General features: G+C 70.0%; 103 protein-coding genes, 1 tRNA gene and 1 riboswitch (2 of these 105 running past the window's edge). Of the genes, 35 read left to right on the top strand and 69 right to left on the bottom strand.

Annotated features, from left to right (window positions below; all coding sequences use genetic code 11):
* The 3 genes in view from QNA08_RS11325 to QNA08_RS11315 are tightly spaced (at most 38 nt apart) and all read left to right on the top strand, a layout consistent with a single transcriptional unit that may run on beyond the window.
* Positions 1-980, top strand: partial view of an ABC transporter ATP-binding protein gene (locus tag QNA08_RS11325; protein ID WP_283740818.1) — the 3' portion only. It extends 40 nt beyond the left edge of the window; 980 of the gene's 1,020 nt are visible here — the last part of the coding sequence; the start codon falls outside the window, past its left edge; it ends in the stop codon at positions 978-980.
* Positions 977-1,978: an ABC transporter ATP-binding protein gene (locus tag QNA08_RS11320; protein ID WP_283740817.1), complete on the top strand. Its 1,002-nt coding sequence runs from the start codon at positions 977-979 to the stop codon at positions 1,976-1,978. Before QNA08_RS11325 ends, QNA08_RS11320 begins: the two co-directional genes overlap by 4 nt.
* A 38-nt stretch (positions 1,979-2,016) precedes the next feature.
* Positions 2,017-2,496, top strand: coding sequence for a RidA family protein (locus QNA08_RS11315; RefSeq protein WP_283740945.1), 480 nt, complete (start codon positions 2,017-2,019; stop codon positions 2,494-2,496).
* Positions 2,497-2,521: 25 nt separating this feature from the next.
* On the opposite strand, the gene QNA08_RS11310 is transcribed toward QNA08_RS11315, so the two are convergent.
* The gene (locus tag QNA08_RS11310) at positions 2,522-3,340 is read right to left on the bottom strand and encodes an IclR family transcriptional regulator (protein WP_283740816.1); all 819 of its coding nucleotides are present in this window, start codon (positions 3,338-3,340) and stop codon (positions 2,522-2,524) included.
* A gap of 128 nt (positions 3,341-3,468) precedes the next feature.
* Between QNA08_RS11310 and QNA08_RS11305 the strand changes: the two genes are divergently transcribed.
* Positions 3,469-4,668: an aminotransferase class V-fold PLP-dependent enzyme gene (locus tag QNA08_RS11305; protein WP_283740815.1), complete on the top strand. Its 1,200-nt coding sequence runs from the start codon at positions 3,469-3,471 to the stop codon at positions 4,666-4,668.
* Positions 4,669-4,832: 164 nt separating this feature from the next.
* On the opposite strand, the gene QNA08_RS11300 is transcribed toward QNA08_RS11305, so the two are convergent.
* Positions 4,833-5,093, bottom strand: coding sequence for a hypothetical protein (locus QNA08_RS11300; RefSeq protein ID WP_283740814.1), 261 nt, complete (start codon positions 5,091-5,093; stop codon positions 4,833-4,835).
* Between the two features lie 230 nt (positions 5,094-5,323).
* Positions 5,324-7,195, bottom strand: coding sequence for a potassium/proton antiporter (locus QNA08_RS11295; RefSeq protein ID WP_283740813.1), 1,872 nt, complete (start codon positions 7,193-7,195; stop codon positions 5,324-5,326).
* Positions 7,196-8,023: 828 nt separating this feature from the next.
* Here QNA08_RS11295 and QNA08_RS11290 point away from each other — a divergent pair.
* Positions 8,024-10,108, top strand: coding sequence for a penicillin-binding protein 1A (locus QNA08_RS11290; protein ID WP_283740944.1), 2,085 nt, complete (start codon positions 8,024-8,026; stop codon positions 10,106-10,108).
* A gap of 12 nt (positions 10,109-10,120) precedes the next feature.
* Here QNA08_RS11290 and QNA08_RS11285 read toward each other — a convergent pair whose 3' ends face one another.
* The 3 genes from QNA08_RS11285 to QNA08_RS11275 form a co-directional block, all read right to left on the bottom strand.
* Positions 10,121-11,314 (bottom strand): multidrug effflux MFS transporter, encoded by a 1,194-nt coding sequence (locus QNA08_RS11285; protein ID WP_283740812.1) that lies wholly within the window; start codon positions 11,312-11,314, stop codon positions 10,121-10,123.
* Between the two features lie 141 nt (positions 11,315-11,455).
* The gene (locus QNA08_RS11280) at positions 11,456-12,199 is read right to left on the bottom strand and encodes a M48 family metallopeptidase (RefSeq protein WP_283740811.1); all 744 of its coding nucleotides are present in this window, start codon (positions 12,197-12,199) and stop codon (positions 11,456-11,458) included.
* A 61-nt stretch (positions 12,200-12,260) separates the two neighbouring features.
* On the bottom strand, positions 12,261-13,538 hold the full coding sequence (locus tag QNA08_RS11275) for a polyhydroxyalkanoate depolymerase (RefSeq protein WP_283740810.1): 1,278 nt from the start codon (positions 13,536-13,538) through the stop codon (positions 12,261-12,263).
* Between the two features lie 448 nt (positions 13,539-13,986).
* Here QNA08_RS11275 and QNA08_RS11270 point away from each other — a divergent pair, with 448 nt between their 5' ends.
* On the top strand, positions 13,987-15,339 hold the full coding sequence (locus tag QNA08_RS11270; protein WP_283740809.1) for an ActS/PrrB/RegB family redox-sensitive histidine kinase: 1,353 nt from the start codon (positions 13,987-13,989) through the stop codon (positions 15,337-15,339).
* Between the two features lie 72 nt (positions 15,340-15,411).
* Positions 15,412-15,966 carry an ActR/PrrA/RegA family redox response regulator transcription factor gene (locus QNA08_RS11265; RefSeq protein WP_283740808.1) on the top strand — a complete coding sequence of 185 codons (555 nt, stop codon included), beginning with the start codon at positions 15,412-15,414 and terminating at the stop codon, positions 15,964-15,966.
* A gap of 31 nt (positions 15,967-15,997) precedes the next feature.
* On the opposite strand, the gene QNA08_RS11260 is transcribed toward QNA08_RS11265, so the two are convergent.
* From QNA08_RS11260 to QNA08_RS11250, 3 genes are all read right to left on the bottom strand, one after another.
* The gene (locus QNA08_RS11260) at positions 15,998-16,483 is read right to left on the bottom strand and encodes an MmcB family DNA repair protein (protein WP_283740807.1); all 486 of its coding nucleotides are present in this window, start codon (positions 16,481-16,483) and stop codon (positions 15,998-16,000) included.
* Positions 16,480-17,103 (bottom strand): LysE family translocator, encoded by a 624-nt coding sequence (locus QNA08_RS11255; protein WP_283740943.1) that lies wholly within the window; start codon positions 17,101-17,103, stop codon positions 16,480-16,482. Before QNA08_RS11255 ends, QNA08_RS11260 begins: the two co-directional genes overlap by 4 nt.
* A 71-nt stretch (positions 17,104-17,174) precedes the next feature.
* On the bottom strand, positions 17,175-18,812 hold the full coding sequence (locus tag QNA08_RS11250; protein ID WP_283740806.1) for a GMC family oxidoreductase: 1,638 nt from the start codon (positions 18,810-18,812) through the stop codon (positions 17,175-17,177).
* A 163-nt stretch (positions 18,813-18,975) separates the two neighbouring features.
* Between QNA08_RS11250 and QNA08_RS11245 the strand changes: the two genes are divergently transcribed.
* The 3 genes from QNA08_RS11245 to QNA08_RS11235 all read left to right on the top strand — a co-directional run bounded on the left by QNA08_RS11245 (position 18,976) and on the right by QNA08_RS11235 (position 23,551).
* Positions 18,976-21,507 carry an ABC transporter transmembrane domain-containing protein gene (locus tag QNA08_RS11245; protein ID WP_283740805.1) on the top strand — a complete coding sequence of 844 codons (2,532 nt, stop codon included), beginning with the start codon at positions 18,976-18,978 and terminating at the stop codon, positions 21,505-21,507.
* 94 nt (positions 21,508-21,601) lie between these two features.
* Positions 21,602-22,462, top strand: coding sequence for an MBL fold metallo-hydrolase (locus tag QNA08_RS11240; RefSeq protein WP_283740804.1), 861 nt, complete (start codon positions 21,602-21,604; stop codon positions 22,460-22,462).
* A gap of 69 nt (positions 22,463-22,531) precedes the next feature.
* Complete coding sequence (locus QNA08_RS11235) at positions 22,532-23,551, top strand: NAD-dependent epimerase (protein ID WP_283740803.1); 1,020 nt, start codon at positions 22,532-22,534, stop codon at positions 23,549-23,551.
* Between the two features lie 21 nt (positions 23,552-23,572).
* On the opposite strand, the gene QNA08_RS11230 is transcribed toward QNA08_RS11235, so the two are convergent.
* Positions 23,573-25,579: an SDR family NAD(P)-dependent oxidoreductase gene (locus QNA08_RS11230; protein WP_283740802.1), complete on the bottom strand. Its 2,007-nt coding sequence runs from the start codon at positions 25,577-25,579 to the stop codon at positions 23,573-23,575.
* A gap of 300 nt (positions 25,580-25,879) precedes the next feature.
* On the opposite strand from QNA08_RS11230, the gene rfbC reads away from it, so the two are divergent.
* The 4 genes from rfbC to rfbA are packed head-to-tail and all read left to right on the top strand — an operon-like array spanning position 25,880 to position 29,343.
* On the top strand, positions 25,880-26,434 hold the full coding sequence (rfbC, locus tag QNA08_RS11225; protein WP_283740801.1) for a dTDP-4-dehydrorhamnose 3,5-epimerase: 555 nt from the start codon (positions 25,880-25,882) through the stop codon (positions 26,432-26,434).
* A 12-nt stretch (positions 26,435-26,446) separates the two neighbouring features.
* Complete coding sequence (rfbB, locus tag QNA08_RS11220) at positions 26,447-27,499, top strand: dTDP-glucose 4,6-dehydratase (protein ID WP_283740800.1); 1,053 nt, start codon at positions 26,447-26,449, stop codon at positions 27,497-27,499.
* Positions 27,496-28,422 (top strand): dTDP-4-dehydrorhamnose reductase, encoded by a 927-nt coding sequence (gene rfbD / locus QNA08_RS11215; protein WP_283740799.1) that lies wholly within the window; start codon positions 27,496-27,498, stop codon positions 28,420-28,422. Before rfbB ends, rfbD begins: the two co-directional genes overlap by 4 nt.
* A 42-nt stretch (positions 28,423-28,464) precedes the next feature.
* Positions 28,465-29,343: a glucose-1-phosphate thymidylyltransferase RfbA gene (gene rfbA, locus QNA08_RS11210; protein WP_283740798.1), complete on the top strand. Its 879-nt coding sequence runs from the start codon at positions 28,465-28,467 to the stop codon at positions 29,341-29,343.
* Here rfbA and QNA08_RS11205 read toward each other — a convergent pair.
* The 4 genes from QNA08_RS11205 to QNA08_RS11190 form a co-directional block, all read right to left on the bottom strand.
* Positions 29,325-29,921 carry a TetR/AcrR family transcriptional regulator gene (locus QNA08_RS11205; RefSeq protein WP_283740797.1) on the bottom strand — a complete coding sequence of 199 codons (597 nt, stop codon included), beginning with the start codon at positions 29,919-29,921 and terminating at the stop codon, positions 29,325-29,327. The genes rfbA and QNA08_RS11205 overlap by 19 nt on opposite strands.
* Before the next feature lie 131 nt (positions 29,922-30,052).
* Entirely contained in the window at positions 30,053-30,850 is a 798-nt protein-coding gene (locus QNA08_RS11200) for an ABC transporter ATP-binding protein (protein ID WP_283740796.1), read from the bottom strand.
* The gene (locus tag QNA08_RS11195) at positions 30,847-31,872 is read right to left on the bottom strand and encodes a FecCD family ABC transporter permease (RefSeq protein WP_283740795.1); all 1,026 of its coding nucleotides are present in this window, start codon (positions 31,870-31,872) and stop codon (positions 30,847-30,849) included. Before QNA08_RS11195 ends, QNA08_RS11200 begins: the two co-directional genes overlap by 4 nt.
* 7 nt (positions 31,873-31,879) lie before the next feature.
* A complete protein-coding gene (locus QNA08_RS11190; RefSeq protein WP_283740794.1) occupies positions 31,880-33,865 on the bottom strand; it encodes a TonB-dependent receptor plug domain-containing protein in 1,986 nt (661 codons plus the stop codon).
* A 32-nt stretch (positions 33,866-33,897) separates the two neighbouring features.
* Positions 33,898-34,132, bottom strand: a riboswitch (cobalamin riboswitch).
* Between the two features lie 89 nt (positions 34,133-34,221).
* On the opposite strand from QNA08_RS11190, the gene QNA08_RS11185 reads away from it, so the two are divergent.
* Positions 34,222-35,082, top strand: a complete 861-nt coding sequence (locus QNA08_RS11185) for an ABC transporter substrate-binding protein (RefSeq protein WP_283740793.1) — start codon at positions 34,222-34,224, stop codon at positions 35,080-35,082.
* Positions 35,083-35,103: 21 nt separating this feature from the next.
* Here QNA08_RS11185 and QNA08_RS11180 read toward each other — a convergent pair whose 3' ends face one another.
* From QNA08_RS11180 to QNA08_RS11160, 5 genes are all read right to left on the bottom strand, one after another.
* Positions 35,104-36,570 (bottom strand): cobyric acid synthase, encoded by a 1,467-nt coding sequence (locus tag QNA08_RS11180; RefSeq protein ID WP_283740792.1) that lies wholly within the window; start codon positions 36,568-36,570, stop codon positions 35,104-35,106.
* Entirely contained in the window at positions 36,570-37,184 is a 615-nt protein-coding gene (gene cobO / locus QNA08_RS11175; RefSeq protein ID WP_283740791.1) for a cob(I)yrinic acid a,c-diamide adenosyltransferase, read from the bottom strand. The genes QNA08_RS11180 and cobO overlap by 1 nt, the downstream gene beginning before the upstream one ends.
* Positions 37,185-37,191: 7 nt before the next feature.
* Positions 37,192-37,707 (bottom strand): bifunctional adenosylcobinamide kinase/adenosylcobinamide-phosphate guanylyltransferase, encoded by a 516-nt coding sequence (gene cobU / locus QNA08_RS11170; RefSeq protein WP_283740790.1) that lies wholly within the window; start codon positions 37,705-37,707, stop codon positions 37,192-37,194.
* A 136-nt stretch (positions 37,708-37,843) separates the two neighbouring features.
* Entirely contained in the window at positions 37,844-40,990 is a 3,147-nt protein-coding gene (locus QNA08_RS11165) for an efflux RND transporter permease subunit (protein WP_283740789.1), read from the bottom strand.
* A gap of 67 nt (positions 40,991-41,057) precedes the next feature.
* On the bottom strand, positions 41,058-42,182 hold the full coding sequence (locus QNA08_RS11160) for an efflux RND transporter periplasmic adaptor subunit (RefSeq protein ID WP_283740788.1): 1,125 nt from the start codon (positions 42,180-42,182) through the stop codon (positions 41,058-41,060).
* 263 nt (positions 42,183-42,445) lie between these two features.
* Between QNA08_RS11160 and QNA08_RS11155 the strand changes: the two genes are divergently transcribed.
* Positions 42,446-43,600 (top strand): aminotransferase, encoded by a 1,155-nt coding sequence (locus tag QNA08_RS11155; protein ID WP_283740787.1) that lies wholly within the window; start codon positions 42,446-42,448, stop codon positions 43,598-43,600.
* Positions 43,601-43,614: 14 nt separating this feature from the next.
* Here the strand turns inward: QNA08_RS11155 and QNA08_RS11150 are convergent, their stop codons facing one another.
* On the bottom strand, positions 43,615-44,328 hold the full coding sequence (locus tag QNA08_RS11150) for a glutathione S-transferase family protein (RefSeq protein ID WP_283740786.1): 714 nt from the start codon (positions 44,326-44,328) through the stop codon (positions 43,615-43,617).
* A 207-nt stretch (positions 44,329-44,535) separates the two neighbouring features.
* On the opposite strand from QNA08_RS11150, the gene QNA08_RS11145 reads away from it, so the two are divergent.
* On the top strand, positions 44,536-45,636 hold the full coding sequence (locus QNA08_RS11145) for a polyamine ABC transporter substrate-binding protein (RefSeq protein ID WP_283740785.1): 1,101 nt from the start codon (positions 44,536-44,538) through the stop codon (positions 45,634-45,636).
* Between the two features lie 111 nt (positions 45,637-45,747).
* Here QNA08_RS11145 and QNA08_RS11140 read toward each other — a convergent pair whose 3' ends face one another.
* Positions 45,748-47,373, bottom strand: a complete 1,626-nt coding sequence (locus QNA08_RS11140) for a fumarate hydratase (RefSeq protein WP_283740784.1) — start codon at positions 47,371-47,373, stop codon at positions 45,748-45,750.
* A 173-nt stretch (positions 47,374-47,546) separates the two neighbouring features.
* Here QNA08_RS11140 and QNA08_RS11135 point away from each other — a divergent pair, with 173 nt between their 5' ends.
* Positions 47,547-48,569 (top strand): glucokinase, encoded by a 1,023-nt coding sequence (locus tag QNA08_RS11135; protein ID WP_283740783.1) that lies wholly within the window; start codon positions 47,547-47,549, stop codon positions 48,567-48,569.
* A gap of 21 nt (positions 48,570-48,590) precedes the next feature.
* Here the strand turns inward: QNA08_RS11135 and ptsN are convergent, their stop codons facing one another.
* The 8 genes from ptsN to QNA08_RS11095 form a co-directional block, all read right to left on the bottom strand.
* Positions 48,591-49,058, bottom strand: coding sequence for a PTS IIA-like nitrogen regulatory protein PtsN (ptsN, locus tag QNA08_RS11130; RefSeq protein WP_283740782.1), 468 nt, complete (start codon positions 49,056-49,058; stop codon positions 48,591-48,593).
* Between the two features lie 76 nt (positions 49,059-49,134).
* Positions 49,135-49,737, bottom strand: coding sequence for a ribosome hibernation-promoting factor, HPF/YfiA family (hpf, locus tag QNA08_RS11125; RefSeq protein ID WP_283740781.1), 603 nt, complete (start codon positions 49,735-49,737; stop codon positions 49,135-49,137).
* A 115-nt stretch (positions 49,738-49,852) separates the two neighbouring features.
* Positions 49,853-51,427: an RNA polymerase factor sigma-54 gene (gene rpoN / locus QNA08_RS11120; protein ID WP_283740780.1), complete on the bottom strand. Its 1,575-nt coding sequence runs from the start codon at positions 51,425-51,427 to the stop codon at positions 49,853-49,855.
* Positions 51,428-51,565: 138 nt separating this feature from the next.
* Entirely contained in the window at positions 51,566-52,438 is an 873-nt protein-coding gene (gene lptB / locus QNA08_RS11115) for an LPS export ABC transporter ATP-binding protein (RefSeq protein WP_283740779.1), read from the bottom strand.
* Positions 52,439-52,546: 108 nt separating this feature from the next.
* Complete coding sequence (locus tag QNA08_RS11110) at positions 52,547-53,158, bottom strand: LptA/OstA family protein (RefSeq protein ID WP_283740778.1); 612 nt, start codon at positions 53,156-53,158, stop codon at positions 52,547-52,549.
* Positions 53,159-53,274: 116 nt separating this feature from the next.
* Entirely contained in the window at positions 53,275-53,991 is a 717-nt protein-coding gene (lptC, locus tag QNA08_RS11105; protein WP_283740777.1) for an LPS export ABC transporter periplasmic protein LptC, read from the bottom strand.
* A 103-nt stretch (positions 53,992-54,094) separates the two neighbouring features.
* Positions 54,095-54,709, bottom strand: a complete 615-nt coding sequence (locus tag QNA08_RS11100; RefSeq protein ID WP_283740776.1) for a ribonuclease D — start codon at positions 54,707-54,709, stop codon at positions 54,095-54,097.
* A 405-nt stretch (positions 54,710-55,114) separates the two neighbouring features.
* Positions 55,115-55,199 (bottom strand) — tRNA-Leu (locus tag QNA08_RS11095).
* Between the two features lie 147 nt (positions 55,200-55,346).
* Between QNA08_RS11095 and QNA08_RS11090 the strand changes: the two genes are divergently transcribed.
* Entirely contained in the window at positions 55,347-56,351 is a 1,005-nt protein-coding gene (locus QNA08_RS11090) for a complex I NDUFA9 subunit family protein (protein WP_283740775.1), read from the top strand.
* A gap of 35 nt (positions 56,352-56,386) precedes the next feature.
* On the opposite strand, the gene QNA08_RS11085 is transcribed toward QNA08_RS11090, so the two are convergent.
* The 3 genes from QNA08_RS11085 to QNA08_RS11075 all read right to left on the bottom strand — a co-directional run bounded on the left by QNA08_RS11085 (position 56,387) and on the right by QNA08_RS11075 (position 59,213).
* Entirely contained in the window at positions 56,387-57,100 is a 714-nt protein-coding gene (locus tag QNA08_RS11085; protein ID WP_283740774.1) for a sulfate transporter family protein, read from the bottom strand.
* A 161-nt stretch (positions 57,101-57,261) separates the two neighbouring features.
* On the bottom strand, positions 57,262-58,068 hold the full coding sequence (locus QNA08_RS11080) for a C40 family peptidase (protein ID WP_340322009.1): 807 nt from the start codon (positions 58,066-58,068) through the stop codon (positions 57,262-57,264).
* 152 nt (positions 58,069-58,220) lie between these two features.
* Positions 58,221-59,213 (bottom strand): 2-hydroxyacid dehydrogenase, encoded by a 993-nt coding sequence (locus tag QNA08_RS11075; protein WP_283740773.1) that lies wholly within the window; start codon positions 59,211-59,213, stop codon positions 58,221-58,223.
* Between the two features lie 235 nt (positions 59,214-59,448).
* Between QNA08_RS11075 and QNA08_RS11070 the strand changes: the two genes are divergently transcribed.
* A complete protein-coding gene (locus QNA08_RS11070; protein ID WP_283740772.1) occupies positions 59,449-59,955 on the top strand; it encodes an SH3 domain-containing protein in 507 nt (168 codons plus the stop codon).
* Positions 59,956-59,961: 6 nt separating this feature from the next.
* On the opposite strand, the gene otsA is transcribed toward QNA08_RS11070, so the two are convergent.
* The 4 genes from otsA to irrA are packed head-to-tail and all read right to left on the bottom strand — an operon-like array spanning position 59,962 to position 64,467.
* Positions 59,962-61,380, bottom strand: coding sequence for an alpha,alpha-trehalose-phosphate synthase (UDP-forming) (otsA, locus tag QNA08_RS11065; protein ID WP_422679902.1), 1,419 nt, complete (start codon positions 61,378-61,380; stop codon positions 59,962-59,964).
* Positions 61,377-63,170 (bottom strand): glycoside hydrolase family 15 protein, encoded by a 1,794-nt coding sequence (locus QNA08_RS11060; RefSeq protein ID WP_283740770.1) that lies wholly within the window; start codon positions 63,168-63,170, stop codon positions 61,377-61,379. The genes otsA and QNA08_RS11060 overlap by 4 nt, the downstream gene beginning before the upstream one ends.
* Positions 63,167-63,979, bottom strand: coding sequence for a trehalose-phosphatase (gene otsB / locus QNA08_RS11055; RefSeq protein ID WP_283740769.1), 813 nt, complete (start codon positions 63,977-63,979; stop codon positions 63,167-63,169). Before otsB ends, QNA08_RS11060 begins: the two co-directional genes overlap by 4 nt.
* A 47-nt stretch (positions 63,980-64,026) precedes the next feature.
* On the bottom strand, positions 64,027-64,467 hold the full coding sequence (gene irrA / locus QNA08_RS11050) for an iron response transcriptional regulator IrrA (protein ID WP_283740768.1): 441 nt from the start codon (positions 64,465-64,467) through the stop codon (positions 64,027-64,029).
* 316 nt (positions 64,468-64,783) lie between these two features.
* Between irrA and fabA the strand changes: the two genes are divergently transcribed.
* The 5 genes from fabA to QNA08_RS11025 all read left to right on the top strand — a co-directional run bounded on the left by fabA (position 64,784) and on the right by QNA08_RS11025 (position 69,820).
* Complete coding sequence (gene fabA, locus QNA08_RS11045; protein WP_283740767.1) at positions 64,784-65,302, top strand: 3-hydroxyacyl-[acyl-carrier-protein] dehydratase FabA; 519 nt, start codon at positions 64,784-64,786, stop codon at positions 65,300-65,302.
* Between the two features lie 141 nt (positions 65,303-65,443).
* Complete coding sequence (gene fabB / locus QNA08_RS11040; protein ID WP_283740766.1) at positions 65,444-66,661, top strand: beta-ketoacyl-ACP synthase I; 1,218 nt, start codon at positions 65,444-65,446, stop codon at positions 66,659-66,661.
* A gap of 45 nt (positions 66,662-66,706) precedes the next feature.
* Entirely contained in the window at positions 66,707-67,534 is an 828-nt protein-coding gene (gene fabI, locus QNA08_RS11035) for an enoyl-ACP reductase FabI (protein WP_283740765.1), read from the top strand.
* Positions 67,535-67,640: 106 nt separating this feature from the next.
* Positions 67,641-68,357, top strand: a complete 717-nt coding sequence (locus QNA08_RS11030) for a thioredoxin domain-containing protein (protein ID WP_283740764.1) — start codon at positions 67,641-67,643, stop codon at positions 68,355-68,357.
* 260 nt (positions 68,358-68,617) lie between these two features.
* Positions 68,618-69,820 carry an MFS transporter gene (locus QNA08_RS11025; protein WP_283740763.1) on the top strand — a complete coding sequence of 401 codons (1,203 nt, stop codon included), beginning with the start codon at positions 68,618-68,620 and terminating at the stop codon, positions 69,818-69,820.
* Between the two features lie 36 nt (positions 69,821-69,856).
* Here the strand turns inward: QNA08_RS11025 and QNA08_RS11020 are convergent, their stop codons facing one another.
* The 9 genes from QNA08_RS11020 to rimP form a co-directional block, all read right to left on the bottom strand.
* A complete protein-coding gene (locus QNA08_RS11020; protein ID WP_283740762.1) occupies positions 69,857-70,606 on the bottom strand; it encodes a glucose 1-dehydrogenase in 750 nt (249 codons plus the stop codon).
* A 183-nt stretch (positions 70,607-70,789) separates the two neighbouring features.
* The gene (gene pnp, locus QNA08_RS11015) at positions 70,790-72,940 is read right to left on the bottom strand and encodes a polyribonucleotide nucleotidyltransferase (protein WP_283740761.1); all 2,151 of its coding nucleotides are present in this window, start codon (positions 72,938-72,940) and stop codon (positions 70,790-70,792) included.
* A gap of 341 nt (positions 72,941-73,281) precedes the next feature.
* Positions 73,282-73,551, bottom strand: coding sequence for a 30S ribosomal protein S15 (gene rpsO, locus QNA08_RS11010; RefSeq protein WP_283740760.1), 270 nt, complete (start codon positions 73,549-73,551; stop codon positions 73,282-73,284).
* Positions 73,552-73,755: 204 nt separating this feature from the next.
* Positions 73,756-74,742, bottom strand: coding sequence for a tRNA pseudouridine(55) synthase TruB (gene truB / locus QNA08_RS11005; RefSeq protein WP_283740759.1), 987 nt, complete (start codon positions 74,740-74,742; stop codon positions 73,756-73,758).
* Positions 74,743-74,762: 20 nt separating this feature from the next.
* Positions 74,763-75,185, bottom strand: coding sequence for a 30S ribosome-binding factor RbfA (gene rbfA, locus QNA08_RS11000; RefSeq protein ID WP_283740758.1), 423 nt, complete (start codon positions 75,183-75,185; stop codon positions 74,763-74,765).
* Between the two features lie 142 nt (positions 75,186-75,327).
* The gene (gene infB, locus QNA08_RS10995; protein ID WP_283740757.1) at positions 75,328-78,039 is read right to left on the bottom strand and encodes a translation initiation factor IF-2; all 2,712 of its coding nucleotides are present in this window, start codon (positions 78,037-78,039) and stop codon (positions 75,328-75,330) included.
* Positions 78,032-78,772, bottom strand: coding sequence for an RNA-binding protein (locus tag QNA08_RS10990; RefSeq protein WP_422679906.1), 741 nt, complete (start codon positions 78,770-78,772; stop codon positions 78,032-78,034). The genes infB and QNA08_RS10990 overlap by 8 nt, the downstream gene beginning before the upstream one ends.
* A 73-nt stretch (positions 78,773-78,845) precedes the next feature.
* On the bottom strand, positions 78,846-80,453 hold the full coding sequence (gene nusA / locus QNA08_RS10985; protein ID WP_283740755.1) for a transcription termination factor NusA: 1,608 nt from the start codon (positions 80,451-80,453) through the stop codon (positions 78,846-78,848).
* A 5-nt stretch (positions 80,454-80,458) separates the two neighbouring features.
* On the bottom strand, positions 80,459-81,115 hold the full coding sequence (gene rimP, locus QNA08_RS10980) for a ribosome maturation factor RimP (protein ID WP_283740754.1): 657 nt from the start codon (positions 81,113-81,115) through the stop codon (positions 80,459-80,461).
* Between the two features lie 304 nt (positions 81,116-81,419).
* Here rimP and QNA08_RS10975 point away from each other — a divergent pair, with 304 nt between their 5' ends.
* Positions 81,420-82,529 (top strand): DUF2336 domain-containing protein, encoded by a 1,110-nt coding sequence (locus tag QNA08_RS10975; protein ID WP_283740753.1) that lies wholly within the window; start codon positions 81,420-81,422, stop codon positions 82,527-82,529.
* A 76-nt stretch (positions 82,530-82,605) separates the two neighbouring features.
* Positions 82,606-83,709: a DUF2336 domain-containing protein gene (locus QNA08_RS10970; protein ID WP_283740752.1), complete on the top strand. Its 1,104-nt coding sequence runs from the start codon at positions 82,606-82,608 to the stop codon at positions 83,707-83,709.
* Here QNA08_RS10970 and trmB read toward each other — a convergent pair.
* The 17 genes from trmB to murJ all read right to left on the bottom strand — a co-directional run bounded on the left by trmB (position 83,690) and on the right by murJ (position 99,741).
* Positions 83,690-84,379: a tRNA (guanine(46)-N(7))-methyltransferase TrmB gene (gene trmB, locus QNA08_RS10965; RefSeq protein ID WP_283740751.1), complete on the bottom strand. Its 690-nt coding sequence runs from the start codon at positions 84,377-84,379 to the stop codon at positions 83,690-83,692. The genes QNA08_RS10970 and trmB overlap by 20 nt on opposite strands.
* 22 nt (positions 84,380-84,401) lie before the next feature.
* Positions 84,402-85,574: a methionine adenosyltransferase gene (gene metK, locus QNA08_RS10960; protein WP_283740750.1), complete on the bottom strand. Its 1,173-nt coding sequence runs from the start codon at positions 85,572-85,574 to the stop codon at positions 84,402-84,404.
* Between the two features lie 149 nt (positions 85,575-85,723).
* A complete protein-coding gene (locus tag QNA08_RS10955; RefSeq protein ID WP_283740749.1) occupies positions 85,724-86,146 on the bottom strand; it encodes a helix-turn-helix domain-containing protein in 423 nt (140 codons plus the stop codon).
* Between the two features lie 80 nt (positions 86,147-86,226).
* Positions 86,227-87,819, bottom strand: a complete 1,593-nt coding sequence (gene lnt, locus QNA08_RS10950; RefSeq protein WP_283740748.1) for an apolipoprotein N-acyltransferase — start codon at positions 87,817-87,819, stop codon at positions 86,227-86,229.
* The gene (locus tag QNA08_RS10945; protein WP_283740747.1) at positions 87,816-88,958 is read right to left on the bottom strand and encodes a hemolysin family protein; all 1,143 of its coding nucleotides are present in this window, start codon (positions 88,956-88,958) and stop codon (positions 87,816-87,818) included. Before QNA08_RS10945 ends, lnt begins: the two co-directional genes overlap by 4 nt.
* 6 nt (positions 88,959-88,964) lie before the next feature.
* Positions 88,965-89,477: an rRNA maturation RNase YbeY gene (gene ybeY / locus QNA08_RS10940; RefSeq protein WP_283740746.1), complete on the bottom strand. Its 513-nt coding sequence runs from the start codon at positions 89,475-89,477 to the stop codon at positions 88,965-88,967.
* A complete protein-coding gene (locus QNA08_RS10935; protein ID WP_283740942.1) occupies positions 89,474-90,544 on the bottom strand; it encodes a PhoH family protein in 1,071 nt (356 codons plus the stop codon). The genes ybeY and QNA08_RS10935 overlap by 4 nt, the downstream gene beginning before the upstream one ends.
* Before the next feature lie 178 nt (positions 90,545-90,722).
* Entirely contained in the window at positions 90,723-92,108 is a 1,386-nt protein-coding gene (gene miaB / locus QNA08_RS10930; protein WP_283740745.1) for a tRNA (N6-isopentenyl adenosine(37)-C2)-methylthiotransferase MiaB, read from the bottom strand.
* A gap of 138 nt (positions 92,109-92,246) precedes the next feature.
* Positions 92,247-93,035 (bottom strand): lyso-ornithine lipid O-acyltransferase, encoded by a 789-nt coding sequence (olsA, locus tag QNA08_RS10925; RefSeq protein ID WP_283740744.1) that lies wholly within the window; start codon positions 93,033-93,035, stop codon positions 92,247-92,249.
* A 5-nt stretch (positions 93,036-93,040) separates the two neighbouring features.
* Positions 93,041-93,484 (bottom strand): Fur family transcriptional regulator, encoded by a 444-nt coding sequence (locus QNA08_RS10920; protein ID WP_283740743.1) that lies wholly within the window; start codon positions 93,482-93,484, stop codon positions 93,041-93,043.
* Positions 93,485-93,587: 103 nt separating this feature from the next.
* Complete coding sequence (locus tag QNA08_RS10915; RefSeq protein ID WP_283740742.1) at positions 93,588-94,073, bottom strand: GNAT family N-acetyltransferase; 486 nt, start codon at positions 94,071-94,073, stop codon at positions 93,588-93,590.
* Positions 94,070-94,753, bottom strand: a complete 684-nt coding sequence (gene tsaB, locus QNA08_RS10910) for a tRNA (adenosine(37)-N6)-threonylcarbamoyltransferase complex dimerization subunit type 1 TsaB (protein ID WP_283740741.1) — start codon at positions 94,751-94,753, stop codon at positions 94,070-94,072. The genes QNA08_RS10915 and tsaB overlap by 4 nt, the downstream gene beginning before the upstream one ends.
* A gap of 207 nt (positions 94,754-94,960) precedes the next feature.
* On the bottom strand, positions 94,961-95,569 hold the full coding sequence (locus tag QNA08_RS10905) for a malonic semialdehyde reductase (protein ID WP_283740740.1): 609 nt from the start codon (positions 95,567-95,569) through the stop codon (positions 94,961-94,963).
* A gap of 127 nt (positions 95,570-95,696) precedes the next feature.
* Positions 95,697-96,257: a NifU family protein gene (locus QNA08_RS10900; RefSeq protein ID WP_283740739.1), complete on the bottom strand. Its 561-nt coding sequence runs from the start codon at positions 96,255-96,257 to the stop codon at positions 95,697-95,699.
* A gap of 186 nt (positions 96,258-96,443) precedes the next feature.
* Positions 96,444-96,941 carry a universal stress protein gene (locus QNA08_RS10895; protein ID WP_283740738.1) on the bottom strand — a complete coding sequence of 166 codons (498 nt, stop codon included), beginning with the start codon at positions 96,939-96,941 and terminating at the stop codon, positions 96,444-96,446.
* 93 nt (positions 96,942-97,034) lie between these two features.
* Positions 97,035-98,075 carry a tryptophan--tRNA ligase gene (trpS, locus tag QNA08_RS10890; protein WP_283740737.1) on the bottom strand — a complete coding sequence of 347 codons (1,041 nt, stop codon included), beginning with the start codon at positions 98,073-98,075 and terminating at the stop codon, positions 97,035-97,037.
* Positions 98,076-98,184: 109 nt separating this feature from the next.
* On the bottom strand, positions 98,185-99,741 hold the full coding sequence (gene murJ, locus QNA08_RS10885; protein WP_283740736.1) for a murein biosynthesis integral membrane protein MurJ: 1,557 nt from the start codon (positions 99,739-99,741) through the stop codon (positions 98,185-98,187).
* A gap of 273 nt (positions 99,742-100,014) precedes the next feature.
* On the opposite strand from murJ, the gene QNA08_RS10880 reads away from it, so the two are divergent.
* Positions 100,015-101,247, top strand: coding sequence for an MFS transporter (locus QNA08_RS10880; RefSeq protein WP_283740735.1), 1,233 nt, complete (start codon positions 100,015-100,017; stop codon positions 101,245-101,247).
* Between the two features lie 33 nt (positions 101,248-101,280).
* On the opposite strand, the gene hslU is transcribed toward QNA08_RS10880, so the two are convergent.
* The 3 genes from hslU to hslV are packed head-to-tail and all read right to left on the bottom strand — an operon-like array spanning position 101,281 to position 103,667.
* On the bottom strand, positions 101,281-102,588 hold the full coding sequence (gene hslU, locus QNA08_RS10875) for an ATP-dependent protease ATPase subunit HslU (protein ID WP_283740734.1): 1,308 nt from the start codon (positions 102,586-102,588) through the stop codon (positions 101,281-101,283).
* Entirely contained in the window at positions 102,585-103,097 is a 513-nt protein-coding gene (locus QNA08_RS10870) for a GNAT family N-acetyltransferase (RefSeq protein ID WP_283740733.1), read from the bottom strand. Before QNA08_RS10870 ends, hslU begins: the two co-directional genes overlap by 4 nt.
* A 3-nt stretch (positions 103,098-103,100) precedes the next feature.
* Entirely contained in the window at positions 103,101-103,667 is a 567-nt protein-coding gene (hslV, locus tag QNA08_RS10865) for an ATP-dependent protease subunit HslV (protein ID WP_283740732.1), read from the bottom strand.
* A gap of 190 nt (positions 103,668-103,857) precedes the next feature.
* Between hslV and hisB the strand changes: the two genes are divergently transcribed.
* The 7 genes from hisB to coaA all read left to right on the top strand — a co-directional run bounded on the left by hisB (position 103,858) and on the right by coaA (position 108,654).
* The gene (hisB, locus tag QNA08_RS10860; RefSeq protein WP_283740731.1) at positions 103,858-104,445 is read left to right on the top strand and encodes an imidazoleglycerol-phosphate dehydratase HisB; all 588 of its coding nucleotides are present in this window, start codon (positions 103,858-103,860) and stop codon (positions 104,443-104,445) included.
* Positions 104,446-104,628: 183 nt separating this feature from the next.
* The gene (locus tag QNA08_RS10855) at positions 104,629-105,120 is read left to right on the top strand and encodes a DUF2628 domain-containing protein (protein WP_283740730.1); all 492 of its coding nucleotides are present in this window, start codon (positions 104,629-104,631) and stop codon (positions 105,118-105,120) included.
* Positions 105,117-105,767 carry an imidazole glycerol phosphate synthase subunit HisH gene (hisH, locus tag QNA08_RS10850; protein ID WP_283740729.1) on the top strand — a complete coding sequence of 217 codons (651 nt, stop codon included), beginning with the start codon at positions 105,117-105,119 and terminating at the stop codon, positions 105,765-105,767. Before QNA08_RS10855 ends, hisH begins: the two co-directional genes overlap by 4 nt.
* Positions 105,755-106,510: a 1-(5-phosphoribosyl)-5-[(5-phosphoribosylamino)methylideneamino]imidazole-4-carboxamide isomerase gene (gene hisA / locus QNA08_RS10845; RefSeq protein ID WP_283740728.1), complete on the top strand. Its 756-nt coding sequence runs from the start codon at positions 105,755-105,757 to the stop codon at positions 106,508-106,510. The genes hisH and hisA overlap by 13 nt, the downstream gene beginning before the upstream one ends.
* Positions 106,510-107,298, top strand: a complete 789-nt coding sequence (gene hisF, locus QNA08_RS10840) for an imidazole glycerol phosphate synthase subunit HisF (RefSeq protein ID WP_283740727.1) — start codon at positions 106,510-106,512, stop codon at positions 107,296-107,298. Before hisA ends, hisF begins: the two co-directional genes overlap by 1 nt.
* Positions 107,299-107,326: 28 nt before the next feature.
* A complete protein-coding gene (locus QNA08_RS10835; RefSeq protein ID WP_283740726.1) occupies positions 107,327-107,647 on the top strand; it encodes a phosphoribosyl-ATP diphosphatase in 321 nt (106 codons plus the stop codon).
* A 32-nt stretch (positions 107,648-107,679) separates the two neighbouring features.
* On the top strand, positions 107,680-108,654 hold the full coding sequence (gene coaA / locus QNA08_RS10830; protein WP_283740725.1) for a type I pantothenate kinase: 975 nt from the start codon (positions 107,680-107,682) through the stop codon (positions 108,652-108,654).
* A gap of 28 nt (positions 108,655-108,682) precedes the next feature.
* Here coaA and QNA08_RS10825 read toward each other — a convergent pair whose 3' ends face one another.
* The 4 genes from QNA08_RS10825 to mltA all read right to left on the bottom strand — a co-directional run.
* Positions 108,683-109,684, bottom strand: coding sequence for an adenosine kinase (locus tag QNA08_RS10825; RefSeq protein ID WP_283740724.1), 1,002 nt, complete (start codon positions 109,682-109,684; stop codon positions 108,683-108,685).
* Between the two features lie 65 nt (positions 109,685-109,749).
* A complete protein-coding gene (locus QNA08_RS10820; RefSeq protein WP_283740723.1) occupies positions 109,750-110,124 on the bottom strand; it encodes a helix-turn-helix domain-containing protein in 375 nt (124 codons plus the stop codon).
* Positions 110,121-110,561 (bottom strand): Smr/MutS family protein, encoded by a 441-nt coding sequence (locus QNA08_RS10815; protein WP_340321995.1) that lies wholly within the window; start codon positions 110,559-110,561, stop codon positions 110,121-110,123. Before QNA08_RS10815 ends, QNA08_RS10820 begins: the two co-directional genes overlap by 4 nt.
* 131 nt (positions 110,562-110,692) lie before the next feature.
* On the bottom strand, positions 110,693-111,399 hold the 3' portion of the coding sequence (mltA, locus tag QNA08_RS10810) for a murein transglycosylase A (protein ID WP_283740721.1). It continues 457 nt past the right edge of the window; the window shows 707 of its 1,164 coding nt (coding positions 458-1,164); its start codon lies off the right edge, out of view; it ends in the stop codon at positions 110,693-110,695.

The raw sequence follows: 111,399 nt of genomic DNA, 5'->3' as shown, positions 1-111,399 counted from the left end.
ACCTGAGGACCCATTTCGAACTGGGCCGCCGGGTGGCGAAATCCGTCGACGGCGTGAGCTTTTCCGTGCGCCGGGGCGAGACGGTCGCCGTCGTCGGCGAGTCGGGGTCGGGCAAGTCGGTGACGAGCCTGTCGATCATGCGGCTCCTCGCTCCTCCGGGGCGCATCATCGGCGGGCGCATCCTCTACCGCCGGCGGGACGGCAGCATGGTCGACATCGCTGAGCTCCCCGAGAAGGCGATGCGCGCCGTGCGCGGCCGGGAGATCGCCATGATCTTCCAGGAGCCGATGACGAGCCTCAACCCGCTCTTCACCGTCGGCGACCAGATCAGCGAGATGATCCTCCTGCACGAGCCGGTCGGGCGCGCGGCCGCCCGCGCGCGGGCGAAGCGCATGCTCGAACTCGTCGAGATCCCGGCGGCGGAGCGGCGCCTCGATGACTATCCGCACCAGATGTCCGGGGGCATGCGCCAGCGCGTCATGATCGCCCTCGCCCTCGCCTGCACCCCCTCGCTCCTCATCGCCGACGAGCCGACGACCGCCCTCGACGTGACGATCCAGGCGCAGATCCTCGATCTGCTGCGGCGTCTGCAGGCGCAGATCGGCATGTCGATCCTCTTCGTCACGCACAATCTCGGCGTCGTCGCCGAGATCGCGCACGAGGTCGTCGTCATGTATGCCGGCCGCGTCGTCGAGCAGGCCCCGGTCACCCGGCTCTTCGAGCGCCAGAAGCACCCCTACACCAGGGGCCTCCTCGCCTGCATTCCCGACGCGAGCCGCGACCGCGGCGCGGCGGGCGAGCGCCTGCGCCTCAACCCGATCCCGGGCAACGTGCCCAACGTGACGGCGCTGCCTGCGGGCTGCAGCTTCGCGGCGCGCTGCCCCTATGTCGTCGACGTCTGCACGAAGGATCCCGGCCCGCCCCTCGTCGCAGCCGAGGTCGCCCATCTCTCCCGTTGCTGGAGGCACGAGGCGCTATGACTGTCGTGACCCATCCCGAGAGCGACGTGCGCGCGCGGCAGGGCGGCACGCTGCTCTCCGTCGAGCACCTGTGCAAGCAGTTCCCGGCCAAGTCCGGCCTCGTGAAGGCCGTCGACGACGTGAGCTTCACGATCAGGCGCGGCACGATCGTCGGGCTCGTGGGCGAGTCGGGCTCGGGCAAGACGACGGTCGGGCGCTGCCTGTTGCGGCTCATCGAGCCGTCCGGCGGCCGCGCCGTGTTCGACGGCGTCGACCTGTTCGCTCTCTCCGAGCGACAGATGCGCACCTGTCGCCGGCGCCTGCAGATTGTGTTCCAGGACCCCTATTCGAGCCTCAATCCGCGCCTCAGAGTCGAGGACATCATCAGCGAGGCCCTCGACACCCACGGTCTCGCCCGCGGCGCCGCGCGCCGCGAGCGCATCGCCGAGCTGCTGACGCGCGTGGGCCTCAACCCGGAGCATGCGCGCCGCTACCCGCACGAGTTCTCCGGCGGCCAGCGCCAGCGCATCGGCATCGCCCGGGCGCTCGCCGTCGAGCCGGAATTCATCGTCGCCGACGAGCCCGTGTCGGCGCTCGACGTTTCGGTGCAGGCGCAGATCCTCAACCTGATCCAGGACCTGCAGCAGGCCCATGGCCTGACGATGCTGTTCATCGCCCATGACCTCTCGGTCGTCGAATGTCTCTGCGACGAGGTGGTGGTGATGTATCTCGGCCGCGTCATGGAACGCGGCCCGAGCCGCCGCGTCTACGCCAACCCGCGCCACCCCTACACGCGTGCGCTCCTCTCCACCTCGCCGGTGCCCGACCCCAGGGCGCGCCGGGAGCGCGTCGTACTCCGGGGCGATATCCCGAGTCCTCTCGACCCGCCGTCCGGCTGTGTCTTCCGCACCCGCTGCCCGCACGCCATCGGCGCCTGCGCCCAAGTCGTGCCACCGGCCGAGGCGGTCGGCCCCGATCATGTCGTCGCCTGCATCCGCCAGGCCGAACTCGCCGCATGACCTTTCAGGAGTTTCGTGTGACCCACGCCGTCGACCAGATGGACCGCGCTGCCGCCGACACGCCCTACGCGCGGCTCGCGGCGCTCGGCCTCGCGCTGCCGAAGGCGCCGCCGCCGATCGCCAACTTCGTCACCCACGTGCGCGAGGGCGATCTGCTCTTCCTCTCCGGCCAGGGCCCGCGCGAGGCGGACGGCCATCTCCATGCCGGCAAGGTCGGCGCCGACGTGAGCGTCGAGGAGGCCTATGCCCATGCACGGCTCGCCGGTCTCAATCTCATCGCCGTCATGCATGCGGCGCTCGGCGACCTCGGTCGTGTCAGGCGCGTCGTGAAGCTCCTCGGCATGGTCAACGGCACGCCCGACTTTGCGGATCATCCACAGGTGATCAACGGCTGCTCCGATCTCTTCGTCGCCGTCTTCGGAGAGGCGGGGCGGCACGCGCGCTCCGCCGTCGGCTTCGGCTCGCTGCCGGGCAACATCACCGTCGAGATCGAGGCGATCGTGGCAGTGAGGGATTGATGCGCCCCTGCCGAGGGAGCGGCTCCTAATGCCCGCGCCAGCCGAGTGTCGTCTCGATGCGCTCCGCCGCCGCCTTGACGGCATCGGTGTAGCGCGCGCTGTCCTGCGCGACCTTGTGCTCGGGCAGGACGATGGAGATCGTGGCGACGCAGGCCCCGCTCGCGTCGACGATGGGCGAGGCGACGCAGGCCACCGCATAGTCGGATTCGCCTGCCTGGATCGACAGACGCTCGCCGAGCGCCACGCCCGCTGCGCGCGCGAGCGTCGCAGGATCGGTCTCGGCGCGGCCGGTGGGCGAGGCCTTGGCACAGCGCGTGAACAAGGCCAGGCGCTCCGCCTCCGGCAGGTGACCGACGAGGAGGCGCCCCGACGCCGTCCAGTTCAGCGGCACGCGCGTGCCGATGCGCGACGTGACGCGGAAATGGCCGGGGCCGTCAGCCATGGCGAGCACGACCATATGGTCGCCGTCGCGGCCGCAGACCTGCACGGTCTCCTCCGACAGGCGGCAGAGCTCGTGCATCTCGCGGGTCGCGACGTCGAGGAAGTCGAGCGAGCGGGCATAGGCGAGGCCGTAGTGATAGAGCCGCGGCCCCAGCCAGACGCAGCCGTCGCCGCGCCGGCTGAGCAGGCCCTTCTCGACGAGATCGTCGATGATGACGTAGGCCGTCGACAGGGGCGCGCCGATCGCCTTGGCGATGGCATAGGCGCCGGCGGGTGTGCCTGTCTCGAGCAGATGGTCGAGTACCTGCAGGGCCCGGTCGATGCCGCTCACGCGCGAACGGCGGGCGCCCTGCGTCTCCTGGCTATCGGCGGTGGCGCGGCTGTGCGGTGTTCTCACATCCACGGGCGGGCTCCTTCCCCGTTCCGGCAGCGATCTGGCCGGGCAATCATACACCACCACTACACAATAATGTCAGGCATTCCAACGGACCGGAACATCACGGGCGGCAGCCTGTCCGAGAGGAGAGCAGCATGAGCGATCAGGACATCCGTGTGACATTGGGCCTGCGCCCCGTCATCAACGTGTCGGGGACGATGACCTCGCTCGGCGCTTCCATAGCGGTCCCGGAGGCGATCGCGGCGATGACCGCCATCCTGCCGCAGTTCGTCGAGATCGACGACCTGCAGCGAAAGGTGAGCCCCGTCATCGCCCGGCTGACGGGCGGGGAGGCGGGCTTCGTCACCGCCTCCTGCTCGGCCGGCATCACGCTGGCCGTCGCCGCAGCCATGACCGGGCCGGATCTCGCCGCCATCGAACGCCTGCCCGATACCACCGGCCTCAGGAACGAAGTCGTCATCCAGATGGGCCATGTGGTGAGCTACGGCGCGCCGATCGACCAGGCGATCCGCCTCGCCGGTGCGAAGGTCGTGCCCGTCGGCCAGGCGACCTCGGCCCGGCGCTACCATCTCGAGGGCGCCATCACCGAGCGCACGGCGGCGGCCGTCTACGTCGTCTCGCATCACACGGTGCAGTACGGCCTCGTGCCGCTCGACGAGTTCGTCGCCGTCTGTCACGGCAAGGGTGTGCCGGTCATCGTCGACGCCGCCTCCGAATATGATCTCCGGGGCTTTCTGGCGCAGGGCGCCGACCTTGCGCTCTATTCGGCCCACAAATTCCTCGGCGGGCCGACGGCGGGCATCGTGGCCGGGCGGAAGGACCTGGTGCGCGCCTCGTTCCTGCAGAACCTCGGCATCGGTCGCGGCATGAAGGTCGGCAAGGAGAGCATGTTCGGCACCATGGCCGCGCTCGAGGCCTGGGAGCGGCGCGACCACGCCGCCGTGCGCGCCCGCGAGACGGCGCATCTGGAGCTCTGGGAACGGACGCTCGCCGGGCGGCCCGGCGTCAGCGCCGCGATCGAGCCCGACCCGACCCACAACCCGCTCGAGCGCCTGCGCGTCAACCTGCGGCCGGAGGAGGCACACATCACGGCCTGGGACCTCGCCGACGCCCTCGCCGCCGGCGAGGTCCCGATCATCGTGCGCGACCACGAGATCGAGCACGGCTACTTCTATCTCGACCCGTGCAACCTGCACCCGGGCGAGGAGACGATCGTGGCAAGGCGCCTCGGCGAGGAACTCGACAAGGCCCAGCGCTCCAACGAGATCATCGCCACGCCGCTCGAACGCCGCCGCAACCGCCGCGCCGAGGCGCTGATGCGCTGGCCGGACTGAGGTGCACGCCCCCGGGGGGCCGCGGGTCGGCGCGCGGCGGGGCGAAGGTCTGCGACGCTCCGGACTGCCCCGGTAGCGCCTGTCCACCGGCGGGAGGCGCGCCTTGCGACCCGCCGGGCGGGGCGAGCCGGGCCTCCATGCGGTGAGGCCGGCGCCGAGTACCATCACCGGCGCGTCACTGCGGCTCCCGGCCGATGGCTCGCCCCGGCCGGCGAGCCCGCAAGCGTGCGAAGCGCCGCCCCGCTCATGGCCTCCTCACGCCCCGTCATCGGGCGGCCGGTGATGTCGGTGACCTCGACCATTGCCCTGCCGCCCCTGGCCGAGGCGGCCAAACCGGCGAAGGCGACGAGGCTCGCGAGCAGACACAGAACGAATTCGAAGGGCGCCACCCGATAGGGGGCGCGCGGCAGGGCGACGAACGACATGACATGACCTCCTTGCCCGACCGGGGTTCAAGGCCCCGCGCCAAGGCCTGTCTTGCAGGGCTCCCGGACATTGTCCGCGCGCCCTCCTCGTCGCTAACGGCCATGGCGGAAAATATCAAGAAAAATCAATAATTTATACTTATTTCAATGTAAGGGGGCCGATCGCGATGTCGCCGTCGGCGCCTGGGCGGGACACCGGACGGCTCTTCGGCGAGGGGGCACCGTGCGCCTCAGCCCAACCGGCGCCGGCTGACAGCCCACCACGTGCGGCGAAGGACCTCTCCCGACCGCCGCACGGCTTCGCGCGACATCCGCATGACCAGATCACCGAGACGCTCGGCCAGGGCGAGGCTGCGGTCCAGGCCGGGGGTCGCCGTTGCCGAAGCCCCTTCGGGCGGCTCCTCCGGGATGAGCGCCACCGTCGTCACGACACCGTCGTCGGCGCCCCGCGCCACCAGGGTCACGGGTCCGAGTGCGATCCGGTCGCCCTCGCGCACGCCTTCCTCGAAGGTATCGGCGAAGAGCGCGCCGAGCGACATGTCGCCCATGTCCTCCGCCACGGGGATGCCGTAGGCGCCAGCGAGGTCGCCGAGCTTGACCTCGGGGCCGAATATGAAGACGCCGGAGAGGGCCCTGTCGTGATGCCCTTCGAAGGCGGCGAAGAGACGGTCAAGGCGCTTCACTCGCTCGGGCGGCGCGAGAAAATAGCCGTAGTCGCCAATGCGCAGGACGCCCGCCTGCTCCGGCGTCAGCACCTCCCCGCCGCGCACGATGAGCACCGCCCGCGCCCAGGAGGGCAGCGTGCCGCGGTCCATGACCGGGCTGTCGGCGAGGATGGGGTAGCCGACCATTTCGAGATCGAGCTGGCCGGGCAGGTCGATCTCGACGCGGCTCACCTCCGGCGCCGGGTCGGCGAGCGCCACGCCCGAGCGCCGGGCGGCGACCGTCACGCTCCAACCCTGTACGAGCAGGGAGACCAGGACGACGAAGAAGGCGACGTTGAAATAGACCTCGGCGTTCGGCACGCCCGAGAGCGTCGGGATGGCGGCCAGGAAGATGGAGACCGCCCCGCGCAGCCCCACCCAGGAGACGAAGGCCTTCTCCATGCGCGAGAAGCGGAAGGGCGTGAGGCAGAGCCACACGGCGACGGGCCGGCCGACGAGGATGAGGAAGAGCGCGATGACGAGCGCCGGCAGCGCGTAGCCGACGAGCTTCGCCGGCGTGACGAGCAGACCGAGGACAAGGAACATGACGATCTGGCACAGCCAGGTCGCCGCGTCATGGAAGCTCAGGATGGAAGCGAAGGCGCGTACCGGCCGGTTGCCAAGGACGAGTCCCGCCAGATAGACAGCGAGGAAGCCCGACCCGTCGGCGATCGCCGCGAGCGCGTAGATGAATACGGCGGATGCGACGACGAGCAGCGGGTGGAGGCCGGCGGGAAAGGCGATGCGGTTCAGCACCCACGACATGCCGAGCCCGGCCGAGAGGCCGAGCGCGGCCCCGACGAGCCCCTGGCGGACGAGGAGATTGGCCACCTCCCAGGTGGGGGCCCCTTCCCCGGCGAGCACGAGCTCGACCAGCAGCACGACGAGGAACACGGCGACGGGATCGTTCGTCGCCGATTCGATCTCGAGCGTGGCGTTGACGCGGCGCCGCAGCTGCAGGCCGCCGGCGCGCATGAGGAAGAAGACGGCCGCGGCGTCGGTCGAGGCGACGACCGAGCCGACGAGCAGACCCTCCAGCCAGCCGAGGCCGAGCACCAGCTTGGCGACGAAGCCGGTGAGCCCCGCCGTCAGCACCACGCCGGCGGTGGCGAGAAGCGTCGCGGGCGCCACGGCGCCGCGCACGCCGGCAAGGCGCGTCCTGAGGCCGCCGTCGAACAGGATGATGGCCAGCGCCAGCGAGCCGATGAGATAGGTGGTGCGATAGTCGCTGAAGGCGATGCCGCCCGGGCCGTTCTCGCCCGCCGCCATGCCAAGGACGAGGAAGACGAGGAGGAGCGGCGCGCCGAAGCGCGAGGCGATGAGGCTCGAGGCGATGCCGAGGACGACGAGGCCCGCCCCGAACAGGAGCAGTGAATTGACGAGAGAGATGCTATCCATCCGCCCCTGAACCCACCTTTCGCCCGACGTCTATCGCCGCCCCGGCGGAACGAAAGGCCAACCCGTGGGGTTGGCCTGCGAGCCTTGCGTCCACCCGAGCCCCGACCGCTTCCGCGGGACAGCCCGGGCCGCGCGCCGCCCGGACGCCCGCCGGCGAGGATCGCGGCACGAACCTCTCCCGGAAACCGGGGAATTCCCGTGGAAACCGAATCGCGAGGATGAGATCGCAACCGAGCTTGCCCAAATTCGGGCGAAAGCTGAAAGATTCGGGCGCTCAGGGCGATTTTCGCCGCGGACGCGTGCGCCGCACAACAATCCTGCGGCGGAAAGGCGGTCACGCAGCCGTAACCGCCCCTTAATCCGCCATATTTACCCTCGCAAGAGCGTGTCGGACGGATGGGCGGTGCTGGAACGCACGGACGCGCAGGCCCGCGCGATGGAACGGAGATCGGACACTGCCGGGCGCCCTCCGGCGGAACTGACGCGAGACTTCGAGCAGGACGCATGGCTGAGGGTTACGGCACGGGACGGCGGCGCGAGCCGGGCTTCGGCGAAGCAGCCTGGGACCACGCGCCCGAGACGCTCGATTTCGGTCTCTCGCACGCGGACCGTGCCTCGGCCGGCCCGGCGCGCCCCGGAACGCGCAGCCGCGAGACGGCGGCCGCCGCCAGATCCGGTCGGCGGCGCGAGCCGACCTTCGAGCCGACGATCGCGCCGGTCGACGACCCGCTTGCCGCGAGCCACCGCCCGGCCGCCCGGCGTGACGCCACGGAGCGGGCGGCACAGCACCCGGCGCCCACGGCGCGCCACAGCCACGAGGAGGCGGCCATGAGCCCTCGCAGGAGCGCCAGGAACGGCGGCAGCGGTGGGCGCCGCAGCGGCGGGGCGGGGCGGCGCGGCGGCGGCCGGCGCCAGCGCTCCTTCCTCGGCCATCTCGTCTACATCGCCTGCGTCATCGGCCTGTGGGGCATCATCGGCATCGCCGGCGTCGTCGCCTATCACTTCGCACAGCTGCCGCCCATCGACCAGCTCGCGGTGCCCAAGCGCCCCCCGAACGTCGCTATTCTGTCCGCCGACGGCTCGCTCCTCGCCAACCGCGGCGACACGGGCGGCCAGGCGGTGTCGCTCAAGGATCTGCCGCCCTACCTGCCGAAGGCCTTCATCGCCATCGAGGACCGGCGCTTCTACAGCCACTTCGGCATTGATCCCATGGGCATCGCCCGCGCGGTCGTGCGCAACGTGACATCGCGCGGGGTTGCGCAGGGCGGCTCGACGCTGACGCAACAGCTCGCCAAGAACCTCTTCCTGACGCAGGAGCGCACCGCCTCGCGCAAGATCCAGGAGGCGATCCTGGCGCTCTGGCTAGAGCAGAAATTCAGCAAGGCCCAGATCCTCGAGCTCTATCTCAACCGCGTCTATTTCGGCGCTGGCTCCTACGGCGTGGAGGCGGCGGCGCTGCGCTACTTCGGGAAGCCTGCGAAGGACGTGACGCTGTCCGAAGCCGCGGTGCTCGCCGGCCTCGTGCAGGCGCCGTCGCGGCTTGCCCCCAACCGCAACCCCGACGCAGCGCAGGCGCGCGGCCAGCTCGTGCTCACCGCGATGGCAGAGGAGGGCTTCATCAGCGCGGCCGAGGCGAAGACGGCGCTCAGCAATCCTGCCACCGCCGTGCGGCCGCGCGGCGCCGGATCGGTCAACTACGCCGCCGATTACGTCATGGATGTGCTGGATGACTTCATCGGCACGGTGGAAAAGGACATCGTCGTCGAGACGACGGTGGACAACCGCCTGCAGGCCGCGGCCGAGCGCGCCATCGTCGAGGAGCTCGACCGCAACGGCGCCAAGTTCGGCGTGCGGCAGGGCGCCCTCGTCTCGCTGGCGCCGGACGGCGCCATCAAGGCCCTCGTCGGTGGACGCAACTACGGCGAGAGCCAGTTCAACCGCGCCACCGCCGCCAAGCGCCAGCCCGGCTCCTCCTTCAAGCCCTTCGTCTTCCTCGCCGCCCTGGAGAACGGCCTGACGCCGGACAGCGTGCGGGAGGACGCCCCGATCAACTACAAGGGCTGGCAGCCGGAGAACTATTCGCGCCGCTACAGCGGACCGATGACGCTGACCACTGCGCTCGCCCACTCGATCAACACGGTGACGGCCCGGCTCATCCTGGAGATGGGGCCGCAGGCGGCGGTGCGCACGGCCCAACGCCTCGGTGTCACCTCGTCGTTGCAGGCGACGCCGGCGCTTGCCCTCGGCACGTCGGAGGTGCGGCCCATCGAGCTCGTCGCCGCCTATGCTGCCTTCGCCAACGGCGGCACCGGCGTCATCCCCTATGTCATCAGGCAGGTGAAGACGACCGACGGAGAGGTCGTCTACAAGCGCACGCCGACCGACCTCGGCCGCGTGATCGACCCTCCCTATGTCGGCATGATCAACGGCATGCTGCACGAGGTCATGGCCTCGGGCACGGGGCGCAAGGGCAACATCCCCGGCTGGGAGCTCGCCGGCAAGAGCGGCACCACGCAGGAATACCGCGATGCGTGGTTCGTCGGCTTCTCGAGCAGGCTCGTCACCGGCGTCTGGCTCGGTAACGACGACAACACGCCGATGAAGCGCGTCACGGGCTCGAACCTGCCGCTCGAAGCGTGGACGCAGTTCATGAAGGTCGCCCTGCAGGGCCAGACACCGGCGCCGCTCCCCGGCGAGCCGTGGCGCCGCCAGGCCGCGCCGGTGGACGATGGAGAAGGGGCGGCGCCCCTGACCCAGCCGCTGCCGCCGGCTGCGCAGGGCTCCGCACCCGCGCAGGCGATCACCCAGCCGGCGGACGGCGGCCTGCGGCCTCCAGGCGCGGTCGCCGGTCAACGAGCCGTGCCGCCGCCACGGCGCGAGCGCGGCCTTCTGGAACAGCTCTTCGGGGGATAGTCGCGCCTCGTCTCACGTGGCCGCGCCGATCCGGCTGCCGAAGCGGTTGATCAGGAAGGCGACGACGCCCAAGGCGGCGATGGTTGCCGGCAGCGGCACCGCCGAGCCGCGCAGCATGTGGCCGACGAAGAGGCCGACGAGGGCCGCCAGCGTCATCTGGCAGATACCGAGCAGGGACGAGGCTGCGCCGGCACGCTCCGGAAAGGGCATCATCGCGGCCGCGGCCGCCTGGGGCATCGTGAGGCCGACCCCCATCGTGTAGAGCGCCATCGGCAGGGTGATCTCGAAGGAAGAGCCGGTGCCGACGAGCACGAGGCCCAGCATGACGAGCCCGCCGGCGCACAGGCAGGCGACACCGAGCCCGATGGTGCCGTCGAGGCCCAGCCGGCCGACGAGGCGCTGCGCCACGACCGTTCCGGCGATGTAGCCGAGGACGACAGAGGCGAAGGACAGGCCGAAGGCGATCTCGCCGAGGCCATAGACCCCCTGCAGCACGAAGGACGAACCGGAGATGAAGGCGAAGAGCCCTGTATAGGTGAGTGCCGACAGGGCGACGTACAGGCGATAGCCGCGATGCTGCAGCAGCACGGCGAAACCGCGCGCCACCCCGAGCAGCGACAGGGGGTCCTGCGAACGGGCACGCAGCGTTTCGGGCAGGGTGAGGACGACCGTCGCCCCGAGGCCCAGGCTGAAGAGGAGGCTCGCGAGGAAGACCGAGCGCCAGCCGAACCACGTCTGCAGGAAGCCGCCGAGGACCGGCGCCAGGGCCGGCACGAGGCCCATGATGGTGCCCATGCGCGACAGCTCGCGCCCCGCGCGCGGCCCCTCGTAGAGATCCCGCACGACGGCGCGGGCGAGCACGATGGGTCCGGAGCCGCCGAGCGCCTGGAAAAAGCGCGCGAGGATCAGCGCCTCCACATTGGGCGCGAAGGCGCAGGCGGCCGTCGCCGCGATGAAGAGGGCGAGGCCGCCGAGGAGGACGGGCTTGCGGCCGAACTTGTCGGAGAGGGGACCGTAGACGAGCTGGCCGGCGGCGAAGCCGAAGAGGAAGGCCGAGAGCGTCGCCTGCACGGCGGCGGTCGTCGTGCCGAAATCCCGCGCGATGGCCGGGAGCGAGGGCAGATACATATCCGTCGACAGGGGCCCGAGCGCGGTGAGCAGGGCGAGCACCGCCGTCATGGCGAGCGTGTCGGGACGAAGGCGCATGAAGCTCCGGGCTCTCGGGCTCGAGGGACGGGACACGGCGGCGCGACGCCGGCCGCGAGATGGTTGCGGGTGTAACCGGCAGGCGGCGGCCTGTCGAGCCGACACCGGCCGTCGCGCCGGCCCGCGCAGGTCGGGCGGCCGTCAGCCGTAGCGGTGCAGTTCGGCGCCGTGGCGCTTGAGCCAGCGCTCCGCCTCCTGCGTGCGGGGGCAGAGCCCGTGCACGACGCGCCAGAAGCGATGCGAATGGTTCATCTCCGCAAGATGAGCAACCTCGTGAGCGGCGAGATAGTCGAGGACGAAGGGTGGTGCGAGGATCAGCCGCCAGGAGAAATTGAGGCGCCCGCTCGCCGTGCACGAGCCCCAGCGGCTCGTGGTGTCGCGCACCGTGATCGCCCTGCCGCGCCGGCCGAGGGCCGCGGTGTGGCGCGCCACCGCCTCGGCGAGGTCGCGCTCGGCCTCGCGGCGCAGGAAGTCGCGCACCCGGCGCGGCACATGCGGCGCCTCGCCCGAAACCGCGATGACCGCGCGGCCCTCGCCATCCGTACCCGCGGCGACGGGCCCGCGCTCGCCGACCCGGTGCAGGATGCGGTGGGGAACGCCGCGCAGGGGCACCGTATCGCCCGGCCGGAGAAGGATGCGCTCGGGCAGACGCTGGAGGCGCGCCGCGATCCAGGCCCCATGCGCCTCGACGAACCGGGTTGCAGCCTTGAGGTCGCCCCCCACCGGCAGCGTCAGGACAATCTCGCCGGTCGCGTTTGACACGCGCAAGGTGAAGCGCCGTGCGGCCGCGCGTCGCCGCACGGCGACCCGGAACAGCTCTCCGCCGTGCACGACGCTGATGTGGTCGGGATCGGGCGCCGCGCGCCGGAAGAGACTGACCCGCATGGCCGGCATGATGCGGTGGCGGCGAAAGCCTGTCATCCGGTGCCGCGGCAGCGACCGGTGCTCACTCCGCCGCCAGCCGGCGACCCTTGCGGCCGCCCGCCTCGGCCTCGATGGTGGCGATGAAGTCGGCGATGCGCGGCGCGATCTCGGCGCGGAAGCGCGAGCCGTTGAAGACGCCGTAGTGCCCGACGCCCTTCTGCAGGTGGTGCACCTTGAGATCGTCGGGCAGGTTCACGCACAGGTCGTGCGCCGCCTTCGTCTGGCCGACACCCGAGATGTCGTCCTTCTCGCCCTCGACGGTCATCAGGGCCGTGCGGCGGATGGCGGCGAGATCGACGGGCTTGTCGCGGTGCATCATGCGCCCCTTGGGCAGGGCATGCCGCACGAAGACGGTGTCAACCGTCTGCAGGTAGAACTCGGCGGTCAGGTCCATCACCGCGAGATATTCGTCGTAGAATTCACGGTGCTTCTCGGCGGAATCGCCGTCGCCCTCGACGAGATGGTTGAACATCTCCCAATGCGCCGTGAGGTGCCGGTCGAGATTCATGGCCATGAAGCCCGAGAGCTGCAGGAATCCGGGATAGACGTCGCGCATGAAGCCCGGATAGCTCATCGGCACGGTGACGATGCAGTTGCGCCGGAACCAGTCCGTCCCCCGCTCCTTGGCGAGCTGGTTGACGGCCGTCGGCGACCGGCGCGTATCGATCGGCCCGCCCATCAGGATCATGGAGCGCGGCGCCCGCGAATCGCCCTCCGCCTCCACGCGCGCCACCGCGGCGATCACCGGCACTGCCGGCTGACACACGGCCATCACGTGCACGTCGGGGCCGAGGACATGCAGCATCGAGATGACATAGTCGATGTAGTCGTCGAGGTCGAAGCGCCCTTCCGCGAGCGGCACCGTGCGGGCGTCCGCCCAGTCGGTGATGTAGACCTCGTGGGTCGGCAGGAAGGCTTCCACCGTGCCGCGCAGCAGCGTGGCGTAGTGGCCGGACATCGGCGCCACGATGAGCAGCTTCGGCTGGCGTACGGGCTTGGCGTGCCCGAGCGCACGTTCGAAATGCAGGAGGCTGCAGAACGGCCGCTCCCACACCACGCGCTCGCGCACAGCCACGCGCTCGCCGCCGACGAGCGTCGTCGAGAGGCCGAATTCCGGCTTGCTGTAGCGGCGAGTCGAGCGCTCGAACAGCTCGCAGGCGGCCGAGATGGTGCGGCCGTAGGTGGTGTAGGTGAGCGGGTTGGCCGGGTTGTTGAACAGGAGCCGCGTCGCATCCGAGAGCATGCGGGCCGGGCCGACGGCGGCGTGCGCCGCTTCGTACCAGTAGTAGGCGAGGTTCATTCCCACCCCCTTATTCGGGCGGGGCCCTCCGTCCAAGCGAATCGACCCCGTTGGGTGCAACGCACAAACCGGCGTGCAATGTAACGTTTCAATGAAACGATTCAAACCTACGAAAGGCTAATGAATCCTGAGCGTTGCCCAACTTCCGGTGCGTAAGTCGGGCGGAATGATGCTCCGCAGCAAAGCTCCGTGACGCGTCACATTCCGCTGCAAGTCGATGAAAAACAGCGTTAATTTGCCGCAAGAGCGCCCTGTTGCGCCGACGGCTCGGAGAAGGGTGCCGGAAGGCGGTGGAAAACCTGTCGATAACCGGGCCGTGAAACGCCGGGAGCATGCTCCGGACGTGTCGAAGGAGGCTTGTGGGGCGACTGCCGAGGGTTTAGCGGCAAGAATCACCGCCGATCACGCCGGGCGATGGTGCCGGGCGAAAGCGCTGGAGGGAGGCGACATGGCCGATACGGCTGTGACCGATCCGGGCCGCGACGCCCAGCATCTGCGGCTCGACACCCTGGTCAGGCTGCGCTGGCTCGCCGTGATCGGCCAGAGTACGGCGGTCGCCGGGGTGCATTTCGGCCTCGGCTTCCCGCTGCCCTTCGGGCTCTGCTTCCTCGCCATCGCCATTTCCGCTTGGCTGAACATCGCCCTGCGCATCCGCTACCCCGTGAGCTACCGCCTCGGCGACACGGCGGCGTCGATCCTGCTCGGCTACGACATCCTACAGCTCGCGGCGCTCCTCTATCTCACCGGCGGGCTCGAAAACCCCTTCGCGCTGCTCTTCCTCGCGCCGGTCCTGATCTCGGCGACGGCCCTGCCCCCCGGGCGCACGCTCGTCCTCGGCATCCTGGCGGTGATCAGCGCCACGGCGCTCGTCTTCTATCATCGCCCGCTGCCGTGGATCCCCGGAGAAACCCTGCAGCTCCCCTTCCTCTACGTGGCAGGCATCTGGTGCGCGATCCTGCTCGGCCTCGCCTTCACCGGCGTCTATGCCTGGCGCGTGGCGGAGGAGGCGCGCGACCTCGCAGCGGCGCTCACGGCGACCGAGCTCGTGCTGGCGCGCGAGCAGCACCTGTCGCAGCTCGATGGGCTCGCGGCCGCGGCCGCGCACGAGCTCGGCACGCCGCTGGCCACCATCACGCTCGTCGCCAAGGAGCTGAGCCGCCTCGCACCCAAGGAAGGCCCCTTCACCGAGGACATCGCCCTCTTGCGCGACCAGGTGGATCGCTGCCGCGAGATCCTGGGCAAGCTCACCTCGCTCAGCACGGAGGAGGCAGGGCCGCTCGAGCACATGACGCTCAGCCACCTCATCGAGGAAGTGGCCGGCCCCCAGCGCCCCTTCGGCGTGCCCATCACGGTGGTCCGGCAAGGGGAGGCACCGGAGCCCGTCTGCCGGCGCAATCCAGGCATCCTCTACGGCCTCGGCAATCTCGTGGACAATGCGCTCGACTTCGCCCGCGCCGGCGTCGGCATCGAGGCGCGGTGGACGAGCGACAGCGTCAGCGTCACAGTGCACGACGACGGCCCCGGCTTCGCGCCGGAGGTGCTGCTGCGCCTCGGCGAGCCCTATGTCACCACGCGCGGGGCGCACCGGCGCGGCACCGAGGACGCCGGCAGCGGCCTCGGCCTCGGGCTGTTCATCGCCAAGACGCTGCTCGAGCGCTCGGGGGCGAGCATCACCTTCACGAACGCCGCCGCGCCCGAGCACGGTGCGGTGGTGACCGTGGCCTGGCCGCGGGCGGCCTTCGAGCGCGATCTCCCGCCGGCGGCACGGGCGACGCGCCTCCTGCATGTGACAGACGCGTGAAAATGCCTATCTATTCAGGCAGAATTCCAGCCGTTGCATAGACAAACTCATTACCGAGCCGACGAGGACATGATGACGGACACTCAGCTGGGCGAGGCTGTCGCGGACCGCAGCCTCCTGATCGTGGACGACGACCGCCCCTTCCTCACGCGCCTCGCGCGCGCGATGGAAGCGCGCGGCTACGTCGTGCGCACCGCCGAGACCGTGGCCGACGGCCTCGCCGCCATCGACGAGCAGCCGCCAGCCTTCGCCGTCATCGACATGCGCCTGACCGACGGCAACGGCCTCGATGTCATCACCAGGCTCAAGGACCGGCGTCCCGATGCGCGCGGCGTCATCCTGACGGGCTACGGCAATATCGCAACGGCCGTGACTGCCGTGAAGCTCGGCGCCTACGACTATCTCGCCAAGCCCGCCGACGCTGACGAGATCCACGCCACGCTCATGGCCCAGCCCGGCAGCCGGGCGCTGCCGCCGGAAAACCCGATGTCGGCCGACCGCGTGCGCTGGGAGCACATCCAGCGCGTCTACGAGCTGTGCGGGCGCAACGTCTCGGAGACGGCGCGGCGGCTCAACATGCACCGCCGCACCCTGCAGCGCATCCTCGCCAAACGCGCCCCGCGCTGAGGCACCGGGGTGGCGGTCGCCGCAGCGGCTGCTAGAGACCGAGCCCGGCAGCGGCCTCCGGATCGGAGAGGGCGTGGAGCCTTGCCGCCGCAGCCTGCGCGAAGCGCAGGGTGACGGCCTTGCGCCGTGCACCGGCGAGCGGATGCACCGGCGCCTCCCGAAGGATGGCGGCGCCATAGGCGTCGGCCACGATGATCCCGACGTCCTCGGGCAGGATCTCGGTGGGGAAATCATGCCCGACGGCGAAGTGCAGCCGATCGCAGAAATCGCGGTAGGTGTGCCATTTTCCGTCGGTGCGGAAATCGACGACGCTCGACTTGATCTCCACGATCGTCAGCGTGCCGTCGGGCGCGAGGGCGACTACGTCGGCGCGTCGGCCCGAGGCGAGCGTCAATTCGGTGACGCTCGCATGGCCAAGGCCGGCGAAGAGCCGGCGCACGCCCCGCTGCAGGCTCGCCGCGGCGGGTGACTGGCGGCCGTCGTCGAGCGGCGAGGGACGGGCGACGAGAAGGCTCATTGCGCGCGCTTCCAGGCGACGGCGGCGATCGCCGCGCCGACCAGCAGGCCACCGGCCGTGCGGTTCACCACCTTGAGGGCGGCGGGGTGGCGCACCGCGCGGCGCGCGCTCGCCGCAACAAACGCGTAGATGAACGCATTGAGCGCCGCGAGCGCGACGAAGGTTGCCTCGAAGACGGCCATCTGCGGCAGGACCGGCCGCGACACGTCGAGGAACTGCGGCAGGAAGGCGACGAAGAAGACGATGCTCTTCGGATTGAGCGAGGTGACGAGCCAGGCATGCGCCAGCATCCCCAGCGGCCACCGCCCCTCCGGCGCCGCTTCGGCCAGACCGGTCGGGTCGGCACGCCACAGCTTCACGCCGAGATAGACGAGATAGGCCGCGCCCGCCCATTTGAGCGCCGTGAACAGGGTCGCCGATGTCGCGAGGAGCGCGCCGAGGCCGAGCATCGACAGGGTCATGGCCGTGGCATCGCCGAGGGCCACACCGGCGACGAGCGGCATGGCCGCCCTCCGCCCCTGGCCGAGCGCATAGGACACCACGAGCAGGATGGTCGGACCGGGAATGACGAGAAGCACCGCCGAAGTCGCGACAAAGGCCGCCCATGTCTCGGGTGCCATGATCTCGGGCGTCAGGACGGTTGCGATCATCGTCTCCTCTCCGGTGCCCGCGGGCCGATCGTCGCGAGAGGTTAGCGCACCGCGCCGCCGCGCGCATCGGCGAGAATCATCTCCGCCCCCTTCTCGGCGATCATCATTGTCGGCGAGTTGGTATTGCCGGAGGTGATGAGGGGCATGGCCGAAGCGTCGACGACGCGCAGCGCCTCGATGCCACGCACCCTGAGGCGGGCGTCGAGCACGGCGCCCGGATCACCGTCCGTCCCCATCTTCGCCGTGCCGACCGGGTGGAAGATGGTCGTGCCGATGTCGCCCGCGGCGATCACCAGATCGTCGTCGGAGACGACATGCGCGCCGGGCTTGAACTCCTCCGGCCGGAAGCGCGCCAGGGGCGGGGCGGCAACGAGGCGGCGCGTCAGGCGGATGGCGTCAACCGCCACGCGCCGGTCGGCGTCCGTCGAGAGATAGTTCGGGCGGATCGCGGGCGGGATCGCCGGATCGGGCCCGCCGGCGTGGACGGAGCCGCGACTCGTGGGGCGCAGATTGCACACGCTCGCCGTGAAGGCGGGGAAGGGGTGCAGGGCGCCGCCGAATTTCTCGAGCGACAGAGGCTGCACGTGGTACTCGAGATTCGGCGTGGCGTAGTCCGCCGACGAGCGGGTGAAGATGCCGAGCTGGGACGGGGCCGCGGTCAGGGGCCCGGTGCGGCGCAGCGCATATTCGAGTCCCATCAGGGCCCGCTTCCAGAGTTTCCGGTAGTCGGTGTTGAGCGTGCGCACGCCGGTGACCTTGTAGATCGGCCGAAGCTGCAGATGGTCCTGCAGATTCTCGCCGACACCCGGCAGGTCGTGCAGCACCGGGATGCCGAGGCCCGCGAGCCGCGCGCCCTGACCGAGCCCGGAGAGCTCGAGGAGTTGCGGCGAACCGATCGCACCGGCGGCGAGGATCACCTCTCCCTCGGCCCGCGCGAACAGGCGTTCGCCGCCCCGCGCGAAGACCACGCCCGTGGCCCGCCGGCCTTCGAAGAGCACGCGCTCGACGCGCACGCCCGTCTCCAGCGCGAGGTTGGGGCGGCGCAGCACCGGCTTCAGGAAGCCGCGCGCCGCGCTCCAGCGACGGCCGTTCTTCTGGTTCACCTGGAAATAGGAGCATCCCTCGTTGTCGCCGGTGTTGAAATCCTCGACCTTGGGGATGCCGATGCTCTCGGCGGCATCACGCACGGCGTCGAGCAGGTCCCAACGCACGCGGGGGTATTCCACGCGCCATTCCCCGCCCGTGCCGTGCAGGACATTGGGTGGGCTCGCATGATCCTCCATGCGCAGGAAGTAGGGCAGCACGTCGTCCCAGCCCCACCCGGCGAGGCCGAGCTGGCGCCAGCCGTCGTAGTCGGCCGCCTGGCCGCGCATGTAGATCATGCCGTTGATGGCCGATGACCCGCCGATCACCTTGCCGCGCGGATAGGCGAGGGCGCGACCGTTCAAGCCCGGCTCCGTCTCGGTGCGGAACATCCAGTCGGCGCGCGGATTGCCGATGGCGAAGAGATAGCCGACAGGGATGTGGAACCAGATCCAGTCGTCGCTGCCGCCGGCCTCCAGCACGAGTACGCGCTTGCCCGGGTCCGCGGAGAGGCGATTGGCGAGCACGCAGCCAGCCGATCCGGCGCCCACGATCACATAGTCGAACCGGCCCATCTCGCGCGGCGCATCGTTCATCGGCTTCCTCCCCGGGCGGCCTTCCCGGAATCGGGCCGCCGTTCTCAGGCGAAGTGCGCCCCAACACGCCGGCGGTGGCAAGCGGCGGCTATGCGCGGTCCCGACTGGCAAGGCCGCACGGCCTCCGCTACGGTCGGCGCCGACGCCCCCAGATCCAGGCCCCATGGAACGCGACCCCATCCGCTACGTCTGGCAGAAGACCCGCATCATGCATCTCGTCGCGGGCCTGCTCGTGCTCGCGCTGGTGCCCGCGTCCTGGTCCTCTCTCGCGCTGCTGCGCACGTTGGTCGACGATGCCGCGCTCGGGCGCGCCTTCGCGGATGGACAGGCGGCCGCCGCCCTCCTCGCCGTCGAAGTGACGCCGCCGCGCGCGTTCGGCCGGCCCTGGATGCTCTTCGAGGGGTTCGTCCTGCCGCGCGAGACCTTTGCCATCGCGGCGGCGGCGGGCCTGTTCGGCCTCGTCGCGCTGCGCACCGCCCTCATCACCTCCCTGCGGTCTGTCGGCGACCGACTGGCCACGGACCTCGGCCACGACCTGCGCACGGGACTTTTCCAGCGCATCGTCTCGGCGCGTCCTTCGGCACAGGACGAGGCGACGGCTGCAGCCGCACAGATCGGCAATCTCGCCACCGTTTCGCCCTTCCTGGGCCGAGCCCTCCTCACGCCCCTCGCGGCCGGCGCGGACATGGCGACGGTCCTCCTCTTCGGCTTCGTCCTGCATCGCTGGCTCGGCCTCACGCTTCTCGTCGCCGTGATCCTCCAGATGCTGCTCCCGGCCGCTCGCGAGGACGCCGAGCGCAGGGTCGCGGAAGACGGCGGGCGCATGGATCGCAGGACCGCCCGCGCCGCCCGGGAAGCCGTGCGACGCCTGCCGGCGATCCGCGCCCACGGCACGGCCCAGGTCGAGCGCACGGCCTTTGCCGCCCAGCTGCGCAAGGAGGGCCGGGCGGAGCGGGATGCGCTGACCTGGCGTCTCGCCCTGCGCGCGGCTGCGCGGCTGCTGCGCGAAGGGGCGCCGGCTGCGGTCGTCGCCATCGGTGCCTGGCTCGTCGCCGCCGGCGATCTGAGCCCGGGCGGCCTCGTCGCCGCCAGCATCGCCGTGATCGCCGTGGCCCGTCCCGCGACGGCGCTGGCGCGATGGCGCCGCGATGCCGCGGCCGCCCGGGCCGTGTTCGACGAGATCGGGCGCTGCGTGGGCGCGCTTCAAGCCCGCGCAGCCCGCCGGCCGCTGACGGGCGCCCTGCCCGCGACGCTCGGCACCGTCGAGACGGTGCAACTCGGCGCCCTCGATCCACGGGCCACGGAACGCGTCGCCGGCGTGGACGTGAAGCTCGCTCTCGCCCAGCACGTCGCACTCGTCGGCGAGGGAGCGCGGGCGTTCGGCGCCGCCCTCGGCGGAGCCGTCGAGCCGACTGCCGGCCAGATTCTGGTGGATGGAACCGACCTCGCAAGCGTCCCGGCCCACCTGCGCGCGCGGCGCATCGCCTACACGGGATGCGATCCAGTGCTGCTCGACGCGCGCCTGCGCGACAACCTTCTCTACGGCGTGGCCCCGGTCGATGCGCGCGAGGCGGCGGCGCTCGACGAGCGGCTGATCGCGGCCGTAACGGTCGCAGGGCTCGACGCGGAGGTCTATGCCCTCGGTCTCGAGCACACCGTCGATCCGCGGCGTGAACCGCGACTCGCCGAGGCCATCGTCGAGGCGCGGCGCGCCGTGCGCCGGACGCTCTCGGCCGAAGGCCTCGACGGCCTCGTCGATCCGTTCGCGCCCGAGCGATACAACCGCCACGCGACCGTGGCGGAGAACCTGCTCTTCGGAGTCGCCGTCGGTGATACCTTCGGCGAAGCCCATCTCGCCGCCCATCCCTTCCTGCGGGCGGTGCTCGAGGCGGAGGAGCTGACCAAACCGCTCGTGGACATGGGCCTTGCCATCGCCACCAGCATGGTGGAGATCTTCGCCGGCATTTCCGAGGGCCATCCGCTCTTCGCGCAGTTCTCCTTCTTCGCCCCCGGCGAGCGCAGCCTCTACGAGGAGCTCGTGGCGCGGCGCACCGAGCGGCGGCGGGGGCACGAGGCGGGACGCGACCGCGATCGTCTCATCGCGCTCGCCCTGCGCTACGTCGAGACGCGGCACCGGCTCGGCCTGCTCGACGAGCGGCTCGAGGCGCGCGTCGTCGCTGCGCGCGCCACCTTCGCCAAGCTGCTTCCCGCAGGCCTGCAGCCTGCCGTCGAATTCTACGATCCCGACCGCCTGTGCACGGCCGCGTCGTTGAGCGACAATCTGCTCTTCGGGCGCATCGCCTATGACGTTGCCGGCGCAGGGGAGCGCGTGCACACGATGATCCGCAAGGTGCTCGCCGCCCAGGAACTCGACGCCGATGTCTTCCGCATCGGTCTCGAGGCGCATGTCGCCCCCCGCGACGGCGAGCTCCTGAGCCTGTCGCCGGCCGTGATCGACCTGGCGCGCTGCCTCGTGCGGCAGCCGGACATCCTCATCGTCGACCGCGTGTTCGAGGGTCTCTCCACGGCCCAGGCCGATGCCCTCGTGGCCCGCCTGCGGGCGGCGCTGAAGGGCCGCACGCTCCTCGCCGTCCTCCCCGAGGGCCTGGACCGGGACGGGTTCGACCGGACGCTGGCGTTCGCACGGGGTGGATTGGTGGGGCAGATTTCCACCCGATCCACGGCAGACGCATGATGGCCGGGGTGCGGACGGAGCCCGATCGGGTCACCAACATGTGCGCCAGCGCACCTCCTTTGCGGCTTTTTTGCGGTAGCGATAAATGATGTGCATGACGTCGCCCACCGCCGAGGACACGCTCCAGGTCCGCTTCTGGGGTGTCCGCGGATCGCATCCGGCTTCCGGACCGGACATGCGAGTTTTCGGCGGCCACACAGCTTGTGTCGAGGTGCGCTGCGGCGAACGGCTCTTCATCGTCGATGCGGGGACGGGGATCACCGCCCTGGGCCTTTCGCTGGGCGATCAGGCACCGGCCGAGATCAACATCCTGCTCAGCCATCTCCACCATGACCACGTGACGGGCCTGCCGTTCTTCAAGCCCGCGCTCAAATCGACGCGCACCGTGCGGCTCCATTGCGGCAATCTCGGTGGCGAGAGCGCCAAGGCCGCGCTCGATCGACTGTTCTCGCCGCCGCTCTTTCCGGTGAGGCTCGACCAGCTTCCCGCCCGCTTCGAACATGTGGGCTTCCATGCCGGCGAGACATTGCATTTCGCCGACGGCTTCACAGTGCCCACCTGCCCGCTGCAGCATCCCTCCGGCGCGACGGCCTTCCGCTTCGAGCACCGGGGACGCGTTGTCTGCTACGTCAGCGACGTCGAGCATGACGAGGCGTGGCCGCCGGAGAACCTGCGGCGTTTCGTGCAGGGCGCCGATCTCGTCATCTACGACGCCATGTTCTCCGAGGACGAGTTCTGCCGCTGCCGCGGCTGGGGCCATTCGACCTGGCAGGCCGGGGTGGCCCTCTGCCGGAGCGCCGGTGCCAAGGCACTCGCAGCCTTTCATCTGCATCCGCACGCCGACGATGCCTGCCTCGAGGCGCTCGATCGAACCCTGCGTGAGGCGCTGCCCGGATCCTTCGTGGCGCGGGAAGGCCAGACCGTCGCGCTCGCGCCCGTCCTCGCGCCGGCCTGAACACCCCGCTTGCCGCCGCGGCCGCGACAGCTATTGTCCCGGCCGACTCGGCGACACCGGGAGCTCATCGTGTCGACATCCGCTCCGATCCTCGTCACCGGCGTGGCCGGATTCATCGGGTTCCACGTCGCCCAGCGGCTGCTCGCACGCGCAGAGCGTGTCATCGGCGCCGACTGCCTGACGCCCTACTACGACGTCGGCCTCAAGGAGGCGCGCCTGCGCGAACTGTCGGGCGCGGCCGATTTCACCTTCGTCCATGTCAATCTGGCCGACGCCGAGGCGACGAGCCGGCTGTTCGCCGAGCACCGGCCGACGCGCGTGGTGCATCTCGCCGCCCAACCCGGGGTGCGGCGCGCCCTCATCGAACCCCGCCCCTATGTCGACAGCAACGTCGTCGCCTTCCTCAACATGCTGGAGGGCTGCCGGCACGGCGGCGCGGAGCATCTCGTCTATGCCTCGTCGAGCTCGGTCTATGGCGCCAACCGCAAGCTCCCCTTCTCGGAGCACGACGGCGTCGACCATCCCGTGAGCCTCTACGCGGCGACCAAGAAGGCGAACGAGCTGATGGCGCATTCCTATGCCCATCTCTTCGGCCTGCCGGCGACGGGCCTGCGCTTCTTCACCGTCTACGGCCCCTGGGGCCGTCCCGACATGGCCGTCTACGCCTTCACCGACGCCATCGCGAAAGGCCGGCCGATCGAGGTGGCGAACGCCGGCGCCGTGTGGCGCGACTTCACCTACATCGACGACATCGCCGAGGGCGTGGTACGCGTTCTCGACCGCGTGCCGCAACCCGACCCCGCCTGGGACGCCGTGCAGGCCGATCCGGCCACCAGCGCCGCACCCCACAGGGTCTACAACATCGGCAACAATCGCCCGGAAAAGCTCGACCGCCTCGTCTCGCTGATCGAGCGCGCGCTCAACCGCCGTGCGCAGCGCATCGACGTTGCCCTGCCGCCCGGCGACGTGCTCGAAACCAGGGCCGACATCACCGACTTGCAACGGGACGTGGGCTTCGCCCCATCGACGTCACTCGAAGAAGGTGTCGGCCGTTTCGTCGCCTGGTACCGGACCTACCACGGCCTGTGACGGGGCGGCGGGGGCTCCGCCTCAGGCTCCGGCCGCGCGGGCGATTGCCACGACGGGCACGGGAGCCGCTGCCGCGGGCGCATTCCCTGCGGCGGTCTTGCGTCGGGCGAAATCGGGGATCGCCTCCTCCATCACCGCCTCGGCGAGCGTCCGGTCCTCGCGCGCGACCGCTTTCGCCAGGGCAGCGAGCCAAACATCGAGCCGCGGCTTGTCGGCGAAGATCGGCTTGGCCGCCATGATGCCGTCGATGCCCGTCTCGGCCATCGGCTCCTCCCGCGCGAAGAGGATCTCGTGCAGGCGTTCGCCGGGCCGCATGCCCGTGACGGCGATCTCGATGTCGACACCGGGCTCGAAGCCGGCGAGACGAATCATGCGCTCGGCGAGATCGTAGATGCGCACCGGCTGGCCCATCTTGAGCACGTAGACCGCCGTCCGGTCCAGCGCGCCAGGGCCGTCGAGGCTCGCCCGACGCGCCTCGCCATCGGCGTGCGAGGCGGCCGTCAGCACGAGATCGCAGGCTTCGCGGATGGTCATGAAATAGCGCACCATGTCCGGGTGCGTGACGGTGATCGGGCCGCCGCGGGCGATCTGCGCCTTGAACTTCGGCACGACCGAACCGACCGAGCCGAGCACGTTGCCGAAGCGCACCGCGATGAGGCGCGTGCCGCCGATCTCGCCCGCCGCGATCTCCGCGTCGCGCGCCTGGGCGTACATCTCGGCGAAGCGCTTGGTGGCGCCGAGCATCGACACCGGTTCGATCGCCTTGTCGGTGGAGATCATGACGAGCGCCCGCGCACCCGCCGCCACCGCCGCATCGGCGACGTTGACCGAACCGAACACGTTCGTCTTGATGCCCTCGGTCCAGTCCTGCTCGAGATAGGGCACGTGCTTGAGCGCGGCGGCGTGGAACACGACGTCGGGCTTGAATTCCTCGAGCACCCGCTCGATGCGGGCGCGGTCGCGGATGTCGGCGATGACCCCTGTGATGCGGGTGTTCCCGCCCTGGGCCCCGGCCTCCTCCGTGACGTGGTGGAGGGCGGGCTCCGAATTCTCCACGACGAGGAGATCGGAGGCGCCAAAGGCGATCACGCGCGAGCAGATCTCGCTGCCGATGGACCCGCCGCCGCCCGTCACGACCACGCGCTTGCCCTCGATGAAGCGGGCGAGGCGCGGCCGATCGATCTCGACCGTCGGCCGCAGCAGGAGATCCTCGATTTCGACGGGAGCGAGGGCGGAGCCCCGCATGCCCTCCTCGAGGCTCTGCAGGCGCGACAGCGGCAGCCCGAGGCGCCGCGCCCGGGCGAGCGTGCGCTCGGGCTCCGCCTCCGGCGACAGGGCGCTGGGCAGAAGCACGAGGCGGCGAATGGCGATGCTGCGCTCGGCGAAGTCGTTCACGACCTGCTCGAGGTCGTCGATGGTGCCGAGCACGGGCACGCCGCGGATGGACTGCCCGAGATCGGTGGCGCGCGGCGCCAGAATGCCCCTGACCCGCAGCTTCCTGATCGCCCCCGTCTCGACGGCGCGCAGCACGATCTCGGCATCAGAGGCACGCCCGATCAGCAGCGTCGGCGTCGTGTTCTCCCGTTCCACCACCTGCCGCGAGCGCAGATAGCGCAGGTAGCGGTAGGCGAGGCGCGCGCCCCCCAGCAGGAACATCTGCAGCACCCAGTAGAGGGCGATGGTGATCTTGCCGAAGAAGAAGGAGCCGTAGAAAGAGGAGGAACCAAGCACGTAGTCGACGACGAGCAGCGTCAGCGCCAGCACCGTTGCCGCGCGCACGATGTTCGACAGGTCCGGCAGGGACGCGAAGCGCCAGCGCGAGCGATAGAGGCCGCAGAACCGGTAGACGATGCCGGCATAGGCGACGAAGAGCGGCAGGACCGCCGTCAGGACGTCGAAGCGGATCGCCAGGCCAGGCTGGTCGAAGCGCACGAGGAACGCCAGCAGGACGGCCGCCGCCGTCGCCACGAGATCGTGGACGACGACGAGCGTCTTCTTGAAACCTTGAGGCGTCGTCAAGCGCAGCATGGGCGAAGGGGGTATCCGACCGGCCCGCCAAATTCAACGGTCCATGATCCTGTCGACGTCGACTGCGGATCTGGAGCCAGACCGGCGAGGGGGCGAGCAATCCCGGCCGATGGGCGAAAGAAAGGCGAGCCTGCGCCCATCCAATATCCGCCGGACGGCATGTCCAGCCCCGGAGCTCGCCTGAGGACGCAGCACCGAGGGCGTGCACAGGGTGCCCGACGCCTCGGCAAACCGCCGATTTGCCATCCGCGCGGCAGACATGTAGGTGAGCGGACCATCCATCAGGCCCCTCGCGCAAGCATGGACATCGTCTCTCTCGACATTCCCGACGTCCGCCTCGTCCGGCCGCGGCGCCACGGCGACACCCGCGGCTGGTTCATGGAGACCTGGCGGCGCGACCGCTTCGCCGCGCAGGGCATCACGGACGATTTCGTGCAGGACAACCGCTCGTTCTCGGCCAGGCGCGGCACGGTGCGCGGCCTGCACTTCCAGCGGCCGCCGCATGCCCAGGCCAAGCTCGTCGGCGCCCTGACCGGCTCCCTCCTCGACGTGGTGGTCGACCTGCGCCGCTCCTCGCCCCATTACGGCCGCCATCTCACGGTCGAACTGAGCGCCGACGAGGGCACGATGCTCTACGTGCCCGTGGGCTTCGCCCACGGCTTCTGCACGCTGAGTGACGCGACGACGGTCTTCTACAAGGTGTCGGACACCTATGCGCCCGAATGCGACGGCGGCATTTCCTGGAACGATCCGGCGCTCGGCATCGCCTGGCCGGTCGGCGTGGCGGAGGCGGTCGTGTCCGACAAGGACCGGGCGCTGCCACTCCTCGCCGAGCTTCCCCCCATCTTCGTGTGAGGAGCCGACGTCGTGCGCATCCTGGTGACGGGCGGAGCGGGTTTCATCGGATCGGCCCTGGTGCTGCATCTCGTGCAGGATCTCGGGCACGAGGTCGTCACCGTCGACGCCCTGACCTATGCGGCCAATCCGCGCTCGCTCGCGCCGCTCGCCGGCAACCCGCACCATCGCCTCGTGGAGGCCGACATCTGCGACGCGGCGCGCATGCGTGCCCTCGTTTCCGAGACGAAGCCGCAGGCGATCGTGCATCTTGCGGCCGAGAGCCATGTGGACCGCTCGATCTCGGGCTCGGGCGCCTTCGTGCGCACCAATGTGCTCGGCACGCACGTCCTGCTCGAGGCCGCGCGCACCCTGTTCGACCGTCTCGACGCGTCCGAGCGGGAGCGCTTCCGCTTCCTGCACGTCTCGACGGACGAGGTGTACGGCTCGCTCGGCGACAGCGGCCTCTTCACCGAGGCGACGCCCTACGACCCGCGCTCGCCCTATTCGGCCTCGAAGGCGGCGTCCGACCACCTCGTCTCCGCCTGGGGCCACACCTACGGCCTGCCGGTGCTCGTCTCCAACTGCTCGAACAACTACGGGCCGCGGCAGTTTCCCGAGAAGCTCGTGCCGCTGATGATCCTCAACGCGCTCGAGGGCAAGCCGCTGCCGCTCTACGGCGACGGCCTCAACGTGCGCGACTGGCTGCACGTCGAGGATCACGCGCGCGCCCTCGTCGCCATCCTCGAAGGCGGTCGCCCCGGCGAGAGCTACAACGTCGGCGCGCGGGCCGAGCGAACGAACCGCGTCGTGGTCGAGGCGATCTGCGCGGCGATGGATGAGCTGCGCCCGGATGGGGCGCCTCACGCCCGCCTCGTCACCGCCGTTCCCGACAGGCCGGGCCATGACCGGCGCTACGCCATCGACCCCGCCAAGATCGAGCGCGAGCTCGGCTGGCGGCCGCGGATGGACTTCGAGCGCGGTCTGAGGACGACCGTGCGCTGGTATCTCGACAACGAGGACTGGTGGCAGCCCCTGCGTCAGCGCGTTTACGGCGGGGAACGCCTGGGGCTCGTCGCGCGATGAGCACGGACACGCAGCGGCCCTATCTCATCGTTGGACGGGCCGGCCAGCTCGCGACCGATCTCGCCGCCGCGGCGGCGGCGCGCAATCTGCCCGCCGTCGCCCTCGGCCGACCTGACCTTGATCTGACCGATGCTTCCTCCGCCGCGCGGGTCATCGCCGCCCTCCACCCGCGCGCCGTTGTCAACGCTGCCGCCTACACGAATGTGGACAGGGCGGAATCGGAGCCCGAGCTTGCCTTCGCTCTGAACCGCGACGGCCCCGCGCGGCTTGCCATGGCCTGCGCCGCGGCCGGCATTCCGCTCGTCCACGTGTCGACCGACATGGTCTTCGACGGCACGAAGGACAGCGCCTATGTGGAGACGGACCGGACGAACCCCCTCGGCGTTTACGCGCGCTCGAAGCTTGCGGGCGAGGAGGCGGTGGCGACCGCGCTTTCCGACCATGTCGTCGTGCGCGTGTCCTGGGTCTTCGGCCCCTCGGGGGACAATTTCGTCAAGAAGCTCCTCACCTGGGCCCGGGAGCGCGGCGAGCTCTCCATCGTCAGCGACCAACGCGGCCGGCCGACCTACTCCCCCGGCCTGGCAGCGGCGCTTCTGACGCTCGCCGAGCGCATGGCGGCGGGAGGGCCTGCAGCGCCACGGGGGCTTCTGCATCTTGCCGGCGCGAGCCTCATGACGCGCTACGAGCAGGCGCTCGCCGTCATGGAGGGCGCGACCGCCCGCGGCGGCCCACGGGCCGCGGTCAAGCCCGTCCTGACTCGTGACTTTCCGACGCCGGCCAGGCGCCCGCTCAACGCGGAGCTCGACCCCGGACTCGCCGCGCGCGCACACGGCATCAGGCTCGACCGCTTCGAGGCCGATCTCGCGCTGACGCTCGACCGGCTTCTCGGCCCCATCCCCACCCCGGGCCGCCCCGCTTCCTGAGCGGACGCGGCGCAGGCCCGGCGCGATCACAGGAGAAACGGCATGAAGGGCATCGTGCTCGCAGGCGGCTCCGGCACCCGGCTGCACCCGGTGACGGCGGTGGTCTCGAAGCAGATCATGCCCGTCTACGACAAGCCGATGATCTACTATCCCCTGTCGACGCTGATGCTCGCCGGGATCCGCGAGATGCTCGTCATCTCCACCCCCCGCGACCTGCCGCTGTTCCAGGCGCTCCTCGGCGACGGCTCGCAGCTCGGCCTTTCCCTCGCCTATGCCGCGCAGGCCGAGCCGAACGGCATCGCCGAGGCCTTCCGCATCGGCCGCCACTTCATCGGCGACGACAGCGTCGCCCTCGTGCTCGGCGACAACATCTTCCACGGCCACGGCCTCGTCGAGCGCGTCCAGGCGGCGGCGCGGCGGCGCTCGGGCGCCACCATCTTCGCCTATTGGGTGTCGAACCCGGAAGCCTTCGGCGTCGTGACCTTCGACGAGATCGGGCGCGCCGCCGACATCATCGAGAAGCCGAAGGAGCCTGCCTCCAACTGGGCGGTGACGGGGCTCTATTTCTATGACAACCGCGTCGTCGACATCGCCGCAGGCCTCTCGCCCTCGGCTCGCGGCGAACTCGAGATCACCGACGTCAACCGCGCCTATCTCGCGGCCGGCGACCTCATGGTGGAGAAGCTCGGGCGCGGCTATGCCTGGCTCGACACCGGGACGCACGAGAGCCTGCTGCAGGCGGCGCAGTACGTGCGCGTCGTCGAGGAGCGTCAGGGCCTGCGCATCGGCTGCATCGAGGAGATCGCCTGGCGCATGGGCTATATCGACACCGCGCAGCTGCTGCGGCTGGCCGAGGCGGTGGCGAAGTCGAGCTACGGGGCCTATCTCAGCCGAATCGCCCGTCAGGACCGGGCGTGGTGACCGAGCGCCGACAGGATGAAGTCGGCCTGCTGCTCGACCGTCGGTCGCGGGATGTCGTGACACTGGGTCAGGAGCCCCGGGTGGCAGAAGCGCATCATGGCGGCCCGGATGCAGGGACCCGTCACCTCAGGATCCGAGGGGACGAACTCGCCCGAGGCAACGCCGTCGCGCAGTACGCGCGTGATGATCGCGTCGACCTCCTCGATATGGGCGCGGATGACACCCCAGCTCTCGGCCATCGCCACGGCGATCATCTCCTGCATCTTGGCGTCGGTGACGCCGAGCTCGAGCACGGACTGGTGCGCCGTGAGAAGCAGAGCGCGCATGCGCTCCGCCGCCGGCCTGCCGGAAGCCGCGACCGCCTCCAGCCGCATGCGGATCTCCGCCGTGCAGCGGGCCGTGACGGCCTCGTTGATCGCCTTCTTGGAGGAAAAGAAGCGGTAGACATTCGCCGGACTCATGCCGAGCGTCCTGGCGATGTCCGCGACCGTGGTCTTCTGGTAGCCGATTTCGCGGAAGAGCCGGTCTGCCGCGGTGATGATGCGCTCCCGCGTATCGCTCTGAGGGCGGTCGCGCATGATGAACGTGTTCTAGATGGCCGCGTTTATAAGTATGACGAAATTCATCATTCGTCAAACGCGCCTCGCCGCTTCACGGAGACGCGTCGGGGCATGGAGATCCGCAGCGGGCGTTGCGCCGGCCCGGATCCTCACCGCGGCAGACGCCAGGGCAGGACGAGGAGGCCGTCGTCGCGCTCCTCGACGAGGGCCTCGACGGCGAAGGCATGCGCGACGCCCGCCCGCGTCAGGACCTCGCGCGGGGCCCCCTGCGCCACGAGCCGGCCGCCCTTCAGGATGGCGATCCGGTCGGCGAAACGGGCGGCGAGCGCGAGATCGTGCATCACCACGGCCACCGCCCGCCCCTGCCGCGCCTCCGCCTTGAGGACGTCCATCACCGCGAGCTGATGCTGCGGGTCGAGCGTCGCCACGGGCTCGTCGCAGAGGAGCACGCCCGCCTCGACCGCGAGCGCACGGGCGAGCAGCACGCGCGCCCGCTCGCCGCCGGACAGGGCGAGGACGGAACGCTCCGCCAGCGCTTCGATGTCGGTCGCCCGCATGGCGCGCGCGACCGCCGCGTGGTCGCCCGGCGCGAGAGCATCGGGCTCCGCCCCGTGCGGCAGGCGACCGAGGGCCACCACGGCCTTCACCGGCAGCGGCCAGGCGACCGTACCGCCCTGCGGCAGATAGGCGATGGCGCGGGCCCGCTCGTGCCGGCCGAGCGCCGCGAGATCGCGCCCGCCGAGCCGCACCTGCCCCGCAGCGGGAGGAAGAAGCCCGGCGAGCGCCCTGACAAGGGTCGTCTTGCCGGCGCCGTTCGGACCCAGGAGCGCGAGGAGCTCGCCCGGATGGAGCGCGCAGTCGACCTCCGACAGGATGGCTCGACCCGCGAGCGACACCGCGAGGTCCTGCGCCGTGAGCGAATGGGCGGAAGGCGTGCCGGCGCTCATGCGGGCATCTCCGCGAGCTCGGCGCGCCGGCGCAGGATGATCCAGAGGAAGAAGGGCACGCCGACGAGAGCCGTCAGGACGCCGAGCTTGACCTCGGTCGTGGAGGGCACGAGCCGAACGACGCAATCGGCCGCCGTCAGCAGGGCGGCGCCCGCGAGCGCCGAGGGCAGGAGCGCGCGCTTCGGGTCGTGGCCGACGAGCGGGCGCACCAGATGCGGCGCCACGAGGCCGACGAAGCCGATGGAGCCCGCCACGGCAACGCTCGCGCCCACGCCGACGGCGGAGCCGGCGACGACGAGCAGGCGCAGGCGGCGCAGGTCGACGCCGAGGCTTGCGGCCGCATCCTCGCCGAGCGCCAGCGCGCGCAGGCCCCCGCCGCAGGCGAGCAGCATGGTGACGGCCACCGCCGCGAAGGGCGCGGCGAGCGCCACGTGGCGCATGGTACGGTCCTCCAGCGAGCCCATCAGCCAGAAGACGATCTCGGTGACCGCAAAGGGGTTCGGCGACAGGCTGATGGCAAGCGCCGTCGCAGCCCCCGCGAGGCTCGAGATAACGAGGCCGGCGAGGACGAGGAGCACCGTGCCGGCGCGCGGGCCGGCGGCGAGCACCACCAGCGCGACCGACAGGAAGGCGCCCGCGATGGCCGCCACGGGTAGAAGGGCGGAATAGACCTCGGCGATGCCGAAGTAGAGTACGACGACCGCGCCGAGCGCAGCCGACTGCGAGGCGCCGAAGACGGAAGGCTCCGCCAGCGGATTGCGAAGGAGCCCCTGCAATGCCCCGCCCGCGAGGCCGAAGACGGCGCCGATCATCACGGCGAGCAGCGCCCGCGGCAGGCGGATCTCGCGCACGATGAGGCTTGCGCCGCCCCGGTCCGCGACGAGGGCCGCTGCCGCCTCGCCGAGCGACAACCGCACGGGCCCGAGCGCGAGGGACAGGACGACGAGGATGAGGACGAGAAGCACGAGCGCGGGCACGAGCCAGCCGCCGCGCCCCGCAGCCTCCCCCGTCGTTTTCCTCATGGGCGCCTCACCAGGTCGTGCGCAGGCCGGCGTAGAACGAGCGGCCCGGCGTAGCGTAGTTCCTCACCTCTTCATAGCGCGCGTTCGTCAGGTTTTCTGCGCGCAGGAAGAGGGAGGCCGTCGGCGACAGGTCGTATTCGGCGAGGAGGTCGAGGCGGGCATAGGGGGCGAGGCGGTCCCGCTCGTCCGGCGAGGAGAAGCGCTCGCCGACGAAGACCACGCTCGGCTCGATGGAGAGGCCTGCGGCGGGCGTCAGCACGAAGCCGAGGCGCCCCTCGTTCGCCGGGCGGCGCGGCAGGGCCTTGTCGGTGGTGCGGTCGACGGCGTCGAGATTGGTATAGGCGAGCTTGAGGCGCAGCAGCGCCGGCACGAGCTCGGCGTCGGCGGCGAGCTCGAAGCCGCTCGTCTGGGCGCGGGCCACGTTGAAGTAGCAGCCCCACGGCTGCGTCACGGGGCACACGCCGGTCGCGAAGGCGATGAGGTCGCGGTAGCGGTTGAGGAAGAGGGTGCCCGAGAGCTTCAGGCGCCCGTCGAAGAGGGTCTGGTCGACGCCGGCATCGACGCCGAAGGAACGCTCCGGCGCGAGGCCCGGCGTGCCGTAGGTCGGGTCGTAGAGCTGGAAGAGCGAGGGGGCCTTGGCGCCCGTGCCGGCGCTGGTGCGGAACACCGTCTCGCTTTCGGGGATCTCGTAGGCGAGGGTGGCACGCCAGGTGGCGAAGCGGTCGGCATTCGCGACGTCGTCGAGGCGGCCGCCGAGGGAGAGGGAGAGATTGTCTGCCGGCGACACCTGATAGAGGGCGAAGAGGGAGCGCGTCGTCTGGCGTGCGTCGTTCGTCTTCATGCGCGGCGTCGGCTGCGGCAGGACGGACTGCTGGTGCGAGACGAGCCTCTCCTCCTCGGTGCGCAGGCCGACCGTGAAGAGGCCCCAGCGGTCGAGGGAGAGGTCCCCCTGGTACTCGGCGCCGATGCGGTCGCCCACATAGGCGCTCTTCAGCCACTCGGCCCGCGGCTGGGGGCCGAAGCCGTAGGAGATGTCGCGATAGTCGCGCTCCGTGCGGTTGGCGAAGACGGTCAGCGTGTTCTTCAGTTGATGATCGAAGGCATGGGCCGTGGTGCGCGAGAAGACCTGGGACAGGCGCTGGAGGCTCGCGGAGGGCGTGTCCGGATAGGGGCCGAAGGCGGCGTCGTACTGCGCCCGGGTCACCGCCGTCGAGCCGCCGAGCTCCGTCTCGACGTCGTCGGACAGGGCAACGCCGAGGCGCCCCGTCGCGGCGAAGCGGGCGGTGGCGTCGGCCTCGAGCGGGCGGCCGTAGGCGCGGGTAATGCGGCCGATGCGGTCGCCATAGCGCGAGAAGCCGGCCGTGTCATAGCCCGTCAGGGACAAGGCGTAGAAGAGCCGCCCGCTCGCGCCGGAGACGGCGCCGCGCAGGCCCTTCGAGCCGTAGCTGCCGGCCTCGCCGTCCGCCTGCACCCTGGTCGGACCCTTGCCCCTGCGGGTGATGACGTTGATCACGCCGCCGATGGCATCCGACCCGTAGAGCGCCGACTGCGGCCCGCGCAGGACCTCGATGCGCTCGATATCGGTGGGGATGAGATTGACGAAGTCGAACTCGCCGGCGGCCGCCGACGGATCGTTGACGCGGATGCCGTCGACGAGCACGAGTGTGTGCCGCGGCTCGCTGCCGCGCAGGCGCACCAGGGTGGTGCCGCCCGGTCCGCCCGTCTCGACGACCGAAAGGCCGGGCACGCGCCGCAGCACGTCGGCGACGCTCTTGGGGCTCGCGCGGCGGATCTCCTCGCCGGTGATCACCGAGATGGCGCTGCCCACGCGCCCGATCGCGGTCGGGCCGCGCGTGGCGGTGACCACGATCTCGGGCAGCGCAGCATCAGTGCCTGCGGCCGGATCGGCCTTGGCCGAGAGAGGAAGCGATAGGGAAAGCGCAAGGAACAACGGGCCGGCCGCCGCCACGCGGCGCCGCAACGGGAACGTCATGCGAGCCTCCTGTCCGCCCCACCGGCGGACGTCCATCGAGCCTGACGCCGGCCGGTCTCCTGGCTCGCGGGTCCCTGCGGGCGGCCCACCTTCCCGAACCCCGCCGCGCCAGGCGCTTCAGGGGCCAGTGGTTCGTCGGACCGCCGCTCGCCGCTCACAGTTGCGGGGGCAGCCACGGATTCGGACGCCCGGCCGTCGGGCCGCATCCCCACCGTGTTCCCGTTTCACCCCAGGGCGTACCGGGGCACCAACGTCGGTGCGATCTATATGTCGCTGCCGAGACGGGCACAAGGCCCTACATTTGGCCCAGTACGTCGCGGGTGACAGGGCAGGCGTAGCCGCGTAGCGTGCCGGCCATGTCGCCTTTCGCTCGCAAATTCCGGCTGGGCCGTGCGCTCGCCCTCGTCCTTGTGCTAGGCCTCGCCGCGCCGCCCGTGCTTGCCCAGGAAGCCCCGCCGCGCCGGGTCGTGTCGCTCAATCTCTGCGCCGACCAGCTCCTCATCGCCCTCGCCGACCGCAACCAGATCGCCTCGCTGAGCCCCCTCGCCCGCGACGCGTCGATGTCCTTCCTTGCGCAAGAGGCGCAGAGCCTGCCCGTGAACGGCGGCAGCGGCGAGGTGATTCTGACCGAGGGTGCCGACCTCGTGCTCGCCGGGCGCTACGGCAGCCGGGCGCGGCGGGAATTGATCGAGCGACGGGGTGTGCCGGTCGCGGTGCTCGACCCGTGGCGCGACCTCGACCAGGGCCGGGCGCAGATCCGCGACCTCGCCGCCCGGCTCGGCCACCCGGTGCGGGGCGAGGCGCTGATCGCGGCGATCGACGCGGCGCTCGCGCGCAGCCACAACGTCGCGCGCGAGCCACGCAGCGTGCTCGTGCTCTACCGGCGCGGCTGGGTGCCGGGCGAGGCGAGCCTCGTCGCCGAGTTCCTGCGCCACATGGGGCTCGAGCCGATGCAGGCGCGCCTCGGGCTGCCGCAGGGCGGCCTGGTGCGGCTCGAGCGCGTCGTCGCGATGCCGCCCGACTACGTCCTCCTCGACGAGTCGGACGCTGCGGCCATCGACAACGGCACCGCCCTCCTCGTGCATCCGGCCCTCAAGGCCGCCGTGCCGCCGGAGCGCCGTCTCGTCCTGCCCGGCCGCCTCACCATCTGCGGCGGCCCCTCGACGCCCGCCGCCATCGACGCGCTTGCTGCCGAGATTCGCGCCAAGCTGCGCTGACGCTCCTGACCGCCACCTGGTTCAGGCGCGCGAGCGGGCGAGGGCGAGGATCGCCTCGGTGTCGAGATGCGCCGCCAGATGATCGGCGAGGGCGTCGAGCGTCGCCTCGATGCTCGCCTCGTAGGCGAGGTCCCGCCCCGCCTCCGCCCCGAGGCTCGCGAGGAAGGCACGACGGAAGGCATCGGCCGAGAAGAGGCCGTGCAGATAGGTGCCGACGACGCGCCCGTCGGCGGAAGCCGCTCCCTCCGGCCGCCCGTCGAGGCGGAAGGGGGCGCGCGCCGTGTCCGGCCCTTTGCTGACGCCGAGGTGGATCTCGTAGCCGGGCACGGCGAGGTCCGTGGCTGCATGGGCGGCCGTGACCTGCCGCACCGTCTTGTCGCCGGTGAGCACCGTGTCGACGGCGAGAAGGCCGAGCCCCGGCACGGTGCCGGGCGCCCCTTCGTGTCCCTCAGGGTCAGCGATGCTGCGGCCGAGCATCTGGTAGCCGCCGCACAGGCCGAGCACGCGCCCGCCGCGGCGCCGGTGTGCCATGATGTCGATGTCCCAGCCCTCGGCTCGCAGGGCGGCAAGATCCGCCACGGTGGCCTTCGAGCCGGGCAGGACGACGAGGTCGGCATCGGCAGGCAGGGGCTCGCCGCGCGGCACCAGCACGAGCGACACCGACGGCTCGAGCCGCAGCGGATCGAGATCGTCGAAATTGGCGATGCGCGGCAGGATGGGCACCGCGACCTTGAGGCGCGCGCCGGGCTTGGCGCCCGTCGCGTTCAGGTCGAGGGCGTCCTCCGCCGGCAGGCGGTGCGCCTCGGCAAACCATGGCACGACCCCGAGCCCCGGCCATCCCGTGCGCGCCTCGACGGCCGCCACGCCCGCGGCGAAGAGACTCGCCTCGCCGCGGAACTTGTTGACGAGGAAGGCGCGGATCATGGCCCGGTCGTCCGCGTCGAGCACGGCATGGGTGCCGACGAGGCTCGCGATGACGCCGCCGCGGTCGATGTCGCCGACGAGAATCACGGGCACTTGCGCCGCGCGCGCAAAGCCCATGTTGGCGATGTCACCGGCGCGCAGGTTGACCTCGGCCGGGCTGCCCGCGCCCTCGACGATCACGAGATCGGCCCCCTCGCCGACCCTGGCGAAGCTCTCCATCACATAGGGCATAAGCGCCTCGCGCTTCGCACCGAAATCGCGCGCAGCGAGGCGCCCGAAGCGCCGCCCCTGGACGACGAGCTGGGAGCCCTTGTCCGTCTCGGGCTTGAGGAGCACCGGATTCATGTGCACGCAGGCCGGGACGCGCGCGGCGCGCGCCTGCAGCGCCTGGGCCCGGCCGATCTCGCCGCCCTCCACGGCGGCGGCGTTGTTCGACATGTTCTGCGCCTTGAACGGGTGCACGGCGAGGCCCCGGCGGGCGAAATGGCGGCAGAGACCTGCGACGAGCAGCGACTTGCCGACGTTCGAGCCCGTGCCCTGGATCATCACCGCGGCAGGACGCATCAGAACTCTATCCCCGCCTGCGCCTTCACGCCGGCATCGAAGTGGTGTTTCACGGGAATCATCTCGGTGACGAGATCGGCGGCGGCGATGAGCTCGGGCTTGGCATTGCGCCCGGTGACGACGACGTGCAGGTCCGGCCGTCGCGCCTTCAGCGTCTCGACGACCTCGGCGAGCGGCAGATAGTCGTAGCGCAACGCGATATTGAGCTCGTCGAGCACGATGAGGCGGATGTCCTTGCGCCCCATGAGCTCGACCGCCCTCTCCCAGGCGCGGGCAGCGGCGGCGACGTCGCGCGCCTTGTCCTGTGTCTCCCAGGTGAAGCCCTCGCCCATCGTGTGCCATTCGACAAGGTCGGAGAAGCGTTCGAAGGCTGTGCGCTCGCCCGTCGCCCAATGGCCCTTGATGAACTGCACCACGCCCACCTTCCAGCCGTGCCCGAGGGCACGCAGCATCAGGCCGAAGGCGGCCGTGGTCTTGCCCTTGCCCGGCCCCGTGTTGACGACGAGCAGGCCCTTCTCGATCGTCCTGGCGGCGACCTCGGCATCCTGCACCGCCTTGCGCTTTTTCATCTTCTCGCGGTGGCGGGCGGCTTCTTCCTCGCTGATTTCGCTCATCTGGCCCTCATTTCACCACCATGGGGACGCCCGCCACCGTGAAGACCACCCGGTCGACGACGGCGGCAAGACGCTGGTTGAGAATGCCCGCGTGATCGCGGAAGGCGCGCGCGAGCGCGTTGTCCGGCACGATGCCGAGGCCCACCTCATTGGCGACGAGGACGAGTGGCCGCGTCTCGCCCGCGACGAGCGCGACGAGCCGGTCGATCTCCGCCGGCACGTCGCGTTCGGCCAGGAGCACGTTGGTGAGCCACAGCGTCAGGCAGTCGACAAGCACGGCCGCGCCGGCGGGGGCGCGGGCGAGCGCCCCGGCCAGATCGAGCGGGGCCTCGCAGGTCTCCCAGCCCGCGCCGCGCTCGGCTCTGTGGCGGGCGATGCGGGTTTCCATCTCCGCATCCATCGCCTCTGCGGTGGCGACGTAGATCCACGGCGCCGGACGGGCGCGAATCACCTCTTCGGCGTAACGGCTCTTGCCGGAGCGGGCGCCGCCGAGGACGAGATGGGTGCGGGGATCGTCGGCCATGCGCGAGGCGTCTCACGACCGCCGCCCGTTGGCAAGCCGGCCGAGACACGGCACGGCTGACGATGGCCGGACAGCGCGGCTCCGAACCGGCTCGAAACAGCCGCTCCGCCCGGCGTCGACCAGCCCTCCGAACTCCTCACTCGGCCGCCATGCGCAGCGGCACGGGCGCCTCCGCCCCGTGCGGCGCCGCATCGTCGGCCGGCGTGCCTTCGCCGCGCTCGTCGAGGCGCTTGCGGAACCAGAGGGCATAGAGCGCCGGCAGGAAGAGCAGGGTGAGGAAGGTGGCGACGAAAAGGCCGCCCATGATGGTGATCGCCATCGGCCCCCAGAAGGCCGAGCGCGACAGGGGGATCATGGCGAGGATGGCGGCGAGCGCCGTGAGGATCACGGGGCGCGCGCGCCGCACGGTCGCCTCGACGATCGCCTCGCGCCGCATCATGCCCTGCGCCACGTCCGCCTCGATCTGGTCGACGAGGATGACGGTGTTGCGCATGATCATGCCGGCAAGCGCGATGAGGCCGAGCAGGGCCACGAAGCCGAAGGGCTTGTTGGCGAGGTTGAGCCCGAGCGAGGCGCCGACGATGCCCAGCGGCGCGGTGAGGAAGACGAGGGCGAGCCGCGAGAAGCTCTGCAGCTGCACCATGAGGATGGTGAGCATGAGGATCAGCATCAGCGGGAAGAGCGCGAAGATCGAGGCGTTTCCCTTCTGCGATTCCTCGATGGCGCCGCCGACCTCGAGGCGATAGCCCGGCCTCAGCTCCTTGCGGATATCGGCGAGCTTCGGCCAGATCTGGTTGGTGACGTCCGGCGCCTGCACGCCGTCGACAATGTCGGAACGGACGGTGATGGCCATGTCGCGGTTGCGCCGCCACAGGATCGGCTCCTCATGCCCGTATTCGATCTTCGCCACCTGCGACAGGGGCACGGCGACGCCGTTGCGGCTCGTGACGGTGAGGTCGCCGATGCGCCCGAGGTCGAGCCGCTCGACGGCGACCGCGCGGGCGACGACCTCGACCTTCTCCGTGCCGTCGCGCACCGTCGTCACCGGCGCGCCGGAGATGAGCGTCTGCAGCGCCTGCGCCACGTCCTGCACGTTGAGGCCGAGAGAGCGCGCGCGCTCCTGGTCAACGACGAGCTGGACGGAGGGCGTCTGCTCGTTCCAGTCGAGATGCGGATCGACGGTGTTGCGGTTCGCGCGCATGACGTCGCGCACCTTGAAGGCGATGTCGCGCACGGTGTTGGGATCGGGGCCGACGACCCGGAATTGCACAGGGAAGCCCACCGGCGGGCCGAAGTTGAAGCGGTCGACGCGCACGCGTGCCTCGGCCAGGGCGCCGTTCGCCACCGCCTTCTCGATGCGCGCCTTGATGCGCTCGCGCGCCTCCACGTCCTTCGCCACGATGACGATCTCGGCGAAGGCCTCGTTGGGGAGCTGGGGGTTGAGGCCGAGCCAGAAACGCGGCGAGCCCTGGCCAATGTAGCTCGTGTAGGTGGCGATGTCCGGGTCGTCGCCCAGGAGCTTCTCCGCCGTCTTCGCCGTCTCGGTCGTGACGCCGATGGCCGTCCCCTCGGGCAGGCGCATCTGGAAGAACAGCTCCGGCCGCTCGGACAGCGGGAAGAACTGCTGCTGCACGCGGCCGAAGGCGACGACCGAGGCGACGAAGACGAGCACCGTGGCGATCACGGTCAGCCCGCGCCAGCGCACGCACCAGACGATGACGCGGCGCAGCGCCTCGTACAGACGCGTGTGGTAGATGGCGTTCGGGTCGGCGTGGACGCTGTGGCCGTGCCTGTCGGCGAAGTTCGGCAGGAGCTTCATGCCGAGATAGGGCGTGAAGATCACCGCGACCACCCAGGAGGCGAGGAGGGCGAGCGCCACCACCCAGAAGATGCCGCCCGCATATTCGCCGACGCCGGAATTGGCGAAGCCGATGGGCAGGAAGCCCGCCGCGGTCACGAGCGTGCCGGTGAGCATGGGGAAGGCGGTGGACGTCCAGGCGTAGGAGGCCGCCCTCACCCGGTCCCAGCCCTGCTCCATCTTCACCACCATCATCTCGACGGCGATGATGGCGTCGTCGACCAGGAGGCCGAGGGCGATGATGAGGGCGCCGAGCGTGATGCGGTGCAGGTCGAGCCCCATGGCCAGCATCACCATGAAGACCATGGCGAGCACGAGCGGCACGGAGAGCGCCACGACGATGCCCGTGCGCCAGCCGAGCGACAGGAAGGAGACGAAGAGCACGATGGCGAGCGCCTCGCCGAAGGAGCGCACGAACTCGCCGACGGCGTGGTCGACGACGAGCGGCTGGTCGGCGATCTGCTCGACGTCGATGCCCTGCGGCAGGGCGGCGGTGAATTCGGCCACCGCCGCCTTCAGGTCCTCGCCGAGCTTGAGGATGTTGGCGCCCTTGGCCATGACGACGCCGACGCCCAGCGCCGGTTTGCCGCGCTGGCGCACCATATAGTCCGAGGGGTCCTCGAAGCCGCGCGTCACGGTGGCGATGTCGCCCAGACGGAAGACGCGGCCGTTCGCCTCCACCGGCGTCTCGGCCACCGCCCTGGCGCCGTCGAGGGCGCCGGTGACGCGCAGGGAGACGCGCTGGGCCCCGGTCTCCACCACGCCCGCCGGATTGACGCTGTTCTGCCTCGCGAGCGAATCGAAGATCGCCTGCGGCGAGATACCCAGGGTCGCGAGCTTGGCGTGGCTGAACTCCACCCAGATGCGCTCGTCCTGCACGCCGTAGAGATTGACCTTGGTGACGTTCGGCACCTTGAGCAGGCGCTGGCGCATGGCCTCGGCGACGCGCTTCAGCTGGGCGTAGTCGGCCCCGTCGCCGGTGAGCATGTAGAGGAGGGAATCGACGTCGCCATATTCGTCATTGACGTTGGGCCCGAGGAGCTCGCGCGGCAGCTCGGGCTTCAGGTCGGTGAGCTTCTTGCGCAGCTGGTAGAAGAGCTCGGGCACCTCCTTGGGCGGAGTGTAGTCGCGGAACGACACCTGCATCGCCGTGAAGGAGGGCTTCGTATAGGTCTGCACCTTGTCGAAGAAGGGCAGCTCCTGCAGCTTCTTCTCGATGCGGTCGGCGACCTGGTCCTGCATCTCCTTTGCCGTCGCGCCCGGCCAGATGGCGGTGACGACAGCGACCTTGATGGTGAAGGAGGGATCCTCGGCGCGGCCGAGGCGCAGGTAGGAGAAGATGCCGCCGACGGCGAGCGCGATGATGAAGAAGAGAACCAGGGCGGGGTGCGTCACCGCCCAGTGCGACAGGTTGAACCGGCGCATCGCCCCGACCATCCTTGCTTCGAATGCCGCTCGCGGCGGGAGCCCCGACCGCGGCACCGCCATCGCCTCAGAAGGCCATGGCCTGGACGATCCGCACCTTGTCGGCCGGATCGAGCTTCTGCACGCCGAGCGTGACGACGAGATCGCCCTCGGCGACGCCGCCCGCGACGAGCACATCACGCGCCTCATAGGCGCGCACCGTCACGGGCTTCAGCGCGAGCGCGCCGGTCTTCTCGTCCACCACCCAGAGCGCCGGACCGGCCCCCTGGTTGAACAGGGCCGAGAGGGGCAGGCGCGCCGCCCGCTCCTCGCCGCTGCCGGCGAGCACCAGGGTCGCCGTCATGCCGAGCGAAACCGCCTCGTCTGCCTGCGGGATCGAGAAGCGCGCCTGGTAGGTGCGCGTCGCCGGATCGGCCGCCGGCGCAAGCTCGCGCAAGGTGGCGGCGTAGCGCTTGTCGGGCTTCGACCACAGGGTGACGGAGGCCGCACCGGAGCGGGCGCGCTCCACGAGCGCCTCCGGCACGGCGACCACCGCCTCCTTCTCGCCTAAGCGGGCGACGCGGACCGCCGCCTGGCCGGCCCCGACGACCTGGCCCGGTTCGATCATCGTCGCCGTGACGATACCGGCGGCATCGGCCGCGAGCGTGGCGTAGGAGAGGTTGTTGCGGGTGAGCTCCGCGGCCTTCTCGGCCCGGGCGAGGCGACCGCGCGCCTCCTCGGCCGCGGACTTCTGCCGGTCGTAGGCGGCGTCCGTCGACCAGCCGCGGCGGCGCAGCTCCTCGCCGCGCCGCTCGTCGGCGGTGGCCTGGGCAAGTACCGTGGTCGCGGCGCGCCGCTCCGCCTCCGCCTGCTCGGCCTGCAGGCGCAGATCCGTCTCGTCCAGCACGGCGAGCGCCTGGCCTGCCTCCACCCTGTCGCCCACCTGGACGAGGCGGCGCGCCACCTTGCCGGCGACGCGAAAGCCGAGATCGCTCTCGATGCGCGGGCGGATGGTGGCAACGAAGCTGCGCTCGGGCGTCAGCGCCTCGTAGCGCACGGCGGCGACGAGCACGGGCCGCTCGTTCCTCGGTTTCACCTCGGCGACGGAATCGTTGCAGGCGGCGAGGACGAGCGGCAGAAGCGCCGCGGCGGCGATGGTGCGAAGGCCGGAAACCAGACGGGGGGTGATCGCGGCGGAGACGGCGGCGCCCATGGAGAAGCTCCCGAGAGGGAACCAGCCCGGCGGGGTCGGCGAGGGGTGTTGGGGGGCACCGAGAGCGACCCGCCCGCCGACCGCGCCACCGGGCCGGTCTGCCGGGACGTTAGCTGATGAGTGATGAATGTCAATTTTCATCACTCGATATCGTGCGCTGCGGCATGAAACGCCCGCGCGCGATGTGCGCTGGCACACACGGCTTCTAACCGGGTGCGCCCACGTGCTAAAGCGCGTCGCCAGAGCCAAGTGGAGCACGCGTCATGAATTCCATCCTCGCCGGCCTGCCGACCACCGTCTTCGAGGTGATGTCGCGGCTCGCGCGCGAGACCGGCGCGGTCAATCTCGGGCAGGGCTTCCCCGATGATCCGGGCCCCGCGGACGTGCGCGCCAGGGCGGCGGAGGCCGTCGTCCACGGCTGGAACCAGTATCCGCCCATGCTCGGCCTGCCCGAGCTGCGCCGCGCCGTGGCCGATCACTACCGGGCGCACCAGGGCCTTACCCTCGACGCCGAGGGGGAGGTGATGATCACCTCCGGCGCCACGGAAGCGATCGCCGGCGCGCTCTTCGCCCTCATCGAGCCGGGCGACGAGGTCGTGCTCTTCGAGCCGATGTACGACGCCTATCTGCCGCTCGTCCGCCGGGCTGGCGGGGTGCCACGCTTCGTCACGCTGCAGCCCCCGCACTGGCGGCTGAGCGAGGAGGCGCTCGTCCACGCCTTCTCGCCGAAGACGAAGGTCGTGCTCTTCAACAATCCGCTCAACCCGTCCGCCGTGGTCTATCCGCGCGAGGACCTCGAGCTCCTCGCGCGCTTCTGCATCGCCCACGACGCCATCGCCCTGTGCGACGAGGTGTGGGAGCACGTCGTCTTCGACGATCGCGCGCATGTCCCGCTCATCGGCCTGCCGGGCATGCGCGAGCGCACGGTCAAGATCGGCTCGGCGGGCAAGATCTTCTCGCTCACGGGGTGGAAGGTGGGCTTCGTCTGCGCCGCGCCGGCGATCCTCAAGGTGCTCGCCAAGGCGCACCAGTTCCTCACCTTCACGACGCCGCCCAACCTGCAGGCGGCGGTCGCCTACGGCCTCGGCAAGGAGGAGGCCTATTTCCGCACCATGCGGGCGGGCTTCGAGCGCAGCCGCGACCGCTTCGCCGACGGCCTCAGGCGGCTCGGCTTCACCGTCCTGCCGAGCGAGGGCACCTATTTCCTCAACGTCGACATCGCCCCCCTCGGCGAGACGGACGACGTCGCCTTCTGCCGGCGCCTCGTCGAACGGCATGGTGTCGCAGCCATTCCCGTCTCGGCCTTCTACGCCGAGGGCGCCGTGAAGACCGTCGTGCGCTTCTGCTTCGCCAAGACCGACGCAACGCTGGATCGCGCGCTGGAGCGGCTCGAAGCCGTTGCCGGGCGCGCCGGCTGAGGCGGAGGCGCCGTTCAGGCGGCGGCGCCGGCCGGCAGGAGGTCTGCCATGAACTCCGGCAGCGGCCGCCCCACCGATGCGAGGAATGCCGCCATGCGCCCGACCACGGCGCGGACGGCAGGGCGCGCCGTGACGCGCTCCCGCCAGGCGAGGAGCCCGGGCGTTGCGGCCGTCATGGGCGCGCCCATGCGGGCGGCAAAGAGCTGCGCCATGTAGAAGGCGATGTCGGCATGGGAGTAGCTGCCGGCGACATGGTCGCGCCCGGCGAGCATCGCCTCCATCTCCTTGTAACAGGCGGCGACCGCCGCCCGCGCCGCGACGGCGGCAGGATCGTCCGGCGTCTCCTGAAGGCCCATCAGGCGGATGACGGGTGGAAAGAAGACCTCGTCGGACTTCAGTTCGAGCAGCCGTGCCCGCGCCCGTTCCGCCGGCGCCGCGGGCCACAGGGCGGGCTCCGGCTGGAGATCCTCGAAATACTCGACGATCTGCGTCGAATCGAAGATCTCGAGGTCGCCGTGCACCAGCACGGGGACCTGGCGCTTGGGATTGATGCGCAGGACCTCGGGATGCTTGGGCTCGTAGAGGTTCGTCATGTCGAAGGGAACCATGACGACCTCGACGTCGAGGCCCTTCTCGAGGGCCGCGATCTCGACCTTGGCGCCGAACATGCTCAGGGGACCGGAGTAGAGGCGCATGCGCGCGCCGGCCACGCGATGATCGGGTTTCATGGCGTCCTCCTTGAAGGGGCTGCGAGCTTCCCCCGCCTCCCGACAATAGTCGCCCGGCCATCCCGTCCTGTCAGGAGCGAGAACCCCGCAGGTGGCACCGCGAGCCCCTGTGCTCTGTTGTTTCCGGGACGCCGAGCGCATAGCCTGCCCCTGCGCCGCTTCGGCGCTCCTGCAACGTCCGTCGCCTGACAGGGAGACAGCCCGGAAATGATCCGCGCCGACCTTCTCCGCTCCTTCGCCTCGCTCGCCTTCGGTCTCGTGCTCGCCAGCGCCGCCGCCGCGCAGGAGAAGACCGTCAACGTCTACAACTGGTCTGACTATATCGACCCCAAGGTGCTCGAGGACTTCACCAAGGAGACGGGCATCAGGGTCGTCTACGACACCTACGACAACAACGAGATCGTCGAGACGAAGCTGCTCGCCGGCAAGTCCGGCTACGACATCGTGGTGCCCTCCGGCCCCTTCCTGCAGCGCCAGATCAAGGCCGGCGTCTTCCAGAAGATCGACAAGGCGAAGCTCACGAACGCCAAGAACATCTGGCCGGACATCGCCCAGCGCCTGCAGGTCTTCGATCCGGGCAACCAATATGCCGTCAACTACATGTGGGGCACCACGGGCATCGGCATCAACGTCAAGAAGGTGAAGGAGCGGCTGGGCGACACGCCCTTCAACACCTGGGACATCGTGATGAAGCCGGAGATCGCCGCCAAGCTGAAGGACTGCGGCATCTACATGCTCGATTCGCCGGAGGACCTCTTCCCCGGCATCCTCAACTATCTCGGCCTCAACCCGGACTCGAAGGATCCGAAGGACTTCCAGAAGGTGGCCGACGCGCTCGCCAAGACGCGCAAGAACATCAAGAAGTTCCACTCCTCCGAATATATCAACGCGCTCGCCAACGGCGACATCTGCGTGGCGGTCGGCTATTCGGGCGACATCCTGCAGGCCAAGAAGCGCGCCGAGGAGGCCAAGAACAATGTCGAGGTCGCCTACATCATCCCGAAGGAAGGCGCGCTCATGTGGTTCGACTCCATGGCGATCCCGGCTGACGCCAAGAACGTGGGCGAGGCGCACGCCTTCATCGACTACATGCTGAAGCCGGAGGTGGCCGCGGCGAACTCCAACTTCGTCTCCTATGCCAACGGCGTGCTGCCGGCGAAGGACCTGGTGAAGCCCGAGGTGCGCAACAACGCCGGTGTCTATCCGGACGAGGCCACCTTCAAGCGCCTCTTCACGAACACGGCCTACGACGACAAGGCCCAGCGCGCCATCACGCGCCTGTGGACCAAGGTCAAGACGGGCAAGTGAGACCGGCAAGAGTGATCCGGCGTGCCGGATCGGGTCCGGCGATGGGGTAAGCAAGAAGGCGCTGCGGCCCGGCCGCAGCGCCTTCCTTGTCTTCGCCATGGAGCGGGCGGCTCAGCCGAGGTTGAGCGCCTTGAAGAAGTCGTTGCCCTTGTCGTCGGTGACGATGAAGGCGGGGAAGTCCTCGACCTCGATGCGCCACACGGCCTCCATGCCGAGCTCGGGATATTCCACGACCTCGACCTTTCGGATGCAGTCCTGCGCGAGGCGTGCCGCCGGCCCGCCGATGGAGCCGAGATAGAAGCCGCCGTGCTTCTGGCAGGCCTGGCGCACGGCATCCGAACGATTGCCCTTGGCGAGCATGACCATGGAGCCGCCGGCGGCCTGGAACTGGTCGACAAAGGCGTCCATGCGCCCGGCCGTCGTCGGGCCGAAGGATCCCGAGGCGTAGCCCTCCGGCGTCTTGGCCGGGCCGGCGTAGTAGACGGGGTGGTTCTTGATGTAGTCGGGCAGCGGCTCGCCGCGCTCCAGCCGCTCGCGCAGCTTGGCGTGGGCGAGGTCGCGCGCCACGATCATCGGACCGGTGAGGGAGAGGCGCGTGCGCACGGGATACCTGCTCAGCGTCGCCAGGATCTCCGGCATCGGCCGCGTCAGGTCGATCTCCACCACCTCGCCGCCGAGCGCGGCCTCGTCCACCTCCGGCAGGTACCGCGCCGGATTGGTCTCGAGCTCCTCGAGATAGATGCCGTCGCGCGTGATCTTGGCCTTGGCCTGCCGGTCCGCCGAGCAGGAGACGCCGAGACCGATGGGCAGCGACGCCCCGTGGCGCGGCAGGCGGATGACGCGCACGTCGTGGCAGAAGTACTTGCCGCCGAACTGGGCGCCGACGCCTAGGCTCTGCGTGAGCTTGTGGATCTCGGCCTCCATCGCGAGGTCACGGAAGGCGTGGCCGGCCTCGGAGCCCTCTGTCGGCAGGTCGTCGAGGTAGCGGGTCGAGGCGAGCTTCACCGTCTTCAGGTTGAGCTCGGCGCTGGTGCCGCCGATGACGACGGCGAGATGATAGGGCGGGCAGGCTGCCGTGCCGAGGGTCAGGATCTTCTCCTTGAGGAAGGCCATCAGCCGGTCCTTGGTCAGGAGCGAGGGCGTGCCCTGATAGAGGAAGGTCTTGTTGGCCGAGCCGCCGCCCTTGGCGATGAAGAGGAACTTGTAGGCGTCCTCGCCCTCGGCATAGAGCTCGATCTGCGCCGGCAGGTTGTTGCGCGTGTTCTTCTCCTCGAACATGGAGAGGGGCGCGAGCTGGGAATAGCGCAGGTTCTTCTTGAGATAGGCGTCGCGGATGCCCTCGGCGAGCGCCGCCTCGTCGTCGCCGTCCGTCCAGACCAGCCGGCCCTTCTTGCCCATGACGATGGCGGTGCCCGTGTCCTGGCACATGGGCAGCACGCCGCCCGCGGCGATATTGGCGTTCTTGAGGAGGTCGTAGGCGACGAACTTGTCGTTCGACGTCGCCTCCGGATCGTCGAGGATCGCGGCGAGCTGCCTGAGATGGCCCGGGCGCAGGAGGTGGTTGATGTCGATCATCGCCTGTTCGGCGAGGAGGCGCAGCGCTTCGCGCTCGACGACGAGGATCTCGCGCCCGCCGAAGCGTTCGACGCGCACGCCATCGGCGGTCAGCTTGCGATAGGGCGTCGTGTCGGGACCGAGGGGGAAGAGCGGGGTGTAGGCGGCTTCGGCTGCAGACATGGCCATTCCTTGGCAGGATTGCGCGGGACGATCCCGATGGAGGCGGCGACACCCATGGCGCGGGACGACCGGCGGGCGTTTTACGGGTTCTTTCGCATCATTCCAAGTCGGTCCGGACCTCCTGTGCCTTCAGGGTCTTGACCGCAGGGCGAGGCTCGCGGGACAAGGCATTCATGGTTCGCGTCGAACGGGGCCTGTTCCCCCATCCCGTGCTCGTCGGCGACATCGGCGGCACCAACGCCCGCTTCGCACTCCTGCCGGCGCCGGGCGCCGGGCTCACGCGGCTGCCGACGCAGGCGACGCACGACCACGCCGGGCTCGAGGTTGCCCTCGCCGCCAGTCTGGCTGCCGTGCGGGAAGCCGCCCCCCGGTCCATGCTGCTCTGCGGAGCGGGGCCGGTCCTGGACGGCCGGCGCATCGTCCTCACCAACGCCGGCTGGACGCTCGACGGGCTGGAGATCGCCCGGGGGCTCGGGCTCGCGCAGGGGCTCCTCCTCAACGATTTCGAGGCCCAGGCTCTCGCCCTGCCGGCCCTGCCGGCCGATGGTTTCCTCGACCTGACGCCCGATCTGGCGCCGCGGCGGGGAACGCGTGTCGTGCTCGGCCCCGGCACGGGCCTGGGCGTCGGCGCCCTGGCGGACGTGGACGGACGCTTCCTGCCCCTGCCAAGCGAGGGCGGCCATGTCGGCATCGGCCCCGCGAATGCCGAGGAAGAGGCCTACTGGCCCCATATCGAGCGCATCGACGGTCGTGTGACGGCAGAGACGCTCTTGTCCGGTCCAGGCCTCGCCCGCCTGCATCGGGCGCGCCTCGCCGTGGCGGGCCGGCGCCCCGTGGAGACCGACGGCCCGACCATTACCGAGGCGGCGCTCGCCGGCCATTCGCCCGACTGCCGCGAGACGGTGGCGGCCTTTCTGCACCTCCTGGCGACCTTCGCGGGCGACATGGCGCTCGCCTTCGGCGCGGCCGGCGGCGTGCATCTCTCCGGCGGCATTCTGCCGCGGCTCGCACCGCTCATCGACGCCGCCGCCTTCCGCGCGGCCTTCGCCGCCAAGGCACCCGTCGCCGCCTTCGTCCGCGCGATCCCGCTGCGCCTCGTGACGACACCGGATGCCGTGCTGCACGGCCTCGCCGCCATCGCCGAGCGGCCTGACCTCTATCTTCTCGACTGGCAGGCGCGCCTGTGGCGACCCTGAGTCCGGATCCGGGCGTTGCGGCTACGCCGCTGCGGTGGAGGCCGAGCTCTGGGTGAGCACCGCATAGAGCGCGGAGGCGTCGCGCGTGGCGCGCACTTTCTCCAGCACCCCGGGCTCCCGCAGGATGCGGGCGACGCGGGCGAGGGCCTTCAGATGATCGGCTCCCGCCGTTTCGGGCGCGAGCAGCAGGAAGATGATGTCGACCGGCTGACCGTCCAGCGCCTCGAAGTCGATGGGGCGCTCGAGACGCGCCATCAGGCCGAACAGGCGGTCGATGCGCGCCGGCTTGCCGTGGGGAATGGCGATGCCTTCGCCGATTCCCGTCGAACCGAGGCGCTCGCGTTGCAGGAGCGTCTCGAAGATGTCGCGCTCGTCGAGCCCTGTCAGGCGCGCGGCGTGGGCCGCCAGCTCCTGGAGGGCCTGCTTCTTGCCGTTCACTTTCAGCGCCGGCAGGACAGCGTCGGGCGTGAGGAGATCGGTTAGGGGCATCGTCTCGAAACAGGTTGCGTGCAGCCGCTCCCGGGCGGGGCGCCGGGCGAAGGATCCGGCGAGGCCGACGCTTGGGTCAGGCTTGGTCCGTGGGAGCAGCGGCCGGAGGGTCGACCCAGCCGATGGTCCCGTCGAGGCGACGATATACGACGTTGACGCGTCCACTGCCAGCGTGTCGGAAAACCACCACCGGCTTGCCGGTCAGGTCGAGCTCGACGACGGCGTCGCTGACGGACAGGACGTGCAAGGGCTTGGTCGTCTCGGCCACGACAGCGGGGTGGTAGCCCTCGTCGAACTCCTCCTCCTCGCCGGGAGCTTCGAGCACATAGGCGGGCATGCCCTGGGCGGCCAGAAGCCGGGTGGCCGTGGCGGCCCCGTTGGCGGCACTGCGGTCTCTCAGCCGCCGCTTGTAGCGGCGCAGCCGCTTCTCGATGCGATCGGCCGTCTGGTCGAAACTGACATGGGCATCGTGGGCCATGCCGGAGGCTTCGAGGGTGATGCCCGAGGCGAGATGCAGCACGCAGTCCGTGCGGAAGCCGGTGCCTTCGCGCGCGACCGTCACGTGGCCGGAGTATCCCCCCTCGAAATATTTCGCGATCGCGCTCGCGACACGCTCCTCCACCTGGCCCCGCAGAGCCTCACCGATGTCCAGATTCTTCCCCGAAACCCGCAGTGTCATTGTTTTCTCCCTTCCCTGGGCGGCCGTGGATTGGCGCCGTGCGAGGGGCCGGTTCAGCAGGTTCTTCTGCCTAGATTCGTAAGAAGAGCCTTGGCCCAAGTCAACGCGGGAGGGGTTACCCGACGTCACGCGCAGGGCTGCGGACGGCGGCCGCCTGCTTCTCGCGCCGGCGCTCCACCGACGAGGGAATCCTCAGCGATTCCCGATACTTGGCGACCGTCCTGCGAGCGATGTCGATGCCGAGGTCCCTGAGCTTCTGCACGATCGCATCGTCCGAGAGCACGTCGTTCACCGGCTCGGCGTCGATCATCTGCTTGATGCGATGGCGCACCGCCTCGGCTGAGTGGGCCTCGGCGCCGGTCACACCGGCGATCGCGGCCGAGAAGAAATATTTCATCTCGAAGACGCCGCGGGCCGTGCCGATCGACTTGTTCGAGGTCACGCGCGACACGGTCGATTCGTGCATGCCGATGGCGTCGGCGATGGTCTTGAGATTGAGGGGCCGCAGGTATTCGACGCCCTGGGCGAAGAAGGCGTCCTGCTGGCGGACGATCTCGCTGGCCACCTTGAGGATGGTCTTGGCGCGCTGCTCCAGGCTGCGCGTCAGCCAGTTGGCGTTCTGCAGACAGTCGGCGAGGAAGGTCTTGTCGGTGTCGCGCCGGGCGTCGCGGGCGACGCGGGCATAGTAGGCGTGATTGAGGAGGACGCGCGGCAGCGTCTCGTTGTTGAGTTCGACGAGCCAGCTGCCATCGGGGGCAGCGCGCACATAGACATCGGGCACCAGCGGCTGCGGCGGCGTGCCGCCGAAGGCGCGGCCGGGCTTGGGATCGAGCCGCCTGAGCTCGGCGAGCATGTCGGCGAGATCCTCGTCGTCGACGCCGCACAGGCGCTTCAAGGCGGCATAGTCGCGCCTGGCGACAAGCGGCAGATTGGCGACGAGCGCCTGCATGGCGGGATCGAAGCGATCCCGCTCCTTGAGCTGGATGGCGAGGCATTCGGCGAGATCGCGCGCGCCCACCCCGCTCGGCTCGAAGGTCTGGACGAGGGCGAGCACGGCCTCGACGCGCGTCTGCGGCGTGCCGAGCCGCTCGGCGATGGCCGCCACCTCCTCGGCGAGATAGCCAGCCTCGTCCACCGCGTCGACGAGATGGCGACCGATGAGGCGGTCCACCGGATCGGCGGTGGCGATGTCGAGCTGGGCGAGCAGATGGTCGTGCAGGCCGACATCGGCGGCGAGCGTCGCCTCGAAGCCGGGTCCTTCGTCATCAAAACTGCCCGCCGTCGCACCGCTCCACAGGGAGGACGAGACGGGGAGCAGGTCCTCCGCCGGCCTCGCCGCCTCCGTGCGGTGCGGCGCCTCGTCCTGGAAGACGTTGTCGAGGGCGGTGCCGAGCCCCGATTCGATGGCGTCGCGCGAGGTTTCGAGCTCCTGCGAAAACCAGGTCCGCTCGTCGCCGGCATCCGGCCCTGTGGCGGGATCGAACGCCTCCGCCTCGCCGGCTGCATCGGTGGCGGGCGCCTCCCCTTCAGCCTCGGCGCGCTCCAGGAGGGGATTGCGCTCGAGCTCGGCCTCGACATAGGCGACGAGCTCGACGTGCGAGAACTGCAGCAGCTTGATCGCCTGCAGGAGCTGCGGCGTCATCACCAGGGACTGCCCCTGGCGCAGTTCGAGACGATGCGAGAGCGCCATCGCCGTCCGCGGACCCCCGATTGCCGAAGCGTCGCCTCGCGGCACGCTTCTTGCTATTCCCTCGGGTCGACTCTCTAGCCGGTCGGCGATCCGCCGTCAAAGCCGGCGTGATGCGGCGCGGCTCGACGCCCGCCCGGATCAGAGGTGGAAATCCTCGCCGAGATAGAGGCGGCGCACGTCCTCGTTGGCGATGATCTCCTCGGGCGTGCCCTCCATCAGCACGCGGCCGGAGTGGATGATGTAGGCCCGGTCGATGAGCCCGAGCGTCTCGCGCACGTTGTGGTCGGTGATCAGCACGCCGATACCGCGGCCCGTCAGATGCCGCACGAGATTCTGGATATCGCCCACCGCGATCGGATCGATGCCGGCGAAGGGCTCGTCGAGCAGCATGAAGGACGGCTTGCCGGCGAGCGCGCGGGCGATCTCGCAGCGGCGGCGCTCGCCGCCCGAGAGTGCGATGGAGGGCGACTTGCGCAGCCGTGCGATGGTGAACTCGTTGAGGAGCGCATCAAGCTCCTCCTGGCGCTTCTTGCGGTCCGGCTGCACCACCTCGAGCACGGCGCGGATGTTGTCCTCGACGCTGAGGCCACGGAAGATCGAGGCCTCCTGCGGCAGGTAGCCGATGCCGAGGCGGGCGCGCCGGTACATCGGCAGGTGCGTGATGTCGTGGCCGTCGAGGCTGATCGTGCCGGCGTCGGCGGCGACGAGCCCGGTGATCATGTAGAAGATCGTCGTCTTGCCCGCCCCGTTCGGCCCGAGGAGACCCACGGCCTCGCCGTTGCGCACGTGCAGCGCCGCGTCCTGCACCACGGTGCGCCCGCGATAGCTCTTCTTGAGGCCGTGCACGGCGAGCGTGCCCGGGCCGCCGATATCGGTGCGAAACTGCGGATCGGCCTGTGACGTCCGCCCGACGTGGTCGACGGCGAGCGCCCCGCCGCCCACCTCATCCGCCCATCGGGCGGCAGTCTCGGCATGTTTGTCGGCGCGGGAGCGGCTGAAGGGCAGTTTCACGAGCTGGCTCGACGGATCGGATGGTTCGGCCGTAGGTAGGCGAGCGACGCCGCGACCGCAATAGACCGCGTGGTTGCGTCGCGCCGGCCCCGACGCCAAGGGACGATGTCAGTTGGCCTTGGCCTTCGGCTTCGGCGCGCCAGCCGCCTGATCGGGCGTGCTGCCGGGCACGAAGACACCCTGCACGCGCCCGCCGGGCTTGGCCTCGCAGGTCGCGACGCTGCTGTCGAGGCTGTAGACGACGCGCTCGCACTGCTGCACGTTCTGCCCCTGGCTCAGCGTGACCTTGCCGGAGAGGATGACCTTGTCGGCGACGCGGTCGTACACAGCATCGCTGCCCGTCGCCGTCTGGTCCTTGGATACGACGGTCACCGGCCCCTTGCAGTCGAGCTTCTTGATGTTGCTGTTGTCCTGCCCCTGCGCGGCGGGGGCGGCGCCCGCCGCGCCCTTGGTGGCACTCTGCTCGTAATAGACGGTGAGCGTCGAGCAGCGCATCGTCGTCTCCCCCTGCACGGCGACGACATTGCCGGCGAACACGGCCTTCTGCTCCTTGTCGAAGACGTCCAGCCGGTCGGCATCGATCTTGATCGGGTCCTTGCTGTTGGAGCCGAGGCCGCCGAGGGGCGAGGACTTCGCCGGCGGAGGCTTCTGCTGCGCCAGCGCCGTGCCGCCCGGCAAGGCGAGCGCCAGGGCGAGAAGGGCGGTAGGCAATCGGTTCATGGCCAATGTCTCACGCTGCGCTGCCGGACACCGGTGCATTCCCGGATGCCCGCAATCCATGGTCTCGTCTCATACTGAACCGCCGCCGCCATGCGGCCAAGCGTGGTCCGGGTGCCTCACGGCGTCGTCGTCGCGGGCTGCGCGACAGCCGGCCCCGCGCCGAACTGACCGCGATCGAACACGGTGCGCACCCGCCCGATGAAAGCGATGCGCTTGCCGTTGTCGCTCACCTGCAGGCTCTCGGCCTCGATCGTGCCGCCCTTGATCTCGACCCGCACCGGCTCGTTCGAGACGACGGTGCCGGCCTTGAAATCCACGGATGCCGACTGGAGCCTGGCATCGTAGCCGCTGTCAGTGCGCACCAGAACATTGCGCTGGAGCTCGAGCTGCTCCTTCTGCGTATCGTAGACGCCGGTGGCAGCCTGGAGGTGGGCGAAGCCCTTCTGGTCGAGCGCGACGCGGGCCTTGAGCTCCTTCAGCTCCACGATCGTCGGCTTGCGCACATCCTGCGAGGCGGAAACCGCTGTCACTTCGTAGGGCTGGGCATCCTTGCGGAAGCCGCTGAGCCGCGGCTGCTCCATCGTCACCTTCGTGCCGGACAGGCTGACCGGCCCCAGCGTCACGCCCTGCAGCCGCCCGAAGGGATCGAAGAGGCCGACGACAAGCACGGCGACGATGGCGACGACCGCCCCGATCGGAATGGCCCGCTTGAGGAAGCGCACGCGCGCGCTGTGACGCCGCGCCGCCGCATAGGCCGCTGCGTGCTCCGCGCCGGCGCGGCCGGGCGGCCGCGGCGGGACGCCGCCGGTGGGAAGAGTGGCGCTGTCGCTCACGTGATCGATCGTTTCATCGTTCCGAGGCGCGAAACCCGTCCTCGCTGCCCCAGCGGGGTGGCGAAGTTGTGACGGCCTCTACCCGACGCACATTAACGCACCGTCAACTGTGCGCAAAAATATCCACCTCCGGCCAGCCGGCGAGATCGAGCCTCGCCCGGGTCGGCAGGAAATCGAAGCAGGCGGCGGCGATCTCGGCCCGTCCCTCTCGGGCAAGAAGCGTGTCGAGCCGGTTCTTGAGCGCGTGCAGGTGCAGGACGTCGGAGGCGGCATAGGCGAGCTGCGCGTCGGTCAGCTCGTCGGCGCCCCAGTCCGAGGACTGCTGCTGCTTGGAGATCTCGATGCCGAGGAGCTCGCGCAGGATGTCCTTGAGCCCGTGCCGGTCGGTGTAGGTGCGCGTCAGCCGCGAGGCGATCTTCGTGCAGTAGACCGGCCCCGGCATGACGCCGAAGGCCTGGAAGAGCACGGCGAGATCGAAGCGGGCGAAGTGGAAGATCTTCAGCACGCGCTCGTCCGCGAGCAGGCGCACGAGGTTGTCCGGCCGTGGGCCGCCCTTCACGATCTGCACGATGTCCGCCGTGCCGTCGCCCCGCGACAGCTGCACGACGCACAGGCGGTCACGATGGGGATTGAGACCGAGCGTTTCGGTGTCGATGGCGACGGAAGCACCGAAATCGAGGCCGGCGGGCAGGTCGCCGCGATGCAGACGGATGGTCATCGAGAACCGTTCACGGTGGCGCCCGGCGACGCCACGCGTCGCCGAAGACATTGATCCTGGAGGCGTTGATGCCTTTGCGTTCCGGGCCCGAGGGCGTCAGCGGCCTTTAACACCCGCCCGGCCGCGTCACAAGGCACCGCCGGCCGGGCGGCGGCGGCGATGCGCATGATGATGATGATGAGGAGGAGGAACGCGCAGCTGCGCGTGTCAACGGGCAGACCACTCGGGCCTTCCAAGCCGCCTGCCTGCCGTCCCACCGCCCTCTCGATTCGCGCGCTTCGCTGGCGCGGGCAAAGCGCGCATCCAGCCACCACGCGCTCGCAAAGGGCGACGGCCTCGTCTGATTCACATGAAACACGGAGGCGGCACCCAAGAGCAGCCCCACCGCACCCTCGGACGGGGCGGTGGTGCCCAGGAGAGGACTCGAACCTCCACGGCTTGCGCCACTGGTACCTGAAACCAGCGCGTCTACCAATTCCGCCACCTGGGCATGCCGCGTCGGGCACGCGCTCCTTTAAGGGCCTCCACGGCTCGCTGTCAACGTGTCTTCGTGCCCGATCCACCGCCCCTATACAGCCGGGTTGCGATTGACTAAGGAAACGCCCGAGTTCCTCAGGGGTTTCAGCGGAGATTGTCGATGTCGGCGGGTGCGCTTTCGCCCTCCTCGCAGCTCGTCACCGTGTTCGGCGGGTCGGGCTTCATCGGTCGGCACGTGGTGCGAGCCCTCGCCAAGCGCGGCTATCGCATCCGCGTCGCGGTGCGTCGCCCGGACCTTGCCGGGCATCTGCAGCCTCTCGGCCGCGTCGGCCAGATCCACGCCGTGCAGGCCAACCTCCGCTACAAGACCTCGGTCGAACAGGCGGTCGCCGGCGCGGCCATCGTCGTCAATCTCGTCGGCATCCTTCAGGAAACGGGCCGCCAGACCTTCGAGGCCGTGCAGGCCTTCGGCGCGCGCGCCGTCGCCCAGGCCGCCGCCGCCGCCGGTGCGCGCCTCGTGCACGTCTCCGCCCTCGGCGCGGATGACGCCTCCGATTCGGCCTATGCGCGCACCAAGGCCGAGGCCGAGAAGGCGGTCTTCGCCGCCCTGCCGCAGGCCGTGGTCTTCCGGCCCTCGATCGTCTTCGGTCCCGAGGATCAGTTCTACAACCGCTTCGCGGCGCTCGCCCGCATGATGCCGGTGCTGCCCCTCGCCGGGGCAGACACGAAATTCCAGCCCGTCTTCGTCGGCGACGTGGCCGAGGCCATCGCGCGCGCCGTCGACGGCGCGGTCGCAGGCGGCCGCATCTACGAGCTCGGCGGCCCGGAGGTGCGCACCCTGCGCGGCCTCGTCGAGTATGTGCTCAAGGTGACGCACCGCAAGCGGCTCATCCTGCCGCTGCCCTTCGGCGCCGCGCACCTGCAGGCGACGGTGGTCGAGTTCCTCGACAAGCTGACGCTGGGCCTGATGCCCGACGAATTCGTCATCACGCGCGACCAGGTGAAGCTGCTGCGCCGCGACAATGTCGTGTCGGAGGCGGCGGTTCGCGAGGGCCGGACCCTGGAGGGCCTCGGCATCACGCCCAATGCCGACGAGGCGATCGTGCCTTCCTACCTCTGGCGCTTCCGCAAGGCCGGCCAGTTCGACACGGCCCGCACGATCTGAGGCCGCCTTGCGGTCCGGGCTCCGGGAAAGACGCTTCAGACCTCTGCCGTGGCGCGTGCCGGGACGGCTGTGGCCCGGGCGCTCAGGCGCTTGTGGACGTGCACCATGAGCGCGATGCCGAAAAGCGGCGTGACCAGATTGAGCACGGGCACGGCGATCACGGCCGCGATGGCGAGCCCGGCGAGGAAGACCGCGCCGCGATGGGCGGCGCGCATCGCCGCCGCCTCCGGCATCGGCCGGAAGCGCCCGGCCGCGAGCTCGAAATATTCCCGTCCGAGCAGATAGCCGTTGGCGACGAAGAAAGCGACGAGGTTGACGCCCGGAATGAAGATCAGCGTCAGCGCCACCGCATTGACGAGAAGGGAGAGGGCGGCGAAGCGCAGACCGAAGACGATCGAGCGGCCGAGCGACAGCGGTGCGCCCGGCGGCTCCTGCCCGTAATGCCGGCGCTCGACGAGCTCGGCCGCGTCGTCGAGGAAGTAGCCTGCGACGAGCGCCGAGACCGGCGGCACCAGGAAGGCGAGCGCGACAAGCATGCCGATGCCCGCGAAGGCGAAAGCGAAGCTGTCGACGAGCGGGTAGTCGGCGAAGACCTGGTAGCGCTCCATCAGCAGGGCGAGGAGACGCGTGAGCCCGAGCCAAGCCAGGGCGAGGAGGGCGAGCGTCAGTGCGAGCGAGCGCCACAGGATGCGCCGGAAGGGCGGCGACAGGATCTGCCACCAGGCCTTGAACGCCGCTTCGATGATCATCGCGATTGTGTCCGCCTCTCCTGCGCGTGATGCGCGCGGGCGCAAGGTGGGGCTGCGGCCGGCGGCGTGCAAGGGGGGCCGCGCCAAGCGCACGCACAGGCCGCGCGGCGGTGATCCGCTGGGCACCGGCCGCGGTCTGCCCGCACCGGCGGCCGCCGCGATCAGGCGCTGCGCCGCATCGGTTCTCTGGCGCTCACCGGCCGATCCTCGCCCCAGAGATAGCGCTTGTAGTCGAACCCGGTCTCGATCGTCGGCTTGACGATGGCGAAATAGGGCGAGATGTCGAAATCGCGCGGCGCATAGAGCGTGTGGTGGCGGATGTGGAGGATTTCTTCGCGCGCGAATTCCGACTTCACCTTGCGGTCGTCGCCCCTGTCCTTGACGCGCGGGAGGATGGGATAGCGCACACTCTGGAAGGCCTGAGCGATCAGCGTCGAGCAGATGGTGCGCGTTGGCTCGCCGGAGCCGAAGGCGAGCAGGCGCCGCCGGAAGCGCAGCGGCACCGGCGGCTGCGGCAGGAGATAGCGCATGAGGTCGACGACGTTCTTCACGTCGTAGCCGTAGCCGATGCGCTCGACCATGAAGCGGATGACGCTCTCGCGATCCTCGGGCGTGAGCGCGATCGGCCGGCAGACGCGCACGTGCGCGTCGCGGTACTTGGAGAGCGGCGCGGAGGCGACGCCCCCCTCGATCGTCGCCTCGACGAGGACGTGCGGCTCGCCCTCCGGCGTCTTCCGGCCCATGACGTCGCCGACGAACATCGCCGCATGCGACCAGGTTGACTGGGTGAGATATTTGATCGCGATGGAGACCCGGGTGTTGCCTTCGACAAGCAGCACGTCCGCCGGGCGCAGCACGCGGGCAAGCGCCTGCGCATCAGGGGGATAGGCGGGCTCGTAGCCCTTCACCGGCTTCGTCAGGATGCCGACGAGCCCGCGGCCGATCCCGGTGAGCACTGCCGAGGTCATGCGCCCCTCCCCGATCGACCACACCCCCCCTGCCCCGCGTCCGATGGACCGGTCATAGGTGGCGCTTCGCGGCGATGGGCGCAACGCACCGCGCTACCGGGCGAGGCCCGGCCGTCGCCGGCGATTCGCTGGGCCGGCGCCCCGGCCTTCGCTCACAACATGCTCGGCAGCACGCGATCCGGCGGCCTGTGGCCGTCGAGGAAGGTCTTGATGTTGACGATGACCTTCTCGCCCATGTCGATGCGGCCCTCGATGGTGGCCGAACCCATGTGCGGCAGCAGCACCACGCGGTGCTGCTTGGCGAGCTTGAGCAGGCGCGGATTGACCGCCGGCTCGTGCTCGAACACGTCGAGGCCCGCGCCGGCGAGCTCTCCGGCCTCGAGCATGCGGGCGAGCGCCGTCTCGTCGATGATCTCGCCGCGCGCGGTGTTGACGATGATGGCCTCGCGCTTCATCAGCTTCAGCCGCCGCGCCGACAGGAGATGGTAGGTCGCCGGCGTGTGCGGGCAGTTGACGGAAACGATGTCCATGCGAGCGAGCATCTGGTCGAGCGATTCCCAGTAGGTCGCCTCCAGCTCCTCCTCGATTACCGCCGGCACGCGGCGCCGATTGTGATAGTGGATGGAGAGGCCGAAGGCCCTGGCGCGGCGCGCCAGGGCCTGGCCGATGCGCCCCATGCCGACGATGCCGAGGCGCTTGCCGGTGATGCGGCGGCCAAGCATCCAAGTCGGCGACCAGCCGGCCCATTCCCCCTCGGGCAGGATGCGCGCGCCCTCGGGGATGTGGCGCGCCACGGCGAGGATCAGGGCCATCGTCATGTCGGCCGTGTCCTGGGTGAGCACGCCAGGTGTGTTGGTGACCGTGATGCCGCGCGAGAGCGCCGTCTGCACGTCGATGTGGTCGACGCCGGTGCCGAAATTGGCAATGAGCTTCAGATGGCCGCCGGCCTGCGCCAGGAGCGAGGCGTCGATGCGGTCGGTGATCGTCGGGACGAGGACGTCCGCCGTCCTGACCGCCTCGACGAGGTCGGTCGGGGTCATCGGGCGATCATCGATATTGAGGCGTGCGTCGAAGAGCTCGCGCATGCGCGTCTCCACGACCTCGGGCAGCTTGCGGGTGACGACGACGAGCGGCTTCTTCTTCATCAGGGAGCGTCCCCCCGCGCTCACGCTGGGCGCTTCACGCGCCGTTAAGCACAATCGGCGACAGATGACTTCGGGCATCCGCCTGTCGCCCGCCTCACTTCCGCCTCTCTATCAGAGGACGGCAGAAACACAACTGAGACAGGAGTCGAAGCCCGGGCGAGCGACAGCCGCCGCGCGGGGATCGATCGAAGAGGTTACCAGGGTCACAATGCTTCCGTGCCTAGCCCGTTCCGCGATGCGTCTCGCCCTCGCCGGGCTCGCACTCGCGACCCCTGCATTCGCGGCACAGAATACGGCACCCGGCGTAGGCCCGGTCAGCGGCCTGCCGGTGCCGCGCTACGTCAGCCTGAAGTCTGATCGCGTCAACCTGCGCGAAGGCCCGTCGAAGGACCATCGCACGGCGTGGGTCTTCCAGCGGGCCGGCCTGCCGGTGGAGATCACCGCGGAGTTCGAGACCTGGCGGCGAATCCGCGACGCCGAGGGGACGGAGGGCTGGGTGCTGCACAGCCTCCTGTCGGGGCGGCGCACCGCCCTCGTCGCACCCTGGGCGAAGGGCGAGACCTTCGAGCTGCGCGAGCGTGCCGATGACAAGGCCCAGGTCGTGGCGCGACTGCAGGCGGGCGTCATCGCCAATATCAAGCTGTGCACGGGCACGTGGTGCCGCATCATCGTGCAGGACGTGGACGGCTACCTGCGGCAGGAAAAGCTCTGGGGCGTCTATCCCAACGAACGCGTCGAGTGAGGCCGGTCAGGCAAGCCCCGGCACGACGCTGTCGTCGCTCGGAGCAGGCACGCCGTTCAACCCGTCGAGGTCGCCGAGGAAGCGCCCGGCCCAGCCGCCGATGTCAGTTTCGGCGAGGCGCGACCACATGGCGTTCCAGCGCCAGCGCCGTTCATCGCCGGACATCGCCAGCGCCTGCCGGATGGCCGAGGCCGTCCCGTCGATGTCGTAGGGATTGACGAGCAGGGCCCCGTCGAGCACCGCCGCCGCGCCCGCGAAGCGCGACAGCACCAGCACGCCGGGATCCTCCGGATCCTGAGCGGCGACATATTCCTTTGCCACGAGATTCATGCCGTCGCGCAGGGGCGTGACCACGCCGACCTTGGCGAGCCGGTAGAGCCCGGCGAGCTCCCCGCGCGTATAGGAGCGGTTGACGTAGCGGATCGGCGTCCAGTTCGCCTCGCCGTAGAGGCCGTTGATCCGACCGGCCGTCTCGCCCAGGGCGCGCTGCATGGCGGCATATTCGGGGATATCGCTGCGGCTCTTCGGCGTGATCTGCAGGAAGGTCAGCCGGCCGCGCCATTCCGGCGCCACCGCCAGGACGCGTTCGAAGGCGTCGAGGCGCTGCGTCAGGCCCTTCGAATAGTCGAGCCGGTCGACGCCGATGAGCATGGTGCGGTCGCTCAGGCTCTCGCGAACCTCACGGATGAAGGCCGAGCGCCCGGCCCGCGCCGCCGTGCGGGCATAGCCCAGCCGGTCGATGCCGACAGGATAGACACCGATGCGCAGCTCGCGGCCGGCGACCGACATGCGCCGGCCCTCGCAGGCGGAGGCACCGAACTCCTCGACGAGATAGCGGCCGAAATTGTGCGCGTCGCGCTCCGTCTGGAAGCCGACGAGATCGCAGGCGCAGAGGGCGCGCGCGATCTCGGCATGGTTCGGCAGGGCGAGGAATAGATCGGGCGAGGGCCAGGGAATGTGCTGGAAGTAGCCGATGCGGTTGTGCAGGCCGCGCGCCCTCAGCGCTTCGGCGAGCGGGATCAGGTGATAGTCGTGCAGCCACAGCACATCGTCCGGCCGCACGTGTCTGAGGAGGAGATCGGCGAAATAGGCATTGACGCGCCGATATCCGGCGAGGTCGCGCCGGGCGAACTCGGTCAGGTCGAGCCGATAGTGCAGGAGCGGCCACAGCGTCCGGTTCGCGAAGCCGTTGTAGTATTCCTCATAGTCCTCGTGCGACAGGTCGCAGACCGCGTAGGTGACGTTGCCGCGCTCGACCAGGACCGCGTCGTCCTGCTCGGCGCCGATCCTGCCGCTCCAGCCGAACCAGAGGCCCCCGCGCGCCCGCAGGACGTCATTGAGGGCGACGGCGAGACCGCCCGCCGAGGCGCCGGCCTTGCGCGAAGGCACGGCGACCCGGTTCGAGACGATCACCAGTCTCCTCAAAACGCTTCCTCCCAGGGCTGCGACAGGGAGAGTGCCGCGTGGATCAGGCCCACCATCGAATAGGTCTGCGGGAAGTTGCCCCAGAGCTCTCCCGTTTCCACGTGAATGCCCTCGGACAGGAGGCCGAGGCTGTTGCGCCGGCCGAGAACGTCGGCAAACAGGTCGCGCGCCTCCTCCTGACGGCCGATCTTGGCGAGCGCCTCCACGTACCACAACGTGCAGATCGTGAAGGCCGTTTCCGGCACGCCGAAATCGTCCTCTGCCGCATAGCGGAAAAGGTGCTTGCCCCGCTTCAGGCGCCGCGCCACGGCCTCGACCGTAGCATGAAAGCGCGGATCGTCGGCGCTCACGAGGCCGATATCGGCCAGAAGCAGCAGGCTCGCGTCGAGATCGTCGCCGCCGAAGCGCGACACGAAGCAGCCCAGTCTCTCGTTCCAGGCTTCGCGGAAGATGCCCTGGCGGATGGCCTCGGCCTGTTCGCGCCAGTAGGGGGCCCGATCCTCGGCCCCGACGCGCCGGGCGATGCGCGCCAGCCGGTCGCAGGCCGCCCAGCACATGGTGGCCGAATGGGTGTGGACATGGGAGAGCGTGCGATACTCCCACAGACCGGCGTCGGACTGGTTCCACAGGGCCGCCGCCCGCTCGCCGAGCCTTTCCAGCCGCTCGAACAGGGCCATGTCGCCACGGCGGTCGAGCCGCTCGTCGAAGAAGCACTGGGCGATGGCGAGGATGACGGAGCCGTAGCCGTCGTTCTGGCGCTGGGCAAAGGCGGCGTTGCCGCGCCGCACGGGGCCGAGACCACGATAGCCGGGTAGCCCATCGACGAGCGCCTCGTCGAGCCGGCCCTCGAACTGCAGCCCGAACAGGGGCTGCAGCTCGCGGTCGCCGACCTTTGCCACGACGTTCGTCACATAGCTGATGAAGTCCTCCATCGTGCGCGTCGCCCCCAGGCGGTTGAGGGCGCGCACGGCGAAGAAGGAGTCGCGCAGCCAGCAGTAGCGGTAGTCCCAGGTGCGGCCGGTCGCCCCGTATTCCGGGATCGAGGTGGTGAGCGCCGCGACGATCGCGCCGGTCTCCTCGTAGGCGCAGAGCTTCAGGGTGATCGCGGCGCGGATCACCACGTCCTGCCATTCATAGGGAATGGCCAGATAGCGCACCCACTCACGCCAGTAGGCCGCGGTCTGCTCCACGAAGCTGCGATAGACCGTGGCCGGCGCCTCGGCCAGACGCTCGTCCGGCCCCAGGACGAAGGTGAGCGGCCGTTCGAGCACGAAGGAGATCTCGTCGAGGATCAGGCCCGGCGAGGCATCCGTCGTCAGGCGCAGCGTCTGGTCGCCCAGCTCGAAGCGCAAGTGGTTCGAGCCGCGCGTGACGCGCGGCCGCTCCGCCCCATAATCCCAGGACGGGCGCAGGCGCACGGTCACGCGTGGCGAACCGGCGAGCGGCTCGATCTGGCGCATGACCATCGCCGGCCGAAACAGGCGCCCGAACATCTTGAACCGGGGCACGAAGTCGACGATGCGCACGCGCGAGCCGTCCTCGGCCTCGAGCACCGTTTCGAGAATGGCCGTGTTCGGCCAGTAGCGGCGCTCCGCCCGGGCAAAGCCATCGAGCTCCACGGCAAAGGAACCATCCCCGCCGGCGCCGGCGCCAATGAGCGCGTGGAACACCGGATCCCCGTCGAGCCGCGGATAGCAGAGCCACACGATCCGTCCCCGGTCGTCAACCAGCGCGGCCACGGCGCTGTTGCCGATGACGCCGAGGTCGAGATTTGCCGGTTCACCCGTCATACGGTCTCCCCTTCGCGGACCGGAGCCACCGCCCGGGCGACGAAGGCCCGCACGGCCACCGGATCGGGCAAGGCGAAATCGGCCCCGACCTCGCGCGCCGACCGGCCGACCGCAATGGCCACGCCGCCGTGCATCCGGGCAGCGGCAAAGCCGTCCTGATCGGTCACGTCGTCGCCGAAGAAGACCGGCAGGCGACCAAGGAAGGGGCGTTCGGCGAGGAAGGCCTCGAGCGCCGTGCCCTTGTGCGCGCCGGCGGTGCGAAGCTCCGCCACCGCCTTGCCGGGCAGCGCCTCGAGCGCACCGTCGCTTCCGGCGGCGAGATCGGCGATCAGCCGGTCCACGACCGCGCCGCGTTCCGGGACGGAGCGGTAGTGCACCGCGACGGCGAGGCCCTTGTCTTCGACGAGCACCCCGGGCCAGGCCGCCACGGCCGAGTCGATGGTCCGGCGGGCAAGATCGAGTCCGGCCGGGGGAACACGACGTTCGATCGTGCCTGCGGCGGTGCGCCGCTCGATGCCGTGCAGGGCCCCGACGGCCGTCACGACCGCGTCGAAGCGGCGGTCGATCCAGGCGAGCGTGCGGCCACTGAGGAAAGCCACGGCGCCACCGAAGCGGCGCGCAAGACGACGGAACTGATCCGGCAGGGCGGCTGGCACGACGACCGCGTCGGGCGTCGGCGCGATCTCGATCAGGGTGCCGTCGATATCGAAGAAGAGCGCGTAGCGCTGCGGCTCGGCAGCGACGCGGGCGAGAAAGGCGCTCACACGCGCACCGCCGATGTCGTGCGCATCCCTATCGTCAAGGCTCATGCGTTCTCCGCCGAGCCGCCTGCTTCCGTTCGACGAACGGTGACGACTCAGCCCTTGCGGCGAAGGCGGACGATGACGTCCACGCGGGCGATCTCCATGCCTTCCGGGGCCTCCGGCAGGTCGCTCACGGCGATGCCCGGACCCGGAATGTCCATCAGCTTCTCGTCACCCTCGACGAAGAAATGATGATGGTCGGAGACATTGGTGTCGAAATAGGTCTTCGACCCGTCCACCGCGAGCTCGCGCAGGAGCCCGGCCTCGGTGAACTGATGCAGCGTGTTGTAGACGGTGGCGAGCGACACCGGCACGCGGGCGCGGGTCGCCTCTTCGTAGAGCATCTCGGCCGTCACGTGCCGATCGCCCTTGGCGAAGAGCAGCCAGCCGAGCGACACGCGCTGGCGGGTGGGCCGCAAGCCGACGCGCCGCAGCCGTTCGCGCAGGTCGTGGAACGGGCAGCCGTTGCGCTCGCCCCGAACGGCGTTCAGCATGCTCAATTCCCCGGGAGCTACGGACCGCGCGGCGGCACCCCGGCCCAGATCAAGCCCTTCATCCATGGTCACGTCGGTCCGCGTTATTGCAAGTCATTCCTAATCATAGGAACTGCCGGACGGTATCGCAACCCGCGATGCCGCCCGGCGGCGCCGGCCGCTTCCTTATACCGCAATGCAAAAGCGGGCAAATCGCCGCGCCGATGCCCGCCTGTGCGGCTTTCGGCCCGGCGACCCTTGTGTTAGACAGCCCCGATCATCAGGGCCGCATAGGCACCGAACCATGACAGCGCAGTGACAGGGATAGACCTCGGGGATGGAGCGGCAGTCGAGCTACAATTATGAAGAGCTTCTCGCTTGCGGACGCGGCGAGCTGTTCGGCGCCGGCAATGCACAGCTGCCGCTGCCGCCGATGCTGATGTTCGACCGCATCGTCGCCATCGCCGAGGACGGCGGCGAGAACGGCAAGGGCCATGTGCGGGCCGAGCTCGACGTGCGTCCCGACCTCTGGTTCTTTCCCTGCCATTTCAAGGGTGATCCGGTCATGCCCGGCTGCCTCGGGCTCGACGCCCTGTGGCAACTCGTCGGCTTCTTCCTCGGCTGGTCGGGGTCGCCCGGCCGCGGCCGGGCGCTCGGCGTGGGCGAGGTCAAGTTCGCCGACCAGGTGCTGCCCACCGTCAAGAAGGTCGTCTATGGCGTCGACCTGAAGCGCGTGTTCCGCTCCAAGCTCGTCCTCGGCATCGCCGACGGCTGGCTCGAGGCCGACGGCAAGCGCATCTACGAGGCCAAGGATCTGCGTGTCGGCCTGTTCCAGGCGCAACCCGCGGCCGGCTGAACGTGCGGGCGCGGCAGACGCCGCGAATCGGCCATGCGGCCGCATTAGCATATCGTTATCGTATGATGGTGATCGGCTCGCCGGGCGAGACGAAGCCGGGCGGGTCGCCGGACACTCGACAGGAATGAGGAACCGACAGCGATGAGACGCGTCGTCGTGACGGGGATGGGCATCGTCTCGTCCATCGGCAACAACACGAACGAGGTGCTCGCCTCCCTGCGCGAGGCGCGGCCCGGCATCGTCTTCGCCGAGGACTATGCGAAGCTCAGATTCCGCTGCCAGGTACACGGGGCACCGACCCTGAAGGCGGAGGAGGTCGTCGACCGGCGCGCCATGCGCTTCCTCGGCGGCGGTGCGGCGTGGAACCATGTCGCCATGGAGCAGGCGATCCGCGACGCCGGCCTCGAGGAGAGCGACGTCTCGAACGAGCGCACGGGCATCGTCATGGGCTCGGGCGGGCCGTCGACGCGCACCGTTGTCGAGGCCGCCGACATCGCCCGCGGCAAGGGGCCGAAGCGCGTCGGCCCCTTCGCCGTGCCGAAGGCCATGTCCTCGACCGCGTCGGCGACGCTCGCCACCTGGTTCAAGATCAAGGGCGTCAACTACTCGATCTCCTCCGCCTGCGCGACGTCGAACCACTGCATCGGCAATGCCTATGAGCTGATCCAGTGGGGCAAGCAGGACGTCGTCTTCGCCGGCGGCTCGGAGGAGCTCGACTGGACGCTTTCCGTCCTCTTCGACGCCATGGGCGCCATGTCGACGAAGTTCAACGACACGCCGCACCGGGCCTCGCGCGCCTACGACCGGAACCGCGACGGCTTCGTCATCGCAGGCGGCGCCGGCGTGCTGGTGCTCGAGGAGCTCGAACACGCCAGGGCCCGCGGAGCCAAGATCTACGGCGAGATCGTCGGGTATGGCGCGACCTCGGACGGCTACGACATGGTGGCCCCCTCGGGCGAGGGCGCGGTGCGCTGCATGCGCCTAGCGCTCGAAGGCGTGAAGGTGCCGGTCGACTACATCAACCCGCACGCCACCTCGACCCCGGTCGGCGACCTCAAGGAGATCGAGGCGATCCGCGAGGTCTTCGGCGCGAAATGTCCGCCGATCTCGGCCACGAAGTCCCTCACCGGCCATTCGCTGGGTGCCACCGGCGTGCAGGAGGCGATCTACTCGCTGCTCATGATGAACAACGGCTTCATCTGCGAGAGCGCCAACATCGAGGAGCTCGATCCCGACTTCGCCGACATGCCGATCGTGCGCAGCCGCATCGACAATGCCGCCATCGGCTGCGTGCTCTCGAACTCCTTCGGCTTCGGCGGCACCAACGCCACCATCGTGATGAAGCGGCTCGAGGCCTGATCGCCCGAGGCTGCAGGACAACGGGGGCACCGCTTGACAGGGCTCATGCACGGTAAGCGCGGCGTCATCATGGGCGTCGCGAACGATCATTCCATCGCCTGGGGCATCGCCAAGACGCTGGGCGCACACGGGGCCGAGCTCGCCTTCACCTACCAGGGCGAGGCGCTCAGGAAGCGCGTGGCGCCGCTCGCGGAATCCGTCGGCTCATCCTTCCTCCTGCCGTGCGACGTGGAGGACATCGCGTCGGTCGACGCCGTGTTCGAGGCCTTGAAGGCGCGCTGGGGCGGCATCGACTTCCTCGTCCACGCCATCGGCTTCTCGGACAAGAACGAGCTCAAGGGCCGCTATGCCGACACCAGCCGCGAGAACTTCTCGCGCACGATGGTGATCTCCTGCTTCTCATTCACCGAGATCGCCAAGCGCGCGGCGGCACTGATGCCGCACGGCGGCGCGCTGCTCACGCTCACCTATGACGGCGCCAACCGCGTCATGCCCAACTACAATGTGATGGGCGTGGCCAAGGCGGCGCTCGAAGCGAGCGTGCGCTACCTCGCGAGCGACTTCGGCCCCGACCAGATCCGTGTCAACGCCATCTCGGCAGGCCCCGTGCGCACCCTCGCCGGGGCCGGCATCGCCGATGCGCGGCTCATGTTCAACTACCAGAAGGCGCACGCACCGCTGCGCCGGACGGTCACGATCGAGGAGGTGGGTGGCGCCGCCCTCTATCTCCTCTCGGATCTCTCCTCCGGCGTCACCGGCGAGATCCACTACGTCGACTCCGGCTACAACATCATCTCCATGCCACGGCCCGAGGTGTTGAAGGCGCAGGAGGCGGCCCAGATCGCGACCGGTCCAGCCGAGGCCGCCGAGTAGCGGCAGCGGCCGCCCTCGAATGTCTCCGGCCGGGGCGCGGGCCTCACCGCGTTGTGAGGCCGAGCGGCATTGACCGACTCGGCCTTCACGGGGCACTCGCTGCGGCATGACCGACACGACGCGCAGACGCCTCCTCGCCGGCGGGCTTGCCACGCTCGCTCTCCCCGCCTCCGCCGTCCCGGCGCCCGCAGCTCCGGCGCGTGCCGCGCCGGATGCCGTTCGCCTGGTCCGCGCGGCCGCGGGGACTGAGGTCACAACGCCGCACAACCGCGTGCCGAGCGAGCTCGCCAACGAAGCCTCCGAGCTGCCGGGACGGGTCAGGCTCGGGGCGCGGACGCCCAACGTCACGATCTACGAGTTCTTCGACTACAACTGCCCGTGGTGCCGCAAGTCGTGCCAGGATGCCCGCGCGCTCATCGAAGGCGAGGCGGACCTCGCTTATGTGCTCGTCAATTTCGCCGTGCTCGGTGCGCCGTCGATCGAGGCGGCACGCATCGCTCTCGCCTATGCCCGCCAGACTGATGGCAAGGGCTATTTCGCCCTGCACGAGAAGCTCTTCTCGCTGAAGGGCACCGTGAACGGACAGCGCGCCTACGATGCCGCCAGGGCGCTCGGCGCGGATGGCGACAGGCTGCTGAAGGATGCCGATTCCGACGTCGTGACAGCAGCGATGAAGGCCGCGGTGAACCTTGGCAACAACCTGGGCTTTACCGCCACCCCCACCTACCTCGTCCTCACCGAGGCCTATCACGGGTACCTGCCGCTCGCCGACAAGCGCCGCATCGTCGCGAATGTCCGGGGCTGCGAAGCGGTCGTGTGCTGAGCGCGGCGGCATCGTCGAACGTCGGGGCCACCCGCATCGCTTCGCAGCATCCCTGTCACGCAGGGCTCGCGCCAGCGACCGAGGGCGCGCTCTCCTCGCCGGGGGCGGATCGCCGGGTCGCCGCGCGGCGGGCCTGGCGCCGAAGATGCTCCAGTCGACGGGCAGCGTTGCGCCCAGCGGGGTGGCCCCGGAGCGGCGTTGCGCCTTAAATCGCCCGCCTGCCGCAAGGACAAGACGGCCGGAGCCCCATGGGAGGCAGCATGAGCGAGATCACGGCCGCCCTGCCGCGGCGGGACGTGCGCATCGTCGGCGTCGTCAGCCTGGCGCATTTCTCCAGCCATTTCTTCCAGCTCGTGCTGCCGCCGCTGTTCCCGGTCATGAAGGACGCCCTCGGCGTCGGCTATGTCCAGCTCGGCCTGGTGATGACCGTGTTCTTCGCCGCCTCCGGCGTGGCGCAGGTCGTCGCCGGCTTCCTCGTCGACCGATTCGGGCCGCAGCGCGTGCTGCCCACCGGTATCGCCCTGTTCGGGGCGGCGACGCTGATCGCCGGGCTCACGCCGAACTATTGGGCCCTCATCCCGGTCGCGGTGCTGGCCGGCCTCGGCAACAGCGTCTTCCATCCCGCGGACTATGCCATCATGACGGCGCGCGTCACGCCCACGCGCCTCGCCCGCGCCTACAGCGTGCACGTCATCAGCGGCACGCTCGGCTGGGCGGCGGCGCCGATGACGATGCTGGCGCTCAGCGATCTTCTCGGCTGGCGCATGGCGCTCGTCGCCGCCGGGCTCGCCGGGCTCGCGCTCGCCGCCTTCGTCGCCCTCGAACACACGAATCTGTCGGTGGCGCACCAGCGCAAGGCGGAAGCGAGCCCAGGCGCGAGCTCGGCGCGCTTCCTCCTCGCCCTGCCCATCGTGATGTGCCTCGTCTATTTCGCGCTGCTCTCCATGGCGCAGAGCGGCTCGCAGAACTTCCTGCCGAGCCTCCTGCCGCAGGTGCAAGGCATCACCTACGCGCTCGCCATCACGGCCACGACCGTCTATCTGTCCGCCAGCGCGCTCGGGTCGCTTGTCGGCGGTTTCATCGCCGACAAGACACCCAACCACGAGCATATTGTCGGCGGCGGCCTCCTCGGCGGCGGGGTCGCGACGCTGGCGACCGGCTTCGCGGCCCTGTCGCTCCCGCTGCTCTTCGTCACTGTCGCGGCCGCGGGCTTCCTCACAGGCACGACCATCCCGTCGCGCGACATGCTGGTGCGGGCGGCGACGCCGCCAGGCGCGACCGGCAAGGTCTTCGGCTTCGTCTATTCGGGGCTCGATCTCGGGGCGATGCTGGCCCCCCTCGTCATCGGCTTCACACTCGACAGGGGCTACCCGCAGCTCGCCTTTGCCTTCATGGCAGCCGCCCTCGTCGCCACGGTCGCGAGTGCCTTCGTGGTCAAGGGCGCGGCGCGCCGGGCAGCCTGACCCGGGGAGCTGCGGCGGCGCTTCGACGGATCGACCTCAGCGCCCGCCGGAGGCGCGCAGGACCGCACCGGTGACGTAGGACGCCGCGTCCGAGAGCAGGTAGAGGATCGTCTCGGCGATCTCCTCCGGCCGGCCGGCCCGGCCCATGGGAATCATCGGCGCGAGCCGCGCCAGGCGTTCCGGCGCGGCCGAGCTCCTTTCGTGGATCTCCGTCTCGACCAGGCCCGGCGCCACGGCGTTGACGCGGATGTTCTCGGCGGCGAGCTCGCGGGCGAGGCCGATGGTCATGGCATTCACCGCGCCCTTCGACGCTGCGTACCACACGTACTCGCCGGGGCTGCCGAGGTCGGCCGCAACGGACGAGACATTGACGATCGCCCCACCCTGCCCGCCGTGGCGCGGCGCCATGCGCTTCACAGCCTCCCGGGCGACGAGCAGCGCCCCCGTGACGTTGACGTCGATGCAGTGCCGGATCACCGCCGGGTCCGTTTCGTCCAGGCGGCCGACGCGTCCGGTGACGCCTGCGTTGTTGACGAGATGGGTGAGACGGCCGAGGCCCTCGTCCACCGCCGCAAGGATGCGACCCACCTCCGCCTCGCGGCTCGTGTCACCCTGCGCGACGAGAGCGCGCACCCCCGCCGCCCGGCACTCGGCCGCGACCGCCTCGGCTGCCGCCCGGTCGGTCACATAGTTCACGGCGACGTCATAGCCCCGTGCCGCCGCGAGCCGGCAGGTCGCGGCGCCGATGCCCCGGCTCCCGCCGGTGACGAGAAGGATGCGGCTCATGAGGCTAGGATCTCGGATCGATCGCGGGATCGCGACGATGGCCCGGACGCCGCCCGCGATCAATCCTCATCAGGGCAATTCCCCGGCGCAGCCATAGCGCGCCCATGATGCGCAAAGGGGCGGCCTCGCGGCCGCCCCCTGCATGCGCTCGCATGGCTGTCGGGCCGATCGGCGCCGGCAGGATCACTCCGCCGCCGGTTCGGCCTGCTTCTCGGCCTTCTGCTTGGCCTCGAGGTCCTCGCCCGTCTCCTGGTCGACGGCCTTCATCGACAGGCGGACCTTGCCGCGTTCGTCGAAGCCGAGGAGCTTCACCTTGACCTTCTGGCCCTCCTTGACCACGTCGGTCACCTTCTGCACGCGCTGCGGCGTGAGCTGAGAGATGTGCACGAGGCCGTCCTTGGCGCCGAAGAAGTTGACGAAGGCGCCGAAGTCGGTGGTCTTCACCACCGTGCCCTCGTAGATCATGCCCACTTCCGGCTCGGAGGCGATCGACTTGATCCAGTTGATCGCGGCGGTGATCGACTTCACATCGGAAGAGGCGATCTTCACCGTGCCGTCGTCGGAAATGTCGATCTTGGCGCCGGTCTTCTCGACGATCTCGCGGATGACCTTGCCACCCGAGCCGATGACCTCGCGGATCTTGTCCTGCGGGATCTTGATGGTCTCGATGCGCGGCGCGTACTGGCCGAGCTCGGCCCGGGCGCCGGCAAGCGCCTTGCCCATCTCGCCGAGGATGTGCATGCGCCCGCCCTTGGCCTGCTCCAGGGCGACCTTCATGATCTCCTCGGTGATGCCGGCGATCTTGATGTCCATCTGCAGGGCGGTGACGCCAAGCTCGGTGCCGGCCACCTTGAAGTCCATGTCACCGAGGTGGTCCTCGTCGCCGAGGATGTCGGAGAGCACGGCATAGCGCTCACCCTCGAGGATGAGGCCCATGGCGATGCCGGCGACGGGGCGGCGCAACGGCACGCCCGCGTCCATCAGCGACAGCGAAGCGCCGCAGACGGTGGCCATCGAGGAGGAGCCGTTCGACTCGGTGATCTCCGACACGACGCGGATCGTGTAGGGGAACTCGTGATGCGGCGGCAGCATCGGGTGCACGGCGCGCCAGGCGAGCTTGCCGTGGCCGATCTCGCGGCGGCCGGGCGAGCCGATGCGGCCCGTCTCGCCCACCGAATAGGGCGGGAAGTTGTAGTGGAGCAGGAACTGCTCCTTGTAGGTGCCCTCCAGCGCGTCGACGAACTGCTCGTCCTCGCCGGTGCCGAGCGTGGCGACGACGAGCGCCTGGGTCTCGCCGCGGGTGAACAGGGCCGATCCATGCGTGCGCGGCAGGAAGCCCGCCTCCGCCACGATGGGGCGTACGGTCTTGACGTCGCGGCCATCGATGCGCGTGCCGGTGTCGAGGATGTTCCAGCGCACGATCTTGGCCTGGACCTCCTTGAACACCGTCTTGACCTGCTCGACGTCGAAGCGCGCCTCGCCCTCGGCCGGGCAGAGCGCCGCCATCACCTTGGCCTTGGCGGCATCGACCGCGGCATAGCGCTCCTGCTTCTCGACGATCGAGTAGGCGGCGCGCAGGTCGGCCTCGGCGATCTCGAGCACGGCCTTCTCGATCTCCGACAGGTCCGGCGTCTCGAGGGCGCGCGGCTCCTTCGCCGCCTTCTCGGCGAGGCGGATGATCGCCTCGATGACCGGCTGGAAGTGCTTGTGGCCGAACATGACGGCCCCGAGCATCACCTCCTCGGGCAGCTCCTTGGCCTCGGACTCGACCATGAGCACCGCATCGGAAGTGCCAGCGACGACAAGATCGAGATCCGAGCCTTCCATTTCGGGAAGCGTCGGGTTGAGCTTGTATTCGCCCTTGACGTAGCCGACGCGGGCGGCGCCGACCGGCCCCATGAAGGGCACGCCGGAGAGCGTCAGGGCGGCGGAGGCCGCAACCATGGCAACGACATCCGGATCGTTCTCCAGGTCATGCGTCAGCACCGTGACGATGACCTGCGTGTCGCAGCGCCAGCCCTCGGCGAAGAGCGGGCGGATCGGACGGTCGATGAGGCGGGAGACGAGCGTCTCCTTCTCGCTCGGACGGCCTTCGCGCTTGAAGTAGCCGCCGGGAATGCGGCCAGCCGCATAGGCCTTTTCCTGGTAGTTCACCGTAAGCGGCATGAAGTCGACGCCGGGCTTCGGCTCCTTGGCGGCCACCACGGTGGCGAGCACGGTCGTCTCGCCGTAGGACGCGAGCACGGCGCCGTCGGCCTGGCGGGCGATCTTGCCCGTCTCCAGCACGAGCTTGCGGCCGCCCCACATCAGCTCAACGCGTTGAATGTCGAACATTGGTTTCTTCTCTCATGTGTCGGCCAAGCGGCCGAGGCCCTCGCGGCTCGACGCCATGAGCAAGACGGCGAGAGGCTCCTCCGCCGGGGCGCGAAAGGTGCGCCGCATTGCGCGGAGAAGCATCCGGCGATCCTGCCATGGTCGTCAGGCCGGGCCGGTTCAGGATTTCCGCCCGAGCGGAAATCCGCTGCAGGGCCGGATCGTCGCGTGATCCGACCGGGGGAGCGGGCGCCTCGTCGGACCGCCCCCGACAGAAGTCCAGTGACTGTCGGAGCCGATCCCGCGCCCGCCCGATACGCGCCGCGGGCGATTCTTGCAGATCCGCCCGCGGCCAGGAAACGTCAGCGGCGGATGCCCAGACGCTCGATGAGGGTCTTGTAGCGGCCCTCGTCCTTCTTCTTCAGATAGTCGAGCAACGAACGGCGCTGCGACACGAGCTTGAGCAGACCGCGACGGGAGTGGTTGTCCTTCGTGTGGGTCTTGAAATGCTCGGTCAGGTTGGCGATGCGCTCCGTCAGGATGGCGACCTGAACCTCGGGCGAACCCGTGTCGCCGGCCTTCTGGGCATATTCCTTGAGCAGCACCTGCTTGCGCTCGGCAGTGATCGACATCGTCTCGATCCTTCTTGTTCGGGGTCGTGGCGGGTGGCGCCCGCTTCGATGCGCCACCTTCGTCCGGCGGCCGGGCCGGGATGTCGTCCAGCGCGGTCGGCGAAACGAAGCGGGCGGCGTTTCCTCACGCCGCCTCGTGCGCGCTCCTATACACGAATTGCGGCGGATTTCCAGCCGCCTCGCCGACGCGCCGAGAGCCGGTCCTCATCGCGGCAAGTTGAAGATGCGCCGCGGGTGCAGTTCCCCGAGCTCGATCTCGCCCACGGCGATGAGCGCGCCGTTCGTCGATACCGACACCCAGCCCTCCATCACCGGCGCATCGCGGCCGCGCAGAAGCACGCTCTGGCCGCGCATGAGGCGCGCCGCATCGGCCCGGCTGACGGCGAGCGCCGGAATGTCGCCGAGGGCGGTCGCGACCGGCAGCAGGGCGGTCGCCAGCGCGGCCTCCGGCTCCGCCGCCTTGCCGAGCTCCTGCAGCCGCTCGACGACGACCGCATGGTCCAGGCGGAAGGGGCCGACGCGCGTGCGCCGCAGGGCCGACACGTGGCCGAGACAGCCGAGCGCACGCCCGAGGTCGCGGGCGATGGCGCGTACATAGGTACCCTTGCCGCACTCGGCCTCGAACAGGGTGCGGTCGCCGGTGTGGCTCACGAGCGTCAGCCGGTCGATGTGCACCGGGCGCGGCGCCAGCTCGATGTTCTCCCCGTCCCGGGCGAGATCATAGGCGCGTTCGCCCGCGATCTTGATGGCCGAGAAGCGCGGCGGCACCTGCATGATGGCGCCGGTGAACCGCGGCAGCAGCGCCTCGATGGCGACCCGCTCGGGCCGCATGTCGTGGATGGCCGTGACGCGGCCCTCTGCATCGTCGGTGTCGGTTTCGGCGCCCCAGGCCACCGTGAAGGCGTAGGCCTTGCGGCCGTCCATGACGAAGGGCACCGTCTTCGTCGCCTCGCCGAGGGCAATGGGCAGGAGACCGGAGGCGAGCGGGTCAAGCGTGCCGGCGTGCCCCGCCTTCCTGGCGTTGAACAGCCGCTTCACCACGGCGACCGCATGGGTCGAGGTCATGCCGATCGGCTTGTCGAGCACGATCCAGCCGTGCACGTCGCGCTTCTTCGGTCGCGGCCGCTCGGCTCGCGGGCGCGCCTCGTCCTGCTTCTCGTCCTGCGTGAGGTCGTCGTCTTCGGCGATCATCGTCGTCTCGTGAATCAGGATCAGGCCTCGTCATCGACATCGGATCGCGGCGCGGCGACGTCGCGCTGCACCTTCTCGCTCCTCAGGAGCCGGTCGATGTGCGCTGCCTCGTCGAAGCTTTCGTCGAGGCGGAAGCGGATGTCGGGGGCGAATTTCAGATTGATCCGCCGGGCAATTTCCCCGCGCAGGAATCGCCTGTTGCGCTCCAGCGCCGCGACGACGGCTTTCTCGTCCTTGCCGCCGAGGGGCATGACGTAGCAGGTGGCGATCCGGAGGTCGGGGCTCATGCGCACCTCCGGCACGGTGACGACATGGTTCGCGATGACCTCGTCCAGCACCTCGCCACGGGCGAGAATCTCGGCGAGCGCATGGCGCACCAGTTCGCCAACGCGCAACATGCGCTGGCTCGGGCCGGAGCCCGTTTCAAAACGTCCGCGTGACATCGTTCGTCTCCCGGGATCGGACCGGGTTTCCGCATTCGGTTCAAATCGTCACCCCGGCCGCCGCAGGCCCAGGCGGCAGCGACCGGGATCGTGGATTACCGGGACCAGCCGTCCGCCGGTGGAGCGCCGGGCGATCGCCGCCTCACAGCGTGCGCTTGATCTCCTCGACGCGATAGCACTCGATGACGTCGCCGGCGCGCATGTCCTGATAACTCTCGAAGGACATGCCGCATTCCTGACCCGCGACCACCTCCTTGGCGTCATCCTTGAAGCGCTTGAGCTGCGAGAGCTTGCCTTCGTGGATGACGACGTTGTCGCGGATGAGGCGCACATGCGCGCCGCGCTGCACGACACCTTCCGTGACACGGCAGCCCGCCACCTTGCCCACCTTGGACACCGAGAAGATCTCCAGGATCTCGGCCGAGCCCAGGGTATGCTCCCGCAGCGTGGGCGCCAGCATGCCGGACATCGCCTGCTTCACGTCGTCCACGAGGTCGTAGATGATGTTGTAGTAGCGGATCTCGACGCCGGCGCGCTCGGCCGCCTCGCGCGCTTCCTTGTTGGCGCGCACGTTGAAGCCGATGACGGCCGCCCCCGACGCCTCAGCGAGCGTGATGTCGGACTCGGTGATGCCACCGACACCCGAGTGGATGACGCGAGCCGCCACCTCCTCGTTGCCGACCTTCTCGAGCGCGCCGACGATCGCCTCCACGGAGCCCTGCACGTCGCCCTTGACGACGAGCGTGAACTCCTTGCGGCCGGCACCCTCCTTCAGGTCGCGCATCATGTCCGCAAGCGAGCGGGCCTGGCCGGAGCCGCGCGCCGCCATGCGCTCGCGCCGCTGGCGCTGGCGGTAGCCGGTGATCTCGCGGGCGCGCGCCTCCGACTCGACGACCGCCACGCGGTCGCCGGCTTCGGGCGTGCCGTTGAAGCCGAGCACCTCGGCCGGCATCGACGGCGCCGCCTCGCGGATCTGGTCGCCCGTGTCGGCGATGAGGGCGCGCACGCGACCCCATTCGGCGCCCGCGACAACGATGTCGCCGACCCGCAGGGTGCCGCGCTGCACCAGCACGGTCGCCACCGGACCACGACCGCGGTCGAGCTTGGCCTCGATGACCGTGCCCTCCGCCGAGCGATCGGGATTGGCCTTGAGCTCAAGCACCTCGGCCTGCAGCTGCAGGCCTTCGAGCAGCTTGTCGAGATTCGTGCCGACCTTCGCCGACACCTCGAACTCGAGCGTCTCGCCGCCCATCGACTCGACGACGACCTCGTGCTGCAGCAGCTCGGTCCGCACCCGCTGCGGGTTGGCATCCGGCTTGTCGATCTTGTTGATCGCCACGATCAGCGGCACACCGGCGGCCTTGGCGTGATTGATGGCCTCAACCGTCTGCGGCATGACGCCGTCGTCCGCCGCCACGACCAGCACGACGATGTCCGTCACCTTGGCGCCGCGGGCGCGCATGGCCGTGAAGGCGGCGTGGCCGGGCGTGTCGATGAAGGTGATCTTGCCGCCGAGAGGCGACGTCACCTGGTAGGCGCCGATATGCTGGGTGATGCCGCCGGCCTCCCCCGCCACCACGTTGGCGTGGCGGATGGCGTCGAGCAGCGACGTCTTGCCGTGGTCGACGTGACCCATGATGGTCACAACCGGCGGCCGGGGCTGAAGCGTCTCCTCCGCGTCGGGCGCGTCGAACAGACCCTCCTCGACGTCGGACTCGGCCACACGCTTGACGGTGTGGCCCATCTCCTCGGCGATGAGCTGGGCGGTATCGGCGTCGATCACGTCGGTGATCTTGTGCATCTCGCCCTGCCGCATGAGCAGGCGGATCACGTCGACGCCGCGCTCCGCCATGCGGTTCGCGAGTTCCTGAATGGTGATCGTCTCCGGAATGATCACCTCGCGCGACAGCTTTTCCTTCGGCTCGGCCGAGACGCTGCCCTTCATGCGCTGCAGGCGGCGGCGGAATGCGGCCGCCGAATGCGTACGCTCCTCCTCGCCCAGGGTGGCGCTGGCCACGGTCAAACGGCCGCGCCGACGCTCGTCGCCGGGCGTCTTCGGGGCCTTCGGAGCCGGTGCCGGGCGCGCGGCCATGCCAGATCGGGGTCCGGCACCGGGCCGGCGCGCACCGCGCCCCATCTCGTCTGCTTCGGGCAGAGGACCGCGAGCGAGCGCGGGCGGCGCGCCGGCGGCGCGGCGCGGGGGCACGCCTTCGCCCGCGCGGGCCGGAGCCGCGGGCCGTCCCGGTGCGGCTGCGCCGGGGCGCGCCTCGCCGGCCGGGCGCGACGCCGCGGGGCGCGCTTCCTCGGCACCGAGGCGGCGCTTGGCCTCCTCCTCGGCCCGGCGCTTGCGCTCCTCCTCCTGACGCCGACGCTCTTCCTCTTCGCGCTGGCGCGCCTCGGCGGCCTCGCGCTCGGCCTTCTCGCGCGCTTCGCGCTCGGCCCGGCGCCTGGCCTCTTCCTCGGCGCGGCGGCGATCCTCCTCCTCGCGCTTCTTGGCCTCGGTCAGCGCGTGCAGGCGGGCGTCACGCTCCTCGTCGGTCAGCGTACGCAGGACCATGCCGCCGCTGCTCGGGCGCTGGGGCGCCGGGCGGCGGGACTGCGTCGCCGCCGGCGCGCTTGGCGCCGGCCGTGGCGACGGAGCCGACGTCGCCGGCGCGGCAGGCGCAGCCGGTGCGTGGTCCTTTTCGCCGGGACCGATGACGCGACGCTTCACCTTCTCGACGACGACCGCCTTGGAGCGGCCGTGCGAGAAGCTCTGGCGCACCACGCCTTGCTCGACGGGGCGCTTCAGCGTGAGCGTCTTCGACGGCGTCACGCCCAGCGTCTTGTCACTCGGGTTCTTCGTATCACTCATTCCGCTCGAATCCTGCGGGTTCGCCTGTGTCCGTGCCCAGATCCCCGGAAGGCGCCTCCTCCGAGGATCTGCTCGCCCCGCCCGAAACCCCTGTTCCGGACGGACCGTCGGCGCCGTAGCGCGCCAGCCTGCGCCAGCGCGTCAGAAAACCTTCACTGCCGGGGCCCGCGACGAGGGCTGCATGTATCACATGTGCCCGCCCCAATGCCAAATCCAAATCAGCCTCGGCGAAGTCGCCGACGACCGGCAGTTCCGCCGATGGTTGGTCGCCGCCCGCCCGGCCGCGCCGCCGCACCGCCTGCGCGAGCTTGCGGCGCCCGTCCTCCGCCGCCTCCCGGGCGTGGACGAGGGCGACTGCCGCTCCCGAAGCAACCGCGTCCTCGACCTTGCCGAAGCCGGTGACGACCGCCCCTGCCTTGTTGGCGAGAGCGAGCGCCTGCACGGCATCGCGCCGGAGCAGCTCCTCCACCTCCGCGGCAAGCGTCGGCGACACCGTCACCGCCGCCTTGAGCCCACGGCCGAAGGCCTTGCGCCTGACGGCCTCGTCGACCGCCGCGCGCGACGCCGTCACCCACACACCGCGCCCCGGCAGCTTGCGCCGGATGTCCGGCACGACGGCGCCGTCGGGACCGGCGACGAAGCGGATCATCTCGTCCGGCGAGCCCGTCCGCCGCGAGACGATGCAGCGCCGCTCGGAGCCTTCGTCGCGCCTGCGCGGCACGCCCTCCTCCATTCGTCCGCGGGGGCCGCGCCGGAGCGCCGTCCCCGCCACCGCGCGCCGGAGCCCCACGGCCCGGCCCGCCCGATCATGCCTCTTCCGATGCCTCCGGGGCATCGTCGGCCGGCTCTTCCGCAGCCGCCACGGCCGCCGGCTCGATCCATCCGGCCTTGACACGCGCGGCCATGATGATGGCCTCGGCTTCCTGCCGGGACAGATCGAAGCCGTCCAGGATGCCCTTGACGCGCGTCACCTCGGCCCCCTTGCGCTCGGTCCAGCCGGTGAGCTCGTCGGTGGCGCAGCCGGCGAGATCCTCCACCGTCTTGACGTCGTTCTCGCCGAACGCGACGAGCATCGCCGTCGTGACGCCGTCGATCTCCTTGAGCTCGTCGGCGACGCCGAGTTCCCTGCGCTTGGCGTCCAGCTCCGCCTCGACGCGCGCCAAATGGTCGCGCGCCCGGTTCTGGATCTCCTCGGCGGTCTCCTCGTCGAAGCCCTCAATGGAGGAGAGCTCGCCCGGCTCGACGAAAGCGAGTTCCTCGACGGAGCGGAAGCCCTCCGAGGCGAGAAGTTGGGCGACAACCTCGTCGACGTCCAGAGCCTCCATGAAGATCTTGGTGCGCTCGACGAATTCCTTCTGGCGGCGCTCCGACTCCTCCTGCTCGGTGAGGATGTCGATGTCCCAGCCCGTAAGCTGCGAGGCGAGCCGCACGTTCTGACCGCGGCGACCGATGGCGAGCGAGAGCTGCTCGTCGGGCACCACCACCTCGATGCGCTCGTTCTCCTCGTCGAGCACCACCTTGACCACCTCCGCCGGCTGCAGGGCGTTGACGATGAAGGTGGCGGCGTCGGGCGACCAGGGGATGATGTCGATCTTCTCACCCTGCAGCTCGCCGACCACGGCCTGCACGCGCGAGCCGCGCATGCCGACGCAGGCGCCGACGGGATCGATCGAGGAGTCGCGCGAGATCACCGCGATCTTGGCGCGCGAGCCCGGATCGCGGGCGACCGCCTTTACCTCGACGATGCCGTCGTAGATCTCCGGCACCTCCTGGGCGAACAGCTTGGCCATGAACTGGGGATGCGTGCGGGAGAGGAAGATCTGCGGGCCGCGCGTCTCGCGACGCACGTCGTAGACATAGGCCCGGATGCGGTCGCCGGGGCGGAAGGCTTCGCGCGGGATGAGCTCGTCGCGCCGCACGATCGCCTCGCCGCGACCGAGGTCGACGATGACGTTGCCGTATTCGGCCCGCTTGACGACACCGTTGACGATCTCGCCGATGCGGTCCTTGAACTCCTCGTACTGCCGGTCGCGCTCTGCCTCGCGCACCTTCTGCACGATCACCTGCTTGGCCGACTGCGCCGCGATGCGCCCGAAGTCGAAGGGCGGAAGCGTGTCCGAGATGACGTCGCCGATCTGGGCGGCCGGGTTGTGCCGGCGCGCGTCCTCGAGATCGATCTGGGTCGCCGGGTTCTCGACCTCCTCCACCACCAGGAGATGGCGCGACAGCCTGAGCTCGCCCGTGCGCGGGCTGATCTCGGCGTGGATATCGGTCTCGGCCCCGTAGCGGGAGCGCGCCGCCTTGGCGATCGCGTCCTCCATCGCGGCGAGCACGATCTGGCGATCGATGACCTTCTCGCGCGCGACGGCGTCGGCGATCTGCAAGAGCTCCAGCCTGTTGGCGCTGACGGCCATCGGGATCACTCCTTCTCTGACTTGCGTTTGGCAGCGGGCCTTCGGGCGCCGCGCCCTCCCCCGCGCCGGGCCCCGGCGGCGGGCTCGTTGTCCTCGGTGTCGGCGACATCCTGCGCGGCGGCGAGTTCCGCCTTGCCGCGTCGGAGCGCCTCGGTGATCAGCGCGTCGGTGAGCACGAGATGCGCACCGGCCAGCTCGCCGAGAGGCAGGGCCACGAGGCTCTCCTCCTCGGGCTTGGCATCGAGGCGCTCGAGCTTGACCGCCCCCTCCTCGACACCGCGCAGGATGCCGCGGAAGCGCTTGCGGCCGGCGACCGGCAGCACCGTCTCGATCTTGGCCTCGTGCCCCGCCCAGCGCAGGAAATCGGATGGGCGAACGAGCGGCCGATCAATGCCGGGCGAGGAGATTTCGAGATGATAGGCGCGATCGATGGGATCCTCGAGGTCGAGCACGGGCGAGACGGCGCGGCTCACGGCCTCGCAGTCGTCGACACCCATCGTGCCGTCCGGTCGCTCGGCCATGATCTGGACGGTGCAGCCATTCAGGCCCGTGACCTTCACGCGAACGAGGCGATAGCCCAGGTCCTCGATGACGGGCTCCAGGATCGTCGCGACCCGTGCCGCAACCCCGCTCTCGCCGATGACGCGCGCTTCGAGATCCATGTGTCGAGGCCGTTGCTCCCTGCGCCCCGCATTCCCCAATCCCGGTCGGGCGGCCGTGCGGGGCGACCGTCCGCGGTTCCCTGCCAGAACGAAAAAGAGCGGACCCCCGGGGGCCCACTCTCCGTCACGATCCGCACCGGATCACTCTGGATATCGGGATGGCGCGCACCATAGACCCCGCGCTTCCGTTGCGCAAGTCCGGAAAGCTCGGGCGTCGTGGCGGCGCGCATGCTAACGCTCCGGTGACAACTCGGGCGATAGGAACATCCCTTCCGCCCCTTGTCTGTCCATTCCGGAGTCCTTGATGAGTGCGGTCCTGCAGCTCGTGCGCGAGCTCGACGATGCCATCGCCGAACGTTCGGTGGAGCGGCGCACCGAGGCGCTGCGGCGCGTCACCGACCTCTTCCTGCGCGATGCTCCCGCCTACGCGGACGACCAGGTCGCGCTCTTCGACACGGTGCTTGTTCGCTTGGCCGGCGTCATCGAGACGCAGGCCCGGGCGGAGCTCGCCGAGCGCCTGGCGGGCGTCGCCAACGCCCCGGCCGGCGTCGTCCGCTCGCTCGCGCACGACGAAATCGCGGTGGCGCGGCCGGTGCTCACGCGCTCGGCGCGCCTGAGCGACGAGGATCTCGTCTCCGTGGCAACCGCCAAGGGCCAGGATCACATGGCGGCCATCGCCATGCGCCGCACGCTGGCGCAAACGGTCACCGACGTGCTCGTCGAGCGCGGCGACGACGCGGTCGTGCGCACGGTAGCCGGCAACAGTGGCGCCCGCTTCTCGCCGGCCGGCATGGACCGCCTCGTCGAGCGGGCACGGATCGACGAACCGCTGCAAACGATCCTCGGCCGGCGCCGCGATATGAGCGACGCGCAGCTCGGGCGCCTCATCGCGATCGCAAAGGAGACGGTCAGGCAGCGTCTGACGGAGGACCTGCCCGCCGAACATGTGCCCGATGTCGCCGTGGCGATCGACCTCGGCGCGCGCGTCGTCGAGGCGCAGGTCCGGGCCCGCGCCGCGGCGGCCCCCCGCGACTACGAGGCTGCGGAGGCCGAAATCGAGCGCCTCGCGGGCCTGCGCCGGCTCGACGAGACGGCCCTTGCCGTCTTCGCGTCGAATCAGCGTTTCGAGGAGAGCGTCTGCGCTCTGGCCGCCCTGTGCGAGATCACACGCGCCACGGCCGAGCGTGTTCTCACCGGCGACGCCGATCTCGCCATCATCCTCGGCAGGGCCAAGGCCTGGTCCTGGCCCACCGTGCGCGCCCTCCTGAAGCTCGCCGGCCGCAACGGCGGCGCCTCCCGCGCCATCGGCACGGCGCGCGACATCTATGACGAGCTGAGCATCGATACGGCACGGCGCGTCCTGCGCTTCGTGCGCGTGCGCGAGCACGTGGCGGAAGCGGGCAGGGCTTCCTGATGCCATCCGCAGGCCGGACGTCGGTAACCCTCCGGTGAGGAGTGGCGGGCAATCTGGGCCCGCAGGGGGGACTTCAATGCAGGGCTCAGGCCTTTCCGCGCTCGTGCGAGATCTCGACGCCGCGATCGCGCGCCGCCCGCCGGAACAACGCGTTGAGACCCTGCGCCGCGTCACCGACCTCTTCCTGCGCGATGCGAAGGCGCTCAGGGGCGAGCACGTGGATGTCTTCGACATCGTCATCGCACGGCTTGCCGCGGTCATCGAGCGACGCGCCCGCATCGACCTCTCCGAGCGCCTGGCCGACGTGCCGAACGCACCGATCGGCGTCATCCGCACGCTCGCCCAGGACGACATCGTCGTCGCCCGCCCCGTGCTGACCCGTTCCCCCTGCCTGACGAGCAGCGATCTCGTGGCCATCGCCGCCGCCAAGGGGCGCGACCATATGCTGGCGATCTGCGAGCGTCCCTATCTGCCGAGCGCGGTCACCGACGCGCTGGTGATGCGCGGCGACCGCGCCGTTCTTCACGCCGTCTCCCGCAACGCCGGCGCGAAGTTCTCGCGCGCCGGGCTCGAAGCGCTGATCGCCAAGGCGCGCGCCGATTTCGCCCTGCAGGCCCAGCTCGGGCAGCGGGTCGACATTCCCGAGCCGCACCGCACGCGCCTCATCTCGATCGCCAAGGAAGCGGCGCGCCGGCGGCTTGCGGACGCGCTGCCGGAGGCCGCCGAGAGCGACATCGCGAGCGTCGTGGATGCGGGGGCGCAATCGCTCGCGCCGCGCGGCTCGCCCGAACGCTATGCCGAGGCCGAAGCCGAGGTCGCGCGGCTTCTGTCGCTCGGCCATCTGGACGAGAAGGCCGTGGCGGGCTTCGCCGAGTCGGAGCGCTTCGAGGAATGCGTGCTCGCCATCACACGCCTCTGCGGCGTGTCGCAGGCCATTGCCGAACGCACGCTCACGGGCGACGTCGAACTGCTCGTCGTGCTGTGCCGGGCGCAGGAATGGACATGGAAGACGACGCGGGCGCTCATCGCCCTGCAGGGCCCGCGGGGCGGGCGCACGGCCAAGCGCGCCTACGCGAGCTTCCGCTCGCTCGCCGTCGAGACGGCGCTGCGTGCCGTGCGTGCCCTGACGCTGCAGGAGGCGAGCCGCGACATCGTCGGCGTCAGCGGCGCCGGAATGTGAGGTAACTCGGCCTGCGGCCTTCGCGAAAGGCCTTGGCCTCGTAACGGGTCCCCGGCCAGTCGTCCCAGGCGCGCCGCCAGTCGTCGGCGCGCATTGCCTCCCAGACGAAGTCGGCCGAGCGCTGCACGCGGGCGAGCGTCCAGGCCGCGTAGTCGTCGATGTCGGTGGCAAAGCGCAGGACCGCTCCGGGCCTCAGCACGCGAGCGAGTTCCGCCAAGGTCGCATCTGACAGGAAGCGGCGCTTGCGATGTCGCCGCTTCGGCCACGGATCGGGATAGAGGATGAAGGCGCGTCCGATGCTCGCCGCCGGCAGGCGCGGGATGAGCAGCATGGCATCGGCGCCGTGCAGCCGCACATTGGCGAGACCACGGGCCTCGATGCCGGCGAGCAGCTTCGCCATGCCGTTGACGAAGGGCTCGCAACCAATGATGCCGACGTCGCGATGGGCCTCGGCCTGGGCGAGGAGGTGCTCGCCACCGCCGAAACCGATCTCCAGCCACACGTCGGAGACGGCCTGCGGGAACAGGCGCGCCGGATCGGCGATCGGCCCCTCCTGCGGCACGCGCAGACGCGGCAGCGCGTCCGCCATCAGGCCGGCGTGATGCGCCCGCAAGCGATGCCCCTTGCGGCGCCCGAAGAAGGCGCCACGCCTGTTCGCCATCTCGCTCATGATCGATCGGCGCGCCCGCTCGTCAGGCGACGGCCGAGCGGATCGCCTCGGCAAGGTCCGTGCGTTCCCAGGAGAAGCCGCCGTCGGCCTCCGGCGCCCGGCCGAAGTGGCCGTAGGCCGCGGTGCGCGCATAGATCGGCCGATTGAGGCCGAGATGCTTGCGGATCCCACGAGGGGACAGGTCCATGACCTGCATGAGGACGTCCTCGAGACGTGCCTCCTCGGCATTTCCCGTGCCGTGCAGGTCGACGTAGAGCGACAAGGGCCGCGACACACCGATGGCGTAGGAGAGCTGGATGGTGCAGCGGTCCGCGAGCCCGGCGGCGACCACGTTCTTGGCGAGGTAGCGCGCCGCATAGGCGGCGGACCGGTCCACCTTCGTCGGATCCTTGCCGGAGAAGGCGCCGCCACCGTGCGGTGCCGCGCCGCCGTAGGTGTCGACGATGATCTTGCGCCCCGTCAGGCCGCAGTCACCATCCGGGCCGCCGATGACGAACTTGCCCGTCGGATTGACGTGCCAGACCGTGTCGCGCGCGATCCAGCCGTCCGGGAGAGCCTTGCGCACGTAAGGCTCGACGATGGCGCGCACGTCGTGGGAGGTCAGCGTCTCGTCGAGATGCTGGGTGGAGACGACGATCTGCGTCACGCCGACGGGCCGGCCGTTCTCGTAGCGCACCGTCACCTGGCTCTTGGCGTCCGGACCGAGCACGCCCGTCTCACCGGACCGGCGCGCCTCCGACAGGCTCTTCAGGATGCGGTGAGCGTAAAAGATCGGCGCCGGCATGAGCTCGGGCGTTTCGCGGCAGGCGTAACCGAACATGATGCCCTGGTCGCCCGCGCCCTCGTCCTTCGCGCCGGCCGCGTCGACGCCGGCGGCGATGTCGGCCGACTGGGCATGCAGGTGAACCTGAATGTCCGCCTTCTGCCAGTGGAATCCCTCCTGCTCGTAGCCGATGTCCTTGATGGCCAGTCGCGCGAGGTGGGAGATATATTCCTTGGTGATGTTGCCGGGACCGCGCACCTCGCCGGCGATCACGACCCGATTGGTAGTGGCGAGCGTCTCGCAGGCGACGCGTGCCTCCGGCAGGGCCTCGAGATAGGCGTCGACCACCGCATCCGAAATCCGATCGCAGACCTTGTCGGGATGGCCCTCTGACACCGACTCGCTCGTGAAGAGGTAATTCGAACGCGGCACGGCTTTCTTTCCTTGTGGTGGAGGCGAAAGCTGCCGCGCACCATCCCACGTCCGCAGCTTCCGCAAGGGGCGCGGTGTTGTGACAGTGCCGCCGATCCGGGTCAAGGCGAAAAGACGGACGCGTTCGTTTGAGCGAACGAAACGGGGTCTTAACCGGACGCCTGTTCGTCGTCTCCGGCGATCGTGGCGACGAGATCGATGATGCGCCGCCGCAGCTTCGGATCCTTGATGCGCACGAAGGCCTTCGTCAGCTGCACGCCCTCGCTTGTCGCAAGGAAGTCGGACACGTAGGCGGCCGCCGGCGTTTCGGCGAAACCCTCGCCGTTGACGTGGGCGGCATCCGCATGCGGGGCGCCATCGAAGAAGAACTCGACCGGCACGCCCAGGACCTTGGAGATCTGCTGCAGGCGGCTCGCACCGATGCGGTTCGTGCCCTTCTCGTATTTCTGAACCTGCTGGAACGTCAGCCCCAGCGCATCGCCCAGCTTTTCCTGGCTCATGCCGACGAGCATGCGGCGCATGCGCACACGGCTGCCGACATGTTTGTCGATTGGATTGGGGGCCTTCTTCATTTCCAGTTGTTCCTCACTGCGCCGCGAATCCGCGGCCGCGCCCCGGCTTCGGAAAAATTTTCACTCAAATGGCTCGCAGATCAGCCGCGCGAACGCGCGGCAAACGAAAAGGCCGCGAAACATACAATCACGACCAGGAAAGATACATCTCTAAATCGTGCATAAATTGTGGTATTAATTGCTGCCGGAAGTTGAGAATCTAGAACGCCTTCCACCCCAAGTGGCAGCCGTTCCACAATCCGGCCGTAAGCGTCGACAACGGCCGAAATGCCCGTGTTGGCGGCACGCACCAGCGGCAGCCCCTCCTCGACCGCGCGCAGCCTCGCCTGGGCGAGATGCTGATAGGGGCCGGGCGTCAGCCCGAACCAGGCGTCGTTGGTTACATTGAGGAGGACGACGGGCCTCTGACCGTCGGGCACGACCTCGCCCGGAAAGATGGCCTCGTAGCAGATGAGCGGCGCGGCGGCCGACAGACCCGGCACCGAGAGGGGGGCGCGGCGCGTCCCCGCCTCGAAGCCGCCCGGCACATGGACGAATTGCCGCAGCCCCAGGCGCTGCAGCAGCGCCCCGAGCGGCAGGTATTCACCGAAGGGCACGAGATGCACCTTGTCGTAGGTGCCGATAATCGTGCCGTCGTCCCGGATGACGTAGATCGAGTTGTAGAAGCGATAGGCGGTCTCGCCCGGCAGCGGCGTGTCGGCGCGAGCCGCTCCCGTGATGAGCGTCGTGCCCGTCGGCAGGAGCGCCGCGATCTGCGCCAGAGCCGCGGGGTCGCGCGCCAGGAGGAAGGGAAAGGCGGATTCCGGCCAGATGAGATGCGTCGCATCCCCGACGCCGTTCGACTGCGGCGAGGTGGCACGGTCGCTGAGCGTCAGATAGCGCTGCATGATCCCGTCCTTGTTGTCGGGACGGAATTTGGCATCCTGCGGCAGGTTGGGCTGCATGATGCGCAGCTTCACGCCCACGACCGTCGCCGTCGGTCCTTGCGGGATGCGCCACAGGCCGTAGCCGGCAAGACCGATGAGCGCCAGCAGCGCCAGCAACGGCGCCGTCCAACGGGCGCGCCCCTCCTCGGTGCCGAGCGTCGCCGGCGCGGCGCAGATCGCGACGGCGGCAAGCGTGAGACCATAGAGCCCGACAACTGACGCCGCCTGCGCCATCAGGGGGTGCTGGCCGAAGGCCATGCCGAAGCTGTTCCAGGGAAAACCCGTCAGAACATGGCCGCGCAGCCATTCGCTCGCTCCGAGGCCGGCGGCGAGGCCGAGCAAGCGCATGCCGCCCGCCGGCCACAGGAGCCGCGCGAGCGCAAAGCCGAGTGCCGGAAAGACCGCAAGGCCCGCCGGCAGGCCGAGCACGCCGAGCGGCAGGGCCCAGGCGAATTCCTCCGCTTCCACCAGGAAGGCGGCGCCGAGCCACCACAGACCGGCAACGAAATAGCCGAAGCCGAACCACCATCCCGCCGCAGCCGCGGCGCGAATCGTCGCCCAACGCCCGCCCCTGCCGCCGTGAGCCGAACCGTCGACGAGCCAGACTGCAACAGTCATGGCCACGATCAGCAGCGGCCAGATGCCGAAAGGCGGCATGGCGAGCGCCCCGATCGCCCCGGCGAAGAGAGCGATGAGACGCCGCGGCCATCCCCAGGCGAGGATCACGCGGTGGGCAAGTGCCGTCATGCGGTGCCGGTCTTCGGCGTGGACGATTCCGGAGCGGGCGGGGAGACCGTGGAAGCCGCGGGAGCGGCGTCGCCGGTCGATGCCGGCGCACTCTGGTCCGCCGCCGGACCGCGCGCAAGGGCCTCCGCCGCCGCCGTCGCCGCGCCCTGTTCCCGCCGGGGGCCCTTGCGATGGTCTCCGGCCTCGGCACCGCGCAGATGCACACGAATGCGCTTCAGCCGGCGCGGATCGGCGTCGAGCACCTCGAACTCGAGGCCGCCCGGCCCCGGGACGAGCTCGCCACGCACCGGCACACGCCCGGCGAGCGTGACGATGAGGCCCCCGAGCGTATCGACCTCCTCCGCGACTTCGGCCTCAGCGAGTTCCACGCCGATCGCCCCGGCAACCTCCTCCAGGCTCGCGCGCGCGTCGACCGTGAACGTGCCATGCTCACCGCGCGCGATCTGCGGGGCCTCTTCCTCGTCGTGTTCGTCCTCGATGTCGCCGACGACCATCTCGACGAGATCCTCCATGGACACGAGCCCGTCGGTGCCGCCGTACTCGTCGATGACGAGGGCCATGTGGGTGCGCGTTGCCTGCATCTTCACGAGAAGGTCCATGGCCGGCATCGACGGCGGCACGTAGAGCACCGGCCGCAGGATCTTGGCGGCGGACAACGGCATGGAGAGATCCAGGCCGAAACGCGCCCCCTCGCGCGCGCCGCGCAGACCGCGCGGCCGCACCCCGGCCTCCGCCTGGGCGGCAATGAAGTCGACGAAGTCGCGAATGTGAATCATGCCGCGCGGATCATCGAGTGTCTCCCCGTAGACGGGCAGGCGCGAGTGGCCGGCGGTCCGGAAGCTGTGCAGCACCTCCTCGAGCGTCGCGCCGACCTGCACGGCGATGATGTCGGCGCGCGGCACCATGGCGTCGTCGACGCGCAGCTCGCGCAGCGCCAGCACGTTCTTGAGCATGGCGCGCTCCAGCGGGGAGAACTCCCCGCCCGGGGCCGTTTCCTCGAGCGCGTCCTCGAGATCGTCGCGGATCGAAGGGCCGGCACGCAGGCCGAGGCCGGCGAGCAGCCGGTCGATCCAGCGCTCGCCCGTTTCGCGCCCCGGCGTCGTGCCGGGGCCGGACCTCGAACTTCGATCGTCGCTCATGGGGTATCAGGTCTCCGTAGTGGCCCGGGCGGGCACCGCGCCCGCGTCGGCATAGGGGTCGGCGATGCCCAGTCGCGCGAGCGCCGCCACCTCGCGGGCCTCCATGTCCTCGGCCTCGGCATCCGTCTCGTGATCGTAGCCGAGGAGATGCAGCAGTCCGTGTATGACGAGATGGGCCGTGTGGTCGGCAAGGCTCTTGCCCTCGGCTTCGGCCTCCCGCTGCACGGTCTCGAAGGCCACGACGATGTCACCGAGATGCGGCGCCTCGGCCAGCCGGTCCACCGCCGCGCCGGGAAAGGAGAGGACGTTCGTCGGCTTGTCGAGCCCCCGCCACTGCCGATTGAGACCACGGATGGAGGCATCGTCGGTGAGGACGATGCTGAGCTCCGCCCCGGGCAGGATGCGCCTGTCAGCCGCGGCAAGCCCGACGGCCACGGCGCGTTCCACCAAGGGACCCGCGTCGGGCAGGGCCTGCCAAAGGTCGCTCGCGGCGACGATGTCTATGCTCGGCCCGTTCACGATTCGCCGATCTCGGTCTTGCGGCGGCGGCCCCGCTCGGGCGCCGGCTCGGGCCGTTCCGCCTTCAGGTCATCCTCATAGGCCTTGACGATCCGCCTGACCAGATCGTGGCGCACCACGTCGCCCTCGCGGAAGACGATATGCCCGATGCCCTCGACGCCGTCGAGGATGCGCATGGCCTCGATCAGGCCCGACTTCTGCCCCGGCGGCAGGTCGATCTGCGTCGGGTCGCCGTTGACGATCATGCGCGAACCCTCGCCCAGACGGGTGAGGAACATCTTCATCTGCATGGTGGTGCAGTTCTGCGCCTCGTCGAGCAGGACGCAGGCGCCGGAGAGGGTGCGGCCGCGCATGAAGGCGAGCGGCGCGACCTCGATCTGGCCCGTCGTGAGGCCGCGTTCGACATGCCGCGCCTCCATGAAGTCGTAGAGCGCGTCGTAGATCGGCCGCAGATAGGGATCGACCTTCTCGCGCATGTCGCCGGGAAGGAAGCCCAGGCGCTCGCCCGCCTCGACCGCCGGCCGCGACAGGATGAGACGCTCGACGATGCCCTGCTCCAGGAGCGACACGGCATGGCCCACGGCGAGCCAGGTCTTGCCCGTCCCGGCCGGCCCCTCCGCAAAGACGAGCTCGAAGCGGCGCAGCGCCCTGAGATAGGCGTCCTGCGCCGCGTTGCGGGCCTTGACGACGCCGCGCTTGCGCGTGGCGATCTGCTCGAAGCTGCCGCGGCCCGGGGCCTCGACCGAGGGGAACAGGCTACCCTGCAGGGCGCTCTCCTGGATGGCGCCGTCGACGTCGCCAAGGCTCACGGTCTCGCCGCCGCGCACGCGCTCATAGAGGCTCTCGAGCACGCGGCGCGCCTGTTCGGAAGCGTCGGGCCGGCCCTTGATGATCACGTGATTGCCGTTGGCATTGGCCAGGACGCCGAGGCGGCGCTCGATATGGGCGAGATTCTGGTCGTACTGACCGAAGACGAGGCTCGCCAGCTTGTTGTCGTCGAAGGCGAGCACGATTTCGGCCCCATCGTCACCCCCAGGCGCACCCGCCACCGGAGGACGTCCCCGCATCAGACGCTGCGGCACGTCGTTCTCTCCCCTCAATGCGGCTCCTCCCCAAGCAGGCCTGCCTCGATCGGACTACAGGCCCGGCGAAGGCAGACCTGCAGGGTCTCAGAGTCTTCCAGCATTCCCGAACCCCGGCGTCTTGCACCGGCGTCCGCAATTCCTGCCCGGCCGACGGCGGCGATCAAGCGGCGCTCGCCCTCCCCGCGTTCGGCGCCGCGGCGCCCTCGTGGCCCTTCTTGCGGCCGTGCAGGCTGTTGGGGGCTGCCTCGACGATCTCGACGGGAGCCAGGTCGCCGATGGCGATGTCGTCCGCCTCGACGTGTACGGCCTGCAGATAGGGCGACTTGCCGACCATCTGGCCCGCATGGCGGCCCGCCCGCTCGAAGAGCACCTCCACGGTCCGACCCACCATGGCGCGATTGAACGCCTGCCGATCGACCTCGAGCTGCTGCTGAAGTTCGGCGAGCCGGGCCGCCTTCACCTCCTCCGGCACCTGCCCATCCATCTCGGCTGCGGGCGTGCCGGGGCGAGCGCTGTACTTGAACGAGAAGGCACTGGCGAAGCGCATCTCGCGCACGAGGCGCATCGTTTCGGCGAAGTCGGCATCGCTCTCGCCGGGGAAGCCGACGATGAAGTCGGAAGAGAGCGCGATGTCGGGCCGCGCCGCGCGCACACGCTCGATAATGCGGCGGTAGTCGTCGCCGCTGTGGCGGCGGTTCATCGCCGCCAGAATGCGGTCCGATCCCGACTGCACCGGCAAGTGCAGATAGGGCATCAGGGCGCCGAGGTCCCGGTGGGCGGCGACGAGCTCCTCGTCCATGTCGCGCGGGTGGCTCGTCGTGTAGCGAATGCGCGCCACGCCCGGCACCTCGGCAAGGCGCCGCAGCAGGCGGCCCAGCGACCAGTCGCGCCCGTCGGGTCCCTCGCCGTGGTAGGCATTGACATTCTGGCCGATGACGGTGAGCTCGCGCACGCCTGCGGCGGCAAGCTCCTCGGCCTCCGAGAGGATCTTGGCGGCCGGGCGCGACACCTCGGCGCCGCGCGTGTAAGGCACGACACAGAAGGTACAGAACTTGTCGCAGCCCTCCTGTACCGTGAGGAAGGCCGAGACACCGCGTGAGCGGATCTTGTCGCGCGAGGGACGCGGCAGATGGTCGAACTTGTCCTCGACCGGGAATTCGGTGTCGACGACGCCCCGCGTTTCGCGCGCCTTGGCGAGCAACTCCGGCAGGCGGTGGTAGCTCTGGGGACCGACGACCAGATCGACGACCGGCGCGCGCCGCACGATCTCGCCCCCCTCCGCCTGTGCCACGCAGCCGGCGACGACGACGGTCGTTTCGCGCCCGTCGGCGGCCCGCTCGTCCTTCAGCTTGCGCACGCGCCCGAGCTCGGAGAAGACCTTCTCGGCTGCCTTCTCGCGGATATGGCAGGTGTTGAGGATGACGAGGTCGGCGTCCTCGGCGTCAGCCGTCTCGACATAGCCCTGCGGCGCCAAGACGTCCGCCATGCGCTCGGCATCGTAGACGTTCATCTGGCAGCCGTAGGATTTGACGAAAACCTTCTTCACTTGTTCGTTTCGCACGCGATTCACAGTTCCGCGCCCCAGGGGCGCTCCGGGAGCCCGCAAGGCGCTCTTGCCATTCTGTTTAAGGCTTCTCGCCTTCCGAGAGAATAGCCAAGCCCCGGCTGCGTTTGCATGACGCCATCAGTCGCGCCCGCGCAGGGCTGCCCGAAACGTCGCCCGCACCGCCCGCTCGGCCCGGCGCGTCACGGCCTTGCGGTCCGTCTCGGCATCGAAGGGGATCGATTCGCCCCAGGCGAGATGCACGTCGATCGGTCCGTCGGCGAGGATCGCCTTCAGGTGCGGCAGGAGATCCATGTCACCGTACCAGGCGACGTGCGGCTGCCCCGCGCGCCCGAGCGGCAGGCCGTGGCGCCGCACATAGGCAATCGACAGCGGCTTGAGGGCGATGCGCGGCGCGTCCGGGTCGGCGAGGGCGTCGCGCGCCGCGCCGACGAGCGCCGAACGGAAGGGCAGGAGGCGGTGACCGTCACCGGTCGTGCCCTCGGCGAACAACACGATCGCCTCGCCCCGCTTCAGGCGGTGGGCGATCGTCTCGTTCGCCACGGCCGTGGCGCTGCGTCGCGTCCGGTCGATGAAGACCGAGCGTTGCAGCTTTGCGAAAAGGCCGAACAGCGGCCAGCCCGCGATCTCCGACTTGGCGACGAAGGACAGGGGCATCAGGCTGCCGATGACCGTGATGTCGAGCCAGGAGACGTGATTCGCCAGAATGAGCGCCGGCTCACCGTTCGGCGGGTGCCCGGTCACCACGCGCCGAATGCCGAGCACGCGGCAGACGATGCGATGGAAGAGCCAGGGAATCGCGCCCGGGTGGCCGAGGCCGAACCTGAGCACCGCCCACTGGGCCGGAATGCCGATCGCGACCACGGGAACGAGCGCCGCGACCTTCGCCACCGCACGAACGGAGAGCATGGCGATCAATCGCCCTCGTCGAGGGGCACAGCATAGAGCTCGAGCCGATGGTGCACGAGCCTGTAGCCCAGCCGGCGGGCAATCTCGGCCTGCAGGCGCTCGATCTCTTCGGAGTGGAACTCGATCACGTCACCGGTCTTGAGATCGATGAGGTGATCGTGGTGCTCCTTGGGCACCCGCTCATAGCGGGCGCGCCCGTCGCCGAACTCGTGGCGCTCGACGATGCCCTGGTCCTCGAGAAGCTTGACCGTGCGATAGACGGTGGACAGCGAAATGCGCTCGTCCACCGCCGCGGCACGGCGATGCAGCTCGACCACGTCGGGATGGTCGTGCGCTTCGCCGATGACGCGCGCGATGATGCGCCTCTGGCCCGTCATGCGCAGGCCGCGCTCGACGCAGGCGCGCTCGATCGCGTTGGGCTTGCTCGCGCGGGCCTTTGCCGTGGTCACGCCCGTCATCCTCGTGTGATCGTTGCAGTCACGTGTCCTTATAGGAAGTAAGGTCGCGCGCGAGAAGGGTCCATAGGCGAAGGCTCTCCCGGCCCGCCGGCGCTCACCCGAGGGTGAGCCGCATGGTCAGCGCCGCGGCGCGCCGGCCGTCAGGCTTCGGATAGTAGCCCTCCCGTCGCCCGCTCTGCACGAAGCCGAAGGACCGGTAGAGCGCGATCGCGGCGGCATTGCCCTCTTCGACCTCCAGGAACAGCGTGCGCACGCCGCGAGCCGCGAGCCGCGCCAGGTGGCGCGCCAGCAGCGTCCGTGCGAGCCCCCTCCTCCGGTCGCGCGCGAAGACGGCGATCGTCAACACCTCCGCCTCGTCGAGGACGATGCGCGACAGCACGAAGCCCGACGGTTGCCGGGCCGCTCCACGAAAGACGGAGTCACCCACGACCGCCGCATCCGCGAGCATGCGCTCGATCTCGTGCAGATCCCACGGCCGCGCGAAGCTCTCGGCATGGATGCGGGCGGCAGTGGCTGCGGCGTCCGGCGCAAGCGGGCCAACCCGCGCGCGCGGCAGGGGCATGAGACGATCGAGGATCATCGGCGCGGCAGGGACACGTGGTTCTGTGGCCTGGCGTCTGGCGAACGCAGATAGAAGGGCTTGGGCAAGGCCGCCGCCGGGTCGGCGGCGAGCCCCAGTCGCGCCACCCAGAGGATGCTCGGCGCTGGCGCGACCTCGCCGACCACGGCGTCGGTGCCGAGGGACAAGGCTTCGGCGGCGACCGCGGGCGCCCCGGATCCGGAGAGCGTCACCGGCCCGGCGCCGATGGCGCGCGCCGCATCGCGTACCGACAGGTGACGGGGCGGAATGACGGTGCGGCCGCCGGCGGCCACGACCTGGAAGAAGACATGGCCGTGGCGCGCATCGATGGCCGCGGCCAGGAAGCGGTTCTCCTCGCGTGCGACGAGCGGGGCGAGCAGCGCGGACAGGGTGGTGACGCCGACCACGGGGATCTTGGCGGCGAGCCCGATGGCGCGCGCCGCAGCGATGCCGACGCGCAGCCCCGTGAAGCTGCCCGGGCCGACGGTGACGGCGACGCGCGACAGCGCCGCGAAGCCGCCCTCGCTATGGGCGACGACACGTTCGACGAGCGGCAGCAGCGCCTCGGCATGCCCGCGATCGATGGTCAGGCTCTCGTGGGCGAGCGGCTCGGCCGCCCCCTTCTCCAGCACGCAGGCGGCGCAGGCACCGAGCGCCGTGTCGATGGCGAGAACGCGCAAGAATCATCACTCCTCTCCCCGAAGGGGGCAGATCACAGCCCGAACCGCCGCCCGCGAGGATCGAAACTCCGCTTAGTACCCTTCCTAGAGCATTTCGCGGCCGACTGGAATCCGGCCGGCCACGAAGGCCGCCCGACGTCAGGCAGCCCTGATGCGCGTCCGAGGGACGCTTCGCGGCTGGGGACGCGGCCCGGGATGCGCTGGACGTCACGCGATGGTGCAGAACTCGTCGAAGGCAAAGCGCGGCGAGCGCGGGAAGAGCCCGGCCGGGTCGCCGTAGCCGAGGTTGCAGATGAAGTTCACCTTCACCTTGCCCCCCGGGAAGAAGGCCTGCTCGACGCCGGCCTTGTCGAAGCCCGACATGGGGCCCGTGTCGAGGCCGAGGGCGCGGGCGGCGAGGATGAGATAGGCGCCCTGCAGCGACGAGTTGCGGAAGGCCGTTTCCTCGATGAGCGCCGGATTGCCCGCGAACCAGCTGCGGGCGTCGGCGTGGGGGAAGAGCTTCGGCAGCTTCTCGTAGAATTCCGTGTCGTAGCCGAGGATGGCCGTCACCGGGGCCTTCATCGTCTTGTCGCGGTTGCCCTCGGAGAGATGCGGCTTCAGCTTCTCCTTCGCCTCGCGCGACTTGACGAAGACGATGCGCGCCGGCGAGCAGTTGGCGCTCGTCGGCCCCATCTTCAGAACGTCTGCGAGCTCCCGCAGCGTCTCGTCCGACACGGGCTTGTCGGTCCAGGCGTTGTGGGTGCGGGCTTCGCGGAAGAGCTGGTCAAGCGCCACGTCGTCGAGGCGCCGGCGGACGGGGATGTGGACGGTCATCGGCTGCTCCGAGACGGAACGTCAAAGCATCATCGCCGGTTCACTTAAGGCGTGCACCGGCAGATACCAACGCCTTTCTCGCAAGCGGCGGCCTGCAACCGCGCAAAAGCTGTCCGGCCTGCCGGCGTCAGACCGCCTGCACCTCGCGCACGTCCGGCAGGAAGTGGTGCAGGAGATTCTGGATGCCGTGCCTCAGCGTGGCGGTGGAGGAGGGGCAGCCCTGGCAGGAGCCCTTCATGGCGAGGTAGACGACGCCATCGCGATAGCCCCGGAAGGTGATGTCACCACCGTCGCCGGCCACCGCCGGCCGCACGCGCGTCTCGAGCAATTCCTTGATGGTCTCGACCGTCTCGGCGTCGTCGGCATCGAAGAATTCAGCGGCGCTGTCGTCGTCGGGCATGACGGCGTCGCGCAGGAGCGGCGCGCCCGACATGAAATGCTCCATGATGGCGCCGAGAATGGCCGGCTTGAGATGCTGCCATTCGCCGCCGACCTTCGTGACGGTGATGAAATCGTAACCGAAGAAGACGGCGCCGACGCCCTCGACGCCGAACAGCCGCTCTGCGAGCGGCGAACGTGCGGCGTCCTCGGCCGACCTGAGATCGAGCGTGCCTTCCGGCATGACGACGCGGCCGGGCAGGAACTTGAGGGTCGCCGGGTTCGGCGTGGCCTCGGTCTGGATGAACATCGCTTTCTCCTCACACGGCCGGGCCAAGACCGGCGGTGACGACGGATTGCAAACGGGGCGGCGCCCACGACCCCTCTGTTAGAAGAATTCTCGGCGCTTGTCCTCCCGATGTGTGCATCGCCGGGTTGCGAATCAACGTCGCGTCCCGCCGGGCCGCCCGCGGTCGAGCGGCGATCCGGCACGCGGTCAGGCGAGCGCGTCGATCTCCTCGTCCGCGAGATGGCCGGGAACGATGGCCACCGGCACGGGAAAGGTCGCCGCCGCCCTGCTGGCGAGCATGGAGACGAGGGGGCCCGGCCCCTCGCTGCCGGTGCCCGCCGCGAGCACCAGGAGCGCGATGTCCTCGTCTTCCTCGATGAGGGAGAGGATCTCCTCCGCCTTGGTGCCGAAACGCACCACACGCTCGGGCTCGATGCCGGCGATCTGGCGCACGCGTGCCGCCGCCTGCTCGAGGCGCTCGTTCGCCTCCTCCTCGGCCTCCGCCCGCATGACGTCGCCGACGCCGAGCCAGTGCTGGAAGTCGGCCGGTGGCACCACGCAGACCATGATCACGGAAACCCCCGTTCGGGCTGCGCGACGGGAGGCGAAATAGATCGCGCGGTCGCATTCCGGCGTGTCGTCGACAACCACAAGGAATTTCGCGCGGTGCCCGGCCTCGTAGGACCGCCTTCGCTTGCCCGTCATGTCTGCCGCCCAGGTCCGCCTCGGGTAGAGGGGATGCTGCCAAGCCACGCGGGCGCGGGCAAGAGCGGCATCGCCGCGGCCCTGGGGCCCGCGTCAATGACCGCGGACGAAACCGACGATGTCCTTGACCGCGTCCATCGTCTGGCGGGCGATGACGCGAGCCCGGTCGGCGCCGTCCGTCAGGATGGCGTCGATATGGGCCGGATCGGCGACGAGCCGCTTCATCTCGCTGCCGATCGGCCCGAGCTTCTCCACGGCAAGATCGACAAGGGCGGCCTTGAAGGTCGAGAACTGTGCCCCGCCGAACTCCTTGAGCACCTCGTCGCGCGAGCGGCCGGAGAGCGCCGCGAAAATGCCGACGAGGTTCTGCGCCTCAGGCCGGCCCTCCAGCCCCGCCGCCTCGGACGGCAGCGGCTCCGGGTCGGTCTTGGCCTTGCGGATCTTCTGGGCGATGGCGTCGGCATCGTCCGTCAGATTGATGCGCGAATAGTCCGACGGGTCCGACTTCGACATCTTCTTCGAGCCGTCGCGCAGCGACATGACGCGCATGGCCGGCCCCTGGATGAGCGGCTCGGTGAGCGGGAAGAAGGCATCCCCCCAGCCGTGCTCGGCGATCGATTCGGCAAAGTCGTTGTTGAACTTCTGAGCCACGTCGCGGGCAAGCTCGAGATGCTGCTTCTGGTCCTCGCCGACGGGCACGTGCGTACCCTTGTAGACGAGGATGTCGGCGGCCATCAGCGAGGGATAGGCGTAGAGGCCGAGCGAGGCGTTCTCGCGATCCTTGCCCGCCTTTTCCTTGAACTGCGTCATGCGGTTCATCCAGCCGACGCGGGCAACGCAGTTGAACACCCAGGCAAGCTCGGCGTGCTCGGCCACCTGGCTCTGGTTGAAGACGATATGGCGCTTGGGATCGATGCCGGCGGCGATGAAGGCGGCCGTGACCTCGCGGATCTGCCGCTTCAGTTCCTTGGGGTCCTGCCAGACGGTGATCGCGTGCATGTCGACGACGCAATAGATGCAGTCGTACTTCTCCTGCAGCGGCACGAAGCGCGAGATGGCGCCGAGATAGTTGCCGAGATGCAGATTGCCGGTGGGCTGGACGCCCGAAAACACGCGTTCCTTGAACTGGGCCATCGCCTGCTCCGCACGAAAAGGCGCGGCCTTATCGCAACCGCCGCGAGGCCGCGCAAGTGAGCGCCGGCGTTATTCGCGAGGCAGCCGGACACCGGCAGCGGACCCGCCGTCATGCCCTGCGCAGAAGTGCCTTCACATTCGGCCAGGCGAGGGCGCCGAAGAGGCACGCAGCCAGCCCATAGACGACCGCGCCAACGAGGCTGAGCCCTGCGAGCGCCGTGAGCTTCAGCGGCAGGGCGCGCGCAGGCTCGAGCCACGGGCCGAGAAGGTCCGCGAGGCCGTTGACCGCAAGGCCCATCACGGCACAGGCCAGGGCGAACCGCGGCAGGCGCGCAGAGAAGCCTCGGTCCGCCTGCCACAGGCGCCCGCGCCACAGCCCGAAGGCCAAGAGGCCGGCATGCGCCCAGAGGCCGAGGCTCACGCCGAGGGCAATGCCGGCGACGCCGTACCACCGATTGAGGACGCCGCCGGCCAAGCCGGTCACGGCAAGGCCGGCAAAGCCCGCGGCGAGAGGCAGGCGCAGCCGCTCGCGGGCGAAGAAGGGCTGCGCGAGGACCTTTCCGGCGACCGCGGCAGGCAGGCCGGGGGCGAGGCCCGCGAGGGCCGCCGCGGTACCGGCAGTGTCCCCTGCGGTGAAGGCACCGTGCTGGAAGAGCCCCTGTGCTATGGGCCAGGCGAGGACGGTGAGCGCGACGGCGGCCGGCAGCGCCAGGGCGAGGGCCGCCTCCAGGGCGCGCGTTTGCGCCTCCCCCGCACCGGCCTCGTCGCCACGGCCGAGCCGCGCCGCGATCTCCGGCAGGAGCACGATGCCGACGGCCACGCCGACGAAGGACAGGGGCAGCTGGAACACCCGGTCGGCATAGTAGAGCCAGGAGACTGCCCCCGGCCGGTAGGACGCGACCTGGGTCCCGACGAGGATGGCGAACTGGGCGACGCCGCTCGCGGCGAGCGCGGGTAGCACCAAGCGCGCCAATCGCCGGAGGTTGGCGCTGCGCCGCGGCCACACGAGCCGCAGCGGCTGCGGTAGTGCCGCGGCGGCGAGCGCCACGGCCACGAGATGCACGAGGCCGGAGACGGTGACGGCAATGGCGAGGGCCGCGCCGAGTTCCTCTGCGGTCATACCGCTCGCCCCGTCGAGCACGACCAGGGCACCAACGAGCAGGACATTGACGAGCGCAGGCGCGACGGCCGCCGCCGCGAAGCGGCGCTGCGCGTTGAGGAAGGCCGACACCACCGAGGCGAGCCCGGCCGCGGTGACGAAGGGAAAGGCGAGCCTCAGGTAGTGCGCCGCCAGGGCGAGCTTGCCGGGCGAGTCATACCCGCTGGCGAGCATGGTGACGATCCACGGGGCGGCGAGTTCCGCCACCGCGGTGACGGCGAGCAGCAGAAGAGCACTGGCCGTCAACGATTCGGCAGCGAAACGATGCGCTGCCGCGGCGCCCTGTTCGGTAGCGATATGCGCCTGCAGCGGCACGATGCCGGCGTTCAGACCGCCTTCCGCCAGCACGCGGCGCGCAAGGTTCGGCACTCGGAAGGCGATGAGAAAGGCGTCCGCCACCGGCCCCGCTCCAAGGACCCGGGCGATGAGCATGTCGCGCGCAAATCCGAGCAGGCGCGACAGAACGGTCGAGACGCCGACGACGAGGCCGGCACGGGCAAGGGACATGAGCGGATCCGAACGGGCGCTGATCTTGCGGGGTCAAATCGAGTCGGGCGCGGAACGACCGGAAGGGCTGCGAGAAGCGACAGCCGACGCTTATCTCCGAGAATCCGCTCCGGGGCCAGAGCCGCGCCTCGGTCGCGCAGGCATTCGCCTGGCGCCGCCGGGCCGTGTCCGCGCCGCATGCGGCACCGACCCATGCATTGGCTGCCATGCACCAAACGCATGGGAGCGCGGTTGGAGATCGCCTATCTAAGGGCTTTCCCACCCGAGGCTGCCATGTCCGCCACGACTACCGACGCCCCGGCAGAGTCCGGCCGACAGGACGGCGTGCCCGCCAGATCGATCGCGCTTCTGGCCTTCGCGGCCTTCGTCAGCGGCGCGACCATTCGCGTCGCCGACCCGCTCCTGCCGCAGATCGGCCGGGATTTCGGCGTCACGACGGGCGCGGCTTCGGTGGTGGTGACCGCCTTCGCCGTCTCCTACGGCCTGTTGCAGATGTTCTTCGGCCCCATCGGCGACCGGTTCGGCAAATATCGCACGGCCGCCTGCGCCACCCTCCTCTCAGCGATCGGGACAGCCGCCTGCGCCTGGGTGGGTACGCTCGAGAGCCTCACGGCGGCGCGCCTCGTCGCCGGCGGCACCGCCGCCGCGATCATTCCGATGAGCATGGCCTGGATCGGCGACACGGTCCCCTACGCCGAGCGGCAGGCGGTGCTCGCCCGCTTCCTGTCCGGCCAGATCCTTGGCGTCGTCTTTGGCCAGGCGGCGGGGGGCATGCTCGGCGAGCACCTCGGCTGGCGCAATGTGTTCCTCGTGCTCGCCGCCTTCTATGTTGTCGCCGGGACGGCCCTCCTCGTCGAAATGGCGCGCGACGCATCCGCCCGCACGCGCGCCGCGGCAGCGCCCGAGGCGCGCCGGGGCGTGAAGGAGACCGTCCTGCATTCGGCCGCGCTCCTGCGGCGGCCGTGGGTGCGCGTCGTGCTCCTCACCGTCTTCCTCGAAGGCATCGCCGTCTTCGGCACCTTCGCCTTCGTGGCGAGCGACCTGCAGCACCGCTTCGGCCTGGGCGCCGCCCAGTCGGGCCTGATGGTGGCAGCCTACGGCTTCGGCGGGCTGTTCTATGCCGCCGCGGCTCCCTGGCTCGTCGCCCGGCTCGGCGAGCGCGGCCTCGTGCGCGGAGGTGGACTCGTGCTCATGCTCGCCTACGGCACGCTCGCCCTCATGGGCGACGTGTGGATGGCGCCCTTCGCCGCAGCGCTGGCGGGGCTCGGCTTCTACATGCTGCACAACACGCTGCAGATGAATGCCACTCAGATGGCGCCCGAGGCGCGCGGCGTGGCCGTGGCTCTCTTCGCCTCCTGCCTGTTCATGGGGCAGACCGTGGGCGCGGCCGGGCTCGCCGGCGTCTTCGACCGCTTCCACGGCCTGCCGATCTTCGCCGGCGCCGCCGTCATGCTGCCGCTGCTGGCCTTCTGGTTCGCGCACAGGCTGAAGCGGCGCGGCGGGTGAGCCCCGCCCGGGAGCAGCGCCGAACGCGCCGTTTCAAAGGATGAAGCGGCTGAGATCGGCGTTGCGCGCGAGTTCGCCGACATGCCGGCGCACATATTCGCCGTCGATGGTGATCGTCTCGCCGCCGCGGTCGGGCGCCGTGTAGGAGATGTCGTCGAGCACACGCTCCATCACCGTCTGCAGGCGGCGGGCGCCGATGTTCTCCACATTGGTGTTGACCTCGACCGCCGCCCGCGCCAGCGCGTCGATGGCGTCGTCGGTGAAGGCAAGCGTCACGCCCTCGGTCTGCATCATGGCAATCGACTGCTTGACGAGGCTCGCCTCCGTCTCGGTGAGGATGCGGCGGAAGTCCTCCTCGGTGAGAGAGGACAGTTCCACGCGGATCGGCAGGCGGCCCTGCAGCTCCGGCAAGAGGTCGGAGGGCTTGGCGAGGTGGAAGGCGCCCGAGGCGATGAACAGGATGTGGTCGGTCTTCACCGCGCCGTGCTTCGTCGACACGGTGGTGCCCTCGATGAGGGGCAGGAGGTCGCGCTGCACCCCCTCGCGCGACACGTCGGCGACGCCGCGGCCCTCGCGGGCGCAGATCTTGTCGATTTCGTCGAGGAAGACGATGCCGTTGTCCTCGACCTCGCGGATCGCCTCCTGCACGATCTGATCCTGGTCGAGGAGCTTGTCGGATTCCTCGGCCATCAGCGGTTCGTAGGCCTCGCGCACGGTGGTGCGGCGCATCTTGGTGCGGCCGCCCAGGGCCTTGCCGAAGATGTCGCCGATGGAGATGGCACCGACCGAGGCACCCGGCACGCCCGGCAGCTCGAACATCGGCAGGCCGGCGGCACCCGCCTGGACCTCGATCTCGATCTCCTTGTCGTCGAGTTCGCCCGTGCGCAGCTTGCGCCGGAAGGCGTCGCGCGTCACCGCGCTCGCGGTCGCGCCCACGAGGGCATCGAGCACGCGCTCCTCGGCGGCGAGCTGGGCCTTCGCCTGGACGTCCTTGCGCCTGCGCTCCTTGACGAGGCCGATGCCCACCTCGACGAGATCGCGCACGATCTGCTCCACGTCGCGGCCGACGTAACCCACCTCCGTGAACTTGGTCGCCTCCACCTTGAGGAAGGGCGCTCCGGCGAGCTTCGCCAGACGGCGCGAGATCTCGGTCTTGCCGCAACCGGTCGGTCCGATCATGAGGATGTTCTTGGGGAGAACCTCCTCCCGCATCGGCCCTTCGAGCTGCTGCCGGCGCCAGCGGTTGCGCAGCGCAATGGCGACGGCGCGCTTGGCCTCGTCCTGCCCGACGATATAGCGGTCGAGCTCGGAGACGATCTCGCGGGGAGAGAAGTTGGTCATCGCTTTCCTCGTTCCGCCACCGGGCCGCGCATCATGAGCAGCACGCGGCCGAACGGCGTGTCTCTTTCCTCAAGAGGCCGGAAGCCGGCCTTTTCGTAAGCCCGGACAGCCCGGGCGTTCAACGGATTCGGATCCGTCACGACGCAGGGCACGCCGTCGCGCTCGAGCATGTCGCAGAACCGGCGGATGAAAGCCGGGCCCTGGCCGCAGCCGATCATGTCGGCCTCGCCGATGAACTGGTCGATGCCACGCGCCCCGAGCGGCCGGTCAGCATAAGGGTGGTCCGCCTCCGCGTGGACCACATAGCACTGCAGGAAGCCGATCGGCCGCCCACCGTGCGAGACAATGAAGGCCTCGACGGCCGGATCGGCGAAGTCGGCCCGGATGCCCTCGATCTCCTCCTCGATCTCGCCCCACCACTCCGCGACGTGCGGCGCCTCCATCCAGCGTCGCAGGAGGCCGAGATCGGCCTCGGTGACCGGCCGGAAGGTGTAGGGGGCCGCGGTCATTCCTCAGGCGCTCTCCAACGTCTCGACGACGAGATTGCCGTTGGTATAGACGCAGATCTCGGCGGCGATGGCGAGCGACCGGCGCACGATGGTCTCCGCGTCGTGCTGGCCGTCCGCCAGCGCCCGGGCCGCCGCCAGGGCGAAATTGCCACCGGAGCCGATGGCCATGATGGAGGCCCCATCCCGGGCCTCGGGCTCCAGTACGTCGCCCGTGCCGGAGAGCAGGAGGCCGGCCTCCCTGTCGGCAACGAGCATCATCGCCTCGAGCCGCCGCAGATAGCGATCGGTCCGCCAGTCCTTGGCGAGCTCCACACAGGCGCGCGTGAGCTGGCCGGGAAACTGGTCGAGCTTGGCCTCGAGCCGCTCGAAGAGCGTGAACGCGTCCGCGGTAGCGCCGGCGAAGCCGCCGATGACGGCCCCCTTCGCAAGCCTGCGCACCTTCTTGGCGTTGCCCTTGATCACCGTCTCGCCGAAGCTCACCTGCCCGTCACCGCCGATGACGACGCGACCGCCCTTGCGGACCATGAGGATGGTGGTGGCGTGGAACTGTGCCTCGCCCGGGGACTGCATGAACGGCGACCCTCCGAAATGACCGCCCTCATGTAAGGTCTTTTTCCGTCGCCTCCAATGGTCGGATCGAGCGGGCCACGCAACGCCGCGCCGCTCGCGGGGACGGGTGGCGCCCGGGCGCTGCTCTTGCTAGAAGGCGCCGGCCCGCCGTGCCGGCGGGCGAGCTGTCATCCATGCCGGAGAGCAATCCATGCGTGCCGCGAGCGTGACGCGCCGCACTGCCGAGACCGACGTCTCGGTGAGCGTGAATCTCGACGGATCGGGCAAGGCCGAGATCGCCACGGGCATTGGCTTCCTCGATCACATGCTCGAGCTCTTCGCGCGACATGCGCTCTTCGATCTCACCGTCAAGATCGATGGCGACCTGCACGTCGACCAGCACCATTCGGTCGAGGACTGCGGCATCGCCCTCGGCGAGGCCTTCCGCAAGGCGCTCGGCGACAAGCGCGGCATCCATCGCTACGCCGACCTGCACCTGCCGATGGACGAGACCCTGACGCGCGTCGCGCTGGACATCTCGGGCCGGCCGTTCCTCGTGTTCCGCTCCGCCTTCGCGCGCGACAAGATCGGCACCTTCGACACCGAGCTCGTGCGCGAGTGGTTCCAGGCCTTCGCCATCAACGCCGGCATCACGCTGCATGTCGAGACGCTCTACGGCGAGAACAGCCATCATATCGCGGAGAGCTGCTTCAAGGGTCTCGCCCGTGCCCTGCGCACGGCGGTGGCGGTCGATCCACGCGAGGGCGAGCGGGTGCCTTCCACCAAGGGCTCGCTGTAGCGCATGTTCCGCGGCAACGGATATCGGTTCTGCGGAACGAGCGTGCTCGAACAATGAGGTAGGGTGGCGCGGGCGGAGGCGGACGGGGACTGGGCCCGCGCCTCGGCTTTCGACCGTCGATTTCGAGCGACGTGCCCGGCGTCCGACTTGCGGACCGGGCAGATCCGCTGCAAGGAGGGCCTCATGGCCGTCTATACCTTCCACATGCCGGTTGCGGCCCGGCCCGGCGATCCCCATGCGCTTGATGCGGCCGTCCTGGTGAGGGACGGCTTCTCCTGGGGCGCTTTCGCCTTTTCCGTCCTGTGGTTCCTCTGGCACCGCCTGTGGCTCGGCGCCCTCGGCGTGCTGGCGGCGGCCTTCGTGCTGACGGCCATCGGCCGGCTCATCGACCTGCCGGGCACGGCCGCTACGCTCGCCGGCCTCCTCTTCGGGATCGCCGTGGCGCTGGAGGCCAATTCGGTCCGCCGCTGGACGCTTCAACGACGCGGCTTGCCAGTCGTCGACGCCGTCTTCGCCGACGACCTCGAGGGTGCCGAAGCGCGCGCCTTCACACGCTGGCTGCGGCGCACGCCGGAGGAGGCACCCGCTACGGCGACGCCGCTGCCGCCCACCCGGCATCCGACCGTGCCGGCATCCGTGGTCGGCCTGTTCCCGGAAGCGGAGGGAGGACGATGAACGTCGCCATTGTCGACTACGGCTCCGGCAACCTGCATTCCGCCGCCAAGGCCTTCGAGCGCGCGGCCCGCGAGGCGGGCATCGCCGTCGATGTCGCCGTCACGAGCGACCCCGAGGCTGTGCGCCGCGCTGCGCGCATCGTCCTGCCCGGCGTCGGCGCCTTCGCCGACTGCCGCCGCGGCCTCGACGCGGTGCCCGGCATGGCCGAGGCGCTTGAGGAGGCTGTGCGGCAAAAGGCCACACCCTTCCTCGGCATCTGCGTCGGCATGCAGCTCATGGCAAGCCGCGGCCTCGAATACGAGACCACGCCGGGGCTCGGCTGGATCGCCGGCGACGTGACGCTGATCGAGCCCGCCGATCCGGCCCTCAAGATCCCGCACATGGGCTGGAATACGCTCGAGGTGCTCAGCGACCACCCGCTCTTCGCCGGTATCCGCACCGGTCCCTCCGGCCTGCACGCCTATTTCGTGCATTCCTACGCGCTCGCCGCTGCCCATCCGACCGAAGTTGTGGCCGTGACGGACTATGGTGGTCCGGTCACGGCCGTCGTCGCCAGGGACAACATGGCCGGCACGCAGTTCCACCCCGAGAAGAGCCAGAGGCTCGGCCTCGCCCTCATCGCCAACTTCCTGAGGTGGCGTCCGTGATCCTGTTTCCCGCCATCGATCTCAAGGACGGCCGTTGCGTGCGCCTGGTGCAGGGCGACATGGCCAGGGCAACCGTCTTCAACGACGATCCCGCCGCGCAGGCCGAGACCTTCGCGGCGCAGGGCTTCGAATGGCTGCATGTCGTCGACCTCGACGGCGCCTTCGCCGGCAAGCCGATGAACGCCGCCGCGGTGGAGGCGATTCTGGCGCGGCTCGCCATTCCGGTGCAGCTCGGCGGCGGCATCCGCGACATGAAGACGGTGGAGGGCTGGCTCGCCAAGGGCGTCGCCCGTGTCATCATCGGCACCGCAGCCGTGCGCGATCCCGGCTTCGTGCGCGAGGCGGCGCGGCTCCACGCGGGCCGCGTCGCGGTCGGCATCGACGCCCGCGACGGCCGCGTGGCGGTGGAGGGCTGGGCCCGCACGTCCGAGATGACGGCCGAAGAGCTCGGCCGGCGCTTCGAGGACGCCGGCGTTGCGGCGATCGTCTATACCGACATCGCCCGCGACGGCGTGCTCAAGGGCCTCAACATCGGGGCGACGCTGCGCCTTGCCGACGCCGTCTCCATTCCCGTCATCGCCTCGGGCGGCCTCGCCTCCATCGAGGATGTGGCCCGCCTCCTCGAGCCCGATTGCGCCAAGCTCGCGGGTGCCATCACGGGCCGGGCTCTCTACGACGGGCGGCTCGATCCGGCAGAGGCGATCGCACTGATCAAGGCGGCGGCCCGCCGGGGAGCAGCCTGATGCTGAAAGTCCGCCTCATTCCCTGCCTCGACGTCAAGGACGGGCGCGTCGTAAAGGGCGTCCGGTTCGTCGATCTTCGCGACGCCGGCGACCCCGTCGAATGCGCCATGGCCTACGACGCCGCGGGCGCGGACGAGCTGTGCTTCCTCGACATCACGGCGAGCCACGAGAATCGCGGCATCCTGCTCGACGTCGTGCGGCGCACGGCGGAGGCCTGTTTCATGCCGCTCACCGTCGGCGGCGGCGTGCGCACGGTCGACGACATCCGCAACCTTCTCCTCGCCGGCGCCGACAAGGTGTCGATCAACACCGCGGCCGTGAAGGACCGCGCCTTCGTGAAGCAGGCGGCGGAGAAGTTCGGCGACCAGTGCATCGTCGTCGCCATCGACGCCAAGCGCGTGTCGGGACCGGGTGAGGCGGACGGGGAGGGAGCCTCCTGGGAGATCTTCACTCACGGCGGCCGCAATGCGACAGGGCTCGACGCCATCGACTATGCGCGCGAGGTCGTCGAACTCGGCGCGGGCGAGCTCCTCGTCACCTCGATGGACCGGGACGGCACCAAGGCGGGCTACGACCTTGCCCTCATGCGCGCCATCGCCGACGCGGTGCCGGTGCCAGTCATCGCCTCCGGCGGTGTCGGCACGCTCGACCACCTGGTCGCCGGCGTGCGCGAGGGCCATGCCAGCGCCGTGCTCGCCGCTTCGATCTTCCACTTCGGCCAGCATACGATCGGCGAGGCCAAGGCCTTCATGGCGGCCGCCGGGCTGCCGATGCGGATGGATGTTTGAGGTTCCTGCCGCGCGAGGAAGTCAGCCGATGACCGCCTTCACTCTCGACGACCTCGCCCGCATCGTGGCTGAGCGCGCAGGCGCGAGCCCCGAGGTCTCCTATACGGCGAAGCTCATCGCCGGCGGAGCCGCCAAGGCGGCGAAGAAGCTCGGCGAGGAGGCGGTCGAGGCTGTCATCGCAGCCGTGGAAGGTGACAAGCACAGCCTTACGGCGGAAGCAGCCGACGTGCTCTTTCACCTATTGGTCGTGCTTCAAGCGCGCGGCGTCCCGTTGCAGGATGTCATGGACGAGTTGCAGCGGCGGACAGCCCAGTCCGGCCTGCAGGAAAAGGCATCGCGAGCAGGGTGAGCGCGGCCGCCACCCCGCCGGGGAGTTTGCGCATGGACAAGCGCGTTCCAGGCCTCGTGCCGATAGAGGACGATCTTTCCCCCTACCGCAGCTTCACGCGTGACGAGTGGGCGAGGCTGCGCGCCGACACGCCGCTGACCCTCACCGCCGAGGAGGTGGTGAAGCTGCAGTCGCTGAACGATCCTATCTCCCTTACGGAGGTGGCCGAGATCTACCTGCCGCTGTCGCGCCTGCTCTCGCTCTACGTCGCGGCGACGCAGGGGCTGTTCAAGGCAACCCAGCGCTTCCTCCTCGCCGAGGACCATGCCAAGGTGCCCTACATCATCGGCGTTGCGGGATCGGTCGCCGCCGGCAAGTCGACCACGGCGCGCGTGCTCAAGGCCCTGCTCGCGCGCTGGCCCAATACGCCGAAGGTAGACCTCCTCACGACTGACGGCTTCCTGCTGCCCAACGCGGAGCTCGAGCGGCTCGGCCTGATGGAGCGCAAGGGCTTTCCCGAGAGCTACGACACGCAGGCGCTCCTGCACTTCCTGCGCGACATCAAGGCCGGCAAGCGCAACGTCTCGGCCCCGGTCTACTCGCATCTTGTCTACGACGTGGTGCCGGGAGAGACGGTGACGGTGGACCGCCCGGACATCCTCATCGTCGAAGGCCTCAACGTCCTGCAGCCCGCCCGTCTGCCCAGGGACGGCAAGGCCATTCCCTTCGTCTCCGACTTCTTCGACTTCTCGATCTATGTCGACGCGGAGGAGGTGTTGCTGCACAGCTGGTACGTCACGCGCTTCATGCGCCTGCGCGAGACAGCCTTCCGCGACCCGCAGTCCTACTTTCGCAAGTATGCCTCGGTGTCGGAAGCCGAGGCGCTTGCCACCGCCGAGCGCCTGTGGGCGCGCATCAATCTCGTCAACCTGCGCGAGAACATCCTGCCGACGCGCCAGCGCGCCAGCCTCATCCTGCGCAAGGGCGAGGATCATCGCATCGAAGAGGTGTCGCTGAGGCGCCTGTAATGGCCGCGACGGGCGAGCAGGGGCCGCCTCAGACCGGAAGCCCGCTCTCCTCTGCGAGCGCCTTGAGGCTGCGCTGCGGGCGCGGGCCCATCTGCTGGATGATCTCGGCCGCGGCGAGCGCTCCGTGGCGGGCGCAGGTGCGGTGGTCGAGGCCGCGGGCGAGCCCGAAGAGAAAGCCGGAGGCGAAGAGATCGCCGGCGCCGGTCGAATCGACGATCTGGGTCACCGGATGCGCTGGCACGGCGAGCGTCTCCCCGCGCGTCACGACAAGAGAACCTCGCTCCGAACGGGTGACGACACCGAGCACCTCCTCCTGTCGCAGGGCGGCCGCGGCCGTGTCGAAGTCGGCCGTCTGGTAGAGGCTGCGCAACTCGTGCTCGTTGGCGAAGACGATGTCGAGCTTGCCACGGCGCATGAGATCCAGGAACTCGTCGCGGTAGCGATCGACGCAGAAGGAATCCGACAGCGTGATGGCCACGCGGTTGCCGGCCGCATGGGCGATGTCGGCGGCCTTGATGAAGGCTTCCTTGGCCGCGGGCGGATCCCACAGATAGCCTTCGAGGTAGACGATGCCGGAGCTCTCGACGGTGTCGCGGTCGATGTCGTCGGGCGTCAGGTTCTGGCAGGCGCCGAGATAGGTGTTCATGGTCCGCTCGCCATCCGGCGTGACGAGGATCATGCTGCGTGCCGTGGCAGGGCCGTCGGCTGCCGGGGCGGTGGGGAAATGGATGCCGATGGCCCGGATGTCGTGCGCGAACTGGCGGCCGAGATCGTCGGTCTTCACCTTGCCGATGAAGGCGCCGCTGCCGCCGAGCGAGGCGAGGCCGGCGATGGTGTTTGCTGCCGAACCGCCGGACATGACGATGGCCGGGCCCATCGCGGCGTAGAGCGCTTCCGCGCGCGCCTCGTCGACGAGCTGCATGGCGCCCTTGTGCACGTTCTGCGCGACGAGGAAGTCGTCGTCAGCGCGGGCGAGAATGTCGACGATGGCATTGCCGATGCCGAGCACGTCGTGGCGGCGCGTGGTCATGTCAGCCTTTCGCGTGAAAGCGGGAAGAAGGGCGGGCGAGCCTTTGGCATCGGCGCGACCTGCGGTCAAGAACGTGCCGCGCGGCTGCGCGCGCCGTCGAGAATGGCGAGCAGCGCCTCGAGCTCGGCGTCGCTGAGAATGGTGATGTCCGCGGCCAGACGATTGGCGACGAGCGTCGCCTGCGGCGACAGGCTTGCGGTTTCCACGACGACGCGCGGATCGGACATCTCGGCGAGCCGGAGGAGCTCGTCCGCCTCGTCCCAGATGATGTTGAAATACTGGATGATCGACTGGACCATGGCCCAGGTCGGCCGGCCGCGCTTGCCGTGCTCGAGGGCCGAGAGATAGGCGCTCGAGACGCCGAGCGCCGCCGCCATGTCCTTGAGCGTCACGCCGCGCTCGGCGCGCAGGGCGCGCAGGCGGGCTCCGAAAGGCGTCATGGCCGTTCTCCCCCCGCGCGCCGCCGGCGCAGACGGACGTAGAGCGCGCCCTCGCCGCCGTGCTCACGCCCCGCCTCCTCGAAACCGAGCACGACACTGCGCAGGTCGGGCAGACACAGCCATTGCGGCACGAGGCGGCGCAGCACACCCCGTTCCCCGAACGGATCGCCATGATGCGGGGCGCCGCCCTTGCCCGTGACGACCAGCACGACGCGCGCTCCGCGTGCCCGTGCGCGGACGAGGAAGGCGACCAGCGCACCATGCGCCTCGGCCTGGCGCAGGCCGTGCAGATCGAGCTTGGCGTCGACCGTCTGCGTGCCGCGTTTCAAGGCGACGCGCAGGCGTCGGTCCAGCGGCGCAAGCGGCGGCAGCTTGGGAGACGGCGGCCGCCCATGGCCGGGCGGCAGGAGGGCCGCCGCAGCGGTGGCGGGCGGCATGTCGGCATCGGGCCGTGGCGGTTCCGGCTCGCCGCCGGGCAAACGCCGGCCGGGAAGTGGCGTCACGCTCCTGGCGACATGGCGCCAGAGCGCGAGCTCGTCCTCGCGCAGAGAACGATCGCGCCGTCGTCTCACCGCTCCCGCCCCCCTTCGCCCGGGTCCCGCGGCAGGAGGACAACGAAGCGGCCCGGATGGCGGACGAGGCCCGCCCGCAGGCCGGCCTCCGGCCCCGAGCCGAAGAAGATGTCGGCCCGCGCCGGTCCGAGGATGGCCGAGCCCGTGTCCTGCGCGATCATGAGGCGGCGGAGCGTCGCGGTGCCGGCATCCGGCTCGGGAAGCTCCGCTTCGATCCAGAAGGGCAGCGCATAGGGCCAGAGGGTCCGGTCGACGGCGATGCTGCGGCCGGGCACGAGCTGCACCGCCGCTGCCCCCAGCGGGCCGTGTTCCGGCCGCAGCTCGTCGGCGCGGCGGAAGAAGATGTAGGAGCGGTTCTGCCGCATGAGCCGGCGGGCATCCGCCGGATGGGCGCGCAACCAGGCGACGAGCCTGTCCGTGGTGAGCTCGGCCGGCGGCAGGCCCGTTTCCTCCGCCACCAGACGGCCGACAGATGCATAGGGCTGGCCGTTGCGCCCGTCATAGGCGAAGCGCAGCCTCCGCCCGTCCGGCAGGCGCACGCGCACGGACCCCTGCACATGGGCGAGGAAGGCCTCGATCGGATCGAGATAGACGAGGGGATTTGCCTTCTCGCCCAGGGCGCCGTCCTCGATCGCCGCCCGATCCGGATACGGCTCATAGCCGCGTGGCCCGAGCCGGGCTCCGGTAAGGGTGGGATCGAGCC

Origin of the sequence: Chelatococcus albus, from assembly GCF_030067675.1 — a bacterium.
GTDB classification, from domain to species: domain Bacteria; phylum Pseudomonadota; class Alphaproteobacteria; order Rhizobiales; family Beijerinckiaceae; genus Chelatococcus_A; species Chelatococcus_A albus.
The sequence above is the reverse complement of the archived record's forward strand: the minus strand, read 5'-3'. Positions and strand labels throughout refer to the sequence as shown.

Excerpts from the sequence above, each read along its gene's own strand:
- QNA08_RS11320 (WP_283740817.1), top strand. The coding sequence starts at position 977 with ATGACTGTCGTGACCCATCCCGAGAGCGACGTGCGCGCGCGGCAGGGC.
- QNA08_RS11315 (WP_283740945.1), top strand. The coding sequence starts at position 2,017 with ATGGACCGCGCTGCCGCCGACACGCCCTACGCGCGGCTCGCGGCGCTC.
- QNA08_RS11305 (WP_283740815.1), top strand. The coding sequence starts at position 3,469 with ATGAGCGATCAGGACATCCGTGTGACATTGGGCCTGCGCCCCGTCATC.
- QNA08_RS11300 (WP_283740814.1), bottom strand. The coding sequence starts at position 5,093 with ATGTCGTTCGTCGCCCTGCCGCGCGCCCCCTATCGGGTGGCGCCCTTC.
- QNA08_RS11295 (WP_283740813.1), bottom strand. The coding sequence starts at position 7,195 with ATGGATAGCATCTCTCTCGTCAATTCACTGCTCCTGTTCGGGGCGGGC.
- QNA08_RS11290 (WP_283740944.1), top strand. The coding sequence starts at position 8,024 with ATGAGCCCTCGCAGGAGCGCCAGGAACGGCGGCAGCGGTGGGCGCCGC.
- QNA08_RS11285 (WP_283740812.1), bottom strand. The coding sequence starts at position 11,314 with ATGCGCCTTCGTCCCGACACGCTCGCCATGACGGCGGTGCTCGCCCTG.
- QNA08_RS11280 (WP_283740811.1), bottom strand. The coding sequence starts at position 12,199 with ATGCGGGTCAGTCTCTTCCGGCGCGCGGCGCCCGATCCCGACCACATC.
- QNA08_RS11275 (WP_283740810.1), bottom strand. The coding sequence starts at position 13,538 with ATGAACCTCGCCTACTACTGGTACGAAGCGGCGCACGCCGCCGTCGGC.
- QNA08_RS11270 (WP_283740809.1), top strand. The coding sequence starts at position 13,987 with ATGGCCGATACGGCTGTGACCGATCCGGGCCGCGACGCCCAGCATCTG.
- QNA08_RS11265 (WP_283740808.1), top strand. The coding sequence starts at position 15,412 with ATGACGGACACTCAGCTGGGCGAGGCTGTCGCGGACCGCAGCCTCCTG.
- QNA08_RS11260 (WP_283740807.1), bottom strand. The coding sequence starts at position 16,483 with ATGAGCCTTCTCGTCGCCCGTCCCTCGCCGCTCGACGACGGCCGCCAG.
- QNA08_RS11255 (WP_283740943.1), bottom strand. The coding sequence starts at position 17,103 with ATGGCACCCGAGACATGGGCGGCCTTTGTCGCGACTTCGGCGGTGCTT.
- QNA08_RS11250 (WP_283740806.1), bottom strand. The coding sequence starts at position 18,812 with ATGAACGATGCGCCGCGCGAGATGGGCCGGTTCGACTATGTGATCGTG.
- QNA08_RS11245 (WP_283740805.1), top strand. The coding sequence starts at position 18,976 with ATGGAACGCGACCCCATCCGCTACGTCTGGCAGAAGACCCGCATCATG.
- QNA08_RS11240 (WP_283740804.1), top strand. The coding sequence starts at position 21,602 with ATGACGTCGCCCACCGCCGAGGACACGCTCCAGGTCCGCTTCTGGGGT.
- QNA08_RS11230 (WP_283740802.1), bottom strand. The coding sequence starts at position 25,579 with ATGCTGCGCTTGACGACGCCTCAAGGTTTCAAGAAGACGCTCGTCGTC.
- rfbC (WP_283740801.1), top strand. The coding sequence starts at position 25,880 with ATGGACATCGTCTCTCTCGACATTCCCGACGTCCGCCTCGTCCGGCCG.
- rfbD (WP_283740799.1), top strand. The coding sequence starts at position 27,496 with ATGAGCACGGACACGCAGCGGCCCTATCTCATCGTTGGACGGGCCGGC.
- rfbA (WP_283740798.1), top strand. The coding sequence starts at position 28,465 with ATGAAGGGCATCGTGCTCGCAGGCGGCTCCGGCACCCGGCTGCACCCG.
- QNA08_RS11205 (WP_283740797.1), bottom strand. The coding sequence starts at position 29,921 with ATGCGCGACCGCCCTCAGAGCGATACGCGGGAGCGCATCATCACCGCG.
- QNA08_RS11200 (WP_283740796.1), bottom strand. The coding sequence starts at position 30,850 with ATGAGCGCCGGCACGCCTTCCGCCCATTCGCTCACGGCGCAGGACCTC.
- QNA08_RS11195 (WP_283740795.1), bottom strand. The coding sequence starts at position 31,872 with ATGAGGAAAACGACGGGGGAGGCTGCGGGGCGCGGCGGCTGGCTCGTG.
- QNA08_RS11190 (WP_283740794.1), bottom strand. The coding sequence starts at position 33,865 with ATGACGTTCCCGTTGCGGCGCCGCGTGGCGGCGGCCGGCCCGTTGTTC.
- QNA08_RS11185 (WP_283740793.1), top strand. The coding sequence starts at position 34,222 with ATGTCGCCTTTCGCTCGCAAATTCCGGCTGGGCCGTGCGCTCGCCCTC.
- QNA08_RS11180 (WP_283740792.1), bottom strand. The coding sequence starts at position 36,570 with ATGCGTCCTGCCGCGGTGATGATCCAGGGCACGGGCTCGAACGTCGGC.
- cobO (WP_283740791.1), bottom strand. The coding sequence starts at position 37,184 with ATGAGCGAAATCAGCGAGGAAGAAGCCGCCCGCCACCGCGAGAAGATG.
- cobU (WP_283740790.1), bottom strand. The coding sequence starts at position 37,707 with ATGGCCGACGATCCCCGCACCCATCTCGTCCTCGGCGGCGCCCGCTCC.
- QNA08_RS11165 (WP_283740789.1), bottom strand. The coding sequence starts at position 40,990 with ATGCGCCGGTTCAACCTGTCGCACTGGGCGGTGACGCACCCCGCCCTG.
- QNA08_RS11160 (WP_283740788.1), bottom strand. The coding sequence starts at position 42,182 with ATGGGCGCCGCCGTCTCCGCCGCGATCACCCCCCGTCTGGTTTCCGGC.
- QNA08_RS11155 (WP_283740787.1), top strand. The coding sequence starts at position 42,446 with ATGAATTCCATCCTCGCCGGCCTGCCGACCACCGTCTTCGAGGTGATG.
- QNA08_RS11150 (WP_283740786.1), bottom strand. The coding sequence starts at position 44,328 with ATGAAACCCGATCATCGCGTGGCCGGCGCGCGCATGCGCCTCTACTCC.
- QNA08_RS11145 (WP_283740785.1), top strand. The coding sequence starts at position 44,536 with ATGATCCGCGCCGACCTTCTCCGCTCCTTCGCCTCGCTCGCCTTCGGT.
- QNA08_RS11140 (WP_283740784.1), bottom strand. The coding sequence starts at position 47,373 with ATGTCTGCAGCCGAAGCCGCCTACACCCCGCTCTTCCCCCTCGGTCCC.
- QNA08_RS11135 (WP_283740783.1), top strand. The coding sequence starts at position 47,547 with ATGGTTCGCGTCGAACGGGGCCTGTTCCCCCATCCCGTGCTCGTCGGC.
- ptsN (WP_283740782.1), bottom strand. The coding sequence starts at position 49,058 with ATGCCCCTAACCGATCTCCTCACGCCCGACGCTGTCCTGCCGGCGCTG.
- hpf (WP_283740781.1), bottom strand. The coding sequence starts at position 49,737 with ATGACACTGCGGGTTTCGGGGAAGAATCTGGACATCGGTGAGGCTCTG.
- rpoN (WP_283740780.1), bottom strand. The coding sequence starts at position 51,427 with ATGGCGCTCTCGCATCGTCTCGAACTGCGCCAGGGGCAGTCCCTGGTG.
- QNA08_RS11110 (WP_283740778.1), bottom strand. The coding sequence starts at position 53,158 with ATGAACCGATTGCCTACCGCCCTTCTCGCCCTGGCGCTCGCCTTGCCG.
- QNA08_RS11100 (WP_283740776.1), bottom strand. The coding sequence starts at position 54,709 with ATGACCATCCGTCTGCATCGCGGCGACCTGCCCGCCGGCCTCGATTTC.
- QNA08_RS11090 (WP_283740775.1), top strand. The coding sequence starts at position 55,347 with ATGTCGGCGGGTGCGCTTTCGCCCTCCTCGCAGCTCGTCACCGTGTTC.
- QNA08_RS11085 (WP_283740774.1), bottom strand. The coding sequence starts at position 57,100 with ATGATCATCGAAGCGGCGTTCAAGGCCTGGTGGCAGATCCTGTCGCCG.
- QNA08_RS11080 (WP_340322009.1), bottom strand. The coding sequence starts at position 58,068 with ATGACCTCGGCAGTGCTCACCGGGATCGGCCGCGGGCTCGTCGGCATC.
- QNA08_RS11075 (WP_283740773.1), bottom strand. The coding sequence starts at position 59,213 with ATGAAGAAGAAGCCGCTCGTCGTCGTCACCCGCAAGCTGCCCGAGGTC.
- QNA08_RS11070 (WP_283740772.1), top strand. The coding sequence starts at position 59,449 with ATGCGTCTCGCCCTCGCCGGGCTCGCACTCGCGACCCCTGCATTCGCG.
- QNA08_RS11060 (WP_283740770.1), bottom strand. The coding sequence starts at position 63,170 with ATGACGGGTGAACCGGCAAATCTCGACCTCGGCGTCATCGGCAACAGC.
- otsB (WP_283740769.1), bottom strand. The coding sequence starts at position 63,979 with ATGAGCCTTGACGATAGGGATGCGCACGACATCGGCGGTGCGCGTGTG.
- irrA (WP_283740768.1), bottom strand. The coding sequence starts at position 64,467 with ATGCTGAACGCCGTTCGGGGCGAGCGCAACGGCTGCCCGTTCCACGAC.
- fabA (WP_283740767.1), top strand. The coding sequence starts at position 64,784 with ATGGAGCGGCAGTCGAGCTACAATTATGAAGAGCTTCTCGCTTGCGGA.
- fabB (WP_283740766.1), top strand. The coding sequence starts at position 65,444 with ATGAGACGCGTCGTCGTGACGGGGATGGGCATCGTCTCGTCCATCGGC.
- fabI (WP_283740765.1), top strand. The coding sequence starts at position 66,707 with ATGCACGGTAAGCGCGGCGTCATCATGGGCGTCGCGAACGATCATTCC.
- QNA08_RS11030 (WP_283740764.1), top strand. The coding sequence starts at position 67,641 with ATGACCGACACGACGCGCAGACGCCTCCTCGCCGGCGGGCTTGCCACG.
- QNA08_RS11025 (WP_283740763.1), top strand. The coding sequence starts at position 68,618 with ATGAGCGAGATCACGGCCGCCCTGCCGCGGCGGGACGTGCGCATCGTC.
- QNA08_RS11020 (WP_283740762.1), bottom strand. The coding sequence starts at position 70,606 with ATGAGCCGCATCCTTCTCGTCACCGGCGGGAGCCGGGGCATCGGCGCC.
- pnp (WP_283740761.1), bottom strand. The coding sequence starts at position 72,940 with ATGTTCGACATTCAACGCGTTGAGCTGATGTGGGGCGGCCGCAAGCTC.
- rpsO (WP_283740760.1), bottom strand. The coding sequence starts at position 73,551 with ATGTCGATCACTGCCGAGCGCAAGCAGGTGCTGCTCAAGGAATATGCC.
- truB (WP_283740759.1), bottom strand. The coding sequence starts at position 74,742 with ATGATCGCCGAAGACGACGACCTCACGCAGGACGAGAAGCAGGACGAG.
- rbfA (WP_283740758.1), bottom strand. The coding sequence starts at position 75,185 with ATGTCACGCGGACGTTTTGAAACGGGCTCCGGCCCGAGCCAGCGCATG.
- infB (WP_283740757.1), bottom strand. The coding sequence starts at position 78,039 with ATGAGTGATACGAAGAACCCGAGTGACAAGACGCTGGGCGTGACGCCG.
- QNA08_RS10990 (WP_422679906.1), bottom strand. The coding sequence starts at position 78,772 with ATGGAGGAGGGCGTGCCGCGCAGGCGCGACGAAGGCTCCGAGCGGCGC.
- nusA (WP_283740755.1), bottom strand. The coding sequence starts at position 80,453 with ATGGCCGTCAGCGCCAACAGGCTGGAGCTCTTGCAGATCGCCGACGCC.
- rimP (WP_283740754.1), bottom strand. The coding sequence starts at position 81,115 with ATGGATCTCGAAGCGCGCGTCATCGGCGAGAGCGGGGTTGCGGCACGG.
- QNA08_RS10975 (WP_283740753.1), top strand. The coding sequence starts at position 81,420 with ATGAGTGCGGTCCTGCAGCTCGTGCGCGAGCTCGACGATGCCATCGCC.
- QNA08_RS10970 (WP_283740752.1), top strand. The coding sequence starts at position 82,606 with ATGCAGGGCTCAGGCCTTTCCGCGCTCGTGCGAGATCTCGACGCCGCG.
- trmB (WP_283740751.1), bottom strand. The coding sequence starts at position 84,379 with ATGAGCGAGATGGCGAACAGGCGTGGCGCCTTCTTCGGGCGCCGCAAG.
- QNA08_RS10955 (WP_283740749.1), bottom strand. The coding sequence starts at position 86,146 with ATGAAGAAGGCCCCCAATCCAATCGACAAACATGTCGGCAGCCGTGTG.
- lnt (WP_283740748.1), bottom strand. The coding sequence starts at position 87,819 with ATGACGGCACTTGCCCACCGCGTGATCCTCGCCTGGGGATGGCCGCGG.
- QNA08_RS10945 (WP_283740747.1), bottom strand. The coding sequence starts at position 88,958 with ATGAGCGACGATCGAAGTTCGAGGTCCGGCCCCGGCACGACGCCGGGG.
- QNA08_RS10935 (WP_283740942.1), bottom strand. The coding sequence starts at position 90,544 with ATGCGGGGACGTCCTCCGGTGGCGGGTGCGCCTGGGGGTGACGATGGG.
- olsA (WP_283740744.1), bottom strand. The coding sequence starts at position 93,035 with ATGCTCTCCGTTCGTGCGGTGGCGAAGGTCGCGGCGCTCGTTCCCGTG.
- QNA08_RS10915 (WP_283740742.1), bottom strand. The coding sequence starts at position 94,073 with ATGATCCTCGATCGTCTCATGCCCCTGCCGCGCGCGCGGGTTGGCCCG.
- QNA08_RS10905 (WP_283740740.1), bottom strand. The coding sequence starts at position 95,569 with ATGACCGTCCACATCCCCGTCCGCCGGCGCCTCGACGACGTGGCGCTT.
- QNA08_RS10900 (WP_283740739.1), bottom strand. The coding sequence starts at position 96,257 with ATGTTCATCCAGACCGAGGCCACGCCGAACCCGGCGACCCTCAAGTTC.
- QNA08_RS10895 (WP_283740738.1), bottom strand. The coding sequence starts at position 96,941 with ATGACGGGCAAGCGAAGGCGGTCCTACGAGGCCGGGCACCGCGCGAAA.
- trpS (WP_283740737.1), bottom strand. The coding sequence starts at position 98,075 with ATGGCCCAGTTCAAGGAACGCGTGTTTTCGGGCGTCCAGCCCACCGGC.
- murJ (WP_283740736.1), bottom strand. The coding sequence starts at position 99,741 with ATGTCCCTTGCCCGTGCCGGCCTCGTCGTCGGCGTCTCGACCGTTCTG.
- QNA08_RS10880 (WP_283740735.1), top strand. The coding sequence starts at position 100,015 with ATGTCCGCCACGACTACCGACGCCCCGGCAGAGTCCGGCCGACAGGAC.
- hslU (WP_283740734.1), bottom strand. The coding sequence starts at position 102,588 with ATGACCAACTTCTCTCCCCGCGAGATCGTCTCCGAGCTCGACCGCTAT.
- QNA08_RS10870 (WP_283740733.1), bottom strand. The coding sequence starts at position 103,097 with ATGACCGCGGCCCCCTACACCTTCCGGCCGGTCACCGAGGCCGATCTC.
- hslV (WP_283740732.1), bottom strand. The coding sequence starts at position 103,667 with ATGCAGTCCCCGGGCGAGGCACAGTTCCACGCCACCACCATCCTCATG.
- hisB (WP_283740731.1), top strand. The coding sequence starts at position 103,858 with ATGCGTGCCGCGAGCGTGACGCGCCGCACTGCCGAGACCGACGTCTCG.
- QNA08_RS10855 (WP_283740730.1), top strand. The coding sequence starts at position 104,629 with ATGGCCGTCTATACCTTCCACATGCCGGTTGCGGCCCGGCCCGGCGAT.
- hisH (WP_283740729.1), top strand. The coding sequence starts at position 105,117 with ATGAACGTCGCCATTGTCGACTACGGCTCCGGCAACCTGCATTCCGCC.
- hisF (WP_283740727.1), top strand. The coding sequence starts at position 106,510 with ATGCTGAAAGTCCGCCTCATTCCCTGCCTCGACGTCAAGGACGGGCGC.
- QNA08_RS10835 (WP_283740726.1), top strand. The coding sequence starts at position 107,327 with ATGACCGCCTTCACTCTCGACGACCTCGCCCGCATCGTGGCTGAGCGC.
- coaA (WP_283740725.1), top strand. The coding sequence starts at position 107,680 with ATGGACAAGCGCGTTCCAGGCCTCGTGCCGATAGAGGACGATCTTTCC.
- QNA08_RS10825 (WP_283740724.1), bottom strand. The coding sequence starts at position 109,684 with ATGACCACGCGCCGCCACGACGTGCTCGGCATCGGCAATGCCATCGTC.
- QNA08_RS10820 (WP_283740723.1), bottom strand. The coding sequence starts at position 110,124 with ATGACGCCTTTCGGAGCCCGCCTGCGCGCCCTGCGCGCCGAGCGCGGC.
- QNA08_RS10815 (WP_340321995.1), bottom strand. The coding sequence starts at position 110,561 with ATGCCGCCCGCCACCGCTGCGGCGGCCCTCCTGCCGCCCGGCCATGGG.